We start from the raw sequence: 97,437 nt of genomic DNA, 5'->3' as shown, positions 1-97,437 counted from the left end.
GCGCCGACGTGCCCGACTTCTCGGACCTCAACCAGACCATCGGCACCACCAACCGCTTCGTGCCCCTCGCGCAGCAGCGCGGCTGGACCGTCGAGGCTGGCTCGCGCGGACAGACCGATCGCTACAGCTGGGACGTGACGGTGTACCGCTCGCTGGTGCGTGACCAATTGCTGCAGTACACGGTAAGCCCCGACGTGCCGGCGTCGACGTTCAACGCGAACCGGACCGTGCTGCAGGGGGTGGAGTTGGGGGCCAGCGCCGATGTGTGGCACGACATCGTGGGCAAGGGAGACAAGTTCACGGTGTCGCAGCTGTGGAACTTCAGCGACTTCCGCTTCGATAACGATCCGGTCTACGGCAACAACCGCATCGCCGGTGTACCGCGGCACGTGCTGCGCACCACGCTGGCGTACAGCCGGCATCAGCGGCTGCGCGTGGCGGGCACGATCGACTGGGTGCCCACCGGCGCGTACGTAGACTATGCGAACACACAGAAGGTGCCGGCATACGTGCTGTTCGGCGTGCAGGCGAGCTACGAACTGGAAGGCCGCGCGCGCGGCGTGACGTTGTTCCTCGACGCCCGCAACCTGTCCAACCGCCGCTACATCAGCGACGTGAGCACGGTCGCGGACCTGCGCACAGCCACCAACACGGCGCTGTACTACCCGGGCAACGGCCGCGCGGTGTACGCAGGCGTGAAGTACAAGTTCTGATCAGTTCACCCGCTGCACCGCCGGCGGCATCCAGTCGCCATCGAGCAGCGCCTGATCGGGCCAGTAAGCGCGCAGCATCAGGTTGAAGGCATCGGGGGGCGCCGGCAGCCAGTTGGCCTGCTGCGCGGCATTGGCCGGGCGGTCGTACTGAATGTAGATATCGAGCGAGCCGTCGCGGTTATATCGCAGCCGATCGCGGCTGCCGATCGAATACCGGTTGATCGGATTGCTGACGAATACCTGCTGGCTGTTATATAGCGACAGCGACCAGAACGCCTTCACCGGCGGCAGCTGGCTCTTGTCGAAATGCAGTACGTAACGGCTGCCACCATCGAACGGCCGGCCCGTCGCATCGGCGCGCGCGGTCGGATACACCGCGTCCTCGGGCAGGTTCACGTCCGGCCCCATCATCGCCACGGTGGCACGCTCCGCGTAGTTGGTGCCATAGCTGCCACCTTCGCGCGACACCCGCCAACCCGTGTCGCCAGCCTCGGCCTTCTTGACCTGTGCCACGATGCTGGCCAGCGCGGCCGTCGCGCCTTCCTGCACCGCGCGCGCGGTGGACGGCTCCAGCACGGTTGTCTTGAACGGCTCGCCCTCGATCAGGCCCATGCGCTTCATCTTCTCGACCATCGGCGCATCGGCCGCGGCAGGCGGATTCGCCGGCAGCAACGCGGCCAGGCGGCTGAAGAATGCCTGCGCATCCATGGCATCGACCTGCTCGACCGGCGTCGTCTCGGTGTCGATCAGGCCAGCCCGTGGCGCGACGGGTGCCGGCGCCACGCGCCCACCCTTCTGCCAGATCGACAGCGGCACCAGACGGTACTGGTCCTGCAGACGATGCACGGTGGGTAGATCCTGCTTGCTGTTGACCTGCGTGCGGCCGACGATCCAGACCAACGCCGTCGGCGAACGAATTTCCTTCACACCCTTGGGCAGCGTGCCGTTCCAATCGGGTCCGACAATCGCGAACGCGCCCCGGCGCGTGCCGGTCGTGCGCTTGCCTGGCGATGCGATGACATCGGTCCATGCATCGAGCATCGGCATCAGATAGAAGCGACCCGAGGTGTCCGGTAACGACAGCACGATCGGTTCGCGCGACAGATCGAGCCACGCGGTGGAATAAAGCGTGTCCGCATTGGCGGGAACCACGTCGGAGAATGCACCGTCGAAGAACGAGCGGCGATGACTGAAGGTGTTGATCGGCGTCTTCGCCGTCATGAGCTCACGCGTCACGTCCATCAGCACGAGCGGATAGCCAAACGTGAAGACCTCCGCGGACAGCGACTTCATGGCCTGGTCGGAGGGAGGCTGCGCCATGACCGGCTCGACCGGCACGGGTTCGGGCGTGGTCGAGCATGCGGATATTAAAACGGCGGCGGCGGCAGCGGTGGCAAGCGTGAGCAAGCTCGCCCGTTGGCGTATCGAAGGATTCATGACCCCGGTTCCCTTAGCTCTGGCAGCCTTTCCGGGGACATCGGGAATCGCATCGGGTGCGTGGACCGTGTCGCCTCGCAGGCGCATCTCTGTTCCCGACGAATGATGTCTCCCCGGTCAGGTCACTGTCAATTACCCGAACGGTTGATTTATGGGGAAACGTACAGAACTCGGAGACGACCACAAAAACAAATGCCCGGAGCAAGCCCCGGGCATTTGTTTTGCATCTACTACATATATTGGTGGTGCGGCTGGCAGGATTCGAACCCACGACCCCTTGGTTCGTAGCCAAGTACTCTATCCAACTGAGCTACAGCCGCACGCGAGGCCGCAATTGTATCGTAGTTTCGACTTTGCGCAACCCCCTTCTTCGCAAATATCTCCACAACGCCCGGCACCCCTTCACCATCGGTATCGCGCGCCGATCGTTCCACTCGGATTGCTACCCGCCTTCACCTTGAACCACACCCTCAGGCCCGTCCGCGAATTGCTATGCGCGCCGATATTGAACGAGAACAAGCCGCGCAACATATCGGTATCGATGCGCGTGCCGTTGATATTGATGATCTTCGAACGATTGTCCTGCCACCAGTCCGCCTGGACGAATGGATACACGCCCGACAGCCGCGTTGGTGTGGATCCATAGAGCCGCACGGCAAGGCCTGTCGCGCTGACCTCCGACGTGGGATCCATGAATGTGGGCAAGGCCGGATTCGGCGAGCGGTAGGCCACCTCGAGGCGCGGCTGGATCGTGATGCCGCCCATGCGCGGCAGCTCGGCGTCGAGCGCCAGTGCCAGCGCGCGCACGCGGCTGTCGCCAAACCCAGTGGCAGTGGTCACATCGTCGAGGTGCAGGGACATCTCGCGCGGGGTGTCATCGATGGCGCGCCGGGGCACTGGTTCGTACTCGACGTCCACGTTGCGGCTCGACAATGGCGGCGGCCCGAACGACGCCACCGTCATGACTTCTTCCATCGCCTCGCCGCCCGCATCGGTCGTTGCCTCGGCAAATAATACGTCCGCATACTCGGCGCGCGACAACGCGCTCAACATCAGCGCCATCAGACAACAACCATGCAGAAAATACCGGAGGCGAACCTCGGCGCTTCTTTCTCTCGCATGCGGCAGCACGGTCATGATCACCACCTTCGCCGGACGTTATCGTGCCCGATCAACTTGAGCATAGGGCAGCCCAAATCCGATGGTTAGCCACTAATGTGGGGTGCCGCGCGAGGGAAAGTCTTGATGGAAAAATACGAAACCTACAGACGCAAAAAAGCCCGCATCGCTGCGGGCTTTTTTACTCGAATCGTGGTGCCCAGAAGAGGACTCGAACCTCCACAGTGTTGCCACCGCTAGGACCTGAACCTAGTGCGTCTACCAATTCCGCCATCTGGGCTTCGTTTCGCTTACTCAACAACTGCGTTGTTTTGTCTGCGATGCGAAGAACGCAATTATGCTGACCGAGCAGCTACCTGTCAACACCTGCCGGCAAAAAATCTTCAATCGCGCCGCAGCCGAAAGTCGACCGAGGCCGCGCGCCCCGGCAGATCCAGCGTCGCGGTAGCGGCCGGCGTACGCGCAACGATCTTGCCGCCGCGCATCACCAGCAGACGCGTCGCACGCAAGCGAATCGCCTCCACCGGATCGCTCGCCTGCAGCAGCACGAGGTCCGCGCGGCAACCGGGCGCAATACCGTAGCCTTCGAGCCCCAGGATGCGCGCCGGCGTTTCAGTGACCGCGGCAAAGCATGCGCGCATCGCGTCCTGCCCCGTCATCTGCCCCACGTGCAGGCCCATATGCGCGACCTCGAGCATGTCGCCAGTGCCGAGGCTGTACCACGGGTCCATCACGCAGTCGTGCCCGAACGCCACCGGCACACCCGCCGCCAGCAACTCCGGCACGCGCGTCATGCCGCGCCGCTTCGGATAGGTATCGTGACGGCCCTGCAGCGTGATATTGATCAGCGGATTGGCGATCGCCGCCACGCCGGCCTCGCGCATCAGCGGCAGCAGCTTGGACACGTAGTAGTTGTCCATCGAATGCATCGACGTCAGGTGCGAGCCCGTGACCCGCCCCTGCAGCCCGAGCCGTACCGTCTCGCTTGCGAGCGTCTCGATATGGCGCGACATCGGATCGTCGCTCTCGTCGCAGTGCATGTCCACGCGCAGGCCGCGCGCGGCTGCTTCTTCGCACAGCAGCGCCACCGAAGCGGCGCCATCGGCCATGGTGCGCTCGAAATGCGGAATGCCGCCGACCACATCGACGCCCATATCGAGCGCGCGCCGAAGGTTGTCGAGCGCGCCCGGCGCGCGCAGCACGCCGTCCTGCGGAAACGCGACCAGTTGCAGGTCGAGATACGGCTTCACGCGCTCGCGCACGTGCAGCAGCGCTTCCACAGCCAGCAGCCGCGGATCGCAGATATCGACGTGCGAGCGAATCGCCAGCAGGCCCTTGGCCACCGCCCAATCGCAGTAAGCCAGCGCGCGCTCCACCAGCGCCTCCTGCGTGAGCAGCGGCTTGAGCTCGCCCCAGAGCGCAATGCCCTCGAGCAGCGTGCCGGACTGGTTCACGCGCGGCAGGCCGAACGAGAGCGTGGAGTCCATGTGGAAATGCGCATCGACAAACGGCGGCGTAACCAGTTGGCCCGCCGCATCGATCTCCGCGGCGGCCTCCGCGGCCAGGCGCGGCGCCACGGCGGCGATGCGGCCGCCCTCGATGGCGATGTCGACGTCCTTGCGGCCGTCGGGCAGCGTGCAATGACGCAGGATCAGGTCGAACATGATGTGAGGTAGTTATCGAATACAGAATTGATGGTCAGCGCTCGCCCTTGCGATACGGCTTCATGAGCGCCTGCGGGTAAGCCGCGCGGCGCGCCACGAGCACCAATGCAAGGATCGATAGTACATATGGCAACATCAGGTAGACCTGATACGGCAGCGCGGGGAGCCCCGGCAGGCTCGCGCCGCCCTGCTGCAGACGCAGTTGCAGCGCGTCAAACGCGGCGAACAGCACCGCGCCTAGCAGCGCCCGGCCCGGTCGCCATGAGGCGAACACCACGAGCGCCACGCAGATCCAGCCGCGCCCGTTGACCATGTTGAAGAAGAAGGCGTTGAACGCCGAGGTGGTCAGGAACGCGCCGCCCACAGCCATCAGCGCGGAGCCGGCCATCACGGCACCGATACGCACGGCGGCAACACGAATGCCCTGCCCCTCGGCGGCCGCGGGATTTTCCCCGACCATGCGGATGGCCAGGCCCAGCGGCGTGCGGTAAAGCAACCACGCGAGCACCGGCGCGAGTAGCAGCGCCACCAGCGTCAATGCCGTTTCCGCGCCGAGAACCGGCCCGATCAGCGGCACATCGGCCAGCCACACCATCGGCGCGAACGGCGTGATGGTCGGCGGCGTAGACACGGAAGCAAAGCCGAGGCGGTACGCGTAATAAGAGAGACTCGTGGCAAGCATCGTCACACCGAGCCCCGCCACGTGCTGCGACAACGCCAGCGAGACCGTCAGCACGCCATGCAGCAGGCCGAACATCAACCCCACGCCGGCGGCCACCGCCACGCCACCCCAGAGCGGCGCGCCGTGGTAGACCGCGAGCCAGCCCGTGAACGCGCCGGCCACCATGATGCCCTCGATGCCGAGGTTCAAGACCCCCGCGCGCTCGCACAGCAGCACGCCCAGCGTGCCGAAGATCAGCGGCGTGCCCACCCGCAAGACGGCCACCCAGAACGGCGCGCTGGAAATAATATCGAGCAGTTCCATCAGCCGGCCCTCCCGCCGCGATCGAAACGAATGCGGTCGAATCGAACACGGTACCGCGCTAGCATCGTCGCCACCAGCATCGAGATCAGCGCCACCGCGACGATCACGTCGGCGATCGTGTTGGGCACGTTCACCGCGCGGCTCATGCCGTCGGCGCCCACCAGCACGCCCGCCACGAAGATCGAGGCGGCCACCACGCCCAGTGGATGCAGACCGGCAAGCATCGCGATAACCACCCCCGCATAGCCGTAGCCCGGCGAGATGTCGAGCGTCAGGTAACCAGTGCGCCCAGCCACCTCGACCACGCCGGCCAACCCCGCGAGCGCGCCCGACAGCAGCGCGGCCAGCACGGTCACGCGCGCCACGGGCATGCCCGCGAACGCGGCCGCGCGCGCATTGGCACCCACCGCGCGCATCTGCAGGCCGAACACCGTAAAGCGATTGATCGCCCAGACCAGCACGGCGAGCACCATCGCGCCAATCAGCCCGCTATGCACGCGCGAACGCTCCATCAGGCGCGCGAGCTCGAGCTCCGGCACGAGCGCGACCGATTGTGGCCAGCCCATCGCGAGCGGGTCTTTCATCGGACCGTCGAGCATCATCGACACCAGCAGCAGCACGATGAAGTTGAGCAGCAGTGTCGTCACCACCTCGTCCACACCCAGCCGCAGCTTGAGCAGCGCCGGCACCAGCAGCAACAGCGCGCCGGCGATCATGCCGGCCACCACCATCGCCGCGAACAGCACCCACATCTGTGCGGCCTCCGGCAGCGATGTCACCCATGCGGGCATGCCACCATCGACCTGACCGCCCACTGCCACCGCAGCCAGCGCGCCAAGATAGAGCTGCCCTTCGGCGCCGATATTGAATAGCCGCGTGCGGAATGCCACCGCTACCGCCAACCCGGTCAACATCAGAGGCGTGGCGCGCGTAAGTGTTTCCGACCAGGCGAAGCGCGAGCCGAAACCACCCTCCAGCAACAGCAGATACGCGCGCCCCACCGGCGCGCCGGCCCACGCCACCAGCAGTGCGCAGACGGCCAGCGTCACCACGATCGCGCCGAACGGCGCGCCGAACAGCGCCAGCCGCGAAACGGAAGTCCTTGCCTCAAGCCGCATCGATGGCCTCCATGCGGTCGTTGTCGTGAATAGCGTCGTGACCTTCGCCGGCCATCGCCAGTCCAAGCGAGGCGAGTGTCCAACTCTCGGTCGGCCGGGCGTCGGTCAGGTGGCCGCTGTGGATCACCGCGACGCGATCGGCCAACGCGCGCAATTCGTCGAGGTCTTCCGAGATCAGCAGCACGGCCGCGCCCCGGGCCGCGGCTTCCAGCAACTGGCGCCGCACATAGGCCACCGCGCCGATGTCGAGCCCCCAGGTGGGCTGGCTCGCCACTACCAGTCGCGGTGCCTGTTCGCCACGCACCGAGAGCGCGCGGCCGAGAATCAGTTTTTGCATATTGCCGCCCGACAGGTTGCGCGCGGCCACTTCGGCCCCGCCACCCCGTACGTCGAAGCGCTGGATCAAATCACGCGTGAAGGCGCGTGCGGCGCCGCGTCGAATCACCCCGCCGCGCACAAAGACGCGGTTGCCGAGCTGTTCGGTAATCGCGTTCTCCCACAGTGTGAGATCGCCGACCGTACCCTGCGCGTGGCGATCTTCCGGAATGCGCGCCACGCCGGCGGCAATCCATTTCTGCGGCACTGCCGCGAGCGGTTGACCGCCAAGGGTCACACTGCCGCGCGACGGTGCGGCGATGCCGCTCATGAGTTCAGCCAGCGCTACCTGTCCGTTGCCGGACACGCCTGCGATACCGACGATCTCGCCCGCATACAGCGTCAGCGAGACATCGGCGAGCGGGCCATGGTCATCGTTCGCCGCCACGCTGACGTGATCGAGCATGGCGACGACCTCGCCCCTGGCGCGGCTCTCGTCGCGAACCGGCATCTCGACGCGACGTCCTACCATGCGCTCGGCCAGTTCGGCCTTGTTGGTCTCGCTTGTCGCGCCCGTCGACACCAGCTTGCCGCCGCGCAGCACCGCCACGCGGTGCGAGACGCGCATCACCTCGTCGAGCTTGTGGCTGATGAACACGACCGACAAGCCCTCCGCGATCAGTTGCGCCAGCGTGCCGAACAGGCTGTCCACTTCCTGCGGCGTCAGCACGGCCGTCGGTTCGTCGAGGATCAGCACGCGCGCGCCGCGATACAGCGCCTTGATGATTTCCACGCGCTGACGCTCGCCCACCGACAACGCACCCACGCGCGCCTGCGGATCCACAGCCAGGCCGAAACGCGTGGCGATCTCCTGCACCCGAGCGCGCGCGGCGCCGCGCTGCTGGCGCCAGCGCCACAGCGATTCGGTGCCGATCAGGATATTGTCGAGCACCGACAGGTTGTCGGCCAGCGTGAAGTGCTGATGGACCATACCGATACCGGCGGCCAGCGCGGCACGCGGCTGGCCCGGCGGCAACGGCGCGCCATCGATCTCGACGGTGCCCGCGTCGGCCACGTAATGGCCGAACAGGATATTGACGAGCGTGCTCTTGCCGGCGCCATTCTCGCCAAGCAACGCGAGTACCTCGCCGCGATGCAGTTCGAGCGAGATATCGTCATTGGCGACGAGACTGCCGAAGCGTTTGGTAATACCGGTCAGACGCAGCACCGGCGGTGGGGAATTCGACATCGTTCGCTGGAGAAATGGAAACACCCCGCTCAAAGGGCGGGGAAACACAACCGGCCCGCAGTATGCCTGCGTTTTGCCCGGCTCTCCTCGGGGAGTGCCTTGCATACCAGCGGTTTGCTCCCCTCTCCCTCAGGGAGAGGGGTCGGGGGAGAGGGTGAAAGCAAATTTACCTATTGTTTGCTCCCCTCTCCCCCGGGGAGAGGGGCCGGGGGTGAGGGCTCAACCCCTCAGTTCGTCGACTTCGGCTCCGTCTCCACGACCTTGACCGTGAACTTGCCGTCAAGAATCGCACGCTCCTTCGCCCGCACCTTGGCCATCAGGTCCGCCGGCACCTTGCTCTCGAACGTGCCCAGCGGCGCGAGTTCAGCGCCCTTGTACTTCATCAGCGAATACTGGCCGTAGTCTTCGTTCTTGAACTGACCGGCCTTGACCTTGGCCAGCGCCGCGGCCACCGTCGGCTCCATGTTCCACAACGCCGAGGCCACCACCGTATTCGGATACTGCGGCTGCGTGTTGATCACGTTGCCAATCGCCAGCTTGCCACGCTCCTTGGCCGCGTCGGACACCCCAAACCGCTCCGCATACAGCACGTCGGCACCCTTGTCGATCATCGCGAACGCCGCTTCCTTGGCCTTGGGCGGATCGAACCACGAGCCGATAAAGCTCACCGTGAACTTGACCTTCGGGTTGACTTCGCGCGCGCCTTCCATGAACGCGTGCATCAGGCGATTGACCTCGGGAATCGCATAACCGCCGACCATGCCGATATGGTTGGTCTTGGTCATGCCGCCCGCGATCATGCCGGTCAGATACGACGGTTCCTGAATATAGTTGTCGAACACCGAGAAGTTCGGCGCCTGCGGCTTGCCCGACGAGCCCATCAGGAACGCGGTCTTCGGATAATCCTTGGCCACCTTGCGCGCGGCCGATTCCACCGCGAACGATTCGCCGAGAATCAGCGCGGAGCCCTGTTCCGCATACTGGCGCACCACGCGCTCGTAGTCGGCGTTCGACACGCTTTCCGAAAACACATAATCGATCTCGCCACGCGCCTTGGCCTCGTTGAGCGCCTTGTGGATACGCGACACCCACTGCTGCTCCACGGGTACCGTGTACACCGCCGCGACCTTGATCTTCGCCTGCGCATGCGCAACCGGCGCGGTGCCCATGGCCACCGCCGCCGTGCCCGCCATGGCCAGCGCGATCCACAGACGACGCTGGCGATACACGGTTTCTGCCCGTTCAGTCTTCATGACTTGTTTCCCCTTTTTTGATTTGACTGCGTTGATAACTTGTTATGAGTCGCTTTGGTTGACCGTGATCAGCCCGCAACCGCGCAGCAGCAGCGCGACCAGATGCTCGGTGGCCTCGTCGAACGCGCGCGCATCGAGTTCCGCCACGCCCAGCACCGCGCAGACCTGCGCCTCGAAATCGGCATAGGTCTGCGTGGCGGCCCAGATCGTGAAGAACAGATGATGCGGATCGACGGCGGCCATCTGCCCGCTGGCAATCCACTGCCGAATCACCACCGCCTTGCGCGCGACCAGCTCGCGCAACGCCTCCCGCAACACGCCACCAATCTCCGGCGCACCGTGCAGCAACTCGTTGGCGAACACGCGCGACGCGTCGGGATGGCTCTCCGACAACCGCATCTTGGCGCGAATGTACTGCTCCAGCGCCGTGCGCGGGGCATGATCGGCGCTGATGATATCCGTCTCCGACAGCCACAGCTGCAATGTATGCGCGAGCACCGCACGATAGAGCGCCTGCTTGGTGCGAAAGTAGTAGTGAAGGTTGGACTTGGGCACGCCCGCGCGCAGCGCGATCTCGGCCATGGTCGCGCCCGCGAACCCCGCGCGCGCAAACACGTGTTCCGCCGCGCGCATGATCAGCGCCTGATTTTCCTGGCGGATGCGACCGCCAGGTTCGCGTGCCACGTCCGCCGCCAGTGCCGATGCGGACGTCATGCCCATCGAGGTGCTCATTTGGTGCCGTAGAGCCGATCCCCGGCATCGCCGAGTCCTGGCACGATATAGCCGTGCTCGTTGAGCGTCTCGTCGATCGCGGCCGTGACGATCAGCACATCCGGATGCGCGGCCTGCAGCGCGCGCAGGCCCTGGCGCGAAGCGATCAGGCACACGTACTTGAGCGCGGTGACGCCACGCTCCTTGAGCCGGTTGAGCGCGGCGATGGCCGAGTTGCCGGTCGCCAGCATCGGATCGACCACGATCACCAGCCGCTCCTCGATATCCTCGGGCATCTTGAAGTAATACTCGATCGGCTCGAGCGTCTCCGGATCGCGATAGAGCCCGATATGGCCGACGCGCGCGGCGGGCAGCAATTCGAGCATGCCGTCCAGAAAGCCGTTGCCCGCGCGCAGGATCGACACCAGGCATAGCTTCTTGCCCGACAGCACCGGCGACTCCATGGGCGCGACCGGTGTGCGGATGGATACCGTCTCCATCGCCAGATCGCGCGTGGCCTCGTAGGTCAGCAGCTGGCTGATCTCGCGCACGAGCCGGCGAAAGTTGTCGGTGGTGGTGTCTTCGCTGCGGACCAGCGTGACCTTGTGTTGCACGAGCGGATGATTGACGACCAGCACCGACGGCGACAACGCGCTCGCGGTCGTTTCGGCGAAAGCTTCCACTGCCGTGGGCACGGCGGACAGGTCGGTCATGGTGTGTGCTCCTCAGTCGCTCGGTTGGATCAATCGAATCGGTCTATGTGTGGTCAAATCGCGCGGTCGAATCGTTCAGAACACGGTGCCGTCGCTCTGGATCGCGAACGGCGGCGGGCCGCCCTCGCGCCGCTGCGCGGCGATGCGCCGCCCCGCGGCCCAGGTGCCGCCCTCGAGCACGCGCGCGAGCGGAAATGCCGCCTCGCTCAAACCCAGCGCCTGCCGCACGCCATCGGCTACGAGGTCCAGCCCCGTTACCGTCAGCGCGCGCCATTCCACGATCACGGGCTCATCGACGGTATGCACACCCGCCGCAAAGGCGGGATCGCGCGGCTTCATCAGCTCGAAATCGAACAGCAGTCCGCCATTGCGGTACTCGGGCAGACCCGTCAGCGCATCGAGGCCGGTCACCTGCAGGCCACCATCCTCGAGCGGCTCGATCAGCGAATACGTGAGCCACTGCGTCAGCTTGTGCAAGGGCACCAGTCCGCCCGGCGCCGCCTGGTGGTGCCAGCAGTCGCCCAGCGAGATGCCTTCCATGACGATGCGGCCCGGCCATACGGGACCGAGCGCGATCAACAGCGTCCGCAGCACGAAGCTCGCTTCCACGCGCCCGTCCTGCGCATGCGCGGCGATGTAGTCGAACAGATTGCCGAGCCGCGCGGGCGTGCCGAACACCGCGGGGGTGGCCTGCACCACCTCGCCCAGCCGGCGCAACAACCCCGCGCGCCCTTCCAGACCGACGATCGGATTGTGTTGCGCCACCTGGAACGCATTGGCGATGGAGGACGCATCGATGCGCATCAGCCGTTCGCCATCGGCGCGCAGCGGATCGCCATGCTCGGCCGAAAAACCACCGCGCGCGAACAGGTCGAAGCTCGCCACACCAAGCCCTTCGGAGCGCGTCAGGTTGATATTGCTGGCGGGATCGCGGTAGCGCCAGTCGGGGCCGGCTCCGGCATCGAGCAGCACGCTGGGAATCACGAGGTCGATGCCGATACGCGCACGCTCGGCGCAATGATCGGCGCCCGACAGCCCGGCGCGCTCGCACAGGATCTGCCAACGATCGACCTTCTCGCCCGGCGCGCCCGCTTCGAAATGCCGCCAGCGGCTGTGGTACGGCACCTGCAGGTCGGGATACCGGCGACGGATCGTGGTGGCAACGTAGTCCGCGACCGCATGAACCCGGTCCGGATGCCACGTGAACAGCGACGAGTCGCCCGCCGCCACGTACTCGGTTACCGTTGCGCAATGCGTGCGCACGGCTTCCGCGGTCAGCAACGGGCTGGCCGGATGATCGCTGCGCACAGGGCTGTGCCAGCCGCTGCCCATTCCGTCTGGATATTCGTTCATTCCTTCAACCCCCTGCCCTTTGCCAGAGCGAGTTCGTCGGCATCGGGCGGCGTGTAATGCGTGAAATAGCCGGCGGCCACCTTCGCGTCGATTTCCACGCGCGCATCGGCCGGAATCAATGTCTCGGGAATCGCGACCTGCTCGACCACATCGATCCCCTGTGCGATCAACGCATCGTGTTTCATATTGCTCATCGACGCCCAGCGATCGATCCGCCGGATACCTAGCCAATGGAACACATCGGGCATCAACTCCTGGAAGCGCATGTCCTGCACGCCCGCCACGCATTCGGTCCGCGCGAAGTAGGTCTCCGCGCGATCGCCACCCACCTGACGCTTGCGGGCGTTGTAGACCAGGAACTTGGTCACCTCGCCCAGCGCGCGCCCCTCCTTTCGGTTATAGACCACCAGACCGACTCCGCCCTGCTGCGCCATCTCGATACAGACTTCGATGCCATGGGCGAGGTAGGGTCTGCACGTACAGATATCGGAGCCAAAGACATCGGAGCCATTGCATTCGTCGTGCACGCGGCATGCCACGCGTGTGTCGTCCTGCCCCAGCTTGGCGATATCGCCGAAGAAATACAGCGTCATGCCGCCGATCGGTGGCAGAAACACCTTCAGATCGGCGCGTGTCACGAGTTCGGGGAACATGCCACCGGTCTGCTCGAACAGGCTGCGCCGCAGCATGCTTTCCTTGATGTGGAAACGCTCGGCGATGCCGGGCAGATACCACACCGGATCCACCGCGGCCTTGGTCACGCGCACGTCGCCGTTGGCGAACAGGATCTCGCCGTCGGGCGTAAGACGTCCCGCCGCGATCGCCGCGGTGAGCTCGGGCATGTTGATATGGGCACGCGTCACGGCAATGGTCGGCCGGATGTCGACACCCGCCGCGATGCGATCCTCGAAGGCGGTGGATACCAGATGCCCCCAGGGGTCGAGCGACACGATCTTGCCGGGATCGCCCCATTGCGGATGCGGGCCGATCGCCTCGGCCGGCGCGGTATCAGTGAGGTCGGGACGATGAGCGCGCTGCAGGTTGCCGGCGGCGACCGCCAGCGCGCGATAGATGGCATAGGCGCCCGCATGGGTGCCAATCACATTGCGCTGCGCGGGATCGGTGACGCTCGCGATCACCGGGCCTCGCTCGACTGCGGTCGGCGCGCCCCAGTGGATCGCTTCCGCCGGCTTGTCACGCCGCGCGTGCGAGGTCAGAACGATGTGATCGGACATGGCAGCCTCACTGGAATCCTGACCAAATGGTCAGGTTTACGATTCCATAGTAGGCAACCTTCATGCCATCGACCAATCAGGATTTGCCGGGTGTGCGCGGCAGGCAACGGTGTCGCGTGCACCGTGCGCGCGCACTCCCGCGTGCGACGGTGCGCGCGCGCGCACCACAACGACGCAGCCGCCCCCGCTCAGCGCTTCGTGGAGCGGGAATGCGCGGACGGCGCCGGGGCCCGTACCGGTGCCGGCGATGTTGCCGGCATGTCGCGCGCCCACAGATTCTTCCACTGGCCGGCCAGCAGACCCATCAGGTCGCGGCTCTCCACGTGGCGATAGAACAGCGCGCCGGCCGCGTTGCTGGCACCCCACGCGCACAGCATGCCGAGCGCGTTGAGCATCGGCTGTCCCGGCGCCAAGTGATGCACCAACGCGTTCACGACCAGGCAAACCGGAAAGTGCACGAGGAAGACGGAGTAGGAGATCTTGCCGAAATACGCGGTCACGCGACCGCGCGGCCAGTGTTCAAGCCATTCGCCACGCCGCGCGAACGCCAGCAGGAGCGCAGTGGCCAGCGCCACGGCGATGCGCAGCCGGAAGTCGACGGCCAGCGCGGTCACGCCCACGGCGCCCAACAGGACGAGCAGGAGCGGCGAGCGCTTCGGATCCGACGCCCAGAACGCCAGCGACCCCGCCCCGTAGGCACCGAAGAAGTAGATCGCCCATACATCCCACACGGCGTCGCGGTTGAACCAGAACAGCGAGGCCACCGCGAGCGCCGCCACCAGCGGCATGCCCCACGGCCGGCCGCCGGAGATGGCGCGCGCCAGCCACAGGGTGGCGATCAGCAGCGCGAATAGCTGCAGGTCGATGGCCACGTACCAGACCCCAGCCGACAGCGCGTCCACGTCCAGCACGCCGTGGAGCAGCAGCAGGTGGGCGAGGAACTGCTTGAGGTGCGGCGCCGCCGGAATCGAGTCGTGCACCATCCAGCCGCGCGCGAGCGCCGCTCCCACGATGCTGACCACGATCGCGGCCGCATAGGGCACCACGAGCTTGCGGTAGCGCCGCCACACCGTGGCGAGCGGGTTCGGCACCACGAGGTGGCCGCCCGGCGCCAGGCTGCGCGCGGCCAGAAACCCGCTGATGACGAGGAAGACCTGCACCGCGATGCGCGCATAGTCGGACAGCCAGTCGATCAACCCCGGCGCGAGCGAATGCGCCGCGTCAGACATGGGGCCGTAGAACGAGAGGTGATGCAGCACGATCAGCTGGGAACTGATCGCCTTGAGGGCGTCGATGCACGCCATCCGGGACGGACGGGAGCTCATTGTTGTAGTGACCGCAAAAAGGATGCGCGGAAGTTACGCGAGGCCAGCATTCTACCTTGTGGTGCGTAACCCGTCCGAGGCGGTGCATTTTACGCAATATCGGAGAACGGTGATTACCATTCGTCACACGGATTATCACAATGGTGCGCACTTCACTGACGAGGGGTTCACCCATGAAACTGCATCGCCATCGCAAGCGTTTCCCATTCGCCGCATTGCTGCTCGCCCTCGGCGCGCTGTCAGAGCCGTCCCAGGTCGGCGCGGCCATCGAACATAGCGACGTGAGCGTCCGGGGCGTGATCCGCCCGTCCGCGTGCCGCATGACGCTATCCGAGAACGGACAGGTCGATTACGGTGGCATCTCGGCCACCGTGGTCATGGGCAACACGGCGGGATACTCGCCCGGCCAGCGGGAAATCACGCTGACCGTGCTGTGCGAATTCGAAACCCGCGTCGGAGTCACCGTCCGCGACAACCGTGCCGGCACCCCCGCCGACATTGCCGGCATCAGTGTCTACGGCTTCGGTCTCGGCCTCGTGGAGGAGCGCAAAGTGGGCGCCTATACGATCGTTCCGGCCGCCACCGCCGTCAGCGAGAAAGGCGATGTCGCCCTGCTGATGTCCGAGGATGGCGGCAACACCTGGGCGAAGAACAGCCTCCGCATGGTGCGCGGCGATGGCGTGACCATGCTGAGCTGGGGCGAGCCGGGCACCGCGACGCCGGCGGCGCGGCGCCAGTTCCAGGTGCCGTTGCGCGTCCATGCCTATCTGCCCAAGGCAAGCGCGCTACCCAAGCTGGACAAGGCGATCGAGCTGGACGGCTCGGCCACGCTGTCGCTGGTCTACCTGTAAGCGGGCAACGACCGCGCCGCAGTGCGTCACCGATCGGGCGGGTCGATCTCCATGGCGGTCACGTCCACGCGCTGCAGCCGGTTGTTCTGCCGAATCTCGGTACGCAGCACGAACGCATCCGACGGGCAATACCAGTCGGTCACGTTCAGCAGGCTCGGTTCCACCTGCAGCATTTCGTCGCCCACCTGCAGGGGGCCGAGCGAGGTGCGCTTTTCGTAGGTGATCGGCAGGCATTCCCTGCGGCCCAATACGGTGTCGATCATCTGCTTGCGGCCGACATGCCGCGAGCCGACGATGACCGACGCGTACAGCGCCTGGATCGTGCCGACCTCCTCGTCCCTGGCAATCGGATAGATCTTGAGGGAGACGCTCGAACGGAACGTCTCCCCCTCGAGCATCATGCCTTCGCGGATGTCGAGGCCGGCATAGTTGAACACGCCGCTGCCGCGGAAAGCCGCCTCGCCGAAGACCCGCGCATAGCGCGCGCGGGCGTTGATGACAGCGTTGCGGCTGTCGATGCTGGTCTTGCTGGACGCGCCACGACGGTCGATATTGATCTCGTGCATCTGGTTGGTGTCCACCGGCGGCCCCTTGAGCGCCGCCAGCGCGGACTTGGAGCGGACCTCGAGCTGCGCGCTGCAGCCGGTGTCCCAGCGCATGACGTCGCGCAGGATCATGGTGATCGACATCGGCATATCGCCGTCGCCCTCCATCTGCACGCGCGAGCCCGAGCGGAACCAGGGCGCCTCGCACAGCGCGGCGCCCGCGGGCATCGGCGTGGCGGCCAGCGGGGCGGTGGCGGCCTGCACGATTGCCGCGGCATCGGCACCGCTCGCGGGGGCGGACTGGGCGAGCGCGAACGTGGGCGCGGCACTCACGGCCAAGGCTAGCAGCGGGCCGAGAACCCATCGCGTGATTTGTGCTTTTTTATTCACTTTATTCGGAGTATTGCTTACGACGAGCTCACATGTCGGGCAACTTAAGGCCCACTTAATATATAGGCGTCAGTATTGCGCGAAATCGCATCCAAGGGTTTATTGGCGCTCCACCTATCTGGAGCCAGGATGCGCTCGTGCTAACATTGCGCGCCCGAACGCCTCGGGGTGCCTCGCCAGGGAACCGTTACCGTGGCGACGGTCTTATTGCAGCGCCTCTGTTTTGCAGCACCTCTGTTGTCCACCGAATCGGGACATGCCGCGTTGTGCGTGGTCTGCCACATGCTGGCCACGTCGCCGGTATCCGGTCCAATCCAGGAGATCTATGCGCAGTTCCACGCCCTCGCGCCTCGCCGGGCTGCCCGTCGGCATGATTGCCGTGGTGGCCATTGGCATTCTGCTGGTCTGGTTCGGCACGCTCGACGCACGTCACCTGCTGCGCCCCGACGAAGGCCGCTATGCCGAGATCTCGCGCGAGATGTTCCTGAGCGGGGACTGGGTCACGATTCGCTACAACGACCTCAAATACTTCGAAAAGCCGCCCTTCCACATGTGGGTGACGGCACTCTCCTATACCTTGTTCGGCATCGGCGACTGGCAGGCGCGGCTCTGCGTCGCGCTGTCGGGCATCGTCGGCCTGGCCGCCTCGATGTTCGCCGCCGCGCGCTGGTTTGGCCCCCGCGTGGCCCTGCTGACCGGTCTGGCGCTAGTTGCCGCGCCGATGTGGAGCGTGGCGGGCCACTTCAATTCGCTCGACATGACGCTCTCCGGCGCGCTCGCCTGCGTGCTCGCGTTCATGCTGATCGCCCAGCATCCGTCCGCCACCCCGGCCGCGCGCCGCAACTGGATGATGGCCTGCTGGGCCGCGATGGGCGTCGCGGTGCTGACCAAGGGTCTGGTGGGACTGGCGCTGCCAGGGCTGGTGCTCGTGATCTATACGCTGATCACGCGCGATCTCGGCCTCTGGCGCCGTCTGCACCTTTTGCCGGGCGCGGTGGTCCTGCTGATCGTGACGGTGCCCTGGTTCTGGCTGATCGACTCGCGTAACCCGGAATTTGCCCACTTCTTCTTCATCCACGAGCACTGGGACCGCTATACCTCCACAGTGCACGAACGCAAGGGCAGTATCTGGTACTTCGTGCCGCTGGTCGTGGCGGGTTTCCTGCCGTGGCTCGGCCTGATGCCGCGTATGTGGACCGAGATCCGCGAACGCGCGGGGGCGGATCTGACCGCGAATCGCGGTGCGGGCGGCAGGCCATTCCAGCCCGCGCTGATGGCCGCCGTGTGGGCCATCGCCATCTTCGCGTTCTTCAGCCTGTCCAGCTCCAAGCTGCCGGGCTATATCGTGCCGATCTTCCCCGCGCTGGCGATACTCGCCGGCGTGGCGCTCGACCATATCAACGAGCGCTCGTGGAACCGGCAGATCAATGCGATGCTGGTCCTGTCCGTGGTCGGCCTGCTGGCCACCCCGTACCTCGCCACGCTCGACAAGCCGTCCACACCCAACGAGGTCTATCGTTTATTTGCGCTGTGGGTCGGCGCGGCGGTCGTCGTGCTGCTGGTCGGCACCCTCGTCGCCCGCCGGCTGTTGCGCACGCACGGCCTGTTCTCGAGCATCACGGCCTACGCGCTCGCGCTGTACCTGTGCTGCACGGTCGCGCTGCTGGGCCACGAGGTGATGGGCCGGCGCGCGTCCGGCATCGACCTGCTGCCGTCGATCCGCGCCGTGCTCAAGCCAGAAATGCCGTTCTACGGCGTGGGGGTGCTCGACCACACGCTGCCGTTCTACCTCGGCCACACGCTGACCATGGTGGAACACCCTGACGAACTCGAGTTCGGGATTGCCCAGGCACCGGACCGCTGGATTCCCACCATGGCGGCATTCATTGCCAAATGGAACGATGGCCAGCCCGCGGTCGGTATCATGTCGCCCGAGACCTACGAGGGCCTGCGTGCACAACAGGTGCCGATGCATGTGGTGGCACGTGACGTGCGCCGCGTGGTCGTCAGCAATTTCCCGCTGCCGGCGCAGCCCGCTCTCCCGGAAACGAAACCCGCTTCATGACGCTCTCGACCTTCGCTTTCATCTTTGCCGGCGTGCTGCTCAACGCCTGCGCGCAACTGCTGCTCAAGGCCGGCACCAACGCGGTGGGTGCCATCACGCTCGAGCGCGCGACGTTGCTGGACACCGCCTTCCGCGTGATCACGCAATGGCCGGTGCTCGGCGGCCTGACGCTCTACGTCATCAGCGTCGGCGTGTGGATCATCGGGCTGTCGCGCGTCGATGTGTCGATCGCCTATCCCATGCTGTCGCTCGGCTACGTGGTCAATGCGCTGGCCGCGTGGTGGCTGTTTGGTGAGATGATCGGCCCGTTGCGCGTGGCCGGCATCCTGCTGATACTCGCAGGCGTCTTCCTGATCGCACGTTCATAGCTCAGACCATGACCGCTTCACACGCTTCCCAAGAGTTCCTGCCGTTTGTTCGCCCCGACATCGATGCCGCGGCCATAGCCGAGGTCGGCAAGGTGCTGGCGTCGGGCTGGATTACCTCGGGCCCGAAAATGCAGGCGTTCGAGGCCGCGCTGTCGGCGCTGTTCGATGGCCGCCCGGTGCGCACGTTCGCCAACGGCTCGGCCACGATGGAAATCGCGCTACGCATCGCGGACATCGGCCCTGGCGATGAAGTGATCACTACGCCGATCACATGGGTCGCCACCGCCAATGTCGTGCTGACGGTCGGCGCGCGTCCGGTCTTCGTCGACATCGACCCGCGCACCCGCAACCTCGACCTCGCCGCCTTGGAAGCCGCCATCACGCCGCGCACGCGCGCGATCATGCCGGTCTACCTGTCGGGCCTGCCCGTCGATATGGACCGTCTGTATGCCATCGCGAAGCGGCATAACCTGCGCGTGATCGAGGACGCCGCGCAGGCGATCGACTCGCGCTGGCGCGGCCGCCGCATCGGCGCGTTCGGGGACCTCGTCAGTTTCAGCTTTCAGGCCAACAAGAACATCACGACCATCGAGGGCGGCTGCCTGGTCATGAATTCGCCCGAGGAAGCACAGCGCGCCGAGCGCCTGCGCCTGCAGGGCGTGATCCGCACGGGCATGGACGGCATGGACGTCGAGGAACCCGGCGGCAAATTCAACCTGACCGACGTCAATGCGGTGGTCGGCCTGCAGCAACTCCAGAAACTCGATGCGATCACCGCGCGCCGCGCGTTGCTCGCCGACACCTACTTCCAGTGCTTCCGTGCCATGTCCGGCTTCGAGGCACTGGGCGTCGAACTGCCACTCGCGCTCGACCCCGACGCAGCAACCACCAACTGGCATATGTTCCAGGTGGTGCTGCCGACCGATCGCATGGCCGGTGGTCCCGCCGCCGCGCGCAGGCAGTTCATGGAAGCGATGCGCGAGCGCGGCATCGGCACGGGCGTCCATTACCCGCCCGTGCATCTGTTCACCCATTACCGTTCCCTGGGCTGGCGCGAGGGGATGCTGCCGCATGCCGAACGTATCGGCCAAGGCATCGTCACGCTGCCCCTCTTCCCCGCGATGCAACCTGCCGACGTGGAGCGAGTATGCGAAATCTTCACCGAAACATGCAAACGCCTCTCTCATTAAGCCCCGTCGAAGTCTCGGTCGTCATTCCGGTCTACAACGAGGAAGACGGGCTGCAGGCGCTGTTCGATCGCCTCTACCCGGCGCTCGACGCCATGGCCACGTCTTACGAGGTCATCTTCATCAACGACGGTAGCGCCGATCGTTCGCCGCAGATGCTGGCCGCGCAGTATCACAAGCGTCCGGACGTGACGCGCGTGATCCTGTTCAATGGCAACTTCGGCCAGCATATGGCGATTCTCGCGGGCTTCGAGCACACACGCGGGCGCATCGTCATCACGCTGGACGCGGACCTGCAGAATCCGCCCGAAGAGATTCCGCGCCTGGTGGAAAAGATGCGCGAGGGGCACGACTACGTCGGTACCATTCGTCGCCAGCGCAACGACACCGCGTTCCGCCGCTATGCGTCGCGTGCGATGAACCGCCTGCGCGAGCGCATCACCAAGATCCGCATGACGGACCAGGGCTGCATGCTGCGTGCCTATGACCGCAACGTGATCGACACGATCAATGCGTGCCGCGAGGTCAACACGTTCATTCCGGCGCTGGCCTACACGTTCTCGTCGAATCCGATCGAGATCGAGGTCGGCCACGAACAGCGCCATGCGGGCGAATCGAAGTACTCGCTGTATCAGCTTATCCGCCTGAATTTCGACCTCGTTACCGGCTTCTCGATCGTACCGCTGCAATGGTTCTCGGCCATCGGCACGTTGCTGTCGATATCGTCGGCGGGTCTGTTTGTCGTGCTGCTGGTACGGCGTTTTATCCTCGGCTCGGAAGTCCAGGGTGTGTTCACGCTGTTCGCCCTGACCTTCTTCCTGATGGGCATCATGCTGTTCGGCATTGGCCTGCTCGGCGAGTACGTGGGCCGGATCTATCAGGAAGTCCGCGACCGTCCGCGCTATCGCATCCAGGCGGTGCTCGAGCGTGACCTCGGCGCCAACGACGGCATGCGCGGCAACCCTGGCAACGACCTGGAGACAGCCTCGTGCGAGCGGTAGTCTTTGCCTACCATAACGTCGGCGATCGCTGCCTGCGCGTGCTGCACGCGCGCGGCGTGGAGATTGCACTCGTGATCACGCATCGCGACCGGCCCGATGAGAACATCTGGTTCCGCCGCGTGGCGGACACCGCCGCGGAGCTCGGTGTGCCGTTCGTCTATGGCGAGGACCCCACCGATCCGGCGCTGGCCCAGGCCGTGCGCGACGCCGCGCCCGACGTCATTTTCTCGTTCTACTACCGCTCGATGATCCCGGCCGCGCTGCTCGCCGTGGCGCCGGGCGGCGCGTTCAACATGCATGGCTCGCTGCTGCCTAAGTATCGCGGCCGCGTGCCCGTGAACTGGGCCGTGCTGCACGGCGAGACCGAGACCGGCGCCACGCTCCATGCGATGGAAGCCAAGCCCGACGCGGGCTTTATCGTCGACCAGACGGCGGTACCGATCCTGCCCGACGACACGGCTGGCCAAGTCTTCGAGAAGGTCACGGTGGCCGCCGAGCAGACGTTGTGGCGCGCGTTGCCGGCGATGATCGCCGGCGAGACGCCGCGACACCCCAACGTGCTGGCCGACGGCAGCTATTTTTCCGGACGCAAGCCCGAGGACGGCCGCATCGACTGGCAACGGTCCACCGCGGACGTCTACAACCTGATTCGCGCGGTAGCGCCGCCCTACCCGGGCGCGTTCACCGATCTCGGCGGACGCCGCTTCGTGGTCGCGCGGGCGCGCCCTGTCCGTTCTACGATGGAAGCCACAACGCCACTGGCGCCGGGCCTGCACGTACGTGATGGCCGCATCGTCGCAGCCTGCGGCGATGGTGGCCAGCTCGATATCCAGTCGCTGCTGCAAGGCCGCAGCGCGGACGACGGCGTTGCCGTCACCCCATCCGAATTTGCTTCTTTTATTACCGTTCTGCCCAACGAGGAAAACCGATGAAAAAGGTCCTGATTCTTGGCGTCAATGGCTTCATCGGCCACCACCTGACGCGCCGCATCCTGGAAACGACGTCGTGGGAGGTCTACGGCATGGATATGTCGTCGGATCGCCTGGGCGATCTGGTCGAGCATCCGCGCATGCACTTCTCCGAGGGTGACATCACCATCAACAAGGAGTGGGTGGAGTACAACATCCGCAAGTGCGACGTGATCCTGCCGCTGGTGGCCATCGCCACGCCGGCGACGTACGTGCGCAACCCGCTGCGCGTGTTCGAGCTGGATTTCGAAGCCAACCTGCCGATCGTGCGCAGCGCCGTGAAGTACGGCAAGCACCTGGTCTTTCCGTCGACGTCCGAGGTCTACGGCATGTGCGCGGACGACGAGTTCGATCCCGAAGCCTCGCCGCTGGTCTATGGCCCGATCAACAAGCCGCGCTGGATCTATGCGTGCTCCAAGCAGCTGATGGACCGCGTCATCCACGCCTACGGCATGGAACAAGGCCTCAAGTACACGCTGTTCCGTCCGTTCAACTGGATCGGCGCCGGCCTCGACTCGATCTTCGAATCGAAGGAAGGTTCGTCGCGCGTGGTCACGCAGTTCCTCGGTCATATCGTGCGCGGTGAGCCGATCAAGCTCGTGGACGGCGGCGAGCAGAAGCGGGCGTTTGCCGATATCTCCGACGGTATCAGCGCGCTGATGCACATCATCGAGAACAAGAACGACGTAGCCAGCGGCAAGATCTTCAACATCGGCAACCCCGCCAATATCCACTCGGTGCGCGAGCTGGCCGAGATGATGCTGCGCATGGCAGCCGATTACCCCGAGTACGCGGACGAAGCGCGCAAGACGCAGATCGTTGAGACCTCCTCGGGCGACTTCTACGGCAAGGGTTATCAGGACGTGCAGCACCGCGTGCCGAAGATCGACAACACGATCGAGGAACTGGGCTGGAAGCCCGAGGTGTCCATGGAAGACGCGCTGCGCCGCATCTTCGAAGCGTATCGCGGCAAGGTCGTCGAGGCCCGCACGCTCGTGGACTCCGCGAACTGATATGGCCCGTATCGCGCTCAAGGTCGATGTCGACACGCTGCGTGGCACGCGCGAAGGCGTGCCCAAACTGCTGTCGATGCTGTCCGCCGCGCGGGCGCAGGCCACGTTCCTGTACAGCCTCGGCCCCGATCACACGGGCTGGGCGCTGCGGCGCGTGTTCCGCCCCGGCTTTCTGAAGAAGGTGTCGCGCACATCGGTGGTGTCGCTCTACGGGGTGCGCACGCTGATGTACGGCGTGCTGCTGCCGGCGCCTGATATCGGACGCAAGGGTGCCGCCGAGATGCGCGCCGCGCGCGCGGCCGGCCACGAGTGCGGGATCCATACGTGGGATCACGTCTACTGGCAGGACAACGTGCGTGGCCGCGATGCGGCCTGGACGCGCCGGCAGATGCAGAACGCGTTCGACCGCTATACCGATATCTTCGGCGAAGCCCCGCCCACGCATGGCGCGGCGGGCTGGCAGATGAACGACGACGCATTCCGGCAGATCGACGACTGGGGCATGGCATATGCCTCGGACGGACGCGGCGTCACGCCGTATATTCCGACCGTCGATGGTGTAGCGTGTCGCCATGTGCAGATGCCCACCACGCTGCCTACGCTCGACGAGCTGATCGGCGTCGATGGCTGGACCGAAGAGAACGTTCACGAAGCCATCCTGCGCCTGACCGCGGCCCCGGCCGATGCGCGCGATCACATCTTCACGCTGCACACCGAACTCGAGGGCGGCAAGCTCGCGCCCGTGTTCGAAAAGCTGCTGGCGGGCTGGCGCGCGCAGGGCCACGAACTGGTGTCGATGGCCACGTGGTACCGCCACCTCGATCGCTCGACGCTGCCGCAACTGCCGGTGACGTGGGGTGAGATCGAAGGCCGCAGTGGCCAATTGATCATTCAGCCTTGATTTCGCTGGCGTTCAGCGGCGCGTCAAACGCAGGCCGTTGAACACAACCAGCAGGCTCGCCCCCATGTCGGCAAACACCGCCATCCACATGGTGCCCATGCCCATGATGGTCAGCGCGAGAAACACCACCTTGATACCCAGCGCCAGCGCGATGTTCTGACGCAGGATCGACGACGTTCGGCGCGAGAGCCGCACGAACGTCGGAATCTTGCGCAGGTCGTCATCCATCAACGCCACATCGGCGGTTTCAATCGCGGTGTCGGTGCCGGCCGCGCCCATCGCAAAGCCGATATCGGCGCGCGCCAGCGCTGGCGCATCGTTGATGCCGTCACCGACCATCGCCACCTTGCGCCCGTGCGCGCGGGCCTTGTCCGCCAGCGCGGCAATGGCATCGGCCTTATCGACCGGCATCTGGTTGCCACGCGCCTCGTCGATCCCGACCTGCTCGCCAATGGCAGCCACCGTATGTGGGTTGTCGCCGGACAGCATCAGCGTGCGGATGCCGAGCGCATGCAGCTCCTTGATGGCCTGACGGCTCGACTCGCGCACCGTGTCGGCCACACCGAACAGAATCGACACCACCGGCTTTGGCTCCATCGCGGCCAGCAGCACCACGGTCTTGCCCTGCCGCTCGAGCGCTTCGAGCCGCGCTTCGAGCGCCGGCGAGCAGGCCCCGAGGTCGTGAATCAATCGGTGGTTGCCGAGACAATATTGCACGCCAGCGACGCGTCCGCGCACGCCGAGGCCGGCAAGCGCTTCGAACTCGGTCACGTCCAGTAGCGCCACGCCATCGGATGCCGCCGCACTGGCCACCGCGCGCGACACCGGATGATCGGAGCGTGCCGCGAGGCTCGCGGCGATTGCGCGAGACTGGCCTGCCATCCGCGTCCCTGCGCCGTTAGCACCGGAAGCACTGTCGAAGTCAGCGCTGAGCTCGGCCATATCGGTCTGCGCGGGCTTGCCATGCGTGAGCGTGCCGGTCTTGTCGAGCGCCAGCCACGCCAGGTCGCGGCCCTGCTCGAGATACACCCCGCCCTTGATCAGAATGCCGCGACGCGCGGCGGCTGCGAGGCCGCTGACGATCGTTACCGGCGTGGAGATCACGAGCGCGCATGGGCATGCGATGACCAGTAGCACCAGCGCCTTGTAAATCCACTCATGCCATGCGCCTCCGGTTACCAGCGGCGGCACGATGGCCACCAGCAGCGCAATTGCGAAGACCGCCGGCGTGTAGACGCGCGCGAAGCGATCGACAAAGCGTTGCGTCGGCGCGCGGCTGCCCTGCGCGGCTTCCACTGCGTGAATGATGCGCGCGAGCGTGGAATCGCTCGCGGGTGCCGTCACCTCGTATTCGATCTCGCCGGACTGGTTGATCGCACCCGCGTAGAGCGGATCGCCGACCGTCTTGTCGACCGGCACGCTCTCGCCGGTAATCGGTGCCTGATCGAATGCGGATTGACCCAGTACGACACGCCCGTCCAGCGCCACACGCTCGCCGGGCCGTAAGCGCACGCGCGCGCCGATGGTAACGCCGCGCGCCGGTACCGGCTGCCAGCTCCCGTCAGGCTGCAGCACCACCGCCTGCTCGGGCGTCATCGCCATCAGCCCGCGAATCGCGTTGCGCGCGCGGTCGAGCGAGGCGGCCTCGATACGTTCAGCGAGCGCGAACAACACCATCACCATCGCGGCCTCGGGCCACTGGCCGATCAATGCCGCGCCCGTGACCGCGATGCTCATCAGCGCGTTGATATTGAGATTGCCGTTGCGCAGCGCGATCCAGCCCTTGCGATAGACACCGAGGCCGGCGAGCGCGATGGCCGCCAGGGCCAGCGCCGCCGGTAACCATGGCGTGGCCACGCCAAACCATTCGGCGGCTTCGGCACCCAGCGCGGCAGCGCCGGCCAACGCCAGTGGCCACCAGGGCGCGGCCGCCTCGGCCGTAGCTTCGGCGCCGTCCGTCGTATCGAGAAGCGGTTCGGCCAGCATGCCCAGGCTGCCGATGGCACGCACCACGCCGTCAGTCGAGTCGAGCGTATGGTGGACCGTCAGCACGCGCTGCATCAGGTTGAAATCGAGTGCCGCCACGCCGGCCATGCCGCCGAGCTTGTTGCGGATCAGTGTTTCTTCCGTGGGGCAATCCATCGCCGCAATGCGATAGCGCGCCGCCTGCGTGCCCGCCGGCGCGGCGATCGGTGCCTGGACAGGCGCGACAGGCGCGCCGCAGCCACCGCCGCAACAGGCGTGGGCGTGCGTCTCCGCTACGCGGACATGTGCTTCATCGTGCGCGTGATCAGCATGATCGTGATCGTGAGCGTCGTGGTCATGGCCATGGTGGTGATCGTGGTCATGATGGTGATGAGGGTCCTGCGTCGGGTGCCGGGCCATAACGGAATTCCAGAAAGCGGTGCGCCAATATCGTGGAATCCATTGAAGACCCTGTAGCCGCTACAGAGTCAAGGTGCGCTTTTCGGAAACGCCATGCCGTCGGGAAACAGCAACTCGAACTCGGTCAGGCCTTCCTGGCTACGCACCGTGACGCTGCCACCATGGAGTCGCATGATCGAATCGACGATCGCCAGGCCCAGGCCAGTGGATGTCGCAGAGTTACGGCGTGACGGATCGGCGCGGAAGAAGCGGCCGAACAGCTGCGGCAGCGCCTCCGTGGCAATCGCCGGGCCCGCGTTGGCGATGCGGATGCCGGTATGGCCCGGACGCGCGCGCAGTACGGCCAGACGCACCGTGCTGCCGGCCGGCGCGTGCCGCAACGCGTTGTCGAGCAGGTTCGTCACCGCGCGGCGCAGCAGCGTCTGGTCGGCCGTGACCGTGGCGGTGCCGGTAATCGTCAGCGTCAGATCGCGCTCGGCCGCCACCGCATCGAAATACTCGGCCACCTTGTCCAGTTCCGCGCGCGCATCGAGCGGCTTCTGATCGAGTGCCACCTGCGCGTGATCGGCGCGCGCGAGGAACAGCATGTTCTCGATCATGCGCGACAGGCGCTCGAACTCCTCGAGGTTCGACTCGAGCAACGCCTCGTATTCGGCGGGATTGCGTCGCTGCGCGAGGGTCACCTGGGTCTGTCCGACCAGATTGCTGATCGGCGTGCGGAAGTCGTGTGCGAGGTCGGCCGAGAATGTCGACAAGCGCGTAAAGCTATCCTGCAGGCGCGCCAGCATGTCATTGAGCGCGCCAGCCAGCTCGCGCAACTCCTCCGGGGCATTGCCGACGTCGAGCCGCGTGGCCAGCCGGCTCGTGGTCACCGCGGCCGCATCGTCGGCCATGCGCCGCAGCGGCAGCAGTCCACGCCGCGCGAGCAGGAAGCCAAGTGCCGCGGCGGCAATCGCGCCGCACAGCGTGGCGCCAAGCAGTTGTCCGCGATATTCACGCATCAGCGCAAAGCGCGAGCCCGCATCGCTGAGCACGAGGATTTCCACGGTGCGGCCCGTGGTGCCGACCTCGCCGAGCGCGGCCAGCGCGCGCGACGGTGCGCCCCCGCGCGGCCGCCATGACTCGAGCATGCCGCGATCGGGCGTGATGTTGGCCGCGTGCACGCGCAGCGTCGGCAGGGTTTCGTTACGGGGGTTGAGCGTGATCAGCGGTTCGCCATCACGCGTGCGCACGACCAGGATCAGGCCCTCATGGCCCATCGCGATATCGGCAAAACGATGCGTGTCGGCGCGGATCTCGTTCTCGCCCTCCACCTCGCGCAGCAGATGCCGCACGCGCAGCACCTCGCTGACGAGCTCGCTATCGGCATGGCCCTCAAGCTGGCTCTCGAGCGCGCTCGACAGGTAGGCGGCCACGCCGATCAGGATCAGTACCGTGGTCAGGCCATAGGCGAGTGCGAGGCGCGCGGTCAGCGACGACATGCGTCGGCGCAGCCAGCTCATGCTTCGTCCGTGTCGTCCAGCACGTAGCCCATGCCGCGGCGGGTGTGGATCAGCTTTTGCGGGAACGGGTCATCGACCTTGGCGCGCAGGCGCCGGATCGAGACGTCGACGACGTTGGTATTGCTGTCGAAGTTCATGTCCCACACCTGCGAGGCGATCAGCGAGCGCGACAATACTTCGCCGCGCCGGCGCGCCAGCAGTTGCAGCAGCGCAAATTCTTTCGAGGTCAGATCGATACGCTGGCCCGCGCGCGTCACGCGGCGGCGGATCGCGTCGATCTGCAGGTCCGCCACCTCCATGAACTCGCTCTCGCGCAGCGGCCCGCGCCGCAGGATCGTGCGGATGCGCATGACCAGCTCGGCGAACGCGAACGGCTTGACCATATAGTCATCCGCGCCAAGCTCGAGGCCCTTGAGGCGGTCCGACAGTTCGTCGCGCGCGGTCAGGCACAGGACGGGGGTGTCCTTGTCGCGCCGCAGTTCGCGCAGCACCTGCCAGCCGTCCATCACGGGCAGCATCACGTCGAGGACGATCAGGTCGTAGTGATGCTCGCGGGCGTGGGCCAGCCCGTCGACGCCATCGCGCGCGAGGTCGGCCACGAAACCGGATTCGGTCAGCCCCTTGAGCAGGTAGTCGCCTGCCTTGGGCTCGTCTTCCACGATCAGGATGCGCATTGACAATCACTCATGAACACTGCGGGCTCGCCGCTTCTTTTTCCGCCATTCGGAACAGCACGATAGCTGAGGAAACGCCCGGCAGGCCATACATTGCAGAAATGTCACGTTCAGAGGCCAGTTACCATGGGGACAAACCCGCTACAATGCTTGCTGTCCTTTTTTCCGCATCTTGCGCACGTCGACGATCGCAATACCCGCCCTTCAATGAAACGCCTGTTCGCCAGCTTCCTGTTGTGTCTTGCCATGTTCGCGCTCCCGATCCAGGGTGCCGCGGCGGCGGTCATGATGGTGTGCAGCGCGGCGGAAGCGGCAGGCCTGTCGATGGCGGAGCGCCACGCTGCCGTCAAGGCGGAAGCGGAGGCCGAGATCGGCACGGCGCAGTCGCACTGCCATCTGCAGAGCGTCAGCGATGCCGACGACCAACCGGTCTGGCACGACGCCGCGGACAAGGACGCAGACGCCGGCGCGACGCTGCCGCTCGGCACCCATGCCAGCCACACCTCTCACGCCGGTCATGCCGCTGGCACCTGCAGCGCGTGCGCTGCCTGCGCGGCTGGCGCCATGTTGTTGCCCGAAATCCCTGCCGTGGCGCTGATTCATCAGCGTCATGCCGCTCCGCTCGGCGCACCCGCCGCGTTCGCGAGCTACCTCCCTCTGCCGGCCGAGCGCCCGCCCACTCCTATCTGCTGACAGCCGAGGTGCGTCCATCGCACCCGTATCGCGCGTGCACGCGCTGGTGGCAGCTATCGCAGCCGTCGCGCCGCACGCCCTTCTAGTGGTTTATTGACGCGCCGTCCAACACGTTGACGCGCGTCGCCATAGAGGTCTGTCATGCAAGCCTTGCGTCTGCTGGCGATTGCCTGCCTGATGCTGTCGCCCGCGCTCGCCGCGGCGCAGGCATCGGCGCTGCCGTCTGCTTCTTTGCCCTCGTCTTCTTCTCCTGCCAACGATCCGCTCGATCCGCGCGCACCCGTACCGCCGTTGCCCGCGGTCGGCGCGCTGGACGGCTACACATCGTTCCAGCCCGCCCGCGTCGCCGCATGGCGGCACTCCAACGAAACTGTCGCCGCCGCGCCGCCATCGCATGCGGGCCATGCCGGGCACGGCGTGAGTACCGCGCCGGATCCACACGCGGGTCACAACATGTCCGCAGCGCCTGATCCACATGCCGGCCACAACATGGGCGCCACGCCCGATCCTCACGCCGGTCACAACATGTCCGCAGCGCCCGACCCGCATGCCGGCCACGACATGATGGCCGCACCCGATCCTCACGCCGGTCACAACATGGGCGCGGCACCGACGCCCGCCGCGGAGCATCAGCATGCGCACTGAAGCGCTCGTCATCGCCCTGCTCGCTGGCACGCTGCTCGCCGGCTGCGCGCAGTTCTCACCCGATGGCGGTTTCGCGCCGGTGGCCGACACCGCGCGCGAGCGGCTCGGCAAGGAGGCCACGTGGCTGCGCACCGACGATGAACGCAGCGCGGCGCGCGCCCGTACGCAAGAACTGCTGGCGCAACCGCTCGACGTTGACGCCGCGATTCAGGTCGCGCTGCTCAACAGCCCATCGTTGCAGGCCGCCTTCGCGAACCTCGGCATCGCCGAAGCCGACTATGTACAGGCGACACGCCTGCCAAACCCCGGTTTCTCGTTCGCCCGCAAGAGCGGCGACGAGGTGCTCAAGATCGACCGCGCCATCACCATCGGCGTCATGAATCTGCTGGCGCTGCCGTTCGCGGCGCGCGTCGAGAACAGCCGCTTCGCGCAGGCACGCCTGCAAGCGGCCGACGCGGTGCTGCAGCACGCCGAAGCAACACGTCGCGCGTGGGTGGATGCCGTGGCCGCCGAACAGGCCGTCCGCTACGCCGAGCAGGTGCGTCACGCGGCGGAAACCGGTGCCCTGTTCGCGCGCGACATGGCACGTGCCGGCAACATGAGCGCACGCGACCACGCACGCGAGCAGGCGTTCTATGCCGAGGCCGCCGCACAACTGGCGCGTGCCCGCGAACGCACGATCTCCGCGCGCGAACGGCTGACACGCCAGCTTGGCCTGTGGGGCGAGGATGCCCGATATCGTCTGCCCGAGCGCCTGCCGGACCTGCCCGGCACGCGTCCGGAGATGCAAGATCTTGAAAGCTACGCCATCGCGCAGCGCATCGACCTGCAGGCCGGCCGCGCGCAACTGGAGAGCCTCGCGCGCTCGCTCGGCCTTACGCGCGCCACACGGTTCGTGAGCGTGATCGACGTCGGCTACCTGCACAACAGCGAGAACGGTCGCCGCGAAACCGGATACGGCATCGACATCGAAGTGCCGCTGTTCGACTGGGGCGGCGCGCGTGTGGCGCGTGCCGAAGCCGTGTACATGCAGGCCGCCGCGCAGCTCGCGGACCGCGCGATCGACGCGCGCTCGTCGGTGCGCGAACGCTACGCGTCCTATCAGGCGCGCTACGACGTGGCCCGTCATTACCGCGACGAAGTCGTGCCGCTGCGCAAACGCATCGGTAACGAAAATCTGCTGCGCTACAACGGCATGCTCGTCAGCGTATTCGAGTTGCTGTCCGATGCGCGCGAGCAGATCGCGGCGGTCAACGGCTACCTCGATGCGCAGCGCGACTTCTGGCTGGCCGAAGCGGAACTGCGCGGCACGCTCGGCGGTCGCCTGCCCGAAGGCTACCCATCAGACCGTACCTCTCCTACTGAACGATCCGGACAATGACCATGGTTTCCCGACGTCGATTTCTCGGCGGCTCCGCTGCCGCCATGCTGGGCGCCGCGATGGTCTCGCGTGCCGGCGCCGCCGCGCTGCCCGAGGCACCGCTGCAGCAAAGCCCCACGATGCAGCCACCGCTTTCGCCTGCAAGCGGCCGCCCTTATCAACCGGTGGCCACGCTCAACGGCTGGACGCTGCCCTGGCGCATGCGCAATGGCTGGAAAGAGTTCCACCTCGTGGCCGAACCCGTCGAGCGCGAAATGGCGCCCGGCATGACCGCGCATCTGTGGGGCTACAACGGCCAGAGCCCCGGGCCGACCATCGAGTGCGTCGAGGGCGACCGCGTACGCATCTTCGTCACCAACAAGCTGCCCGAGCACACCACGGTGCACTGGCATGGCGTGATCCTGCCAGCCGGCATGGACGGCGTGGGTGGCCTGTCGCAACCGCATATTCCGCCCGGCAAGACCTTCGTCTACGAATTCGAGATGCGCCACGCGGGCACGTACATGTACCACCCGCATTCCGACGAGATGGTGCAGATGGCGATGGGCATGATGGGCTTTATCGTGGTACATCCGCGCAATGCGCGCAGCCTGCGCGTCGATCGCGACTTCGTGTTCCTGATCTCGTCCTACGCGATCGATCCCGGCACCTACACCCCGCGTGTCGCGGAGATGACCGACTTCAACATGTGGACGTGGAACAGCCGCGTGTTTCCGGGCATCGATACGCTACCGGTCCGGCTTGGCGATCGCGTGCGGATTCGCGTGGGCAATCTCACCATGACCAACCATCCGATCCATCTGCACGGACACCGTTTCGAGGTCACGGGGACCGACGGCGGCTGGGTGCCACCCTCGGCGCGCTGGCCCGAGGTGACCACCGATGTGGCGGTCGGCCAGATGCGCGCGATCGAGTTCATCGCCGACAATCCCGGCGACTGGGCCTTCCATTGCCACAAGTCGCACCACACGATGAATGCGATGGGCCATGACGTGCCCACCATGATCGGCGTGCCGCAGAAGGATCTGGCCAGCCGCATGAGCGCGCTCGTGCCCAGCTACATGTCGATGGGAGAGTCCGGCATGGCGGACATGGGCGCGATGAAAATGCCGTTGCCGGAGAACACGCTGCCGATGATGTCGGGTCAGGGACCGTTTGGTCCGATCGAGATGGGCGGCATGTTCACCACGCTGAAGGTACGAGCGGGCCTGGCGGCCAACGATTATCGCGATCCGGGCTGGTATCGGCACCCGAAGGGCACGGTGGCCTTCGAGTACACCGGCAACGATTGAACGACGGTACGTCGTTCAATCCACGCGATAGAAATCGATGGACTGGCCGGCGTTGACCGCGCGCTGCAGCCAGTCCGGATACTCGCCGGTGCCGTCCCAGGTCTGCCCCATCGCGTTGCGGTACGTCTGCGTGGCACGCACCGGCGCAGCTGGCGCTGGCGCTTCTTCGGACTCGCTATCCACATCGGCGGCTTCGATATCCGCAAAGCACCCGGCCTCGACCAGATCGTCGAAGGTCAGACCATGGTGGTCCATTTGCTCGTGGATCCAGGTCACGGCGGCTTGCTTGGCGGAATCTGACTCGGACATGACGTTATGCGTACCCGCGTGAGGACGCGGGCCAATAAAAAAGGGAAACCGGGAAATCGGGGGAACCGGAGCAACCGGAGAGCGGGAACAAACGCACAACATTCTACCGCGTGTTGGCGCGGGAGTCCCCACGCGAGTGGGGTCAAGAACGCGATGGGCCGGTTCGCGACACGTGCGCGTGCTCAATCTCGGCGCATCTTTGCCGTTCCTGTCAATTTTTGCGGCATGACAGCATTGTCATGGCGAAGTCATGCTCGCGTGGTCGGCGGCTTCTTAGACTGTATTCGTGGTTGGCGTGATGCCGGCCCACAGTGAAGTCCTTACCGGTAGTGCATACAAACAGGAGTCAAAACGATGCGAAATTTCAGGCATGCCTTGCTGTCCACCGCTATTCTCGCCACGCTCGCGGGTACCGCCGGCATTGCGAGCGCCGCCAACACGCGCACGGCCGATCCCTACCTCGACGGCGCCCGTACGGGGGCACGCGACCCGTACACCGACGGGGCGCGCACCGTGAACGATCAGCGCAATCCGTTCACCGACGGCGCACGCAGCGTGCACGATCAACGCGATCCGTTCACGCGGGGTGCGTAATCGACTCGGCAGGGTCACGCACCCGCATATCGCGCGGGGCAACCATCGGTTCGGCCGATGCGGGAAACTGTTCGGCGGGCATCGGCTTGCCGAACAGATAGCCCTGTAGCGCGTCGCAACCAAGCCCTGCCAGGAAGGCGCTCTGCGCCGGGGTTTCCACCCCTTCAGCCACGACCTGCAGATTCAGCGTGCGCCCCAATGCGACGATCGCTGAGACGATGGCCGCGTCTTCCGAATCTTCCTCGAGCTCCCGCACGAAACCGCGATCGATCTTGAGCTCGCTTGCGGGAATACGCTTGAGGTGCAGCAGGCTCGAATAGCCTGTGCCGAAATCGTCGATCGCGATTCGCACGCCCATATCATCGAGCCGCGTCAGGATCGCCAGGCTCGTCTCGACATCGCGCATCGCGGTGCTTTCCGTGATCTCGAGCGTCAGCGAAGACGCCGGCACGTGATGCTTTACGAGCGCTTCAGCCACGGCTTCGACCATGCCCACGTGACAAAACTGCAACGCGGATAGATTCACCGCCATCGACAACTCAGGCTGGCCGCCCGCATGCCACAAGGCCAGTTGCCGGCACGCTTCGTCGAGGACCCAGTTGCCGATCGGCACGATCGCGCCCGTCTTTTCGGCCAACGCGATGAACTGGTCCGGCATCAGCAATCCCTGCACCGGATGATTCCAGCGCAGCAACGCTTCCGCGCCGATCAGCGCACCGATCGCCGTGTCACTTACCTCGCCTTTGGCCACCACGGCGGCTGCCGCGCCCGCGGCTGCGTACTTGGGCTGGTAATGCAGTTGCAGCTGACCCAGCTTGAGCGCGCCGCGCAAGTCCTGCAGCAGCGTCTGCTGGGCGCGCGCCTGATGATTCATCGAACGCTCGAAGAAGCAGTACGCATTGCGGCCGCTCGCCTTGGCGTGATACATCGCGGCATCGGCATTGGTCAGCAACGCGTCCTGATCCGCGCCGTCGGCCGGATGCAGCGCGATGCCGATGCTGGCCGAGACGTGAAGCGTCATGCCGGCCACATAGACCGGTTCGCGCAGCGCGGCCAGCAGCGCCTCGGCGGTGACGCCCGCGTCCTCGGGCTCGTCCACCCACGCCAGCAGCACGAATTCGTCGCCGCCCACGCGTGAAATCGTGTCCTCCGATCGCATGATCGTGCGCAGCCGCCCTGCAATCTCCACCAGCAGCGCGTCGCCGACGTGGTGACCATAGCTGTCATTGATCCCCTTGAAGCCGTCGAGATCCACGAACAACACGGCAAAGCTGCCCTGCTGCCGCACATTCGATTGGATGGCCTGGTTGAAGCGATCATCGAGCAGCGCGCGGTTGGGCAGGCGCGTGAGCTTGTCGTGCAACGCGAGGAATTCGAGTTCCTGATTGGCCTGGCCCAGCGCCTCCGCCATGATCGCGGTCCGCATCTCCAGACGCATGTCGAGCACCGACGTGATGAGCGCCACGGCCAGCACGCAGATCGTGATCACCAGAATCGGCAGCGCCAGGGATTCGCCAGGCAGGCCCGTAGCGACCGCGCCACAGATGCTTCCGAGCGGAAACTCGGCCGCGGCCATGCCGGTGTAGTGCATCGACGCAATCGCGCCGCCCATGATCACCGCGGCGCCGAGCCTCAGTTGATGCACGCGCGGCATGTTCCGTCGCAGCTGGAAGGCGATCCACAGCGCCGCGCCCGATGCCGCCACCGCGATCAGGATCGACAGTGCGAACAGCGACGGGTTGTAAATGATGCCGGGCTCGATCCGCAGCGCGGCCATGCCCGTGTAATGCATGCTCGCGACCGCGCCGCCGAGCACGAGCGCGCCCATCAGCAGCCGCTGCCACGGCAGGTTCTCTCGGCACACGAGCCACAACGCGAAGGCCGATGCCCCGATCGCGATCGCTAGCGAGAGCATCGTGATGCCAACATCGTAGCCAAGCGGAATCGGTAACCGGAATGCGAGCATGCCGACGAAGTGCATCGACCAGATGCCGACGCCCATCGCCGTGGCGCCGCCGGCCAGCCAGATATGGGCCTGCATGCCGCGCGCGGTGGCGATACGGCCGGTGAGATCCAGCGCCGTATAGGACGCGAGTACCGCAACCAGAAGGGAGAACAGGACGAGCAGCGCGTCGTAACTGGAGGACATCATGGGGATGGCGCGAAAGGGCTGGTCATTCTGACGGCGAGGTCTGCCGGAATCAAACAATTCACGGCGTCACCGTTGGATAACGGCACAGAGGCGGAAAACTCAAGCGGACTGAAACATTGCAATACGATGCTTGACATGCCATGCGCCCGCAACTTGCGTCGTCCGACGATTCCTACAAATCAATCGGTGTGAGTCGGAGAGGCCACGCGAGCGCTGCCGCCTATGCTTCAGTCATGGAGGCCAACGCAGGAGAACGCATCATGTGGAAGCGAATTGCTGGAGTGCTCACCGTGGGCGCATGTGTGTGGGCGATGTCGGGTTGCACGCTTGGCGGCGCCGCTGCCGGTGGCTATGCCGGACATGAACTGACTGGCGGCAGCACGGCGGGCACCGTAGGCGGTGCGGTCGTTGGCGGCGTGATCGGTCACGAGCTGGGCAAGTAAAGAACAAGTCGTACGTAAAGCTTTCCGCGGTCTGGACGGACGGGCAGGGTCCCCCAGATTCGCGCGGTGTGGTTCTTGATGGGAAGAGTCCACCGCCACCGCCGCGTCATGTCGCTTCGTGTTTCATCGCTGAAAGGCGTTACGCTCGACATGTCGTTCCATGACGCGGCGCGTGGGAAACCTGCAGACGAGAAAGCCCCGGGAATGGCTTCCCGGGGCTTTTTTTATTGCCTGCGTTGCTACCGACGCGAGCCGACTCAGTACGACTTGGGCAACCCCAGCACGCGCTCCGCGATATGGCACATGATCAGTTGCGCGCTGACCGGCGCGATGCGCGGAATATACGATTCGCGCAGATAGCGCTCCACGTGATATTCGCGCGCATAGCCCATACCGCCCAGTGTCAGCACCGCCGTCTGGCACGCCTGATGCGCGGCCTCGGCGGCGAGGTACTTGGCGGCATTGGCTTCCGCACCGCACGGCTTGCCATTGTCATAGAGCCAGGCCGCCTTCCACACCATCATGTCGGCCGCCTCCAGCGCCATCCACGCCTGCGCGAGCGGATGCTGGATGCCCTGGTTCTGGCCGATCGGCCGGCCAAACACGGTGCGCTCGCGCGCGTAGCGCGTGGCGGCCTCGAGCGCGGCACGGCCCAGGCCCACGGCTTCCGCCGCAATCAGGATGCGTTCCGGGTTCAGGCCGTGCAGGATGTACTCGAAGCCCCTGCCCTCCTCACCGATGCGATCGGCCGCGGGCACCATCAGGCCATCGATAAACAGCATGTTCGAGTCGACCGCGCCCCGGCCCATCTTGTCGATCTCGCGCACTTCCACGTGGTCGCGGTCGAGCTTCGTATAGAACAGGCTCAGCCCCTGCGTGGGCTTGGCCACCTGATCGAGCGGCGTGGTGCGTGCCAGCAGCAGCATACGCGTGGCCACCTGTGCGGTGGAGATCCAGATCTTGCGACCGTCGACGCGATACGCGCTGCCATCGGCCGTGGCCACGGCCTGCGTTTTCAGATGCGTGGTATCGAGACCCGCGTCGGGTTCGGTCACCGCGAAGCAGGCTTTTTCCTCGCCAGCGATCAGCGGCGGCAGCGCGGCCTGCTGCTGCGCCTCGCTGCCGAACACGACCACCGGATTGAGGCCGAACACGTTCATGTGGATGGCCGACGCGCCTGAGAAGCCTGCGCCCGACGCCGACACGGTCTGCATGATCAGCGCCGCTTCGGTAATGCCGAGCCCCGCGCCACCGTACTGCTCCGGCATCGCAATGCCGAGCCAGCCCGCGCCCGCCATCGCCTTGTGAAACGCGTGCGGAAACTCGTGGCGCGCGTCGAGCCCGGCCCAGTAGTCGGGACCGAAGTCCGCGCACAGCTGCGTGACGGCCTCGACGATGGCGTTCTGGTCGGATGTTCGCTCAAAGTTCATGCGTGCCCCACCCCTTATTCCGGCTGAATGCCCGCGTCCTTGACGAGCCTGGTCCATTTGACGAGTTCGCTCGCCACGAAGGTCGAGAACTCCTTGGGCGTCTGGCCAAAGGCCTCGAAGCCCAGCGCTTCGAAGCGCGGCGCCACTTCCTTGCTGCCCGCGATCTTCGACAGCTCGCGATTGAGCCGTTCAACGATCGGTTGCGGTGTCCTGGCCGGCGCGAACACACCGTTCCACGACGTAATGTCGAAACCCTTGAGGCCGGGCGTGTCGCCGATCGGCGGCAGGTCGGGCAGCAGCCGGCTGCGCTGCGCGGTGGTCACCGCGAGCGCATGCATCTTGCCGGCCTTGACGTTGGCGATGCCGGCCGCGACGTCGACGAACATCATCGGCACCTGGCCCGCGATCACGTCGGTCATGGCCGGCGGCGTGCTCTTGTATGGCACGTGCAGCAGATCGATGCCGGCCATGCGGCCCAGCGTCGCGCCGGACACGATGCCGGTGCTGTTGCCGCTCGCGTATGACATACCCGGATGCGACTTGGCATAGGCGATCAGTTCGGCCACGTTCTTCACCGGCACCTTCGGGTTGATCACGAGCATGAACGGCAGGTTGCCCATGCGCGCGACCGGCGTGAAGTCCTTGATCGGGTCGTACGACAGCTTTTTCATCAGCGACGGATTTGCCGAATGCGTCGTGTTGGTGGTCATGAACAGCGTGTAGCCGTCCGGGGCCGCCTGCGCCACGAGTTCAGCGGCGATCGCGCCATTGGCGCCAGGGCGGTTATCCACCACGACGTTCTGCCCCAGCGCATCGCCGAGTTCCTTTGCGGTGATACGCGCCACCGCGTCGGTGCCGCTGCCGGCCGCAAACGGGACCACCAGACGGATCGGACGATTTGGGTAAGCGTCCGCGGCATGCGCGGGCGCGGCAGCCAGCAGCACAGGCAACGCGGGAAGCGTGACGAGGACGGCCGCCAGCAGGCGGCGCACACGGAAATTCGGCATGGATGTCTCCAGATGGTTCTGGTCGGGGTCCTGTCTCGGACCCTCGGCTCGGTCAATCAGGCTGCGGGGCGAATCACCCGGTTCGGCGATTCCTCGTACGGCGGTGCGTAGACCACGAGCAGCTTGACGGGCTCATCGCTGATCACGGTGAACACGTGCATCGCATCGGCCGGGAAGAAGCAGCATTCGCCGGGACCGAGTTCACGCGACTGACCATTGACCTCGGCGCGCGCGCGGCCTTCGAGGATGTAGCAGACCTGCTCGATGCCCGGATGCGCGTGCGGCAGCGCGCCCTTGCCGCGCTCGATGGTGCCGTGGATGACTTCGAGCTGCGTGGCGCCGACGTTCTCGCGGCCGATGATGCGGCGATTCAGCGTGCCGACGTGATTGGCCGGGTGATAACCCTCCACGTCCTCGGTGCGGACGAAATAGGTCGGTGTGGTGCTCATGGGTGGGCGGTCTCCAACTGTAACTTTCGGCGCCCCAAAGCGGACGCCCGTTTTTCATGTTTATGAATTGAATTTTATAGATATGAAAATCGTCGTCAACGGGGTCAACCCTGACATCGTCGCTTTCCGCCTCCTGTGCGCCCGGCGCCATCTCATTTTCGGCTCATTCTGCCCTCGCACAATGGACTCATCCGAGCCGGCAACACCGCTGACCCAGATAACAAACCAAACAATTGGAGGTCATCATGAAGCAACCCCTCGCAGTACTCGCCGCCAGCGCCCTGGCCCTTTCGCTCGTCTCCGGCTGCGCCAGCGCCGATGTTGGCTACGGCTACAACTACGACGCCGGCGCGGACTACGCGATGTCCCGCCATCCGAACATCGAGCAGGCCAGCTTCCATGCGCAACAGGCCATCGATCGCATGCAGGCCGCGCAGCGTGCCAACCACTACGACATGAACGGCCATGCGGCCCACGCCATCGCGCTGCTGCGCGAGGCCCAGTCGGAAATGGAAGCCTCCGCGCTGACGATCACGCGCTGAGCCACGCCGCTCGTTACCGCTGCCACAGGAGAACCATCATGAAATCGTTCGCTCCCGTCCTTGCCGTCGCCGGCCTGCTGCTGGTATCCGCCGCTGCCGCCAACCCTGCTTACGCCGCAGAAGGCTGCGGCCCTAATGGCTGGCGCGGTCCGTGGGGCCACTGCCACTACGCGCGGCCGCCGGTGGTCTACCCGATTGCCATGCCAAACCTGCCCGAGGTGGTCGTGCGTCCGAATGGCTGCCCGGTTGGCTTCTGGCGCGGCCCGTGGGGCCACTGCCGTGACACGCCGTACCACGGCGCGCTGCCCGGTGGCGGATGGAAGTGAGCCACCTCGCCCCCCAATACCTACCCAAACCACTGAAGGAGTACCGCGCCATGACCTCGACCTCGACCCCGGATGCCGGCACCCGTGTGAGCTGGCAGGCCCGCCTGCTTACACGGATGCTGCCGCGGATGGTGGCGGCGGGCGTGGCCGATGGCGCCACGCCGCTCACCGATGTGCCCGCGCTGCGGGCACGCACCGAGCGGCTGGCGCGGCCGGGGGCGTTCGTATCGCGTCTGTGGGGCGCGCGCGTGCGGCGGCATCTGGATACGGAGTTAGCCGGCGAATGGACCGAAGCCATTCGCGCCTCCGGCGCGCCGCCACCGGGTGCCGTGCTCTATCTGCATGGCGGCGCGTTTGCGTTTGGCTCGCCGGCCACACACCGTGCGGTGACCACCGCGCTTGCCCGGCTGACCGGGCTGCCGGTGCTCTCGCTCGATTACCGACTGGCCCCCGAGCATCCGTTTCCGTGCGCGCTCGACGATACGTTGCATGCCTACCGCACGCTGCTCGCGCGTGGCATTGCGCCGTGGTCGATCGTGCTGGCTGGCGATTCGGCCGGGGGCAATCTTGTGCTGGCGGCACTGGTCGCCTTGCGCGACAGCGGCGCCGACCTGCCGGCCGGCGCGGTACTGTTCTCGCCGTGGGCGGACCTCGGCCATGCCACCCAGCGCAACAACGGCGCGCTGCCGCTGTCGCAAACCGCGATGGCGATGGCCACGCGCATGTACCTCGGCGATGGCGAAGGCAATGCTTGTGGTGGTGTCGGCGGCGACGGCGGTAGCTACCCGCATCGTGACAATGCTCGCTCGCCACTGGCCTCGCCCGCACGCGCGGACCTGCACGGTCTGCCGCCGTTGCAGATCCAGGTCAGCGATGCCGAGATGATGTACCGCGACGCGCGCGTGCTCGCCTCGCGCCTGCGCCGCGCGGGCGGCGCCGCCGAGCTTTCGATCTGGCACGCGATGCCACACGCGTGGCCATGCTTCGCGCCGTTCCTGCCCGAAGCGCGCGCGGCACTGCGCCAGGCCGCCACGTTCATCCGCCGCACGACAGGAATGACGCGGCGGGCTTGAGGTCTCGGCAATCCAGTCCGAGGCGGGGCGGCCAGCGGGGCCGGCTGCCCCTATAATTCGCCGATGTCCAGACCCCCTGCCCCCTCCGCCAACGTCAAGACCGCGCTGCGCGTCATCGAGATCATCGAGACGTTCGCGCGCGAGCGGCGCGCGCTGTCGCTCTCCGAACTCGCTCGTTTGCTGGCAGTGCCCGCGTCGAGCTGCCTCGCGCTGATCCGCACGCTGACCTCGCTCGGGTATCTGTACGAAACGAGCCGGCGCCAGGGCTACTACCCCACCGGCCGCCTGCTCGCCATGGCGCAGCAGATTGCGCGGCACGACCCTGTGCTCGATCGCGTGCACGACACCATGGCCGAACTGCGCGAAGCCACCGGCGAGACCATCGTCATCGGCAAGCTCCATGAAGGCCGCGCGGTGCTGTACCTCGACGTCCTCGAGTCTCCGCATGCGATTCGCTATATCGCCACCGCCGGCGAGCGGCGCGAGTTGCATGCGAATTCCATCGGCAAAGCGCTGCTCGCGGCCATGGACGACGCCGAACGCGCCGCGCTGCTCGCGCAATTGCCGCTGGAACGTTTTACGCCGCGCACGCTGACCACTGCGGCCGAGGTCGAAGCAGAACTACGCGCCTCGCGCGAGCGTGGCGCGTTCGTCAACCTCAGCGAGTCGATGCCCGATGTGGGCGCACTAGCGTGGCCCGTGCAGCTGTCAGGGGAGAGCTATGCGCTCTCGATCGCCGGCCCGGTCTATCGCATCGAGCCGAACCTCGAACGCTTCTCCGCCATCCTGCGCACCGCGTGCGCCACGCTGGAACGCGTGAACTGACACGGGCATCCCGCCCTCAAGCGAGCGCGGTGCGTGCCGGCAAGATCTTGCCGGCCACTTCACCAAACCCGACGCGATAGCCCTCGCCCTGGCACCACCCCGTCATCACCACCTCGTCGCCATCCTCGAGGAAAACGCGCCGGGTGCCGTCGGCCAGCGTGAGCGGCTCGGCGCCATTGCGCGTGGTCTCGAGCAGACTGCCGAACGCATCCGGCGTGGTGCCGCTGATCGTGCCCGAGCCCATCAAATCCCCCACACGCACATTGCAGCCAGACACCGTATGGTGGGCAAGCTGCTGCGCCATGGTCCAGTACATCGCGCGGAAGTTCGTGCGACACACGGTGGTCGCCGCCGACGCGTGCGCGGGCTGCAACGCCACCTCGAGCGCGATGTCGTAGGCATTGGGCCCCTGCTGCCGCAGATACGGCAACGGCTCGGGCATCTGCGCGGGGTTGTCGCGACGAAACGGAGCAAGCGCCTCCATCGTGACGATCCACGGCGAGATCGATGTGCCGAACGACTTGCTGTTGAACGGCCCGAGCGGCACGTACTCCCACTGCTGGATATCGCGCGCGCTCCAGTCGTTCAGCAACACCATGCCGAACATATGCGCGGGCGCATCGGCCACGTCGATCGGCTCGCCCAGCGCCGACGTCTGCCCGACGATAAACCCCATCTCCAGTTCGTAGTCGAGCTTGCGGCACGGCCCGAACACCGGGCGCGCTTCGTTGGGCAGTTTGACCTGACCATTGGGCCGATGCAGCGGCGTGCCGCTGACCACCACCGAACTCGCGCGACCGTTGTAGCCGATCGGAATCTCGAGCCAGTTCGGCAGCAGCGCATTCTCGGGATCGCGGAACATGCGCCCCACATTGGTCGCATGCTCGCGCGACGAATAGAAGTCCGTGTAACCCGGAATCTCCACCGGCAGATGCAACGTGGCATCGCTCAGCGGCACCAGCGCGCGCTCGCGCAAGGCTGCATTGCCGGCGAGCAGTACATCGCCTTCCGCCAGCAACGCCGTGAGTCGCGCGCGCGTCTCGCGCCATACCGCCTGCCCCAGTGCGATAAAGCGATTGAGCGTGTCGTGCGCGAACGTGCCACGCGCGGCCGCGGGCAACAGCCCCGCTTCGTCGAGCACGACCAGGTCGAGCACCATCGCGCCAATCGCCACGCCCGCACGGGGCGCGCGCTCGGCGGTCGAGAAGATGCCGTACGGCAGGTTCTGCAAGGGAAAATGCGTGTGGCCGTCGTTGGCCGAAAGAATCCAGCTAGTCTGCGGAGTGGTCATGGTGCGGTCTCGGGATCAGCGCTGCGTCGGGTCGAAATGCTTCTGCAGACCCTGCCAGCAGGTGTAGTAGTCCTGCTGCAACAGCGCGGACTGCGCGGCGTACGGCGTTGGACGAATCACGGTGGGCGTCTCGAACATGAAAGCCATGGTGTCGGTGACGTGATGCGGCGCGCTGGTATCGGCGCGGCTCGCACGCTCGAACGTCTCCGCATCGGGACCATGACCGCTCATGCAGTTGTGCAGGCTCGCGCCGCCGGGCATAAAGCCTTCGGCCTTGGCATCGTAGACGCCGTTGATCAGGCCCATGAACTCGCTCGCCACGTTGCGATGGAACCAGGGCGGCCGGAACGTGTGCTCGGCGGCGAGCCAGCGCGGGCCGAAGATCACGAAGTCGATGGTATCGACGCCCGGCGTATCGGACGGTGCCTGCAGCACCAGGAAGATCGACGGATCCGGATGATCGAAGCTGATCGACCCGATCGTGTTGAAGCGCCGCAGATCGTATTTGTACGGCGCGTAGTTGCCGTGCCATGCCACCACGTCCAGCGGCGAGTGATCGATCTCCGCGCGCCACAGATTGCCCTGGAAGCGCGCCACCAGTTCGAACTTGCCTTCGCGGTCCTCGTAGCTGGCCACCGGTGACAGGAAGTCGCGCGGATTGGCCAGTCCGTTCGAGCCCAGCACGCCGAGATCGGGCAGTCGGAACAGCTGGCCGAAGTTCTCGCAGATATAGCCGCGCGCCTCCCCATCGGGTAATTCCACGCGGAAACGCACGCCACGTGGAATCACCACGATCTCCTGCGGCGCCACCTCCAGTCGCCCCATCTCGGTGGCCACCAGCAACCGGCCGAGCTGCGGCACGATCAGCATCTCGCCATCGGCGTTGTAGAAGAAGCGATCGACCATGGACTGGTTGGCCAGGTACAGATGGATGCCGCAGCCGGTAAAGTCCGCCGGTCCGCCATTGCCGGCCATGGTGACGATGCCATCGACGAAATCTGTCGGCGCGGAGGGCATGGCCGGCGGGCTCCAGCGCAACTGGTTCGGCGTGGGGGGCACCTCGTCGAAGCGGCTGACCCAGCGCGAGCCATCGATACGTATAAACGGCCGGTGCATGGCGCCGGGCCGGATGCGATACAGCCAGCTGCGACGATTGTGCGCGCGCGGCGCCGTAAAGGCGGTCCCCGAGATCTGCTCCGCATAGAGGCCGTAGGGCACCCGCTGCGGGGAGTTCTGGCCCTCGGGCAAGGCGCCCGGCAACGCCTCGCTGGCGAATTCGTTGGCGAAGCCACTCTGATAGCGCAGATCGCTTGCATCGCTCATGGCGGAGTCTCCTGAGTTCTCGAATTACGCATTAAGAAATAAATTTCTCTAATCGTAATTTTTGCAGCGGGACGTGTCAAATCGCATGCGGCCCAGAAGCGGTGCATGAGCGACAAACAGGGGAAAATAGGCAAACCGAGCACAAATCCGCACCCGGCGCGCAAATGACATACCTTGACGCGCACGCGGGGACGCGGCGGCGCGGGAGATCCGCGCGGCACGATGCAGCACGAGGCGGCATAAAGCGGCACACGGCGGCAAAAGCGCCGCCGGCGCGCACGGCACCGGCGGACAGACAGCGATCGCCAGGCCCGCCCCAGGGCGGAGCCGGACGTTACAGAGGCTTGTGGCCTTCGCCGGTGCTGGAACCGGCGCCAAAGCCGCCAGATGACGGCGTGGAGCCCGAGGACGAGCCCCCCGGCGTTGCCGGCTGGCCAGCCATCGAAGCGGCCGTCACGCCGCCATTACGGCTGGCAATGAAGGCATTCACGTCTGCGGCCAGATGCTGAGGGGCGAGCACCACCTCCAGCCCCAGCGCCTCGCAGGCGGCGAGAAATGTGGACATACGCGGATCGGCCTGACCCGATTCCGCCCGCAGATAAGCTTCCCGGGAAATCCCGGCCTTACGGGCGACGTCCTCCTGCTTGAGCTTGCGCGCACGGCGCAATGCCCGCAGTTGCCGGAACGGTTCGCTAGCGCCTCTTGGCACGGCTGTACTGTTCATGTCGGTCTCCAGTCACCAGTCAAAAAAAAGTGCGCGGACGTGCATTCGAGTATAGAGCACGTAAAGCGTTCCGTAGGTCCTTTGCGAAACACTTTTGCAGATTTCCTATGATGGCTGGTTCCGGCCTTTCGGGCTCTAGTCCGAAAGGCTTACTCAGCACAACGATAGCCTGCGCCCTCACACTAACGGGAATGTCTGCTTTGCGTTGACGTCACATAAGTATTGTCGAAGTGTGCAGTAAGGCAAGTTGACAAACCGACCGGTCGTGCTAATCTGCACCGCATGCAGAAAGGTCAACTCACCCGCGCCGTGATCATCGAACAGGCCCTGGCATCCGCCACGCGGGTCGGCTTCGAGCAGTTGTCGCTGGCCACGCTCGCGGCCGATACCCAGATGTCGAAGAGTGGGCTGTACGCGCATTTCAAGTCGAAGGAAGCGTTGCAGGAAGCGGTGCTGGAGCGCGCCGCGGAACGCTTCGGCGAGATCGTCGTGCAGCCCGCGATGCGCGCGCCGCGCGGCGTGCCGCGCCTGCAGATACTGTTCGACGGCTATCTCGAATGGGTGGGTGGCACCGTGACCGGCGGCCGCTGCCTGTTTATGGCTCTGGCGCAGGAATACCGCGACCGTCCGGGCGCCATTCGCGACCTCGTGGTGCAGGCGCTCAAGGACTGGCACAGCACGATTGCACGCGTGTTGCGCGATGCCATCGACGAAGGCGCGATTCGCGCCGATGTGGAACCGCGACAATTCGCGTTCGACATGGTGGGCATCGGCATGTCGTTCCAGACCTCGTTCAAGCTACTGGGTCGCGACGATGCGGGGGAGATGGCACGCAACGCCTTTGCGCGCCTGCTGGCGAGCGCCAGACCCGTCGGAGACGTGCCCGCGCGCGTCTCGCACTGATATCGGAGCAGCGCGCGCCAGGGCAGGCGCGCGGGGCTTCCAACGGCATTCTTGCCGCGATTTGTTGCCCTATAAATAGCACGACTGGTCGGTCGTAAATTACAAATAAATGCGAGGCACGGGGCGAGAACCCGCGCGAGCGCTTCACTGACCGTCCGTAACGTCAATGCCGGAGGTTGTTGCCGTGTCTCAAGTGCTGTCTCCTTCATCCGATGCGCGTGCAGCCGCGCCTGTCGACATCCCCCCCAGTGCGCAGCCTCAGGCATCGCTCGATCGCTCGATAAAACCGCCCACGCGCGGTCCGGCACCCCGCTCTTCCCGCGCACCTGACATCCCGAGCTGGCGCCGTCTGGGCTGGCAGGCCGCCTCGCTACTGCACCCGGCCGGCGCGGCGCGCGTGCTCGAGCGCCTGTGGTTCTCGCCGCCCCGCGCGCCGGTCTCCGTCGCGGGACAGCAAACGCTCGACGCCGCGCGCGCCGAATGGGCACTCGTCTCGGGCCGGCGCGTACGCGTGTATCGATGGGGTCAGGCGGGACCGGTGGTGCTGCTCGCCCATGGCTGGGGTGGCAACGCGGCACAGTGGCACGCGCTGGTGGCGCCACTGCTGGGCGCCGGATGCCGCGTGGTGGCCTTCGACGCGCTCTCGCACGGCGCTTCCGATGCGGGCGCGCACGGCACGCAACGCAGTTCGATTGTCGAGCTGTCGCGATCGCTGCTGGCAGTGGCCTGGCAGGTGGGTCCGGTGCACGCGGTGATCTCCCATTCGGCCGGCGGTCCCGCGACCGCGCTCGCCCTGCGCGAAGGGTTGCCGGTGCGCCGCGCCGTACTGATCTCCCCGCCCGCGGACATGGGCCGTGCCTGCGCGGCGCTGGCGTGGCAGCTCGGCTTCAGCCCGGCGGTCCTCGCGCGCATGACCGAGGCCAGTGCGCAATGGCTCGGCATGCCGTGGTCAACGCTCAATGTGCCGGACGTGGGCCGCACGCGCGAGGTGCCGCCGACGCTGGTCGTGCATGACCGCTCCGATCGGGAAGTGCCGTGGGAAGATGGCGCCGCGATCGCGGGCGCGTGGCCGCGCGCGCAACTCGCGACCACCGAGGGCCTCGGCCACCGCCGCATCCTGCAGGACGCGGCGGTGGCGGCAAGAATCGCGGCGTTCGTCCGCGACTGAACTCAGAAGCCCTGCAATACGAGCTTGCCGATGGTCTGGCCGCCTTCGAGGATGGCATGCGCGCGACGCAGGTTCGCGGCGTTGATCGCGCCGAGGTTTTCACCCAGCGTGGTTTGCAGACGACCGGCATCGATCAGGCGCGCCACTTCGTTGAGCAGCTTGTGCTGCGCGATCATGTCCGGCGTGCCGTACATCGCGCGCGTGAACATGAACTCCCACACGAACGTCGCGCTCTTGCTCTTCAGCGCGCCAATTTCCAGCGGACCCGCGTTTTCCACGATCGAGCAGATCTTGCCCTGCGGCGCGACCGCTTCCGCCATCGCCTTGAAGTGACGGTCGGTGTCGTTGAAGCAGAGGATGAAGTCGACGTTCTCGAAGCCCAGCGTGCGCAGTTGCGCGGGGATGTCGCCGCGATGGTCGATGGTGTGGTCGGCACCGAGCTTGCGCACCCATGCTTCCGATTCCGGACGCGACGCGGTGGCGATGACGGTGAGCTTGCCGAGCTCCTTCGCCAACTGAATGCCGATCGACCCCACGCCACCCGCGCCGCCGATGATCAGCACCGACTTGCCTGCGTCCTCGCCCTTCGCGGACACACCCAGGCGATCGAACAGCGCTTCCCACGCGGTGATCGCGGTCAGCGGCAGCGCGGCGGCATGCGCAAAGTCCAGCGAGGCAGGCTTGTGGCCAGCGATGCGCTCGTCCACAAGGTGATATTCGCTGTTGGTACCCGGGCGCGTGATGCTGCCCGCGTAGAACACCGGATCGCCGACCTTGAACAGCGTCACGTCGGGACCCACCGCCACCACGGTACCGGCCGCATCCCAGCCCAGCACGCGCGGCGCGGCTTCAACCTTGTCCTTCGGGGCGCGCACCTTGGTGTCGACCGGATTCACGGCAATCGCCTCGATCTTGACCAGCAGGTCATGCCCGGCCGCTTCCGGCTTGGGCAGATCGACGTCGAACAGCGCTTGCGGGTCGCTGATGGGCAGGTAATGGGTCAGGCCGATGGCTTTCATGGGGAGGCTCCGGTGAGAGGCAGACGAAAATTGCTATGACTGCATCGTAGCCAACTTCCATCCGCTTGATTAGCCGGAAACTGCCGCAATCACTTTCACTGAAACAGAGTAAATAGCGCCATAAAAAAGCCCGCCACAAGGGCGGGCATGCGTCAGCGCATTGTTGCGACGGGGGGAGCACCCCGTCAGGTCACGTCGTCCGGCACCGCGCGATATCCCATCGGCGCCGTGGTATTGGCGTGCACGTGCTTCTTCGCATGTGCCTCGCGCATCGGCCGCAGCACGAAGATGGCGAGTACCGCGGACAGTGCGGCCATGCCCGAAGCCAGCATGAACACCGCATGCCAGTCGCCCGTTGCGGCTGTGATCACGCTCGAGAACGGGACCAGCAGCGCGGCCGTGCCTTTGGCCGTGTAAAGCAAACCCGCGTTCGTCGCTGCGAACTTGGGACCGAACGTGTCACCGCAGGTGGCCGGGAACAAGCTGTAGATCTCGCCCCAGGCAAAGAACACCACGCCCGTCAGCACCACGAACGCCACCGGATTGTGGCCGTACTTCGACAGCAGCAGGATGCCTACCGCCTCGACCGCAAACGCGATGAACATCGTGTTTTCCCGGCCGATGTTGTCCGAGACCCAGCCGAAGAACGGTCGCGTCAGTCCATTGAGCACACGGTCGATAGTCAGCGCGAAGGTCAGTGCGGGCAACGTCAGGCCGAGGATCGAGACCGGCGAGTCATGCAGGCCGAAATCCTTTGCGATCGGGCCCAGCTGCGCGGTGGCCATCAGGCCGCCGGCGGCCATCATCACGAACATCGCGTACATGACCCAGAAGATCGGCGACGACAGCACCTGACGCGGCGTGGCGTTGTACGTGGCCGCGTTCTTCAGCGTGGACTTGACCTCGTTGAGGATCTTCGCGGACGGCGGATACAGCGCCATGCCCAGGAAGAACACGATCAACCCCTGGCCCAGACCGAACCACAGGAACGTGGACTCGTAGCCGCTGGTCTTGATCATGTTGGCGATGGGTACCACCGTCATCGCGGATCCCGCGCCGAAGCCCGCGGCGGTGATCCCTGCCGCCAGACCGCGTCGATTCGGGAACCACTTGAGCGCGTTACCCACGCAGGTGCCGTAGACCGCGCCGGCACCAACCCCGCCAATCGCGGCCGCGAAGTACAGCATCGGCAGCGACGAGGCCACAGAGTTCAGTGCCCAGGCCGCCGCGCATAGCAGGCCGCCGCCCACCACGACCGGGCGCGGACCATACTTGTCGACGAGGTAGCCTTCGATCGGCACCAGCCAGGTCTCCGTCACCACGAAAATGGTGAAGGCCACCTGAATGGCGGTGCGGCCCCAGTGGTACTTGTCATCGATAGGATTGACGAACAGCGTCCAGCCGTACTGCATGTTGGCGATCATCGCCATACAGATCACGCCGAATACGAGCTGCATCCACGGGGACGCAAGCCGAGACGTTGGCGCATGTTGCTGAAGTTCCATGGTGTCTCCTTCTAGACGGGTGTGCCCGCCGTTGTGGATAGGCGCCCTTTTGTGGGCGCTCTTTCTGGTGTGTGCTTTCTTGTTTGAGCGCTGTATCTCGAACGGCTGAGCCGCTCCAGTGGCTATACAGTATGTGGTATATCAACCGAGTACAAGCCACGATTGCGACGCGCCGCCGCACGCTGGCGCGATCATTTTTCCTCTGCCGATACGCTGCCCCGTGAATGGTGCGCGGCCCGCATGAAACGCTCGCTCGAGCGCATGCGTACTCCCTTAAAAATCAAGCGCTTAGTCGTCAGCGCAGGATCAATCTAAAGGGGTATCCGAAGGGCACTTTTCGCGTGCGTTGCAGCAGCGTGAGTACCCTGATAGGGAAAGTCCTGAGAAGCTGACAAGTGCCATCGATCGTGAATGTTTTGACATTCAGAATCATATGGAATGGAAGACAGGCATGACGGGGATGCCGGAGAGAAGAAGAACGGCCGTGAGCTCAGACGTCGCGGGCGCGACAGAAGCTGTCAAACACGATTGGAGTTGCCGGCCGTAACAAGCTCCAACGTTACTGCACTCAGATACGAGCAAAATGCGGTTGCAGCGCGGGCGTCGCGGTAGGACGCGAGTGGCCAACACCGTTGGTGGATTCCTGCGTGGCGCCCAGTCCGGCAAAGCGGCCATGGTCTTGCGCAGTCGTCAGAGTGTCCGTCGACACGCCAGTGCCAATGATCCAGGTTGCGAAAACGCCCAGATGAATCGCGGCGAGAGCAATGAGGGAAAGCAGTGCGGTATCCATAAAAACTCCTAAGTGAGGTAGGTCAAGGAGTTTTCATTATATGCTGCATCGCACTAGCTGTAAATATCCTGTATGTGATATATCAAGAGAATTTTCCCTCTAAATGCTCCAAACGCAACAAAGCACCCCTAGGGGTGCTTTGTTGGTCGCTTTATTTATCGCTTGTCAGGCGCTTGTCTGTTGCAAAAAGACGGCGCGGGAAAAAAAAAGCGTTGTGCAGCGCGTTCAGCCCACCTTTTTCAGCAGGCTCTGGTCGTATTCCTGCGCGCGCAGGTTGTCCCAGACCGCCGCTGCATTGGGCTTGAGCGAGCGGCTCTTGCGTCGGACCAGCATCACCGTCGACGTCACCTGCGGCCGCAGCGGGCGCAGCACGGCAGCGGGGGCCATGCCCGAGGCCTGCGCGCGTGATGGCACGACGCCGATGCCCAGCCCCATCGCCACCATGCCGAAGATCGCCGCGAAATGACCGAGTACCTGTAGTGTGCCGGGCCGTACGTGATAGGTGGCAAGCGCACGCTCCACCGCGGGTTGCACACCGGAGTGCTGATCGAGCGTCAGCACGGTGGCATCGGCAAGTTCACCCCACCCCAGCGATTCGCGCGCGGCAAGCGGATGCTGCGCGGGCAGGACCGCATGCAGTGGATCCACGCACAACGGTTCGCAATAGAGATCGTCGCAGGGCGTTGGGTTGCTCGCGATGCCGAAGTCCACTTCGCCACTGCGCACGCTCTGCAGCACGCCGTCGTGCGGACGATCGCGCAGCGTGATGCCGATGCCGGGCCACGCGCCGCGGCAGCTCGCGACCCACGACGGGACGCACATGGACGACATCACCGGATCGGTCGCGATCTGCACCTGGCCCTGACTAGGTTTGGCAGTGCCATGGCTTTCGCGCAGGGTCTGCTCCACCTCCTCGATCAGATGACAGATGCGTTGCGACAGATGCGCGCCCGCATCGGTCAACTCCACCTGACGGGTCGTGCGGTCGAACAGGCGCTGGTCGATCTCCTCCTCCAGCTCGCGCACGCTGCGGCTGATGGCCGATTGCGTGAGACCCAGTTCTGCGGCGGCGCGCGTGAAGCTTTTCTGGCGCGCCACCGCGGCGAAGGCCTTCAATTGCGGAAGCGAAACATTCATGGTGCCGCTCCTTTTTTGTTGTGCTGCTTTTTGTGACAAGCGTGAATCGCTTGAGTATCCGGGCCCCTACTCCCCCTTGCCCGTCGAGAACCCAGACATGTACGTCGCGCGATCGCTGACCGTCTGCGCGTTCACATGCCCGGTGATGAAGCGTCGCCGCATCGGTTGCAACACGAACTTGGCCGAGAGACCCGCCGCCACTGTCAGCACGGCCGCCACGGTGAACACCAGGCTCCAGCCGCCGTGATGCGACAGCACCGATGCAAGTGGCACCAGCAGCGCCGCGGTGCCCTTCGCGGTGTACAGCGTGCCGGCGTTGGCGGCGGCGAACTTGCTGCCGAACGTATCGGCACACAGCGCCGGGAAGATCGAGAAGATCTCGCCCCAGAACAGGAACGTGAGCGCCGCGAACAACATGAACAGGTACGGGTTGTGGCCGAACTCCATCAGCCCGATCAGGGACAGGCCCTCGCCGATGAAGATGAAGAACATCGTGTTCTCACGGCCGATGCGGTCCGAGATCAGGCCGCAGAGCGGACGCGTCAGACCGTTGCAGAGGTTGTCGATCGACAGCGTCATGGTCAGCAGCGGCAGCGTCATGCCCAGCATCGTGATCGGCATCGACGCGAAACCGAAGTCCTTGGCGATCGGGCCCAGTTGCGCGGTGGCCATGATGCCGCCCGCCGCTACAGCCACGAACGAGGCATAGATCAGCCAGAACACCGGCGTCTTCACCATCTGGCCCGGCGTGAATTCCACCGGATTGGTCAGGATCGCCTTGTTGGTGGACTTGATGCGCGGTGGCTTTGGCTTGACCAGCAGCATCGCCATGATGAAGATCAGCACGCCCTGGATGATGCCGAACGTAAAGAACGCGTGTTCGTAGCCGGACTTCTGGATCATGTTGGCGATCGGGATCACCGTGAGTGCCGAGCCCGCGCCGAAGCCCGCGGCGGTCAGGCCAGCGGCCAGGCCGCGCTTGTCCGGGAACCACTTGAGTGCATTGCCGACGCACGTGCCATAGACACCGCCGGCGCCGATACCGGCGATCACCGCCGCGGTGTAGAGCATCGCGAGCGAATCGGCATATGAGTTCATCACCCACGCCAGACCGGCACAGATGGCGCCGCAGGCGACTACGGGACGCGGGCCGAACTTGTCAACGAGCCAGCCCTCGATGGGCACCAGCCACGTTTCGGTCACGATAAAGATGGAAAACGCAATCTGGATCTGGGACTCGCCCCAATGATGCTTGGCGTTCATGGGGTTGACGAACAAAGTCCAGCCATACTGGAGGTTCGCCACGAGGCCCATACAGAGCACACCGATGAATAACTGAAACCAACGGTTGTGCAGCAAACCGCCATTGGAATTGCCCACGGCGGGGCCTGCCGCATCGATGTGCGCCATGTCATGTCTCCTTGCATTAGTGTCTCGCGCTCTTGGTGGCGCGAATTGGGCTACATCGCTGTGGGGGGATGTGCCCTCGTTTCTTCACTACTGTATGAGCGCGCCTGACATTGCGGCACGTTGCATCGGTGGGATTGATGCTACTTCAAACTAAGATCACCACAGCATAAAGTTTTTTATTATGATCATTGACGATCGTTTATAGATTGCAGGAAATGACGCAATGAAAAATGCCACGCTGCGACAACTTAAAGTCTTCGAAACAGTGGCGCGCCACCTGAGTTTTTCGCGCGCCGCGGAAGAGCTGCATCTCACGCAACCTGCTGTTTCTACACAGGTTCGGCAGCTCGAGCATCATGTGGGACTGCCCCTGTTCGAGCAGCTTGGCAAGCGGATCTACCTCACGCCGGCGGGTACCGAGATGCTGCATTACAGCCGCAGTATCATTCAGCAATTCCGCGAAGCGGAAGATGCAATGGCTCAACTTAAGGGTATTTCCGGAGGCCGCCTCAATGTCGCCGTGATCAGTGCCGGCGACTATTTTTTTCCAAGACTGCTGGCGGAATTCATGGGCCGTAATGACGGCGTGACTTTAAATCTTGCAGTGCACAATCGCGAGGAATTATTACACCAGCTGGGTGGCAATCTGACGGACCTCGCGGTCATGGTGCGACCGCCCGAAGCCGGCGACACGATCGCCGAGTCTTTTGCACCGCACCCCTACGTCATTGTTGCAGCGCCCAATCATCCGCTGGTCGGCCAGCGCAAGATCCCTCTGGCGGGACTGGCCGAGGAGGCGTTCGTGTCGCGCGAGCGCGGGTCCGATACCTGGAATTCGATGCAGGAGGGTTTTGCGGGGCGGCTGTCGAACCTGCGCATCGCGATGGAGATCAAGAGCACCGAGACCATCAAGCAGGCGGTCATCGCCAACATGGGTATCGCGTTTCTGTCCGCGCATACCGTGGGGCTCGAGTTGCAGACCGGCAAGCTGGCGGTGCTGGACATCGAGGGCTTCCCAGTGATGCTCAATTGGTATGTCGTCCACCGCAAGAACAAACGGCTGCCGCCAGTGGCGCTGGCCTTCAAGCATTTCCTGATGGAAGAAGGTGCGCGGCTGATCCAGCAGATCACTGGCGTGGAAGGATTGATACGACATCCATCCGAAACCCCGAGACGCGCGTCGGGGGCCACCGGCACGCAGCCGCCGATGTATAAATGATTACTTATGATTTCGCGATGAAACTTTAATTATCGTGAATCGTTCGTCGCCTCTAAGCTTCCGTCAACGAAGCGATAAACCGAAGGAGACGAACATGGACCAACTCCACACTACCCCGCACGCCGCCACGCACGATGGCAACACCAACACGCGCCTGGACCGCGACATGCAACTGAACGCGTTCAACGCCGCGTTCGCCGAACTCGGCCTGCGCTTCCGCTGGGACATGAACATGTTCGAATGGCTGTGCGGCATCGAATGCGAGCGCACGCGCGTGTGCCGCTACATCGAGGAATATCACGCCCACCTGCTCTCGGCCTACGACCCGGGCTTCCTGAGCCAACTGATCTTCGACAAGAAGAACGACTACCTGCGCGCAATGCAGGTGGGTATGAACTGACCCTTCCCCGCTGTTTGCCCGCTTCCCTCTCAGGCGGGAAGGCTTGCCACCAACACCCCTTCACAAGGGGTGTTTTTGTTGTTGGTCAACGCCGATATCCCTAACAGATCGCACACTCGCGATCGCTTCGGACATGACAACAGCAACAGCAACAGCAACAGGGACAGAGGGCAATGCTCACAAGATGGACAGCCGCCACCACCGCCTTCCTTTCGAGTCCTAGCCGTCCTGCCTAAGCACTTTCACGTAGTTTCAATCGCTTCCTTTATTGATATATTACATACCGTATTTCATAACGCGAACAGATTGTGGGCGGCCTCCGACCTGCGGCGCGCGACGGATATCAACGGAGGAGACACGTGAATATTCACGAGCATCAGGCCAAGGAGTTGCTCAGGCGCTATGACGTGCCGGTGCCCTCCGGCTGCGTCGCCTTTACGCCGGACGAGGCTGCGCATGCCGCCCGCAAGCTGGGCGGCGAGGTCTGGGTGGTGAAGTCGCAGATCCATGCGGGGGGACGCGGTGCGGGTTACTTCGCCGAGCACAGCTCGGGACAGGGCGGTGTGCGCGTGGTGAGGTCGCTCGCCGACGTGCATGCCAGCGCCGTGGACATGCTGGGCAAGACGCTGATCACCAAGGAGACCGGCCCGGCCGGCCGGGTGGTGAAGCGGCTCTATGTCGAGCAAGGTTGCGATGGCGCGCACGACCTCTCCGCGCGTGATTTCTATCTGGGCATCCTGATCGATCCCGCCACATCGCGCGTCACGCTGATGGCGTCCACCGAAGGGGGCGTGGACATCGAGGACGTCGCCGCACGCACGCCCGAGAAAATTCTGAAGGTAGCGATCGATCCGGCCAGCGGCATCCAGCCGTTTCATGCACGCCGGCTGGCATCCGGTCTGGGGCTATCGGGCAAGCAGGTGGACGCAGCCACGCGCTTCATCCTGTCGACGTACCGCGCGTTCACCGAGCTCGACGCATCGATCGTCGAGATCAATCCGCTGCGGGTCACCGATAGTGGCGACGGTAGCGTCAAATTGATGGCACTCGACGCCAGGTTCGCGTTCGACGACAACGCCCTCTTCCGCCATCCCGACATCGAAGCCATGCGCGACGAGAGCGACGATGACCCGGTCGAGATCAAGGCCAGCCGGCATGGCATGAACTACGTCTGCTTCGACGGGAATATCGGCTGCATGGTCAACGGCGCGGGCCTGGCGATGGCCACCGTGGACATCATCAAGCAACATGGCGGCGAGCCCGCCAACTTCCTCGACGTGGGCGGCAGCGCCACCAGGGAGCGCGTGGCGGCAGCCTTCCGGCTGATCATCGGCGATCCGAAAGTCGATGGAATCCTGGTCAATATCTTCGGCGGCATCATGCGCTGCGACATGGTCGCCGAAGGCGTGGTGGAAGCCGTGCGCGACGCCGACCTGACCGTTCCGCTGGTGGTGCGACTGGAAGGTACACATGCCGCGCTGGGCAGGCAGATCCTGCGCGATGCGCGCCTGCCGATCCTATGCGCACGCGATCTTGCCGATGGGGCCGAGAAGATAGTGGCCGCCGTGCGGGCCACGCAAAAACACGGAGGCAGGTGATATGGCTGTCCTGATCGACCACAACACGCGCGTGATCTGCCAGGGCTTTACCGGCGCACAGGGTACGTTCCATTCGGAACAGGCACTGGCCTATGGCACGAAGTTGCTGGGCGGCGTCACGCCCGGCAAGGGCGGCGCATCGCATCTGGGCCTGCCGGTCTTCGATACCGTGGCCGCTGCCGCCCATGCCACCGGTGCCGATGCATCGGTCATCTACGTGCCGCCGCCATTCGCTACCGATGCCATCCTGGAAGCGGTTGACGCCGGCATCGCGCTGATCGTCTGCATCACCGAAGGCATACCCGTGATGGATATGGTGCGAGTCAAGCGTGCGCTCTCAGGCTCGACCAGCCGGCTCGTGGGACCGAACAGCCCTGGGGTGATCACACCGGGTCAATGCAAGATCGGCACCATGCCCGGGCATATCCACCAGCCCGGAAAGATCGGCATCGTATCGCGCTCGGGCACGCTGACCTACGAAGCCGTGCTGCAGACCACGGCGGTCGGACTGGGGCAATCGACCTGCATCGGCATCGGCGACGATCCGGTGAACGGTATCGACTTTATCGAATGCCTCGAGATGTTTCTCGCCGACGACAAGACCGAAGGCATTCTTTTGATTGGCGAACGTGGCAACTCGGCAGTGGAAGAAGCGGCCCGCTTCCTGCGCGATGCCCGCACGCGCAAACCCGTGGTGGGCTTTATCGCCGGTACCGCGACGGAAGCGACGCTCGATGCCATGCGCGAAGCCGGCATCCACATGGCCCCTTCGGCCGCGGCGCTCGGGGCAACCATGGCGGCAGCAATGAAGTAGGCATCGCACTATGCAAAAAAAGCCGGGCGCATTGCCCGGCTTTTGTCGTTCTGCAAGGGTGCGGGTCAGCCAGCTCCGGCCGCGGCACTCGCCTTGGCTTCCAGTTCCGTGATGCGCTTTTTCAGCGCCCGCTCTTCCTGGAAGCGCACGGTCTCGTCGCGAATCACCGCCACGATGCCCGTGATGTCCCCGCCCTCTCCGTGCAGCAGCGCCACGGTGAAAGCAATCGACATCGCGTCGCCCTTCTTGTTGATCGCGGGCACCTTGAGCAAGTCATGGCCATATCGGGTCTGGCCCGTTGCCATGGTCTTGTCGTAGCCCTCCCAGTGGCGCCCGCGCAGGCGCTCGGGAATGATCAGGTCCAGCGACTGGCCCAGCGCCTCTTCCTGCGTGTAGCCGAACATGTATTCGGCAGCCGGGTTCCACAACGTGATGGCACCGTCGGGGCCGGAGATGATGACGGCGTCGCCGATGGCCGACACCAGTTGTTCATAGTCGATCGCAGCCTGCATGATCTTTTCCTGAGGAAAATTGGGGGGTGACCGCGGGGTGGCCTGATTTCCGCCACCCCGTCGGCACACTGGCAGCGCTGCCGTCCTGCTTAGATTACGTTTGCCTCGCGCAGTCGGGCAATCTCCTCGGCACCGTAGCCAAGGCCAGCCAGCACTTCGTCGCTATGTTCGCCCAGCAGCGGCGAACCCGTGATTTCCGGCTTCATGGACGAGAACTTGATCGGGCTGCCCACGGTCAGGTACTTGCCACGCTCCTTGTGGTCGACTTCCACGATCGAACCGCTCTTGCGCAGCGATTCATCGGCCGCGATTTCCTTCATCGACAGCACCGGCGAGCACGGAATATCGAACTTGCGCAGGATGTCCACCGCCTCGTACTTGGTCTTGTCGGCCAGCCAGACTTCGATGGTATCGAAGATCTGGGTGATATGCGGCTGACGGGCCTTGGCCGTGGCGTAGTTCGGATCGTTGATCCATTCTTCCTTGCCCAGTGCCTTGCAGATCGGCTCCCAGGCGTGACCCTGGATGGTGAAGTAGATGTAGGCGTTGGGATCGGTCTCCCAGCCCTTGCACTTCAGCACCCAGCCCGGCTGGCCGCCACCGCCGGCGTTGCCGCCGCGGGGCACCACGTCGCTGAACGTGCCGTGCGGATACTGGGGATACTCTTCCAGATAGCCGACGCGGTCCAGACGCTGCTGATCGCGCAGCTTCACGCGGCACAGGTTCAGCACGGCGTCCTGCATCGAGACAGCAACCTTCTGGCCTTCACCGGTCTGCTGGCGGCCGATGATCGCGGTCAGGATGCCGATGGCCAGGTGCATGCCGGTGTTCGAGTCGCCCAGCGCAGCGGCCGATACCGTCGGCGGGCCGTCCCAGAAACCGGTGGTCGATGCCGCGCCGCCAGCGCACTGTGCCACGTTCTCGTAGACCTTCAGGTCTTCATAGTGGTGGCCGTCGCTGAAGCCCTTGACCGATGCCACGATCATCTTCGGGTTCAGTTCCTTGATGCGGTCCCACGAAAAGCCCATGCGATCCAGCGCACCCGGACCGAAGTTCTCGACCAGCACGTCCGACTCGCGGATCAGCTGCTCCAGGATCTTCTTGCCTTCCGGCTTCTTGGTGTCCAGCGTCAGCGAGCGCTTGTTGCTGTTCAGCATGGTGAAGTACAGCGCGTCCGCGTCGGGAACGTCGCGCAGTTGCGAGCGGGTGACGTCACCCGAGCCAGGGCGCTCCACCTTGATCACGTCCGCGCCGAACCATGCGAGAAGCTGGGTGCAGGCGGGGCCGGCCTGGACGTGCGTGAAGTCGATGATCTTGATGCCGTTGAGTGGGAGGTTCACTGTCGCTCTCCTAAATGGAATAGACGTTGAAACGCAATCGAATTACTTGGTGGCCGCGCTTTGCGGATTCAAATTGGTCAGACGACCGCTCTCGGTGCCCGCAGCCGGGTCGATGACGGCGTTGATCAAGGTAGGCTTGCCCGACTTCAAGGCTTCCTTCACTGCGGCTTCGAGTTCCGCCGGGGTGGTGACGTTGTTACCGACGCCACCGAACGCTTCCATCATCTTGTCGTAGCGCGCGCCCTCGACAAACATCGTGACCGCCGGGTCCTTGCCGCCGGTCGGATTCTTGTCGATACCCTTGTAGACGCCGTTGTTGTTGAAGATGACGATGCAGATCGGCAGGTTGTAGCGGCAGATCGTTTCCACCTCCATGCCCGAGAAACCGAACGCGCTGTCACCGCACAACGCCAGGACTGGCTTGTTGGTCTCGACCGCCGCGGCAACCGCGTAACCCATGCCCACACCCATCACACCCCAGGTGCCGACGTCCAGACGCTTGCGCGGCTCGTACATGTCGATCACGGCGCGGGCGTAGTCCAGCGTATTGGCGCCCTCGTTGACGAACGAGATGCTCGGATTGGCCTTGACGACATCCTTCAGCACGCGCAGCGCGCTGTGGAAGTTCATCGGCGATGCATCCTTGGCCAGCGTCTCGGCCATCTTCGCGAGGTTCTTTTCCTTCTTGTCGTACACCGCGTTCAGCCACTCGGCGCCCGGCTTGGCAAAGTTGTTGCCAACCTTGTCGAGCAGCGCCGCTACGACCGAGCCAATGTCGCCCACGACCGGCGCGGCGATGGCGACGTTGCTATCCATTTCGGTCGGCGAGATATCGACCTGGATGAACTGCTTCGGCTTGCCCCAGGTCTTGCCCTTGCCATGCGACAGCAGCCAGTTCAGGCGGGCGCCGATCAGCAGCACCACGTCGGCTTCCGCCAGCACGTACGAACGCGCGGCCGAGGCCGACTGCGGGTGCGTATCGGGAATCAGGCCCTTGGCCATCGACATCGGCAGATACGGAATGCCGGTCTTCTCGACCAGCGCGCGGATATCGGCATCTGCGCGTGCATACGCGGCACCCTTGCCCAGCAGGATCAGCGGGCGCTTGGCGCTCTTCAGCAGATCGATGGCACGGTCGATCGAGTCCGGTGCGGGGATTTGACGCGGAGCCGGGTCAACCACCTTGATCAGCGACTTGCGGCCCTTCTCGGCTTCCATCGTCTGGCCCAGCAGCTTGGCCGGCAGGTCCAGGTACACACCGCCCGGACGACCGGACACCGCGGCACGAATGGCGCGCGCGATGCCGACACCGATGTCCTCCGCATGCAGCACGCGGAACGCAGCCTTGGCGTGCGGACGGGCGATGGCCAGCTGATCCATCTCTTCGTAGTCACCCTGCTGCAGATCGACGATCTCGCGCTCGCTCGAGCCGCTGATCAGGATCATCGGGAAGCAGTTGGTGGTGGCATTCGCCAGCGCCGTCAGCCCATTCATGAAACCAGGCGCGGACACGGTCAGGCAGACGCCCGGCTTCTGCGTGAGAAAGCCGGCAATCGCGGCGGCGTTGCCCGCGTTCTGCTCATGACGAAAGCTGATGACGCGCAGGCCGTTGGCCTGTGCCAGGCGTGCCAGATCCGTGACCGGAATACCGGGCAGGCCGTAGATGTTCTCGATGCCGTTTAGCTTCAGCGCGTCGATGACCAGATGAAAACCATCGGTTTGCGCCTGCTCTTCGACCGCTTGACGCTGCCGCTCGTTGTCGACTTCTGCCATGGTTGCTTCCTTCTATACAGATTGACGGGGATTGGAGAACTTCTGCTTCAGGGTGTCTTCAGCGGTCGTGTTCGCGCCCCGCCTGTCTACTTCGGACTTCACGATGTCTCCTCTTGGACGACTTGCTCTAATCGGCAACCGTTTGCACATACGGTATGTGATATATCAAAACTCAGCAAGAGATCGATGCTAACTTTCGTCGATGCAGCGCAGCATTTCCGCGCAGATACGTGCGAGATAAGGGAAATTACTGAGATTCCGCTGCGCCAACGTGGTTGACGAGCGACCCAATCCCGCGGATCGACACCTCCACCACCGAGCCGTCCTTCATCGATCCAACCCCGATCGAGGTGCCGACGGCGATCACATCGCCCGGCATCAGCGTCAGATCCCGCGACAGCAGGCTGACCTGCTCCTCGGGCGAAAAAACAATGTCGGACAGCGGGTAGTTCTGGCGCTCGACGCCGTCCAGACGCGTCACCACGCTGGCGCTGCGCCAGTCGAAGCCGGTGACGATCGCCGGACCGACGCAACCGAAGGTGTCGGAGCCCTTGGCGCGCGTCCACTGCGGGAAGTTGGGATCGGCATTGAGCAGCTCCCCCGCCGTCACGTCATTGACGATCGTGTAGCCAAAGATGTGCGAGGCAGCCTCGCTCAGCGGCACATCCCGGCATTCGCGGCCAATCACGATGCCGAGCTCGCCTTCGTAAGCGATCTTGCCGGTGTACCCACTCGGACGCCGGATCGCATCGCCGGGGCCGGCCAGAGAACTGGCCGGCTTCAGCAGGAACAGCGGATGCACGGGCACCGCTTTCTCCAGCCGGGCCGCGAGGGCATGAAAGTTGTTCCACAGCGCCACGATCTTGCCGGGCTGGCACGGCGCCAGCAGGTCCAGCGAGGCGTAACTGTATGCGTTGCCCGTGGGACGGGGATCGGTATAACCGGGGCCATCGAACTCGATGACGCGATCGGCATCGCCATCGTCAAGCCGGCCATAAGCGATGTCACCGTCAGCACGGCGGAAGCGAATCCAGGTTTGCACGGAAAAAACTCCTCCGGCCAGGCGCGGGTGTGCCGCGCCAGCTCTTTGAGCAAGGATGGCGCCCCTGTCAGGGGCGTTGGGAGAGCGGCGCCGGCCGTGGCCAGGCGCCCCGGGCTAGATCGCTCCCGCTACGCGCAGCGCCGCAATCTGCGCTGGCGAGCGCCCAAGCGATTCGAGGATCTCGTCGGTGTGTTCTCCCAGCAGCGGCGAACGCTCGACCTTCACTGGCGAGTCGGACAACGTGATCGGCGAGCCGAGCTGCACGTACTTGCCGCGCGCCGGGTGGTCGAGTTCCACCAGATAGCCACGCTCGTACATCGACTGGTCCTCGATCAGATCCTTCATCGACAGGATCGGACCACACGGCACGTCCACCGCGTTGAGGGCGTTCATCACTTCGAACTTGGTGCGGCCCAGGGTCCATTCCTCGATGATGCCGAAGCAGGTGGGCAGCTTTTTCAGGCGCACCTCGGGCGAGGCGAATTCCGGATCGGTGATCAGTTCCTCGCGGCCGCACAGGCGCATCAGCGGTTCCCAGCCCTGCGGCTGGACGATGACGTAGACGTAGTCGTTCGGTCCGCCCGGAGCGCAGCGCAGCGCGGCGCCCGGCTGGCCGCCGCCCGACGCATTGCCCGCGCGGGGCACATGGTCGTCGAACTGGTCGTTGGGGTATTCACGCAGCGGGCCGGCATCCAGGCGCTGCTGATCGCGCAGCTTCACGCGGCACAGGTTCAGCACGGCGTCCTGCATCGCCACTTCCACGCGCTGGCCGCGGCCCGAATGCTCACGTTGCAGCAGTGCGGCCAGAATGCCAACCACGCAGTGCACGCCCGTGCCCGAGTCGCCGATCTGCGCGCCCGTCACCGTCGGTACGCCGCTGGCCTCGCCAGTGGTCGATGCGGAACCGCCCATGCACTGGGCGACGTTCTCGTAGGCCTTGCAGTCCTGATACGGGCCGGGGCCGAAGCCCTTGATCGACGCATAGATCATGCGCGGATTCAGGTCCTGGATCTGGTCCCAGCCGAACCCGGCACGGGCCAGCACGCCCGGACCAAAATTCTCGATCAGCACGTCGCTCTGCTGAATCAGGTCTTCCAGCAGCGCCTTGCCTTCCGGCGTCTTCATGTTGAGCGTCAGGCTGCGCTTGTTGCTGTTCAGCATGGTGAAGTACAGGCTGTCAGCATTCGGTACGTCACGCAGCTGGCTGCGCGTGATGTCGCCGCGACCGGGCATCTCGACCTTGATCACATCGGCACCCATCCACGCCATCAACTGCGTCGCGGAAGGGCCGGCCTGCACGTGCGTCATGTCCAGAATGCGAATGCCATCCAGGGCTTTGCGTTGCTCCATGGTGCGTCTCCTGATTTGTGTTCTGCTCTTTCGACATACAGTATGTGGTATATCACCAAGATGCAAGAGGGTTTAAACCCGAATCAGGGAAGTTTCGACGCTGCATTGCAGCAAATGCGCTTAGATCAAAAAAAAGCCCCAGCGCCGTCAGGCGCTGGGGCTCTCCAGGACGCTTCTGGACGTCAGTCCAGAAAGTCGCAGTTCTTCTCGACATACTCGGCGAGGTCCAGCGAGTGCTGCCGCACCAGCCGCTCCGCGAGCTCGGTGTCGCGATGCTCGAGGGCTTCGATGATGCGCAGGTGGTCGACGATCGAGCGGGACGCCCGGTCGCTCTGCGAGATCGTCATCTTTCGAATCGCCCGCACATGGACAAAGATGTTCTTGATCTGGTCCATGATGACCTGCGACTTCGACAGCTGCACGATCGACTGGTGAAAGACGATATTGGCGTCGGAGTATTCCTCGATATGTTCGGCTGGCGTACCGTCGCGGAAGCTGTCGAACATATGGCGCAGCTTGCCGATCTCCTCGTCCGTCGCATTCTGCGTGGCCAGGCGCGCCGCCATGCTTTCCAGCGCGGCCCACACCTGAATCATCTCGACGATCTCGCGCTTGGTCTTGCGCATGATGTAGATGCCGCGGCGCGGCACCGTACGCAGGAAGCCTTCCTGCTCCAGCAGCGTCATCGCCTCGCGAATCGGCGTGCGGCTTACGCCCAGCGCTTCGCTGAGCACGCGCTCGTCCAGGCGCACTTCTTCCCGCGACTGGTAGATATCCGCATCGGCGATGGCCTGACGCAGCATGGCGTAGGCCTGATCGCGCAGGCTGGCGCCCGCATTGATCGGCTGCAGCGCAAGCGTAAGGCCGGCGGGCGGCTGGGTGACATCCTGAACTTCGGTTTGGCTTTGGGCAGACATGAAATGCACTCGTTATGGCCGGCTGGTCGCCACGCTTCGCCCGCCCCCTGGCAGGTTTCACAAGCAACGATAAATGGCAGTCTGGCATGACATCATGCGTTCTGCTCATGAATCCTGCATTCAGGGGTGCGAAGGTGGCACAACCGACGCTTTCGTATATGGTATATCACATCGGCGCCACCGCAAGCTATGCCGCGCGGGCCACCTGTGCCTGAGCTGCTGGTGCGCTGACCGAAGCAAGTGCGCCCTGAGCCATCCGATCGCGCTGCTTGATCAGCCCCAGCACCGCATCGATCATCGGCGTCGGCTGCTTCAGCATGCGCCCCATCTCCTGCACCACCGTCAGCAGCGGATCGATCTCCATCGCCCTGCCCGCCTCCAGATCCTGCAGCATCGAGGTCTTGTGTGCGCCCACCGCGCCCGCGCCATCGATGCGCCGCTCCACATCCACGCGGAAATGCACGCCAAACCGTTCGGCGATATCCTTGGCCTCGAGCATCATCTGCTTCGACAGGGCCCGCGTGGAGGCATCCGAGGTGATGACGTCGAGCGTCGCATGCGTGAGCGCGCTGATCGGGTTGAAGCACAGGTTGCCCCATAGCTTGAGCCAGATTTCATCGCGAATGTTGTCGCGCACCGGCGCGTCGAGGTCGGCGGCGACCATCAGTTCGGCCAGCTTCGTCACGCGTTCGGAGCGGCTGCCATCGGGCTCGCCAATGGGAAATTTCTTGCCATAGACGTGACGAATCACCCCCGGCGCATCGATTTCCGCGGCGGGATAGAGCACGCAGCCCAGCGCGCGCTCGGGCCCCAGCCCTTTCCACTGCTTCGCGCCCGGGTCCACGCTTTCCAGCGTCGAGCCCGCGAATTCGCCGCCGTGCTTGTAGAAATACCAGTACGGGATGCCGTTGACGCCAGTGACGATCGCGGTCTGCGGGCCGATCAGCGGTTGCATCAGATCCACCACACCTGGCACCTGGTGCGCCTTGAGCGTGATGAAAACGTAGTCCTGCGGTCCCAGTTCACGCGGATCGCTGGTGCAACGGACCTTGGCCACGCGCTCCTGCCCGTCGATATGCAGGCGCACGCCATTGGCCTGCATGGCGGCCAGATGCGGGCCGCGCGCGATGAAACTGACATCGGCGCCCGCGAGCGCCAGCTGCGCGCCCATGTATCCGCCGATGGCGCCGGCGCCATAGATACAGATCTTCATATGTGTCTCCTCGTTGCAGTGATTTATGTGAAAGCTGTTTTGATATATCACATACTATATTCCACGACGTAGTAAAGACAACCTCAATCTGCGCGCCATTTGCATGCCATCGAACGGCCGTACGTTGTCAGACATCGTCCGGTTCTCTTTGCGCGTGCCCCTGCGCTACCATCCATCTGTCGTCCCCGTCGTTTTTCGTGACGTTTTCCCTGACCTTTTCCGTTCACGCAGTCCGCGATCGCACCCCGATCGCAAGTCGTACCCCGCCAAGGAGTTCGCATGGATTCGCTGATGGACCTCGCCCGTGACCCCGCGGCATGGGCCGCGCTCGCCACGCTGATCGCGATGGAAGTGGTGCTCGGGATCGACAACCTCATCTTTATCTCCATCCTCACCAACAAGCTGCCCGTCGAGACGCGCGAAAAGGCGCGGCGCATCGGTATCGGTCTGGCGCTGATCCTGCGGCTGGGCCTGCTGGCCACGATTGCGATCATCGTGTCGCTGACCGAGCCCGTGTTCACGATCTTCGGCAAGGGCATTTCGTGGCGCGACCTGATCCTGATTGCCGGTGGTGCATTCCTGGTCTGGAAGGCGACCCGCGAGATTCACCAGCACGTAGCACTCGACGAGCCAGAGGAAGGCGAAGGATCGGATGGAGCGGGGGGCGTGGCGCGCGCCGTGCCCGGCTTCGCGGCCGCCATCGGACAGATCCTGATTCTCGATATCGTGTTCTCGATCGACAGCATCATCACCGCGGTCGGCATGACCGACCACATCCCGATCATGTTCATCGCGGTGATCGTGGCCGTGACGGTGATGCTGTTCGCGGCCGGGCCGCTGGCCAACTTCATCAACCGCAATCCGACCATCGTGATGCTCGCGCTGGCGTTCCTGATCATGATCGGCATGACACTGATCGCCGACGGGCTCGGCCATCATGTGCCGAAGGGCTATATCTATACGGCCATGGCATTCTCGGTCGCCGTCGAGGCGCTCAACATGGTGGCGCGACGGCGCCGCAAGCAGCACTAGCGCCACGTGGCAGTGGCGCCGACCGAACGGGTATCATCTGCGGTTGGCGTCACGCATAACCCCACAACCATGCTTCCATCCGATCTTGCTGGCTCCGACGACAGCCAGGCTTCGTTGCCGCGGTCCGAACGGGCCTATCAACAACTGCGCTCCGCGATCCAGGCCGGGCACCTGGCGCCCGGCACCCGCCTGCGCGAAGTCGAGCTCGCCGAATCGCTGGGGCTGTCCCGCACGCCGGTGCGCGAAGCCCTGTCGCGACTCGAGTCCGAAGGACTGGTCGTCAACGAGCCCAATCGCGGCATGATGGTGACGCAGCTCGATGCCAGCATGGTCAGCGAGCTGTACGTGATGCGCGAGGTGCTGGAGGCCACCGCCGCCGCGCTGGCCGCGCGCCATGCGACCGACGTCGAGATCTCGCTGCTGCGCGATATCGTCGAGCGCGACCTCGTGCTGGCCGAAGACCCCGAACGACTGGTCTCCAACAACCGCCTGTTTCACGAGACACTGCACCGCTGCGCGCATAACCGTTACCTGCTCAAGACCCTGCGCACGCTGCATGAATCGATGGCGCTGCTGGGACGCTCGACGCTCGCCGTGCCGGGCCGCGCGCGTGGCTCGTACGAGGAACACATGGCGCTTGTGGAAGCGCTCGAGGCGCGTAATCCCACGCAAGCCGAACAAATCGCACGGCGGCATATCCAGCAGGCCTACAAGGTCCGGCTGTCGCTGTGGGTCGAGGAACAATCGCGATAGTTGTGGGTTGTGGCGCAAAACCGCGCAATTGTCCGCATCTGCCCTGCTTTGCCTCCCCCCGCCCGGCCGCACACGGCAGTTATGCCGGTTGCATGAGGGGTGCATTGTTTTACACAGAAGAAAAGTGTGTTCCGCGCTCGCCCTTTTCTGATGCGTCAGACCTTGCTATCGTCCCGGTGGGGTCGGAGCTCTTCTCTCCTTTCGACCCCACGTCACCTCCGTGGCGGTTTTTTCATTTGGTGTCAGCGCGCCTGCCAGACTGTTCGTCCGCATGCGTGGTTGGTGCAAGGCGCGGCGCTTGCCGCGCCTACTTTTCTACCCGAGACGAGGAGACCGCCATGCAAGGCAAGACCGTCAGAATTCCGGGGCCGGACCATCCCATCGATATCAAGCCGCTGCCGGACCGCGTGATCGTGACCGCGGGCGGACGCGTGATTGCCGATAGCCGGCGCGCGCTCGTGCTGCAGGAGTCCACCTATCCCGCCGTGTACTACATCCCGCGCGAAGACGCGGACATGACATTGCTGACCCGCACCGCGCACAGCACGCATTGCCCCTACAAGGGCGATGCGTCGTACTACAGCATTGCGGCGGCGGGCGAGCGTGGGGCCAACGCGGTGTGGACCTACGAAACCCCGCATGAAGCCGTGGCTTCCATCGCCAGCCATCTCGCGTTCTATCCCGATCGTGTCGACAGCATTGCAGTGAGCGCCTGACCGCGCGCTGTCGTCTCTCCCCGGGGGGCTACGGCCCCCTCACAACAAAAACAACACGACACCATGGCATTGCAGACTCAAGGCGTGCCCGCCGGGCACCGTGCGCCACCGCAGTACAGTCAGCTCCGCACACGTTTTCTCGAAGTTCGCCAGCGCACGCTCGCATTGGTCGAGCCGCTGAATGCGGAAGACATGGCGATCCAGTCCATGCCCGATGCGAGCCCCGCCAAATGGCACCTCGGGCATACCACGTGGTTCTTCGAGACGTTTCTGCTGACGCCGCATCTGCACGGCTACAAACCCTACGACGCCAGCTACGGCTACCTGTTCAACTCGTACTACGAAGCGATCGGTGAACGTCAGCCACGCCCGTTTCGTGGACTGCTGAGCCGGCCGACCGTCGACGACGTCATGGCCTATCGCGCGCACGTGGATGCGCAGATGCTGGCGTTGCTCGATACGCATGCGACGGACGCACTGGACGCGTTGATGGACCTTGGCCTCGCGCACGAGGAACAGCACCAGGAACTGCTGCTGATGGACATCCTCCATCTGTTCGCGCAGTCGCCGCTCAAGCCCGCTTATGACCCACGCTGGCCACGTCCGCACGCGGCGGGCCGCGCGCGCTTCGCGCGCATGGAGGGTGGGCTGATCGAGATTGGCGACGACAGCGAAGGTTTCTGTTTCGACAACGAACGGCCGCGGCACAAGACCTACGTCGCGCCGTTCGAGATTGCCGATCGCCTGGTGACCAATGGCGAATGGCTGCGCTTCATCAACGATGGCGGCTACACGCGCGCCGAGCTGTGGCTCGCCGATGGCTGGGCTCGCGTGAAGGCCGGTGAGCTGGCCGCGCCGCTCTACTGGCAGCACTCGGAGCACGGCTGGCAGGAGATGACGCTAGGCGGCCTGCGTTCGATCGACTGGGACGCGCCGGTCGTGCACGTGAGCTATTACGAAGCCAATGCGTATGCGCGCTGGGCCGGCGCCCGCCTGCCCTCCGAGGCCGAGTGGGAGATCAGCACGCGCGCCGGTGTGCTGACCCAGGTGGACGGCGTGGCGTGGCAATGGACGCAGACGGCGTACGGCCCCTATCCGGGCTTCCATGCATCGATGGATGCGATTGGCGAGTACAACGGCAAGTTCATGGTGAGTCAGCTCGTGTTGCGCGGCGGCGCGAGCGTGACGCCGCCCGGCCATGTGCGGCCGACCTATCGCAATTTCTTCTACCCGCATATGCGCTGGATGTTCGCGGGGGTGCGACTCGCGCGCGATCCGGGCACCCAGCCGCGCGGGCGGCACGATGACGGGCACGACGACTATGCCGATTTCACGCGTGATATGCGGGTGGGTCTGTCCGGCCATCCCAAGGCGATGTCGCCAAAGTACTTCTACGATGCGGCGGGGTCGGAACTGTTCGAGGCGATCTGCCGCACGCCCGAGTACTACCCCACGCGCACGGAGTCCGCGCTGCTGACGCGCATTGCCAGCGAGGTGGTGGCATCGTTTGCGCCGGGCACCGCGCTGATCGAATTCGGCAGCGGCGCCAGCGACAAGACCAACCTGCTGCTGGCCGCCAGCGATCGCATCGACACGTATGTGCCGATCGATATCAGCGGCGATGCGCTGGCTGGCGCCGTGACGCGACTGGCACAGCGCTATCCCGCGCTGCGCGTGCATGCGCTCGAGGCCGACTTCACGCAGCCGTTCGCGCTGCCGGAAGCCGCGCACGCGCGGCCGCGCGTCGGCTTCTTTCCGGGCTCGACGATCGGCAATTTCACGCACGAGGAGGCGGCGCAGTTCCTGCGCAATGCGCGCGAGACGCTCGGCGCCGATGCGCGCATGATCGTTGGCGCGGACATGGTCAAGGACCTGCCGACGCTGCTGCGCGCCTATGACGATGCCGAGGGCGTGACCGCGCGCTTCAACAAGAATCTGCTGGTGCGCATCAACCGCGAGCTTGACGGCAACTTCGATCCGGACACGTTCGACCATCTGGCCATCTGGAACGAGGTGCACCATCGCATCGAGATGCATCTGGTCAGCCGCGTCGATCAGATCGTGCACGCGGCCGGCCAGTCGTTCACGTTCCGGCGTGGCGAGCGACTGCATACCGAGAACTCGCACAAGTTCACGATCGAGTCGTTCTCCACGCTGGCGGCCGATGCCGGCTGGCAGGTGACGCGCCACTGGATCAGCGACGCGCCGGAGTTTGGCGTGTTCGAGCTCAGCAGCGCTCGGTAGTTACGATAAGCACGACGGGCTGAGCCAGTGGCTCAGCCCAACATGCGCTCCAGCGTCTTCAGCAGCGGAGCGAAATCCGGTTCCCCGTCATAGCGCGTGCCGTTGAGAAACAGCGATGGCGTGCCATTCACGCCGCTGCGCACGCCGCCCTTGAAGTCCGCCTCGATCTTGGCGACGAAGTCCTTGTCACCGTCGAACGCACGCTGGACCAACGCCTCGGGCACGCCAAGCTCGCGCCCATAGCGCACGAGATCGTCGTCCTCGAGCGCGCCCTGGCTTTCGAACAGCCGATCGTGCATCGGCCAGAACTTGCCCGCCTGCGCGGCGGCCTCGCTGACCATCGCCGCCGCGCCCGCATGCGGATGCATATCGACGAGCGGAAAGTGCCGATAGACCACGGCAAGCCGGTCCCCGAGTTCGCGCTGCAGCTGCTGGATGATGGGATACATGCGACCGCAGAACGGGCACTCGAAATCGCCGTACTCGACCAGCACGAGCGGCGCATCCGCGTTGCCCTGCAGATGATCGGCCGCGCTGACCGGAATGGTGAGATGACTCATGACGCCTCCTTGCCCGGATTGGCAGCCGGCTTGGATTGCGGCAACCGGCCCAGTGCATCGAGCACGCCATCGACCCCGGGATTGATCGCCACCGGCGAAACATAGCTCCAGCCGATCTTGCCCTCGGCGTCGATCACGAACAGCGCGCGCTCCGAGGTGCCATCCGCCTCGCGGTAGACCCCGTACGCCCGCGCGGTGGCGCCCTTGGGCTCGAAGTCCGCGAGCAACGGGAAATGCAGCTTGCGTTGGTCGGCAAAGGCCATATGGCTCCAGACGCTGTCCACGGAAATCCCGAGCAGGACCGCGCCATAAGCTTCGATCTCATGCCGCGTCGCGTTGAAGAGCGTCATCTCGTCGCCGCAGACCGGGCTCCAGTCTGCGGGGTAGAACGCCATCACAACCGGACGGCCACGCAGTTCGCGCAGCGAGATGGTCTGGTCCGGTGTGGCATGAAGATCGAAGTCCGGCGCGATCTGGCCTTCCTTCAGGGGCTCGGCAGTGGCTGCCATGGGTACTCCTCGATCGCGCTTCCCGTCATAGCGTGGGGTGGCGCGGGTTGGAAAGTTAAGGCCACTCCATTCTTCGCGCATTCCCCACGCCACGGATTCGCATACGCGCCCGCCATTCCACATCCGAACGGTTCTGCGTCCCAAGTCTGCAATTTATCTGCTCGGATGAATAATCCATCGATATATGTCATTGGCGTTTGTAAATAACGATCCTTATGATGGGCTCACACCATGCGGATAAGGGGCTTGCTTTGACAACCTGGGCAATAGGCATCGATATCGGCGGCACGTTCACGGACGTGGTCGCCCTGGACTACAGCGAAGGCGCACTACATAGCCTCAAGGTCCTGACGACTCACGGCGATCCCGCGCAGGGCGTGGCCGACGGCGTGCGACAGCTTATGCAGACCTGCGGCATTCGCCCGGGCAGCGTCGCCAGAGTGGTCCATGCCACCACGCTCTTCACCAACGCGCTCATCGAACGGCGCGGCAGCACCACCGGCTTGCTGACGACGCGCGGCTTTCGCGATGTGCTCGAGATCGGGCACGAGCGCAAGTACGACCTCTATGACATCCATATCGAACCGGCACCCGCGCTGGTGCCGCGCAACCTGCGCGCGGAGATTGGCGGCCGGATCGATGGCCATGGGCAGGTCCTGGAGTCGCCCGAGGCGGCAGACGTGCGCCGGGCCGTCGCGGAACTGGTCGAGAAAGGCGTGGAGTCGATCGCCGTATGCCTGCTCCACGCCTACGCATTCGCCGGACATGAGCAGCAGGTCAGGACGTGGATCGAGCAGGATTTCCCGCATCTCCACGTCACGCTGTCGTCCGACGTGGCGCCCGTCATTCGCGAGTTCGAGCGCAATTCCACAACGGTCGCCAACGCCTATATCAAGCCATTGGCAAAGCGCTATCTCGATGCGCTGGAGGCTCGCCTGATCGCGCTGGGCCTGCCGAAAGGCGTGCTGCTGATGCTGTCGAATGGCGGCCTCTCCCATATCGAGGAAGCCAAGCGGAATCCGATCGAACTGCTGGAGTCGGGCCCCGCGGCGGGTGCCATCTCCGCAGCGCACTACAGTCATCGTGACAACCAGTCCAATCTGATGGCCTTCGATATGGGCGGCACCACGGCCAAGCTTTGCCTCGTCGAACACGGCAAGCCGTATATCGCCTTCGGCTTTGAAGCCGCGCGTCGCAAGCGCTTTGCCGAAGGCAGCGGCCTGCCGATTCGCATCACCACCATCGACCTGATCGAGATTGGCGCGGGCGGTGGCAGCATCGCGCATTGCGATGAACTGGGATTGATGAAGGTCGGGCCGCATAGTGCCGGCTCGGAACCGGGCCCAGCGTGCTATGGCCTGGGCGGTGAAGACCCGACCGTCACCGACGCCAACCTGGTCCTCGGCTATCTGAACCCCGATTACTTTGCCGGCGGCACCATGACCGTCGATCGCCACAAGGCACGAGACGCGCTGTCGCGGATCGGCGCCGGCATGGGGCTCGGCCCCCTCGACGTGGCATGGGGCATGCACGATATCGTGGCCGAGAACATGGCCGGCGCGGCGCGCGTGCACGCGGCGGAACGCGGCCGCGACCCACGTGATTTCGTGCTGCTGTGCACGGGTGGCGGGGGCCCCCTGCACGCGTATTACGTGGCGCAGAAGATCGGCGTCGGCACGATCATCTGCCCGCCGGCCGCGGGTGTTGCGTCCGCGTACGGTCTGCTGGTCGCGCCGGCCCGCGCGGATCGCTCCCGCACCGCAACGTTTCGCCCGTCGTCCGGGCGGCTTGCCGAGCTGGAAGAGGCCTTCCGCAATCTCGAGGCACAGGTGCAGGATTCGCTGGCATCCGTCGATGCCACGTTCGGTCCCATCCGGCTGTCGCGTCATGCCGATGGTCGCTTTGTCGGTCAGGGCTTCACGCTTTCGGTCGAGTTGCCAGAGGGTCCCTATCTGGCGGACGCGGCCGGTGAACCAGCCGTGCGCGAGGCCCTGACCGCGGCGTTCGAATTCGCCTATCGCGAGAAATTTGGCCGCACACCGCCCGACGTGCCCATCGAACTCGTCAACCTGCGCGTCACTGGCGAGGCGCCGCCGCGGATGGCCTTCGTGCCGAAATCATTGGAGGCTGGGCAACGCGCCACGCCGTCGGACATGCGCGATGTTTACTTCAGGGAGGCACAGGGCTACGTGAAGACGCCGGTATTCCAGCGATCGGATCTGCGGGTCGGATTTTCCGCGGAGGGTCCGCTGCTCGTCGAGGACACCAGCTCCACGCTGGTGGTGGGCCCCAAGGGACACGTCGAGCAACTCGCCAGCGGCAATCTGGTCATCACCATCAAGGAGCACTGAGCCATGGCCATTGCAAACGATACGACCGCGGTCGATCCCATTTTTCTGGAAGTGTTCTGGACGCGCGTGCGCTCGGTCGTCAACGAGGCCGCCAAGCTCATCGTCCGTACGTCGTTCTCGACGCTGTCGACCGAAGCGAACGACTTCGCCGTCGTGGTGACCGATTCCGCGGGGCGCGCGCTGGCGGAGAACAGTGGCAGCATTCCGTCGTTTATCGGCACCCTTCCGCGCACCGTGCAGGCTGCCATCGCGAAGATCGGCGCGGCAAACATGCAGCCCGGCGATATCTACATCACCAACAACCCCTGGATCGGCACGGGGCACCTGAACGATGTGTGCCTGGTCAAGCCGCTGTTCCACGAAGGGTCGCTGATCGGCTTTGCCGCGACGGCGGGACATGTGCCCGACATCGGCGGCAAGATCCGCTCCGTGGATGCGCGGGAACTGTTCGAAGAAGGCTTCCATATTCCGCTGATGCCGCTGCTGCGTGCCAATCAGGCCGACGAAACGCTGCTGTCGCTGATTCGCACCAACGTGCGCACGCCCGAGCAGACAGTGGGCGATATCTGGGCGCAGGTCGGTGCGGTCGAGCTGATCGGCACCCGGCTCGCGTCGATCCTGCACGAGTACGCGCTGCCCGGCATCGACGATCTGGCCCACGCGCTGTTCACGCGCAGTGAAGATGCCATGCGGCGCGCCATCGCGAAATTGCCGGAAGGTAGCTACCCGTACGAGATGGAAACCGATGGCTTTGGCGAACGCTTCCGCTTCGCGGTCACGGTACGCGTCAGGGACGGCGGCATCGAGTGCGATTTCACGGGCACGTCGGCGCAACAGCCGCGTGGTATCAACTGCGTGCTGTCCTATACCAACGCGATGTCGGTGTATGCGATCAAATGCCTGTTGCTGCCGGACCTGCCCAACAACGATGGGCTGTTTCGTCCTATCAAGGTGACGGCGCCGGAAGGCACCATTCTGAACCCACGCTCGCCGGCACCGGTGGGAGGGCGGGCCTGCACGGGGCACTATGTGCCGACCGCGATCTTCGGTGCCATGCATCGCGTGCTGCCCAATGCGGTGATGGCCGGCGTCGGGTCACCGCTATGGATCTGCAATCTCAGCGGCACCACCGCGGAAGGTAAGCCGTTTGCCACGGTCCTGTTCTACAACGGCGGTCTTGGTGGCACCGCGAGAAAAGATGGCGCATCGGTGATGTCATGGCCGAGCAATATCTCGCCGACGCCGATCGAGGTCGCGGAGCGCGATGCACCGCTACTCTTTCGCTACAAGAGACTACGCGAAGGCTCCGGCGGCGCCGGTGAACATCGTGGCGGACTGGGCGAGGAGATCTGCTTCGTCAGTCAGCATCCGACGCCGCTGTCCGTCGTGTTTCTGACCGAGCGCCTGCATGTGCCGGCACCGGGGCTGGGCGGCGCGGAAGCTGGCGCGTGTGGCGAAGTGCTGATCAATGGCGCGGCCATCAATGCGCGCATCCCGCACACGCTGAGCCCCGGCGACGAGGTCATTCTTCGTACGCCGGGCGGTGGTGGATTCGGTCCTGCCGCGGCAAGAGATGGCGAACGCCGGCGTCACGACCGGACGCACGGCTACGTGGTCTGATGTCAGGCGGGCTACGCGAGGGAAGCGGGGGCCGCGGGGGCAGCCACCACGCCCGCCGGCAGCGTCTGCGCGTGAATCGTCTCCAGCAGGACGCGCAGCAACCTCTGCGCCGTCGGCGAGAGCGAACGCAGCCGCCGCGTGATCAGGCACACCTCGCGCTTCAGCACGGGGGCTTCGAGTTCCCGAAACGTGAGGGTCTCGAATCCCGCCACCTTGCCCGCGAGCGCCGGCACGATGGAGAAGCCACCGCCCTCGGTCAACACCGCAAGCAGCGATGTCGAGCTCGAGATCTCGAACTGGCAGTTGTCGAAGCCAGGCCACGCCGGGCCTTCGGTTCTGAGGACGGTACCGATGCCGGTGTCCTGCGTAAAGGCCACGTAGCCCTCGGCCGGCAGCTCGGCCCATTTGAGAGGACCGTTGCCTTGCGCGAGCGCGGAATCGGGGCGACACACGACGCCGAAGGTATCGGTGAGGAGCGGCACATAGTCGAGTTCGTCGAAGCCCTTGTAGCGGCTGGCAATCGCGAAATCGAGTTCGCCGTCGACCACCAGTTGCTCCACCTGCTGCGCGCCCGCGTCGCGCAGGGTGAACGACACGGCCGGGTATTGCTCCCGGAACGAGACGATGGCCTGGACCAGGAACTGATAGATCGCCGATGCCGCGGCAGCGATGCGCACGTGCCCCTTCTGGCTTTGGGCGATCGCTTCGAGGTCGGAGATGGCGGCGTCGAACTCGCGCAGGATCTTGTCGGCTTCCGCCTTGAACCGCACGGCCTCTGGCGTCATGACCACGCGCCGCGTATTGCGGTCGAACAGCTTGAGTCCGACGGCCTCCTCGAACTGCTGGATCGTCGCGGTAAGCGCGGATTGCGTGACGAACAGCCGGGTAGCCGCCGTGGTGAAGGATCCCGAGTCCGCGACTTCGGCGAAGCAGCGCAGGTGGCGAAGGGTGACGGTACGATTCATGCGTCAAAAAATATATCTGCAAAAACGAACAGTCAACAAAAACTAATAATTTGTTCTGAATAGCTGACCCACTTAGACTTTTTCGCAGACGATTTCAGAAACACATAAAGGCGGCCCACGAAGGCCGCCCGCACTCTCCGGCGCACGCTCCTATGTCCAACCCCCACGTTGACCTCCCCCGGTCATCCCTCCCATGGAGAGCAAGCAATGCAAGGAAGATTTCTGCCGGCCGTTGTCGCGGCGATGATGGCAGCGTGCGTCACCATACCTGCGCATGCGGCGGACGAGGCCAGCGACTTTCCGACCAAGCCGATGCGCATCGTCGTCCCCTACCCGGCAGGCGGCTCCGTCGATCTGCTCGCCCGGGCGCTCGGTGAGAGAGTCGGTGCGAAACTGGGGCAGCCCGTCGTCGTCGAAAGCCGGCCCGGCGCGGGCAGCAATATCGGCGCGGCGTTCGTCGCCAAGGCACCGGCCGACGGCTATACCCTGCTCCTCGGCACGTCGGCGGCGCTTGCCGTCAATACCAGCCTGTACAAGAACCTCTCGTATGCGCCGCTGAAGGACTTCCGACCGGTCATGCTCGCCACGCGCCTGCCGAGCCTGGTGGTCGTCAATGCCAGCAGTCCCGTGAAGTCGATGAAGGAGTTGACGCCCTATCTGTCGAGCCAGGGCGCGCAGGCTTCCTACGCGTCGGCCGGTAATGGCACGCCCGCGCATCTGGGCGGCGAGCTCTACAAGAAGCTGGCCAACCTCCCGAAACTGGTGCACGTGCCCTACAAGGGCGGCGCGCCGGCACTGGCCGACCTGCTCGGCAATCAGACGACGATGATGATCGCGATCGCGCCGGAAGCGTTGCCGATGGTGAAGGATGGCAAGCTGCGGGCACTTGCGGTAACCACCAGCAGCCGGCTCGCGCAGTTCCCGGATTTGCCCACGGTGGCCGAGTCCGGCGTACCTAACTATGAGCTCGTGGCCTGGTACGGCCTTGTCGCTCCGGCAGGCACGCCTGCGCCGATCATCGCGAAGCTGAACACGGCGTTCAACGAGGCGCTGGAAGACCCGAAGGTACGCAGCCGCCTGACCGATATGGGCTTCGATCTCGTCGGCGGCGCGCCGTCGGTCCTCGAGAACCAGATGCGGAGCGAAGCCACCAAATGGGCGAAGGTCATCAAGGACGCCCAGATCGAGATGGACTGACGCGCGCCATTCTCCTGCGCTAGTCAAAGGGTGGCGCGGCTTTCCATGCCGCGCCACCAACCGTGGTGCTTAGTACTCAATCACCGGGGCGTGGATGGGTGCAATCGATTGGTGCGGGGTCTGGGTACGCTGGGCGGCCTTGTGGACCATCGTGTAGGCATAGTCGATTCCCATGCCATAGGCGCCCGAGTGCTCCTTGGCCAGACCCGTCACGGCGTCGTACGTTTCCTTGTTCTTCCAGTCGCGTTGCCACTCGAGCAGTACCTGCTGCCAGGTGACCGGCACCACGCCGGCCTGGATCATGCGCTGCATGGCGTAGTCGTGCGCTTCCTTGGTGGTGCCGCCGGAGGCGTCGGCGACCATGTAGATCTCGTAGTCGCCTTCCAGCATGGCGCTCAGGGCAAACGTCGTATTGCAGACTTCGGTCCACAGACCCGCCACGACAATCTTCTTGCGACCATTCGCGGCCAGCGCGTCGCGCACCTTCTGGTCATCCCACGAGTTCATCGAGGTGCGTTCGAGCGTCTGCTTGCCCGGGAACACGTCGAGCAGCTCGGGATAGGTGTAGCCGGAGAACGAATCGCTTTCCACGGTAGTGATGGTGGTCGGCACGTCGAAGATCTTCGCTGCCTTGGCCAGACCCACGGCGTTGTTCTTCATGGTCTGGCATCCATCGACTGCACACCGAAGGCCATCTGGGGTTGATGGTCGATGAAGATCAGTTGGCTGTTGCGCGGGGTCAGGACTTGCAGCTTGGCGTTCGACATGGTTCTCTCCGGAATAAAAAAATACTTCAATAAGTTTGGGGTTATGTTGGACGGCGCTGGCTTCGCTTTGTTTGCCTGGCTGCGTTGCCGCGCTGTCCATGTGCTGAACTATAGCGATCGCCGACCCGGAGAAAGTCGGCTATCGCTGTCATAGTTATTCAAAATAATTGATGAACCGTCACATGGCGAAAATGTGACCGCAAAAAGCAAAACCGGCCCGCCGCTCACACAAGAGGTGTGGCGGCGGGCCGGTTCAATGGGGTGCGGCACCTCGCGATGCCGCGAACCTCAGTCGCTACATAGCGACCTCAATCCAACTACTTGCTGCGATCAGCTGTTTGCGCCGATGCGCTTAGCCGTTTGCGTAGACAACCTTGGCCTTGCGGGCTTCAGCCTGCAGGCGGGTGAAGATGCCTTGCACGGCGGCAACAACACGCTTGACGTCGTTAGCGAAGCCCAGGCTTTGCGAGCCCAGCTCACGCTCGATCAGTTCGCGTTCGAGTTGGTCGGTGATCTTGATATCGGAGTTCGTGTTCATGGCTTTCTTCCTTCCTTAGGGATAACCCTTATGGGGTTTTCACGAATTGTAGCAAAGGAAATGGCGCAATGCAGCATTAGGTAACACTACGTAGTGCGTAGCGGCAACAGATGCCGCGAAAAGCGCCCCAACGGTGACAAATTCCATCCACCTGTGGTGCTTTTGTACGCCGCGGCGCACATAGACATCACTGATGTTGTGGATTCGCGGCAGATCCCGCATGTCGTTGCGATCCCGGGAAATTCGAAACATGAAAGCAAAATAGCGATTCATACACCCCTATTTGCGTTACGCTTCGACTCCGCCACGATGCAAAAGTGAGGATTGGCGTTGGAGCATCTATCCGAAGTTCTGAAGATTCTTGACGGCGCACTGAAGGCGAATGCCTCGATGGCCGGCAACTATGCGGGCCTGCTCGCAGATAAGCTCGAGCGCAGCGGCGCGCGTGAAGACGCCGTGCGAATTCGGGAGCGACTTTCGCGGGCCCCGGCTGCCATGGCTTATGCGCAAGACGGTTCCCGCATGGCCAGCGCCGTGCCGATGGACGCCGATAGCCGCTTGGAGACGGTCGACATTTCCTACTCGGAAGTGCAAGCCGACAACTTCCACCTGCCTTCCGCTGCGGCCAGACGGTTTCAGGAGTTCGTCAGCGCGGTGACCCATTACGACAGACTTGCCGCCTCCGGCGTTGCATCCGTCAATCGCATCCTCCTGCACGGCCCTCCCGGGACCGGGAAAACGATGACGGCAAGGCGACTCGCCAACGAATTGAAGCTGCCACTGGCGACGGTCCGTTGCGACACGTTGATCAGCAGTCTGCTGGGTCAGACCAGCAGGAACCTGCGCAGGGTCTTCGACTTTGCCGAGCAAACTCCCTGTGTCCTGTTGTTGGACGAGTTCGACGCTCTTGCCTCCGCGCGAGGCAACGAGCGTGACGTGGGAGAACTACAGCGCATCGTGATCGCATTGCTGCAGAACATCGATGCGCTGCCCGGTCACGTCGTAGTCGTCGCCGCTACGAATTTCGCACAGGGTATCGATGCTGCGGTGTGGCGGCGCTTTCCGTATCAGATTTCTTTTTCCAATCCCGACCCTGCGCTACGAGAAGCGCTTTGGAAATCGATGCTTCGTGACTTCGCCCCTGCAGGCTTGCATTGGGATGAACTCGTACGCTGCTCTGACGGCGTATCCGGCGCGATCATCGAGCAGGTGTGTCAGGACGCGATACGCACCGCCGTCATGGCTGAAACGCCAAAAGCTGATCCTGCAGAGATTCTTCGAAGGTTGGGCATTGCCATTTCCTCACTGCGTGGGCACCATTTGCCATCAATAGAAGATGAGGTGCGCTGGTTGAGGGCATGGCAGGAAGAAGCCTTTTCACAAAGAGAACTCGCAAGGCTCTATGCAGTCTCGACCCGGCAAATCTCCAACATGCTGAGGGGTCAGAATGCCGGCAAAACCGAGGTCGAGGAGAGACGATCAGTCTAAGCGCGCGAATCCGTATGTACACGTCGCGTTCCAGGCGAAAGATCTGTTTGGTGTAGAAACGCAGGGCGGCGGAGGCACGGAGTTCGTTCCGGTAACCTCCGCACTTCGCACTCGCCTACGCAAATTTCTGTCGGACGCTGTCGACTCCAGTCATCAGGACCTGAGCATCCCCGACGTACCGGCGGTTTTGGTGCTGGAGCTCCGCGACAAGGCGATCGCGAAGAGTCATCGCCCGACGACCCTCACTGCAGAGAGCGGCGCTGTACCGGTAGGACACGGGTCGTTGAATGAGATGCTGATTGCCGCGGATGCAGGCGCCATCGCCGCACTGGATGAGGTCATCGGGACACGCGCAACCAAATCCATCCGCGAAAATCTCAGCACACTTCAAGGCATCCATGCGTGGGGCGTGCAGCGTCGCCTGCCGCCACCCCTCAGGGCATTGTCGGCGCAGGCATTGCATGCGGCAATGAAACGGGCTGCGGGGCGCGTTCTCGTCAGACTTTTCTCGTACGCATCCGAGGAAACATCAAAGCGGGTCTTGCAACGTTTTCTCGAATTTCTCGACAAGTCCGGGCTCACTGCCGAGCAGATTCCCCAACCTTCCGGGCCTCCGCTCTTCGTCGTTCCGATCGATGCGCAGCTAACGGAGAGCAAACTCCTCGAACTTCTTCGCTTTCCTGCGGTGCGCAGGATCAGGCCGGAGCCTAACGTACAAGGCTCTGCCACGACCACCGTCATGCCGGCGGACGCTCACGTCTTGCCGTTGCCGAACGGCGATCTTCCGGTCGTGGGCGTTTTCGATGGGGGCGTCGCACCCAACCTCGACAGCATGGCGCCGTGGGTCGCGAGCCGCGATATCTACGTCCTGCCGCCAGAAACGAACTATGAGCACGGCACGTTCGTCGCCTCCCTTGTGGCTTGTGCCGCCCATCTGAACTCGGAGGACGAGCGCTTTCCGGTTGTGCCCTGTCGCGTGCACGATGTCGTCGCGGTTGAACTTGGCCAGGCTCGTTTGGGCGACCTCATCCTCAGGCTCCGCACAGCCTTGGCAAATCAACCAGACGTCCGTGTATGGAACCTCTCTATCTCAACGCGCGATGAGGCTAGCGATGACGAGTTCAGTGAGTTCGCACGCGAGCTCGACCAGCTCAGCGACCGGCACAACGTTCTCTTCGTGGTATCCGCAGGCAATTATCTGGGGACACCTCGAAGGACATGGCCGGCAACTGACGAGTTACCCGACCGCCTGGCGAGTCCGGGTGACTCCGTGAGAGCGTTGACCGTCGGCGCCATCGCACACCGCGAAAGCGTCGACACGCTCGTGCGATCGGGAGATCCCGCGCCCTACTCCCGGCGCGGACCCGGCCCAGTATTTACGCCGAAGCCGGACGTCACTCACTTTGGGGGCAATGTCACAGCAGCGTGGCAATGCCAAGGCGTAGGCATCAGAGTTTTGCATCCGACCGGCCGCGCGGCGCGCCTGTTTGGCACAAGCTTTTCCGCTCCTGTCGTCTCGGCACTCGCCGCTCATACGTGGCGAGATCTGGAATCCGGAGGCCATCGCAATCCCTTTGCGGTATCACCGACCATGGTCAAGGCGTTGGTCGTGCATGCAGCAGAACTCAACTCTCCCGCCCGCGGCGCGCGAGAACGACGATATTTTGGAGCGGGCATCCCTTCAGATCCGCTCGGCGTACTACACGACTCCGACTCGAGCTTCACGCTGATGTTCGAGGTGGATCTCGCAGACGGAGCAAAATGGCGAAAGGCTCCATACCCGTTACCGGCATCGCTAATGGTCAACGGCAAGCTGCGCGCGGAAGTCATCATGACCTGCGCTTACGCCCCGCCGCTGGACGGAGATGCCGGCGCCGAGTACGTGCGCTTCAACGTAGAGATTGGATTTGGAACGCTGTCGCCTAACGAGAAGGGGGATTTCCAGTTCGGTGGCAAACTCCCGGGCGACCACGAGAAGGGAAGCCACGGGTTTGAGACGGCGCAAATCGAACACGGCGGGAAATGGGCACCGATCAAGGTGTATCGTCGATCGATGCCACACGGCGTGGCGGGAGATATCTGGGCCGTGCAGGCATCGGTTCTGCGACGTGAGTTCGAACCAATGCTGCAGAAGCCGCTTAGAGCGGTGGTGATCATCACTCTCAGATCGATCGAAAACAACCCAAACGTCTATGCCGAGGGACGCGCGGCGCTCCAGCAAAGGGGATGGATTACACAGGCGTTGCCGACTGGGGTGAATGTCAATATTTGATGCGCGGGACCCGTTATGTCCTGAAACTCGGTCTCTACGTCTGACTGGCAGAGATGGTCCCATCTATCCTTCCTGGTACCGCGCCGCCGCGCAGTTTCTGCCAGAGAACAACCGTGAATCGCCTGCTTTCCAAATTCGCCCTACTCACTCTTTCCGTAGCGTCCGTCCAGTCGGCATTCGCCGCGGCACCGGAAGTCAGGATGTACCGGCTCGACTGCGGCCAGATGCGACTTGGCGACAAGTCTGTGATGTCCGATGAAGGGCTTTACAAGGGCGAGTACTACGACATCGTCATGTCCTGCTACCTGATCAAGCATGGCAAGGATTGGATTCTGTGGGACGCCGGTTTGCCGAAGAAGTACCTTAAGGGCCCGCTGACCGAGGGCACGTTCACCACCAAGCTGGACCGCACGATCGTCGATCAGCTTCGCGAGCTCAAGCTCAGCAGCAAGGACATCAAGTATGTCGCTGTCTCGCATGCCCACTTCGATCATTCCGGCCAGGTCAATGATTTTCCGAACGCGACGCTGATCATCCAGCGCGCGGAGCTTGAGGCGATGGCCGATACCAAGATTGCATCGGCGCACTACATCCAGGCCGATCTGTTCAGCTCGCATATCTCTGGCAAAAACCTCAAACGCGTGCGAGTCGTCGATGGCGATGTCGACCTCTTCGGCGACGGCACCATGAAGACGATCCAGACGCCGGGCCACACGCCGGGGAGCATGGCGCTGCTGCTGAATCTCAAGAACTCCGGGTCGTACGTTCTCTCCGGTGACCAGTGGCACTTCACGGAGAATCACGAGCGCAAGCAGGTGCCGACCTGGAACTACTCTCACAAGGAAACCATTTCTTCCGGTGACAGGCTTGACGACATCATCAAGCAGACCAACGCAAAGCTGGTCATTCAACATGAACCGGCCGACAACGAAAAGCTGCCCAAGCTTCCGGCGTACCTCGATTGAGCAGGAGAACACCTGTGTCACATGACTGCCGCGCGGCAGCGCCGCTCGCGGCCGCAACCGCCGGCACACCCGATCGCGACAACTCGCTCGCGCCAGCTTTGTTCCTGGCGCTAGGCACTTTTGCAATAGGTACCGAAGGGTTCATGATCGCGCCACTGCTGTCCACCATGGCGGCAGACTTCAGGATGACGGTGCCGTATGTCGCACTGCTCGTAGTGGTTTTCACATTGACGATGGCGGTCAGCTCGCCCATCGCAACCGTCTTGACCGCACGGCTGCGGCGCAGGAGCGTGCTGCTAGGCGCGATGACCATTTTCGCCGCAGGAAACCTGTTGGCGGCATGGTCGCCAAGTTTCGGGCTTCTGATGGCGGCTCGCGTGATGATGGCCGTCGCATCGGGTCTCTATATCCCAAATGCCAATGCATTGGCGGGCGTCATTGCATCCGCTGACAGACGTGGAAGAGCGTTGGCAATCGTCAGTGGGGGCATGACGCTTGCCATTGCGCTCGGACTACCTTTGGGCGGGCTAGTCGGACACGTCTTTGGCTGGCGCTCTACGTTTCTGGCAGTTGGCCTGATGAGTCTGGTAGCGATTATGGGAGTCTTCGCGGGTGTGGCGAAGAATGCTGGCACAGGCATTCCCGTCGCGACGCTTACGCAACGTTTGGCCGTCGTCCGGCAACCTGCGATCCTTCGCTTTCTTTCGGTCAGTCTCTTCTGGTCCATCGGTGGGTACGCCGCATACCCCTATGTCCAGCGTTCTAGCGTTCGATGCGGTTGGAATTAACGTGACCGTTTCAATGTGGGGTGTCGCGGCTGCATTCGGAGTCACCGCTGGCGGCGCGCTGAGTGACAAGTTTGGAGCGAATCGCGTTGCGCGCGCTTCGCTCCTGGCCCTTGCACTTTCGTTCTGGGCGCTCTCGCTTGCGGCGCTGGTACTCTCCGCGGATCGTGCTCTGCTGCCCGTCATGATCGCGATTGCCGTATGGGGCTTTTCCATCTGGGCGTTCTTCCCCGCCCAGATGTCGCGCCTGATGGCAGCGGGAAACCCTTCGCAGGCATCCCTGTCCCTCGCGCTGAATACCTCGACCATGTATCTGGGGTTCTCCATCGGCAGCGCAATTGGCGCGGCAATCCTCAGCAGCGGTGCGGTGTGGGGCATCGGTCTTTTTGCCGGCGTTTGCGAGATGGTCGCCCTTGCTCTGAATCGCCGCGCGGCACAAAAATCGCGCGCGTGACGTGTACCCCCAAGGGCACATGGACGCGGCTCTCGGTGGAGGTTAGTGTTCGGCTTCCGCCAACACCTCGCCCATTCCAGACAACGCGCCGCAGTCAGGCGCCGTGATTACGCCTGAGCACGTATGCTGGCTCCTATGAAACCCGTACTACGTAGAATCCTGTGGCTTGGTCTGGCGCTCGTGGCGCTCGCAGGGGCCGGTGCAGCAATCCGGTTGGACCGCTGGCATGTGCCGGACCCCATTCCTTCGGCGATTGGCGCGCCCGCCGATGTCGCGATAGGCCCCACGGGGCAGGATCAGACCGACGCTCTGCAATCTGCGCTCGATAACCTTCAGCTGGGACAGCGGCTCATGCTCTCTCCGGGCACTTACTCTGTCAGCCGCGTGCTGACGGTGAGCCGTGAGCAGGTCGTCATCTCTGGGTATGGCGCCACCTTTGTTGCAACCAATCCGGACCAGCAGGCCATTGTGATGAATGGCCGGAATTCGACGCTGGTAGGGTTGACGCTCAGAGGGGTCGGTACGCAGCGGCTCGAGACCGCGACGTCGGCGAAGGTGGTGGTCGATGGCGAGGGCATACAGGTGCTCGACGTGACCATTCAGGGTGGGGCCAGCGCTGGCATTTTCGTTTCGCGTGGCAGCAGCATTGCGCTGATCGGCGACAAAGTCAGTGGCACGCTGGCCGATGGCATTCATATCACCGGTGGGTCGCACGATGTGCTGGTGCAGGATTCTTCCGTCACGGCCACTGGCGATGACATGGTGGGCATCGTGAGTTATGAGCGCGATGGGGCGCCAACTCGGAACATTTACGTCACGGGCAACTATCTGGCGGGCAATGCCTGGGGGCGCGGTGTTGCGGTGGTGGGTAGCGCCGATGTGACCGTGGTCGGTAATTGGGTGGAGGGGGTGCAGAAGGCCGCGGCCATTATGGTGGCGCAGGAAGACGGCTATCGCACGATGGACCCGACCAATGTGCTTATCGCCAGCAATATGATTGCGGACGATCAGAATGCGACGCAGCCGGGCAATAGTCGGATGGCTACCGGGCATGCGGCAATCGACGTCAACACGGGCAGCGGCAGCGTACGCGGCATTCAGGTCATTGGTAACCAGATCACGCGCACACGCTTCGATGGTTTTCGCGCACAGGGCAATATCTGCGGAGCCGGCATCGGCAACAACCGGTTTGGCGCGATTGGCGGCACGCCGATCGCCCTGCTCTACCGGAACTGCACCGCCGAGCAGTTCACGTGCGGTGGTAATACGCTCGATGGCGCGGCCCTCCCGGTGCCGTCGGGATGTTCGGGCGGCGGCGCGACGCAGGTCGCTGGCGCGGATGCGAGCCGCCTGCCTCAGGTGCGCTCGTCGCTGCGGCGCGCGCCCTGACGATTGTCGATGCCGCCTACCTGACCCGCGGCGTCTCCGCTACCAGTTGCCGCAGGTACTTGCCGTAGTGGCTCTTCTCCAGCGGCGCGGCCAGGCGGTCTACCTGTTCGGCATCGATCCAGCGCCGCCGGAACGCGATCTCCTCCGGGCAGGCCACCATCAGGCCCTGCCGCTTCTGCAACGTGGCGACCATCTGCGCGGCATCGATCAGCGAATCGTGCGTGCCCGTATCGAACCACGCGTAGCCGCGTCCCATGATGTCGACAGTCAGCTTGCCCGCATCGAGGTAGCGCGAATTGACCTCGGTGATCTCGAGCTCCCCACGCGCGGACGGCCGGATGTCGGCGGCGATGTCGCAGACCTTGTTGTCATAGAAATACAGCCCCGTCACCGCATAGCTCGAACGCGGCCGGGCGGGCTTCTCCTCGATCGACAGCGCGCGAAAGTCATCGTCGAACTCCACTACTCCATATCGTTCGGGATCCTGTACGTGATACGCGAAGACGGTGGCGCCCTCGTCGCGCCGGCCGCAACGCGTGAGCATGCGGGACAGCTCGTGGCCGTAATAGATGTTGTCGCCAAGGATCAGCGCCGACGGGTCGCTGCCAACGAAATCGCGTCCGATTATGAACGCCTGCGCCAGTCCATCCGGCGACGGCTGCTCGGCGTAGTGCAGGTTCATGCCCCACCGGCTGCCATCGCCGAGCAATGCGGCAAAGCGCGGCGTGTCCTGCGGCGTGGAGATGATCAGCACGTCGCGGATACCGGCCACCATCAGCGTGGTGAGTGGGTAGTAGATCATCGGCTTGTAGTATACCGGCAGCAGCTGCTTGGAAATGCATTGCGTGACCGGGTACAGCCGCGTGCCGGAACCGCCGGCGAGAATAATGCCCTTGCGTGTCATACCTGCATCTCCTTCACAGTTGCCGAATCCCGTGTGAGCGGTGCGGGCACGCCGCTGTCCGTCGCGCTCCCGTTTGTCGCACGTCGGTAGCACACGTAGAACGTAACGGCACCCGCCAGCTCGGTGAGGATCACGGAGATCACCGTGCCCTCGGCGCCCAGGTACAGGACAAAGGGCACCACATAGATCAGATGCAGCAGCGTGACCGCGGCATAGATGTTTCGTACCGTGCGATGGTGACCAAGCGCCATCAGCCCCAGATTGCCGAAGATAAAGGCGATGCTCGTCAGGGGAAGCAGCACGGCTTCGAGCCGCAGCAGCAGAATCGCGTCATGGAACGGCTCGCCCAGCCACATGCGGATGCCCATGCCCGCGAAGACTTCCACGAACACGAACATCGAGCAGGAACACGCGAAGACCAGCATCATCGCGCGGCGCATCAGCGCGCGCGCGGCCGGCGGATCGGTGACGTTGTACTGGCTGATGCGTGGATAGAACGCCGTCCCCAGCACCGTGAAGATGGTCTGGCCCGCGATGCGGATCTTGTCGGCCATCGAGAACTGCCCCACTGCCTCCGGCCCGTGGAAATGGTTGAGCAGGATCGTATTGAAGTTCACGTAGAAGCTGACCAGCACCAGCGACAGGAACATCGGAAAGCCGTCTCGCAGCGATGCCATCACCGCGGCCCACGACACCCCGATCAGCACCGCCAGCCGTCCGCGCATCACGCCCCATAACGCAGTCGCTGCCAGGATCACGGTACCCATGCTGATACCGAGCGCGGCCAGCGCCGCGTCCCCCGGGGCACGCACCCACAGCAACACGCAGATCAGGCTGGTGGCCTTGGCCACGAAGTTCGGTAACACCAGCACCTTCATCCGCTCCAGCCCCTGATAGAGCCAGATCGGCGTGATGGCATTGGCGACCACGCCCACGAACGCCGCGGCGAGAATGGCCCAATGCTCGCGCAGATCGGGCATGCCTAGCAGCGCGATGCCCATCAACAGCGCCGCGCCGAGCAACAGCAGCAGCTTGGCCAGCATCGTCGCGGAGAACACTGTGGCCACGGCCGTCGGGTCGTCGCGTCGGAGCGAGACCACACGCGTGGCGGAAAGATTGTGGCCGTAGTCGGTCAGGAGAATCAGGTACTGGGCCAGCGCCTGGCAGTAGGCCAGCACGCCAAACTCGCGCACGCCGAGCTTGTGCCCCAGAAAGGGCAACAGCAGAAGCGGAAACAAATAGTTGCCGCCCTGGATCAACAACAGGTACGACGCCGTCGAGCGGATGGATGGCGGCATGGGTGTGGCCTCGCGTTCAGCGTGGACCGGCAAGCGGCCGGTTGGGCCCGCCGTAGAGCGGCTGCGATGCGGAGGGGACCACATGCCGGGCGGGCCGCCCAAGGCACCGGAACACCAGCCACAGCAATGCGAGTGGTACGAAGTTGCGGCCGCTGAACAGGTTTGGTACGCGCAGGATCTCCATCAGCGACACCAGCAGCACCGCATGCGCGCAGCACCAGAAACCATTGCCGGTGCGCCAGCCCGCGTAGCTGCGTCCCAGCAGCCAGCCCATCAACGCCGCTTCCAGTAGCGCGAACCAGCCCCACTCGTAGAAATGCACGTAGAGGCCGGACGGGTTGTTGAACTCCGGATCGCCAAACGTGTTGAGGAACGTGCCATAGCCATCGCCGCGCCCCACGAACGGACGGAAGCTTTCGCCGATAACGGGAAACTTGACCAGCCAGTCGAACGTGAAGGTGGGATCGCCGGTGCCCCAGCCCATGATCGTCAGCAGGCCCGCGCCATTGTTGATGGCCGTCGAGTAGTACAGGCCCAGACGCTCGAGCGCGAAGTCGAAGATGTTGTCGTAGATGTTGACGTAGTACGTCTCCCACGACCGGTTGTACTCGTTGACGATAAAGAACCCGATCAGCGGTGGAATGGCGGCGAAAGGTCCCAGCGTCATCAGCAGGCTGCGCGAGCCGTCCGCGGAGCGCAGTCGGAAGCGTGCCACCATCAATGCCCACGGCAGCACCACCTCCAGCAACGCGAGCCGTTCCGCGAAAATGAAGCTGCGCAGCAGCGTCAGGACGAACAGCACTGCAAGGTAGGCCTTGTAGCGCGTGATGCCGCGCACCGCTGCGGGAAACACCACGAAGTAGAGCGGCACATAGGCCACGGACGCCTGCGTCAGCGTACTGATGCCCGCCACGCGCCCCTTGAGTTCGAGCACATCGTACGTACTGGCGCTACCGCTCAGGAATGACATCAGCACCGCCGGTTTGGCAATCACGCCGCCCATCATGACGAGGTAACCGAGGCAGGCGAGCCAGAACAATGCGTCGAGCACGAGCGGGGAAATCGTCACGGCGGGCTCGGCGCCGCGCGGCGCCAGCACGCGCTCGCCAGCGGCGGCCGCGGCCATCATAAACAGGAACAGTGCGCCAGCAATGGCGTAGTGGCTGTTGAAGTAGATGCGATCGATCGACTTCTGGTCGCCCAGCAACTCGACGCAAACGAGCGCGTACAGCGGAATGATGAACCACAGCAGCAACCTTGCCGGGTCTTCCCACCAGTAGCCATCGTTCAAGGTACGGGCGTAGCGCATCGAGGTCACCCTCATTCGGGCGCCACGGCGAGCGGGTTCACGCTCGGCATACCGCGTGGGACGCTGGGCACGATGGCTGGCGTTTGCGCCATCGCACCGCGCACCATGGCCAGGAATTCCGCGCGAAACCGCTCTGGCGAGAATTGCAGCGCATTGCGCCGGCATGCGGCGGGCTGCACGGGGCCGCTTCCCTCGAAGCGGCAGACCGCGCGCACGATGTCCTCCACCGTCTGGCGCGGAAAGAACACGCCGGTGCGCAGATCCCGGTCGCGGCTGTCGATCACGGTCTCGCGCGCGCCGCCCTGCCCCAGTGCGATGACAGGCGTGCCGCAGGCCTGTGCCTCCACCGCGACGATGCCGAAATCTTCTTCCGCCGCGAACACGAAAGCCTTGGCACGCTGCATATGGGCCACCAGTACATCGGAGGGTTGGTAGCCGAGCACGCGCACGTTCGGCGTGGCCATGTCGCGGATGCGCTCGAAGTCCGGACCATCGCCAATCACGACCAGTTGCTTGTCGCGCATCGCGGCAAAGGCCTCGACGATCAACGCGACCTTCTTGTACGGCACCAGCCGCGATGCGGTCAGATAGAAGTCCTCGTGCTGCTCGCTCAGGCTGAACCGATCGATATCGACGGGCGGATAGACTACGGCGGCATCGCGCCCATAGACCTTGCGGATACGCCGCGCCACGTACGCGGAGTTGGCCACGAAGAGGTCCACGCCATGCGCGGTACGCTGATCCCAAAGTCGCATGTAATGCAGGATCGCGCGCGCCAACCAGCTCTTCAGGCCGCGCGTCAGCTTCGACTCTGTCAGGTACTGGTGCTGCAGGTCCCACGCATACCGCATCGGTGAATGCACGTAGCTCACGTGCACTTGCCCGGGACCGGTGATGACGCCCTTGGCCACGGCATGGCTGGACGAGATGACCAGATCGTAGCTCGACAGGTCCAGCTGCTCCACGGCCAGTGGCATCAGCGGCAGATAGGCGCGGAACGATTTGCGTGCGCGCGGCAGACGCTGGATAAAGGTAGTGGTGGCGTGCTTGCCCTGCAGCGCGGCGCGCTGCGCGTCGGGAAAGAAATCGACCACGCTGAACAGGTCGGCCTCCGGCCAGATCTTGAGGATCTGTTCGAGCACGCGCTCGGACCCGGCATAGGTCGTCAGCCACTCATGCACCACGGCGACGCGGCCGAACTCGCTGACAGAGGGTTTCATCGTTGTGGAAGCCATGGTGAGATCTCGCCGAGTAGTCGCGCAGCCGTGGCGCGCCAGGAGTAAGGTCGCACGCGTGCAAGGCCCTGCTCGCGCAGCTTCTCGCGCAAGGCACTGTCCTGCATGACGTGGGTGAGCAGCGCGCCGAGCTCGCGCGGGCGCGTCGGCGGGAAATAGAGCACCGCCGCGCCGCAGGCCTCGCGTACGGACGGCAGGCTCGACGCCAGCACCGGACAGCCCAGCGTCATGGCCTCCACCGGTGGCAATCCGTAGCCTTCGTACAGCGACGGAAAGACGAAGCAACCGGCGCCGCGGAACAGCGCCTTGAGGTCGGCATCATCGACATAGCCGAGCCGGCGCACCCGGCCGTCCGCGTCATGGCTCTCGGTGATCTGGTCATCACGCACAGCCTGAAACACGCGACCACCACCGCCCACGATGACCACGTCGTAGTCCACCTTGCCGAGCATGCGGATCGCATCCGCCACCAGCCTGAAGTTCTTGTGATAGCTCGCACTGCTGACGGCGAGTACGTACGGGCGGTCGGACAGCCCGAACTTGTGTCGCACGTCTTCCGACTCGGGCAAGCGCAACATATGGTCGCCGCTCATCGGCAGCACGCCGATCTTGCGGCCGGGAATGCGATAGGCGGTCGCGAGTTCGCGGCGAGAGAACTCGGATACGGTCAGCACTCGCCGGGCCACCCGTCCCACCCATGGCGCCATGACGCCGTACCAAGAGCGGAACGCGCGCGAGTAAGCCTGAGGCACACGCACGGGCGCGGCATCATGCATCACCGTCACCTGATGCGGATAGAGCAGCGGTGCCGCGTTGCACAGGTTGAGCAGCAACGCGCCCCGGGCCGCCAGCGGCAGGCTGATCTGCTCCCATAGCTGCCCCCCGCCGCGCCCCACATGGCGCCCAACCTGCCGAACCTGCATGTGTGGAAACTGTTGTGCATCGACGCTGACGGCCGGTGGCACCAGCAACTCGAACGACAGACCCGACGTGGCGGGATCCTGCTCGGCCACCAACTGGTCGATGCACCGTACGACCTCATGCGCAAAGCGGTCGACACCGGTGGCTTGCCGGCCCAGAAAGCGGCCATTGATCGCGACGGTCGTGGGCATCGCATGCTCCTGGTGACCTATTGACCGGCCCGTGCCAGCGGGTTGGCGATATACCGCACCACGCGGTTACTGAACGATGCGGCCGGGAACAGGCACAGCATGGTCAGACCCCACACCGCGATCTTCTTGTGGAGCGTCCAGAACGGATTGGCGACGATGGTGTGGAAGTAGCGGGTCGAGTCGTGCCGGAACCAATGCCAGCGACGCGCGAAGGAGGCACCGTAGACCTGCTGCGCGAAACGCGCCTTCTCCGCCGAGAAATCGAGCGGGGCCGGTGGCAGCGCGATGTCGAGCCGGTTCTGCGCGATCTCGCGCAGGACCGACCACCGCCGCGCCGACTGGCGAGCCACGGCCAGCGAGTCCTCCGCATTGGCCAATGACAGATCGTCTCCCGATGCCGACGCACTTGTCGCCCGCGCGGCGCGATGCACACGGTAGCAACCCAGCGCGTGTTCGATCGCGCAGACGTTGCCGAGCAGCGCCACGCCATAGATCGCATAGAAGTCCGCGCCATGGATGTTGTCGGCGTTCACGGGCACGGGGAAGATGCGGCGCAACGCCTCGACCCGGTAGGCATTGCCGGAGCCCGGTGGTGACGGGTACAGCCAGCCGTGGCGCAACATGCGTCCGCTGCCATCGGCGCGGATCGACTGCGGCACCTGCACGCCGGTCGGCATGCCATCGCTGGTCATGACGTCGAGCCGGTACTGCACCTTGACCCAGTCTCCCGAGCCCGAGAACGCGGCAATCACGGTGGCCGCCGCCGCGGGATGCAGCATGTCGTCGGCGTCAAGAAACAGCACATAGGGCGTGTCCACGCGCTCCAGCGCATGGTTGTACGCGGCCACCTGTCCGCCGTTGGGCTGGAAGATGGCCTCCACGCGTTGCCCATACCCCTCGATGATCGCGCGCGAGCCATCCGTCGAGCCATCGTCTATGACCATGACCTTGACGTCCCGCGTGGATTGCGCGAGCGCCGAGTCGATGGCGGCGGCCAGGTACTGCGCGTAGTTGTAGTTGCAGATGACGATGGTCAACGAGGGGGTAGCGATCTGCTTCGGCATGGTGGTCTCCGGTCCTGGCTATAGCGAGTAGTCGGCGTGAAAACCGAGCCGGCTGGCTTCGCCATCGGCAATGGCGCGCTCCAGCAGGCGCAGGCGCGCGTCGGCATGGCGCCGCCTGCCGTAAAGCCGCAGCAGTTGCAGAAACACGAACCGGTTCAGGCGATACATCACGCCCGACTGGGACCAGTAGTTGCGATCGAACCATGCCTGGTTGCGGCTGCTGTAGTAAGCGCGGAAATCCGAACCGCTGAACAGCATGCATTCGAAATGGTTCTTCCAGTTGCGCTTGACGTTCCAGGACGCTTCCAGATCTTCGAGGCGCGCGCCGGTGACCAGTGCAATGCAGCCGCCGCGCGCGGTCAGCCGCCAGGTGTATTCGGTGTCGTCGGCATAGAGCACCAGATTGGTATCGGGCAAGCCCAGATCCGTGTACATGTCGCGATGGCCCAGCAGACCGCCATAGGGCGCGAATGGCAGATGGACGACCGCCGGCAGCGCGTCGGGACGTGGACGTCCCCACGGCGTGCGCCGCCAGATCTTGTACGGAATACGCGCCACGTGAAAACCGAAGTAGCTCGAGCGCGGCGGCGTGGCGAGTGCCGCCGGCACGCCGGCCGCGATATCGCCCTGATGGTCGGGACGGAAGCCCAGCACTGCGGCACGCGCGCGTCCACGCTGGCGCGCGAGCACATCGAGCTGGTGGCACAGCACGTCCAGCGCGCCCTCGCTCGGCGCGTTGTCATCGTCCATCAGCCAGATGAAATCCGTACTGCTGCGCTCCAGTGCGGCGGCAATGCCAATCGCATAGCCATTGGCGGAGCCCGAATTGGAAGCGAGCCGTATCACGGTGATGCGTTTGCCCCAGGTGGCTTCCAGTTGCGCCAGGTCGGAACTCGAGTTGTTGCTGACCACAATGGCGTGCATGACGCCTTCGTTCTCGAAGCTGCGCCGCAGCAGCTCTGCACAGTAGTGCTGCCGGTCGCCATAGGTGACGGTGACCAGCGTGATGCGTTTGTGGTGCAGGTGCGTCATGTCGGCTCTCCCGGGAGCGGGTCGTTGGGGTCGCGGATATTCAGACTCTGGCCGTGACGGTCTGCGGCTCGACCGTCGAGCCATAGGCGTAGCTGTAGCGATGCAGCGCACCGGTGAAATCGTTGAAGATCACGCCACGCACGGCAACGTTGGCCTGCGCGAGCCGCCGCGTGCTTTCGTCGATCTGCTCGACCGTCGTCACGCGATGGCGCGCCACCATGAAGACCGTGCCGGCCAGGCGTCCCAGCACCAGTGCATCGGCCACCGGCAACAGTGGCGGACCGTCGAGGATCACCATGTCGTAGTGCGCGGACACCTGCTGGATCAGTACGCGCAGCTCAGGTTGCAGCAGCAGTTCGCTGGGGCCCGCCGAACAGGCGCCCGTCGAAAGGAAATCGAGGCCGTAGGACACGCCGCGCCGGATCACGTCCTCCGGTTTGCACGCGCCCGCCAGCACTTCGGCAAGCCCCGGACCCCGATCGACATGGAAGCGCTTGTGCAGACGGCCATTGCGAAGATCGGCATCGATCAGCAGCACGCGCTGCTTGGAGGCACCGGCCAGCGTGGCCAGATTGGCGGCGACGAACGACTTGCCAACCCCCGCGGTGGGACCGGTGATGAGCACCACGCGGTTCGGCGCGTCATGGAGCGCGAAGTGAAGCGTGGTGCGAACGGCGCGCAGGCTTTCGATCGCGGCATCCGGCAGCAGCGGGCCATCGCCAGAGCGGCCCAGCCACGACGTGCGCAGAGGTCCGGTCAGGCGGCTACGCGGCACCGTGGCGTAGACCGGAATGCCGGTGGCAATCTCGATCTCCTCGCGGTCCTGCACGGTGCCAGCGATGCGCCGCCGTGCCATCGCCAGCACGATGCCCGCCATCAGCCCAGCCAGGAGCGAGCCGCCGATGGCCACGCCGCGCCGCGGGGAGATCGGCGTTTCCGGTGGCGTGGCCGGATCGATCAGGCGCACGTTCGCCACCTTGCCCGCGCGTACCAGCGTCAGTTGCTGGCGGGCATTGAGCCGGTTCGTATAGAGCTCGGTATCCACATGCAGGTTGCGCTGCAGTTGCAGGACCTTCTGTTCGATCAGGGGCAGTTGCCGCGTCCGCCCCTGCACCACGGCCCACGCCGCCTGGGCTTCGCGCAGCTGCCCGTCGATGGCGAGCAGCGCCGGATGCTTCTCGGTGTATTGGGTCATCAGCTCCTGACGCTTCTGGCGCAGATCCACCAGCCGCGCCTCGGCATCCACACTCTGCTGCAGCAGCGCGCGCGCCTCCTGACTGGTATCGACGGTGCCCTGCTGCGCACGGAACGCGTTGTAACGGCTTTCCGATTCCTCCAGCTGCTTCTTGAGCTGCGGCAGTTGCTCGTCCAGAAAGCGGATCGACTTGTCCGCTTCCTCGGAGCGCCGGCGTACGTTCTGATCCACGTACTCCTTGCCGATCTCGTTAAGGATGCGCGTCGATGCCACCGGCTCGACGCTGTCCAGCGACACCCCGATGATGCTCGACTGCTTGCCGCGCTCGCCAATCGCCAGCGTCTTCTGCAGCCATTCCGTGGTCGCGGTCTCCGAATACCGTTTGAGCGTGAAGCGTGCGCCGGGCAGACCCGTCGCGGTGCGGACCAGCAATGTCAGCGGTCCGCGCGCGGTATCCGCCCGCAGCAGGATGCCGACGCGGCCGGTCAGCGATACCACCGGGGCGCCGAAGGCCGTCCCGAGCGTGAGCTTGTAATTACCATGCTCGCCAAGCGTCAACGTGAACGGTTCGCCCTGCAGCGCTGCTGGCACATCGAACGTCGTCACGGCGATACGTTCCTTGCCGTAGACATAACCGCCGATCGGTTGCGAATACCCGTCCGCGCGCTCGGCCAGCCACCAGCCAATCATAGGCACGTAGCGCGGCGTGGCATCGATATACAGCTTCAGCGTATCCACGGCGCGCGACACCACCATGCGTGAACTGAGCACCTGAATCTCGGACGTGGTATCGGGCTTGATCTCGGGCGTGAGCCGAGGGTCGCCCGACGCGGAACGGTTCTCGATCGAGCTCGGCTCCACCTGAATCAGCATGTCGGAGCGATAGACGGGGCGCGTGAACACGGCATAGGCCAGGCCGGCGAGCAGACAGGCCAGCGTGATGCCGGCGATCAGCCAGCGGCTGGCCAGCAACGTCGTCAGCGGATTCATCGCGCGCGCCGACGGACGCATAAGCGGCACGTAGACCGGATGCGCGAGATCAGTGGTGTTCATTGCCATCACCCTCCAGGGTTCTGTCATTCATGGCGCTACCGCCCGGCTCGCGGTGGCGGTCTGCGCGGTGGGTAGAAGCAGATTGACCACGCGGCTCCAGCGCACCAGCGACGAGGTGTCCACGAACACCACGTCGTTGGCCTGCAGCGCAAAGCCATCGGCCAGTGCCATGGCCGACGGCCGACTGGCGTCCAGATGAAAGACCTGCGGCGCGTGCCCGCCGTTGCCACGCACCACGTAGACCTGTTGCGCATCGCCCGAGTACTGGCTGATGCCGCCCGCATCGCCGAGCGCCTGATTGAGGCTCAATTTGCCGTTGTTCAGCGTCAGCGCCGCATTGCGCGCGACTTCGCCGATCACATAGACCTTGCTGTCGCTACCCGCGAAGACGCGCACGAGGTCGCCATCGCGCAGCAGGATGTCCGATGGGTTGGTGCCCTTGGCGATCAGGTCTGGAAAACTTACACGGGCGGTACGCTCGCCGCGCGTCACCGCAACCCAGGAACGATCAGCCACCGCGCTGAAGCCGCCGGCGCGATTGATGGCTTCGGGCAGCGTCATCGGTACGTCATTGATGATCTGCACGCCGGCCTGCGCCACTGCCCCGTCAAGATAGACGCGCTTGCTGCGGTAGGCCTGAATGCGCAATGTCACCTGCGGATTGCGCACGTACTCGGCCAGCCGCCGCGTCAGCAACTCCCGGGCTTCGGCTTCCGTGAGACCCGCCACCTGCACCATGCCGACGAACGCGTACTGGACATTGCCGCGCGCGTCCACGGTGTAGCCCGTGACCACGGAGTTCGAGCCGGAGGTATCGACACCGCTGGTGACCTGCAACGAAGGCAGGTTCAGCTCGGGGTGTCCCCACACGACGATACTGAGAACATCGCCGGGGCCGAGCACATACGGGCGTGGCTTGTCGAACAGCGCGCGCACCTCCGCCGGAATGCCGCTCGGTTGTGCGGTGCGCTGCGACGCAAT

The 97,437-nt window shown here is 64.5% G+C and carries 89 protein-coding genes, 2 tRNA genes and 2 pseudogenes (1 of these 93 running past the window's edge); 40 read left to right on the top strand and 53 right to left on the bottom strand.

What is annotated here, in order from left to right:
- Window positions 1-713 (top strand): TonB-dependent receptor (locus LDO41_RS13070; RefSeq protein WP_223988681.1); only part of this gene is annotated, 713 nt, incomplete at its 5' end.
- Here the strand turns inward: LDO41_RS13070 and LDO41_RS13065 are convergent.
- Window positions 714-2,033 carry a DUF1254 domain-containing protein gene (locus tag LDO41_RS13065; RefSeq protein WP_223988679.1) on the bottom strand — a complete coding sequence of 440 codons (1,320 nt, stop codon included), beginning with the start codon at window positions 2,031-2,033 and terminating at the stop codon, window positions 714-716.
- Between LDO41_RS13065 and LDO41_RS13060 the strand changes: the two genes are divergently transcribed.
- Window positions 2,032-2,256 (top strand): hypothetical protein, encoded by a 225-nt coding sequence (locus tag LDO41_RS13060; protein WP_223988677.1) that lies wholly within the window; start codon window positions 2,032-2,034, stop codon window positions 2,254-2,256. The two genes, LDO41_RS13065 and LDO41_RS13060, sit on opposite strands and share 2 nt — an antisense overlap.
- Window positions 2,257-2,393: 137 nt before the next feature.
- On the opposite strand, the gene LDO41_RS13055 is transcribed toward LDO41_RS13060, so the two are convergent.
- From LDO41_RS13055 to LDO41_RS12995, 13 genes are all read right to left on the bottom strand, one after another.
- Window positions 2,394-2,470: transfer RNA gene (locus LDO41_RS13055), tRNA-Arg, on the bottom strand.
- A gap of 82 nt (window positions 2,471-2,552) precedes the next feature.
- Window positions 2,553-3,212, bottom strand: coding sequence for a hypothetical protein (locus LDO41_RS13050; protein ID WP_318036287.1), 660 nt, complete (start codon window positions 3,210-3,212; stop codon window positions 2,553-2,555).
- A 250-nt stretch (window positions 3,213-3,462) separates the two neighbouring features.
- A tRNA-Leu gene (locus tag LDO41_RS13045) sits at window positions 3,463-3,549 on the bottom strand.
- Window positions 3,550-3,652: 103 nt separating this feature from the next.
- On the bottom strand, window positions 3,653-4,933 hold the full coding sequence (locus LDO41_RS13040) for an amidohydrolase family protein (protein WP_223988675.1): 1,281 nt from the start codon (window positions 4,931-4,933) through the stop codon (window positions 3,653-3,655).
- A 34-nt stretch (window positions 4,934-4,967) separates the two neighbouring features.
- Complete coding sequence (locus LDO41_RS13035; RefSeq protein ID WP_223988673.1) at window positions 4,968-5,918, bottom strand: ABC transporter permease; 951 nt, start codon at window positions 5,916-5,918, stop codon at window positions 4,968-4,970.
- Window positions 5,918-7,036, bottom strand: a complete 1,119-nt coding sequence (locus LDO41_RS13030; protein ID WP_223988671.1) for an ABC transporter permease — start codon at window positions 7,034-7,036, stop codon at window positions 5,918-5,920. The genes LDO41_RS13035 and LDO41_RS13030 overlap by 1 nt, the downstream gene beginning before the upstream one ends.
- A complete protein-coding gene (locus tag LDO41_RS13025; RefSeq protein WP_223988669.1) occupies window positions 7,026-8,600 on the bottom strand; it encodes an ABC transporter ATP-binding protein in 1,575 nt (524 codons plus the stop codon). The genes LDO41_RS13030 and LDO41_RS13025 overlap by 11 nt, the downstream gene beginning before the upstream one ends.
- A 227-nt stretch (window positions 8,601-8,827) precedes the next feature.
- A complete protein-coding gene (locus LDO41_RS13020; RefSeq protein WP_377741601.1) occupies window positions 8,828-9,793 on the bottom strand; it encodes a BMP family protein in 966 nt (321 codons plus the stop codon).
- A 102-nt stretch (window positions 9,794-9,895) separates the two neighbouring features.
- A complete protein-coding gene (locus tag LDO41_RS13015) occupies window positions 9,896-10,567 on the bottom strand; it encodes a TetR/AcrR family transcriptional regulator (protein WP_223988723.1) in 672 nt (223 codons plus the stop codon).
- Window positions 10,568-10,581: 14 nt separating this feature from the next.
- Window positions 10,582-11,277, bottom strand: coding sequence for a uracil phosphoribosyltransferase (gene upp / locus LDO41_RS13010; RefSeq protein ID WP_223988666.1), 696 nt, complete (start codon window positions 11,275-11,277; stop codon window positions 10,582-10,584).
- A 75-nt stretch (window positions 11,278-11,352) separates the two neighbouring features.
- Entirely contained in the window at window positions 11,353-12,630 is a 1,278-nt protein-coding gene (locus LDO41_RS13005; protein WP_223988664.1) for a URC4/urg3 family protein, read from the bottom strand.
- A complete protein-coding gene (locus LDO41_RS13000; RefSeq protein ID WP_223988662.1) occupies window positions 12,627-13,865 on the bottom strand; it encodes a GTP cyclohydrolase II in 1,239 nt (412 codons plus the stop codon). Before LDO41_RS13000 ends, LDO41_RS13005 begins: the two co-directional genes overlap by 4 nt.
- A gap of 188 nt (window positions 13,866-14,053) precedes the next feature.
- The gene (locus LDO41_RS12995; RefSeq protein WP_223988660.1) at window positions 14,054-15,190 is read right to left on the bottom strand and encodes an acyltransferase family protein; all 1,137 of its coding nucleotides are present in this window, start codon (window positions 15,188-15,190) and stop codon (window positions 14,054-14,056) included.
- 173 nt (window positions 15,191-15,363) lie between these two features.
- Between LDO41_RS12995 and LDO41_RS12990 the strand changes: the two genes are divergently transcribed.
- Complete coding sequence (locus tag LDO41_RS12990; protein WP_223988658.1) at window positions 15,364-16,041, top strand: DUF1120 domain-containing protein; 678 nt, start codon at window positions 15,364-15,366, stop codon at window positions 16,039-16,041.
- A gap of 26 nt (window positions 16,042-16,067) precedes the next feature.
- On the opposite strand, the gene LDO41_RS12985 is transcribed toward LDO41_RS12990, so the two are convergent.
- Complete coding sequence (locus LDO41_RS12985) at window positions 16,068-16,919, bottom strand: hypothetical protein (RefSeq protein ID WP_377741597.1); 852 nt, start codon at window positions 16,917-16,919, stop codon at window positions 16,068-16,070.
- Between the two features lie 382 nt (window positions 16,920-17,301).
- Between LDO41_RS12985 and LDO41_RS12980 the strand changes: the two genes are divergently transcribed.
- The 7 genes from LDO41_RS12980 to LDO41_RS12950 are packed head-to-tail and all read left to right on the top strand — an operon-like array spanning window position 17,302 to window position 24,479.
- Window positions 17,302-19,041 (top strand): glycosyltransferase family 39 protein, encoded by a 1,740-nt coding sequence (locus tag LDO41_RS12980; protein ID WP_223988656.1) that lies wholly within the window; start codon window positions 17,302-17,304, stop codon window positions 19,039-19,041.
- Window positions 19,038-19,409: a DMT family transporter gene (locus LDO41_RS12975; protein WP_223988654.1), complete on the top strand. Its 372-nt coding sequence runs from the start codon at window positions 19,038-19,040 to the stop codon at window positions 19,407-19,409. Before LDO41_RS12980 ends, LDO41_RS12975 begins: the two co-directional genes overlap by 4 nt.
- An 8-nt stretch (window positions 19,410-19,417) precedes the next feature.
- On the top strand, window positions 19,418-20,599 hold the full coding sequence (locus tag LDO41_RS12970) for a DegT/DnrJ/EryC1/StrS family aminotransferase (protein WP_223988652.1): 1,182 nt from the start codon (window positions 19,418-19,420) through the stop codon (window positions 20,597-20,599).
- Entirely contained in the window at window positions 20,578-21,597 is a 1,020-nt protein-coding gene (locus tag LDO41_RS12965; RefSeq protein ID WP_223988650.1) for a glycosyltransferase, read from the top strand. The genes LDO41_RS12970 and LDO41_RS12965 overlap by 22 nt, the downstream gene beginning before the upstream one ends.
- Window positions 21,585-22,529 carry a formyltransferase gene (locus LDO41_RS12960; RefSeq protein ID WP_223988648.1) on the top strand — a complete coding sequence of 315 codons (945 nt, stop codon included), beginning with the start codon at window positions 21,585-21,587 and terminating at the stop codon, window positions 22,527-22,529. The genes LDO41_RS12965 and LDO41_RS12960 overlap by 13 nt, the downstream gene beginning before the upstream one ends.
- Window positions 22,526-23,578 carry a bifunctional UDP-4-keto-pentose/UDP-xylose synthase gene (locus LDO41_RS12955; RefSeq protein ID WP_223988646.1) on the top strand — a complete coding sequence of 351 codons (1,053 nt, stop codon included), beginning with the start codon at window positions 22,526-22,528 and terminating at the stop codon, window positions 23,576-23,578. The genes LDO41_RS12960 and LDO41_RS12955 overlap by 4 nt, the downstream gene beginning before the upstream one ends.
- A 1-nt stretch (window position 23,579) precedes the next feature.
- Entirely contained in the window at window positions 23,580-24,479 is a 900-nt protein-coding gene (locus tag LDO41_RS12950; protein ID WP_223988644.1) for a polysaccharide deacetylase family protein, read from the top strand.
- Between the two features lie 12 nt (window positions 24,480-24,491).
- Here LDO41_RS12950 and LDO41_RS12945 read toward each other — a convergent pair whose 3' ends face one another.
- The 3 genes from LDO41_RS12945 to LDO41_RS12935 form a co-directional block, all read right to left on the bottom strand.
- Complete coding sequence (locus tag LDO41_RS12945) at window positions 24,492-26,621, bottom strand: heavy metal translocating P-type ATPase (protein ID WP_223988642.1); 2,130 nt, start codon at window positions 26,619-26,621, stop codon at window positions 24,492-24,494.
- A gap of 311 nt (window positions 26,622-26,932) precedes the next feature.
- Window positions 26,933-28,366: a heavy metal sensor histidine kinase gene (locus tag LDO41_RS12940; protein WP_223988640.1), complete on the bottom strand. Its 1,434-nt coding sequence runs from the start codon at window positions 28,364-28,366 to the stop codon at window positions 26,933-26,935.
- A complete protein-coding gene (locus tag LDO41_RS12935) occupies window positions 28,363-29,040 on the bottom strand; it encodes a heavy metal response regulator transcription factor (RefSeq protein ID WP_223988638.1) in 678 nt (225 codons plus the stop codon). The genes LDO41_RS12940 and LDO41_RS12935 overlap by 4 nt, the downstream gene beginning before the upstream one ends.
- 207 nt (window positions 29,041-29,247) lie before the next feature.
- On the opposite strand from LDO41_RS12935, the gene LDO41_RS12930 reads away from it, so the two are divergent.
- The 4 genes from LDO41_RS12930 (at window position 29,248) to LDO41_RS12915 (ending at window position 33,051) form a co-directional block, all read left to right on the top strand.
- Window positions 29,248-29,733 carry a hypothetical protein gene (locus LDO41_RS12930; protein WP_223988636.1) on the top strand — a complete coding sequence of 162 codons (486 nt, stop codon included), beginning with the start codon at window positions 29,248-29,250 and terminating at the stop codon, window positions 29,731-29,733.
- 141 nt (window positions 29,734-29,874) lie between these two features.
- On the top strand, window positions 29,875-30,378 hold the full coding sequence (locus LDO41_RS12925; protein ID WP_223988634.1) for a hypothetical protein: 504 nt from the start codon (window positions 29,875-29,877) through the stop codon (window positions 30,376-30,378).
- Window positions 30,368-31,759: a TolC family protein gene (locus LDO41_RS12920; RefSeq protein WP_223988632.1), complete on the top strand. Its 1,392-nt coding sequence runs from the start codon at window positions 30,368-30,370 to the stop codon at window positions 31,757-31,759. The genes LDO41_RS12925 and LDO41_RS12920 overlap by 11 nt, the downstream gene beginning before the upstream one ends.
- 2 nt (window positions 31,760-31,761) lie before the next feature.
- Entirely contained in the window at window positions 31,762-33,051 is a 1,290-nt protein-coding gene (locus LDO41_RS12915; protein ID WP_223988630.1) for a multicopper oxidase family protein, read from the top strand.
- 15 nt (window positions 33,052-33,066) lie between these two features.
- Here the strand turns inward: LDO41_RS12915 and LDO41_RS12910 are convergent, their stop codons facing one another.
- Window positions 33,067-33,360: an H-NS family nucleoid-associated regulatory protein gene (locus LDO41_RS12910; protein ID WP_223988628.1), complete on the bottom strand. Its 294-nt coding sequence runs from the start codon at window positions 33,358-33,360 to the stop codon at window positions 33,067-33,069.
- A 354-nt stretch (window positions 33,361-33,714) separates the two neighbouring features.
- Here LDO41_RS12910 and LDO41_RS12905 point away from each other — a divergent pair, with 354 nt between their 5' ends.
- Window positions 33,715-33,954: a copper resistance protein CopQ gene (locus tag LDO41_RS12905; protein ID WP_223988626.1), complete on the top strand. Its 240-nt coding sequence runs from the start codon at window positions 33,715-33,717 to the stop codon at window positions 33,952-33,954.
- Here LDO41_RS12905 and LDO41_RS12900 read toward each other — a convergent pair.
- On the bottom strand, window positions 33,938-36,106 hold the full coding sequence (locus tag LDO41_RS12900; protein WP_223988624.1) for a putative bifunctional diguanylate cyclase/phosphodiesterase: 2,169 nt from the start codon (window positions 36,104-36,106) through the stop codon (window positions 33,938-33,940). The two genes, LDO41_RS12905 and LDO41_RS12900, sit on opposite strands and share 17 nt — an antisense overlap.
- 260 nt (window positions 36,107-36,366) lie before the next feature.
- On the opposite strand from LDO41_RS12900, the gene LDO41_RS12895 reads away from it, so the two are divergent.
- Complete coding sequence (locus LDO41_RS12895) at window positions 36,367-36,549, top strand: glycine zipper 2TM domain-containing protein (protein WP_223988622.1); 183 nt, start codon at window positions 36,367-36,369, stop codon at window positions 36,547-36,549.
- 257 nt (window positions 36,550-36,806) lie between these two features.
- Here the strand turns inward: LDO41_RS12895 and LDO41_RS12890 are convergent, their stop codons facing one another.
- From LDO41_RS12890 to LDO41_RS12880, 3 genes are read right to left on the bottom strand one after another with little or no spacing between them, the layout of a single operon-like run.
- Window positions 36,807-37,979: an acyl-CoA dehydrogenase family protein gene (locus tag LDO41_RS12890; RefSeq protein WP_223988620.1), complete on the bottom strand. Its 1,173-nt coding sequence runs from the start codon at window positions 37,977-37,979 to the stop codon at window positions 36,807-36,809.
- A 14-nt stretch (window positions 37,980-37,993) separates the two neighbouring features.
- Entirely contained in the window at window positions 37,994-38,986 is a 993-nt protein-coding gene (locus LDO41_RS12885) for a Bug family tripartite tricarboxylate transporter substrate binding protein (RefSeq protein WP_223988618.1), read from the bottom strand.
- Window positions 38,987-39,042: 56 nt separating this feature from the next.
- Window positions 39,043-39,435: a cupin domain-containing protein gene (locus LDO41_RS12880; RefSeq protein WP_223988616.1), complete on the bottom strand. Its 393-nt coding sequence runs from the start codon at window positions 39,433-39,435 to the stop codon at window positions 39,043-39,045.
- A gap of 245 nt (window positions 39,436-39,680) precedes the next feature.
- Between LDO41_RS12880 and LDO41_RS12875 the strand changes: the two genes are divergently transcribed.
- The 4 genes from LDO41_RS12875 (at window position 39,681) to LDO41_RS12860 (ending at window position 42,201) form a co-directional block, all read left to right on the top strand.
- The gene (locus LDO41_RS12875; protein ID WP_223988614.1) at window positions 39,681-39,977 is read left to right on the top strand and encodes a hypothetical protein; all 297 of its coding nucleotides are present in this window, start codon (window positions 39,681-39,683) and stop codon (window positions 39,975-39,977) included.
- Between the two features lie 38 nt (window positions 39,978-40,015).
- Window positions 40,016-40,303, top strand: coding sequence for a GCG_CRPN prefix-to-repeats domain-containing protein (locus LDO41_RS12870; protein ID WP_223988612.1), 288 nt, complete (start codon window positions 40,016-40,018; stop codon window positions 40,301-40,303).
- A gap of 50 nt (window positions 40,304-40,353) precedes the next feature.
- Complete coding sequence (locus LDO41_RS12865; protein WP_223988610.1) at window positions 40,354-41,376, top strand: alpha/beta hydrolase; 1,023 nt, start codon at window positions 40,354-40,356, stop codon at window positions 41,374-41,376.
- A 63-nt stretch (window positions 41,377-41,439) separates the two neighbouring features.
- Window positions 41,440-42,201 carry an IclR family transcriptional regulator gene (locus tag LDO41_RS12860; protein ID WP_223988608.1) on the top strand — a complete coding sequence of 254 codons (762 nt, stop codon included), beginning with the start codon at window positions 41,440-41,442 and terminating at the stop codon, window positions 42,199-42,201.
- Between the two features lie 16 nt (window positions 42,202-42,217).
- Here LDO41_RS12860 and fahA read toward each other — a convergent pair whose 3' ends face one another.
- The 3 genes from fahA to LDO41_RS12845 all read right to left on the bottom strand — a co-directional run bounded on the left by fahA (window position 42,218) and on the right by LDO41_RS12845 (window position 45,539).
- A complete protein-coding gene (gene fahA, locus LDO41_RS12855) occupies window positions 42,218-43,492 on the bottom strand; it encodes a fumarylacetoacetase (RefSeq protein ID WP_223988606.1) in 1,275 nt (424 codons plus the stop codon).
- A gap of 15 nt (window positions 43,493-43,507) precedes the next feature.
- The gene (gene hmgA, locus LDO41_RS12850) at window positions 43,508-44,815 is read right to left on the bottom strand and encodes a homogentisate 1,2-dioxygenase (protein WP_223988604.1); all 1,308 of its coding nucleotides are present in this window, start codon (window positions 44,813-44,815) and stop codon (window positions 43,508-43,510) included.
- Between the two features lie 334 nt (window positions 44,816-45,149).
- On the bottom strand, window positions 45,150-45,539 hold the full coding sequence (locus tag LDO41_RS12845; protein ID WP_223988602.1) for a helix-turn-helix domain-containing protein: 390 nt from the start codon (window positions 45,537-45,539) through the stop codon (window positions 45,150-45,152).
- Between the two features lie 282 nt (window positions 45,540-45,821).
- Between LDO41_RS12845 and LDO41_RS12840 the strand changes: the two genes are divergently transcribed.
- Together LDO41_RS12840 and LDO41_RS12835 are read left to right on the top strand one after the other, a co-directional pair.
- A complete protein-coding gene (locus tag LDO41_RS12840; protein WP_223988600.1) occupies window positions 45,822-46,442 on the top strand; it encodes a TetR/AcrR family transcriptional regulator in 621 nt (206 codons plus the stop codon).
- A 184-nt stretch (window positions 46,443-46,626) separates the two neighbouring features.
- Window positions 46,627-47,610, top strand: coding sequence for an alpha/beta fold hydrolase (locus tag LDO41_RS12835; RefSeq protein WP_223988598.1), 984 nt, complete (start codon window positions 46,627-46,629; stop codon window positions 47,608-47,610).
- A 2-nt stretch (window positions 47,611-47,612) separates the two neighbouring features.
- Here LDO41_RS12835 and LDO41_RS12830 read toward each other — a convergent pair whose 3' ends face one another.
- The 5 genes from LDO41_RS12830 to oxlT (LDO41_RS12810) all read right to left on the bottom strand — a co-directional run bounded on the left by LDO41_RS12830 (window position 47,613) and on the right by oxlT (LDO41_RS12810) (window position 53,471).
- Window positions 47,613-48,629: a zinc-binding alcohol dehydrogenase family protein gene (locus LDO41_RS12830; RefSeq protein ID WP_223988596.1), complete on the bottom strand. Its 1,017-nt coding sequence runs from the start codon at window positions 48,627-48,629 to the stop codon at window positions 47,613-47,615.
- 185 nt (window positions 48,630-48,814) lie between these two features.
- The gene (gene oxlT, locus LDO41_RS12825) at window positions 48,815-50,134 is read right to left on the bottom strand and encodes an oxalate/formate MFS antiporter (protein WP_223988594.1); all 1,320 of its coding nucleotides are present in this window, start codon (window positions 50,132-50,134) and stop codon (window positions 48,815-48,817) included.
- Between the two features lie 568 nt (window positions 50,135-50,702).
- On the bottom strand, window positions 50,703-50,924 hold the full coding sequence (locus LDO41_RS12820; RefSeq protein WP_223988592.1) for a hypothetical protein: 222 nt from the start codon (window positions 50,922-50,924) through the stop codon (window positions 50,703-50,705).
- Between the two features lie 225 nt (window positions 50,925-51,149).
- Window positions 51,150-52,061 (bottom strand): LysR family transcriptional regulator, encoded by a 912-nt coding sequence (locus tag LDO41_RS12815; RefSeq protein WP_223988590.1) that lies wholly within the window; start codon window positions 52,059-52,061, stop codon window positions 51,150-51,152.
- 66 nt (window positions 52,062-52,127) lie between these two features.
- Window positions 52,128-53,471 carry an oxalate/formate MFS antiporter gene (oxlT, locus tag LDO41_RS12810; protein ID WP_223988588.1) on the bottom strand — a complete coding sequence of 448 codons (1,344 nt, stop codon included), beginning with the start codon at window positions 53,469-53,471 and terminating at the stop codon, window positions 52,128-52,130.
- A gap of 223 nt (window positions 53,472-53,694) precedes the next feature.
- Here oxlT (LDO41_RS12810) and LDO41_RS12805 point away from each other — a divergent pair, with 223 nt between their 5' ends.
- From LDO41_RS12805 to sucD, 4 genes are all read left to right on the top strand, one after another.
- Window positions 53,695-54,690 (top strand): LysR family transcriptional regulator, encoded by a 996-nt coding sequence (locus LDO41_RS12805; RefSeq protein ID WP_223988586.1) that lies wholly within the window; start codon window positions 53,695-53,697, stop codon window positions 54,688-54,690.
- Between the two features lie 94 nt (window positions 54,691-54,784).
- Window positions 54,785-55,090, top strand: coding sequence for a LysR family transcriptional regulator (locus tag LDO41_RS12800; protein ID WP_223988584.1), 306 nt, complete (start codon window positions 54,785-54,787; stop codon window positions 55,088-55,090).
- 359 nt (window positions 55,091-55,449) lie between these two features.
- The gene (gene sucC / locus LDO41_RS12795) at window positions 55,450-56,688 is read left to right on the top strand and encodes an ADP-forming succinate--CoA ligase subunit beta (RefSeq protein WP_223988582.1); all 1,239 of its coding nucleotides are present in this window, start codon (window positions 55,450-55,452) and stop codon (window positions 56,686-56,688) included.
- Between the two features lies 1 nt (window position 56,689).
- Window positions 56,690-57,502 (top strand): succinate--CoA ligase subunit alpha, encoded by an 813-nt coding sequence (gene sucD, locus LDO41_RS12790; protein ID WP_223988580.1) that lies wholly within the window; start codon window positions 56,690-56,692, stop codon window positions 57,500-57,502.
- A 65-nt stretch (window positions 57,503-57,567) separates the two neighbouring features.
- Here sucD and LDO41_RS12785 read toward each other — a convergent pair whose 3' ends face one another.
- The 7 genes from LDO41_RS12785 to LDO41_RS12755 form a co-directional block, all read right to left on the bottom strand.
- Window positions 57,568-58,014: a PAS domain-containing protein gene (locus LDO41_RS12785; RefSeq protein ID WP_223988578.1), complete on the bottom strand. Its 447-nt coding sequence runs from the start codon at window positions 58,012-58,014 to the stop codon at window positions 57,568-57,570.
- 89 nt (window positions 58,015-58,103) lie between these two features.
- Window positions 58,104-59,354, bottom strand: coding sequence for a formyl-CoA transferase (gene frc, locus LDO41_RS12780; protein ID WP_223988576.1), 1,251 nt, complete (start codon window positions 59,352-59,354; stop codon window positions 58,104-58,106).
- 42 nt (window positions 59,355-59,396) lie between these two features.
- Complete coding sequence (oxc, locus tag LDO41_RS12775; RefSeq protein WP_223988574.1) at window positions 59,397-61,127, bottom strand: oxalyl-CoA decarboxylase; 1,731 nt, start codon at window positions 61,125-61,127, stop codon at window positions 59,397-59,399.
- A gap of 247 nt (window positions 61,128-61,374) precedes the next feature.
- The gene (locus tag LDO41_RS12770) at window positions 61,375-62,169 is read right to left on the bottom strand and encodes a fumarylacetoacetate hydrolase family protein (protein ID WP_223988572.1); all 795 of its coding nucleotides are present in this window, start codon (window positions 62,167-62,169) and stop codon (window positions 61,375-61,377) included.
- A gap of 114 nt (window positions 62,170-62,283) precedes the next feature.
- A complete protein-coding gene (gene frc / locus LDO41_RS12765) occupies window positions 62,284-63,519 on the bottom strand; it encodes a formyl-CoA transferase (protein ID WP_223988570.1) in 1,236 nt (411 codons plus the stop codon).
- A 182-nt stretch (window positions 63,520-63,701) separates the two neighbouring features.
- Window positions 63,702-64,436 (bottom strand): GntR family transcriptional regulator, encoded by a 735-nt coding sequence (locus LDO41_RS12760; protein WP_223988568.1) that lies wholly within the window; start codon window positions 64,434-64,436, stop codon window positions 63,702-63,704.
- A gap of 187 nt (window positions 64,437-64,623) precedes the next feature.
- Window positions 64,624-65,649 (bottom strand): 2-dehydropantoate 2-reductase, encoded by a 1,026-nt coding sequence (locus LDO41_RS12755; RefSeq protein WP_223988566.1) that lies wholly within the window; start codon window positions 65,647-65,649, stop codon window positions 64,624-64,626.
- A 279-nt stretch (window positions 65,650-65,928) separates the two neighbouring features.
- On the opposite strand from LDO41_RS12755, the gene LDO41_RS12750 reads away from it, so the two are divergent.
- The 5 genes and pseudogenes from LDO41_RS12750 (at window position 65,929) to egtD (ending at window position 70,394) form a co-directional block, all read left to right on the top strand.
- Window positions 65,929-66,681, top strand: a complete 753-nt coding sequence (locus LDO41_RS12750; RefSeq protein WP_223988564.1) for a TerC family protein — start codon at window positions 65,929-65,931, stop codon at window positions 66,679-66,681.
- Between the two features lie 69 nt (window positions 66,682-66,750).
- Window positions 66,751-67,434 carry a GntR family transcriptional regulator gene (locus LDO41_RS12745; RefSeq protein ID WP_223988562.1) on the top strand — a complete coding sequence of 228 codons (684 nt, stop codon included), beginning with the start codon at window positions 66,751-66,753 and terminating at the stop codon, window positions 67,432-67,434.
- 338 nt (window positions 67,435-67,772) lie between these two features.
- The gene (locus tag LDO41_RS12740) at window positions 67,773-68,150 is read left to right on the top strand and encodes a DUF427 domain-containing protein (RefSeq protein ID WP_223988560.1); all 378 of its coding nucleotides are present in this window, start codon (window positions 67,773-67,775) and stop codon (window positions 68,148-68,150) included.
- A 63-nt stretch (window positions 68,151-68,213) separates the two neighbouring features.
- Window positions 68,214-69,425 (top strand): annotated as a pseudogene (egtB, locus tag LDO41_RS34350) (ergothioneine biosynthesis protein EgtB); the annotation flags it as partial.
- 66 nt (window positions 69,426-69,491) lie between these two features.
- A complete protein-coding gene (gene egtD, locus LDO41_RS34345) occupies window positions 69,492-70,394 on the top strand; it encodes an L-histidine N(alpha)-methyltransferase (RefSeq protein WP_377741600.1) in 903 nt (300 codons plus the stop codon).
- A 32-nt stretch (window positions 70,395-70,426) separates the two neighbouring features.
- Here the strand turns inward: egtD and LDO41_RS12730 are convergent, their stop codons facing one another.
- Window positions 70,427-70,954 carry a DsbA family protein gene (locus LDO41_RS12730; protein ID WP_223988556.1) on the bottom strand — a complete coding sequence of 176 codons (528 nt, stop codon included), beginning with the start codon at window positions 70,952-70,954 and terminating at the stop codon, window positions 70,427-70,429.
- Window positions 70,951-71,463 carry a redoxin domain-containing protein gene (locus LDO41_RS12725; protein ID WP_223988554.1) on the bottom strand — a complete coding sequence of 171 codons (513 nt, stop codon included), beginning with the start codon at window positions 71,461-71,463 and terminating at the stop codon, window positions 70,951-70,953. Before LDO41_RS12725 ends, LDO41_RS12730 begins: the two co-directional genes overlap by 4 nt.
- Before the next feature lie 251 nt (window positions 71,464-71,714).
- Between LDO41_RS12725 and LDO41_RS12720 the strand changes: the two genes are divergently transcribed.
- A complete protein-coding gene (locus LDO41_RS12720) occupies window positions 71,715-73,814 on the top strand; it encodes a hydantoinase/oxoprolinase family protein (RefSeq protein WP_223988552.1) in 2,100 nt (699 codons plus the stop codon).
- A gap of 3 nt (window positions 73,815-73,817) precedes the next feature.
- The gene (locus LDO41_RS12715; protein WP_223988550.1) at window positions 73,818-75,434 is read left to right on the top strand and encodes a hydantoinase B/oxoprolinase family protein; all 1,617 of its coding nucleotides are present in this window, start codon (window positions 73,818-73,820) and stop codon (window positions 75,432-75,434) included.
- An 11-nt stretch (window positions 75,435-75,445) separates the two neighbouring features.
- Here the strand turns inward: LDO41_RS12715 and LDO41_RS12710 are convergent, their stop codons facing one another.
- A complete protein-coding gene (locus tag LDO41_RS12710; protein WP_223988548.1) occupies window positions 75,446-76,399 on the bottom strand; it encodes a LysR family transcriptional regulator in 954 nt (317 codons plus the stop codon).
- Between the two features lie 207 nt (window positions 76,400-76,606).
- Between LDO41_RS12710 and LDO41_RS12705 the strand changes: the two genes are divergently transcribed.
- A complete protein-coding gene (locus tag LDO41_RS12705) occupies window positions 76,607-77,596 on the top strand; it encodes a Bug family tripartite tricarboxylate transporter substrate binding protein (protein ID WP_223988546.1) in 990 nt (329 codons plus the stop codon).
- 69 nt (window positions 77,597-77,665) lie between these two features.
- On the opposite strand, the pseudogene LDO41_RS12700 reads toward LDO41_RS12705, so the two are convergent.
- From LDO41_RS12700 to LDO41_RS12690, 3 genes and pseudogenes are all read right to left on the bottom strand, one after another.
- Window positions 77,666-78,363: pseudogene (locus LDO41_RS12700) on the bottom strand (hydrolase).
- A gap of 352 nt (window positions 78,364-78,715) precedes the next feature.
- Entirely contained in the window at window positions 78,716-78,901 is a 186-nt protein-coding gene (locus LDO41_RS12695) for a hypothetical protein (protein WP_223988544.1), read from the bottom strand.
- 39 nt (window positions 78,902-78,940) lie between these two features.
- On the bottom strand, window positions 78,941-79,174 hold the full coding sequence (locus LDO41_RS12690; RefSeq protein WP_223988542.1) for a hypothetical protein: 234 nt from the start codon (window positions 79,172-79,174) through the stop codon (window positions 78,941-78,943).
- Window positions 79,175-79,231: 57 nt separating this feature from the next.
- On the opposite strand from LDO41_RS12690, the gene iteA reads away from it, so the two are divergent.
- The 6 genes from iteA to LDO41_RS12665 all read left to right on the top strand — a co-directional run bounded on the left by iteA (window position 79,232) and on the right by LDO41_RS12665 (window position 86,254).
- The gene (gene iteA, locus LDO41_RS12685; RefSeq protein ID WP_223988540.1) at window positions 79,232-80,389 is read left to right on the top strand and encodes an anti-phage ATPase IteA; all 1,158 of its coding nucleotides are present in this window, start codon (window positions 79,232-79,234) and stop codon (window positions 80,387-80,389) included.
- Window positions 80,349-82,661, top strand: coding sequence for a S8 family anti-phage peptidase IteS (gene iteS, locus LDO41_RS12680; RefSeq protein WP_223988538.1), 2,313 nt, complete (start codon window positions 80,349-80,351; stop codon window positions 82,659-82,661). Before iteA ends, iteS begins: the two co-directional genes overlap by 41 nt.
- A 113-nt stretch (window positions 82,662-82,774) precedes the next feature.
- Window positions 82,775-83,626, top strand: a complete 852-nt coding sequence (locus LDO41_RS12675) for an N-acyl homoserine lactonase family protein (protein WP_223988536.1) — start codon at window positions 82,775-82,777, stop codon at window positions 83,624-83,626.
- A gap of 14 nt (window positions 83,627-83,640) precedes the next feature.
- Complete coding sequence (locus LDO41_RS34305) at window positions 83,641-84,414, top strand: MFS transporter (protein WP_318036286.1); 774 nt, start codon at window positions 83,641-83,643, stop codon at window positions 84,412-84,414.
- A complete protein-coding gene (locus tag LDO41_RS34300) occupies window positions 84,377-84,865 on the top strand; it encodes an MFS transporter (protein ID WP_318036285.1) in 489 nt (162 codons plus the stop codon). The genes LDO41_RS34305 and LDO41_RS34300 overlap by 38 nt, the downstream gene beginning before the upstream one ends.
- 135 nt (window positions 84,866-85,000) lie before the next feature.
- Window positions 85,001-86,254 carry a right-handed parallel beta-helix repeat-containing protein gene (locus tag LDO41_RS12665; RefSeq protein WP_223988535.1) on the top strand — a complete coding sequence of 418 codons (1,254 nt, stop codon included), beginning with the start codon at window positions 85,001-85,003 and terminating at the stop codon, window positions 86,252-86,254.
- Between the two features lie 16 nt (window positions 86,255-86,270).
- Here the strand turns inward: LDO41_RS12665 and rfbA are convergent, their stop codons facing one another.
- The 9 genes in view from rfbA to LDO41_RS12620 are tightly spaced (at most 40 nt apart) and all read right to left on the bottom strand, a layout consistent with a single transcriptional unit that may run on beyond the window.
- Window positions 86,271-87,158 (bottom strand): glucose-1-phosphate thymidylyltransferase RfbA, encoded by an 888-nt coding sequence (rfbA, locus tag LDO41_RS12660; protein ID WP_223988533.1) that lies wholly within the window; start codon window positions 87,156-87,158, stop codon window positions 86,271-86,273.
- Entirely contained in the window at window positions 87,155-88,456 is a 1,302-nt protein-coding gene (locus LDO41_RS12655; protein WP_223988531.1) for an oligosaccharide flippase family protein, read from the bottom strand. The genes rfbA and LDO41_RS12655 overlap by 4 nt, the downstream gene beginning before the upstream one ends.
- 16 nt (window positions 88,457-88,472) lie before the next feature.
- Entirely contained in the window at window positions 88,473-89,765 is a 1,293-nt protein-coding gene (locus LDO41_RS12650) for an oligosaccharide repeat unit polymerase (RefSeq protein WP_223988529.1), read from the bottom strand.
- Window positions 89,766-89,776: 11 nt separating this feature from the next.
- The gene (locus LDO41_RS12645) at window positions 89,777-91,000 is read right to left on the bottom strand and encodes a glycosyltransferase family 4 protein (protein ID WP_223988527.1); all 1,224 of its coding nucleotides are present in this window, start codon (window positions 90,998-91,000) and stop codon (window positions 89,777-89,779) included.
- On the bottom strand, window positions 90,982-92,112 hold the full coding sequence (locus LDO41_RS12640; RefSeq protein ID WP_223988525.1) for a glycosyltransferase family 4 protein: 1,131 nt from the start codon (window positions 92,110-92,112) through the stop codon (window positions 90,982-90,984). The genes LDO41_RS12645 and LDO41_RS12640 overlap by 19 nt, the downstream gene beginning before the upstream one ends.
- A 17-nt stretch (window positions 92,113-92,129) precedes the next feature.
- Entirely contained in the window at window positions 92,130-93,176 is a 1,047-nt protein-coding gene (locus LDO41_RS12635) for a glycosyltransferase family 2 protein (RefSeq protein WP_223988523.1), read from the bottom strand.
- Window positions 93,177-93,194: 18 nt separating this feature from the next.
- Entirely contained in the window at window positions 93,195-94,208 is a 1,014-nt protein-coding gene (locus LDO41_RS12630; protein WP_223988521.1) for a glycosyltransferase, read from the bottom strand.
- Window positions 94,209-94,248: 40 nt separating this feature from the next.
- Window positions 94,249-96,456 (bottom strand): GNVR domain-containing protein, encoded by a 2,208-nt coding sequence (locus LDO41_RS12625; RefSeq protein ID WP_223988519.1) that lies wholly within the window; start codon window positions 96,454-96,456, stop codon window positions 94,249-94,251.
- 27 nt (window positions 96,457-96,483) lie between these two features.
- Window positions 96,484-97,437, bottom strand: the 3' portion of a protein-coding gene (locus tag LDO41_RS12620; RefSeq protein ID WP_223988517.1) for a polysaccharide biosynthesis/export family protein. 249 nt of this gene lie beyond the right edge of the window; the window shows 954 of its 1,203 coding nt (coding positions 250-1,203); the start codon falls outside the window, past its right edge; the stop codon is at window positions 96,484-96,486.

The organism is Cupriavidus pampae (assembly GCF_914271485.1).
Lineage (GTDB): Bacteria > Pseudomonadota > Gammaproteobacteria > Burkholderiales > Burkholderiaceae > Cupriavidus > Cupriavidus pampae.
Note: the sequence above shows the minus strand (reverse complement) of the source record. Positions and strands in the feature narration are given on the sequence as shown.

Bases quoted from the DNA above. Each gene is read 5' to 3' on its own strand.
- LDO41_RS13060 (WP_223988677.1), top strand. From the start codon at position 2,032: ATGACCGGCTCGACCGGCACGGGTTCGGGCGTGGTCGAGCATGCGGAT.
- LDO41_RS13065 (WP_223988679.1), bottom strand. From the start codon at position 2,033: ATGGCGCAGCCTCCCTCCGACCAGGCCATGAAGTCGCTGTCCGCGGAG.
- LDO41_RS13050 (WP_318036287.1), bottom strand. From the start codon at position 3,212: ATGGCGCTGATGTTGAGCGCGTTGTCGCGCGCCGAGTATGCGGACGTA.
- LDO41_RS13040 (WP_223988675.1), bottom strand. From the start codon at position 4,933: ATGTTCGACCTGATCCTGCGTCATTGCACGCTGCCCGACGGCCGCAAG.
- LDO41_RS13035 (WP_223988673.1), bottom strand. From the start codon at position 5,918: ATGGAACTGCTCGATATTATTTCCAGCGCGCCGTTCTGGGTGGCCGTC.
- LDO41_RS13030 (WP_223988671.1), bottom strand. From the start codon at position 7,036: ATGCGGCTTGAGGCAAGGACTTCCGTTTCGCGGCTGGCGCTGTTCGGC.
- LDO41_RS13025 (WP_223988669.1), bottom strand. From the start codon at position 8,600: ATGTCGAATTCCCCACCGCCGGTGCTGCGTCTGACCGGTATTACCAAA.
- LDO41_RS13020 (WP_377741601.1), bottom strand. From the start codon at position 9,793: ATGGCGGGCACGGCGGCGGTGGCCATGGGCACCGCGCCGGTTGCGCAT.
- LDO41_RS13015 (WP_223988723.1), bottom strand. From the start codon at position 10,567: ATGACGTCCGCATCGGCACTGGCGGCGGACGTGGCACGCGAACCTGGC.
- upp (WP_223988666.1), bottom strand. From the start codon at position 11,277: ATGACCGACCTGTCCGCCGTGCCCACGGCAGTGGAAGCTTTCGCCGAA.
- LDO41_RS13005 (WP_223988664.1), bottom strand. From the start codon at position 12,630: ATGAACGAATATCCAGACGGAATGGGCAGCGGCTGGCACAGCCCTGTG.
- LDO41_RS13000 (WP_223988662.1), bottom strand. From the start codon at position 13,865: ATGTCCGATCACATCGTTCTGACCTCGCACGCGCGGCGTGACAAGCCG.
- LDO41_RS12995 (WP_223988660.1), bottom strand. From the start codon at position 15,190: ATGAGCTCCCGTCCGTCCCGGATGGCGTGCATCGACGCCCTCAAGGCG.
- LDO41_RS12990 (WP_223988658.1), top strand. From the start codon at position 15,364: ATGAAACTGCATCGCCATCGCAAGCGTTTCCCATTCGCCGCATTGCTG.
- LDO41_RS12980 (WP_223988656.1), top strand. From the start codon at position 17,302: ATGCGCAGTTCCACGCCCTCGCGCCTCGCCGGGCTGCCCGTCGGCATG.
- LDO41_RS12975 (WP_223988654.1), top strand. From the start codon at position 19,038: ATGACGCTCTCGACCTTCGCTTTCATCTTTGCCGGCGTGCTGCTCAAC.
- LDO41_RS12970 (WP_223988652.1), top strand. From the start codon at position 19,418: ATGACCGCTTCACACGCTTCCCAAGAGTTCCTGCCGTTTGTTCGCCCC.
- LDO41_RS12965 (WP_223988650.1), top strand. From the start codon at position 20,578: ATGCAAACGCCTCTCTCATTAAGCCCCGTCGAAGTCTCGGTCGTCATT.
- LDO41_RS12955 (WP_223988646.1), top strand. From the start codon at position 22,526: ATGAAAAAGGTCCTGATTCTTGGCGTCAATGGCTTCATCGGCCACCAC.
- LDO41_RS12950 (WP_223988644.1), top strand. From the start codon at position 23,580: ATGGCCCGTATCGCGCTCAAGGTCGATGTCGACACGCTGCGTGGCACG.
- LDO41_RS12945 (WP_223988642.1), bottom strand. From the start codon at position 26,621: ATGGATTGCCCCACGGAAGAAACACTGATCCGCAACAAGCTCGGCGGC.
- LDO41_RS12940 (WP_223988640.1), bottom strand. From the start codon at position 28,366: ATGAGCTGGCTGCGCCGACGCATGTCGTCGCTGACCGCGCGCCTCGCA.
- LDO41_RS12935 (WP_223988638.1), bottom strand. From the start codon at position 29,040: ATGCGCATCCTGATCGTGGAAGACGAGCCCAAGGCAGGCGACTACCTG.
- LDO41_RS12930 (WP_223988636.1), top strand. From the start codon at position 29,248: ATGAAACGCCTGTTCGCCAGCTTCCTGTTGTGTCTTGCCATGTTCGCG.
- LDO41_RS12925 (WP_223988634.1), top strand. From the start codon at position 29,875: ATGCAAGCCTTGCGTCTGCTGGCGATTGCCTGCCTGATGCTGTCGCCC.
- LDO41_RS12920 (WP_223988632.1), top strand. From the start codon at position 30,368: ATGCGCACTGAAGCGCTCGTCATCGCCCTGCTCGCTGGCACGCTGCTC.
- LDO41_RS12915 (WP_223988630.1), top strand. From the start codon at position 31,762: ATGGTTTCCCGACGTCGATTTCTCGGCGGCTCCGCTGCCGCCATGCTG.
- LDO41_RS12910 (WP_223988628.1), bottom strand. From the start codon at position 33,360: ATGTCCGAGTCAGATTCCGCCAAGCAAGCCGCCGTGACCTGGATCCAC.
- LDO41_RS12905 (WP_223988626.1), top strand. From the start codon at position 33,715: ATGCGAAATTTCAGGCATGCCTTGCTGTCCACCGCTATTCTCGCCACG.
- LDO41_RS12900 (WP_223988624.1), bottom strand. From the start codon at position 36,106: ATGATGTCCTCCAGTTACGACGCGCTGCTCGTCCTGTTCTCCCTTCTG.
- LDO41_RS12895 (WP_223988622.1), top strand. From the start codon at position 36,367: ATGTGGAAGCGAATTGCTGGAGTGCTCACCGTGGGCGCATGTGTGTGG.
- LDO41_RS12890 (WP_223988620.1), bottom strand. From the start codon at position 37,979: ATGAACTTTGAGCGAACATCCGACCAGAACGCCATCGTCGAGGCCGTC.
- LDO41_RS12885 (WP_223988618.1), bottom strand. From the start codon at position 38,986: ATGCCGAATTTCCGTGTGCGCCGCCTGCTGGCGGCCGTCCTCGTCACG.
- LDO41_RS12880 (WP_223988616.1), bottom strand. From the start codon at position 39,435: ATGAGCACCACACCGACCTATTTCGTCCGCACCGAGGACGTGGAGGGT.
- LDO41_RS12875 (WP_223988614.1), top strand. From the start codon at position 39,681: ATGAAGCAACCCCTCGCAGTACTCGCCGCCAGCGCCCTGGCCCTTTCG.
- LDO41_RS12870 (WP_223988612.1), top strand. From the start codon at position 40,016: ATGAAATCGTTCGCTCCCGTCCTTGCCGTCGCCGGCCTGCTGCTGGTA.
- LDO41_RS12865 (WP_223988610.1), top strand. From the start codon at position 40,354: ATGACCTCGACCTCGACCCCGGATGCCGGCACCCGTGTGAGCTGGCAG.
- LDO41_RS12860 (WP_223988608.1), top strand. From the start codon at position 41,440: ATGTCCAGACCCCCTGCCCCCTCCGCCAACGTCAAGACCGCGCTGCGC.
- fahA (WP_223988606.1), bottom strand. From the start codon at position 43,492: ATGACCACTCCGCAGACTAGCTGGATTCTTTCGGCCAACGACGGCCAC.
- hmgA (WP_223988604.1), bottom strand. From the start codon at position 44,815: ATGAGCGATGCAAGCGATCTGCGCTATCAGAGTGGCTTCGCCAACGAA.
- LDO41_RS12845 (WP_223988602.1), bottom strand. From the start codon at position 45,539: ATGAACAGTACAGCCGTGCCAAGAGGCGCTAGCGAACCGTTCCGGCAA.
- LDO41_RS12840 (WP_223988600.1), top strand. From the start codon at position 45,822: ATGCAGAAAGGTCAACTCACCCGCGCCGTGATCATCGAACAGGCCCTG.
- LDO41_RS12830 (WP_223988596.1), bottom strand. From the start codon at position 48,629: ATGAAAGCCATCGGCCTGACCCATTACCTGCCCATCAGCGACCCGCAA.
- oxlT (WP_223988594.1), bottom strand. From the start codon at position 50,134: ATGGAACTTCAGCAACATGCGCCAACGTCTCGGCTTGCGTCCCCGTGG.
- LDO41_RS12820 (WP_223988592.1), bottom strand. From the start codon at position 50,924: ATGGATACCGCACTGCTTTCCCTCATTGCTCTCGCCGCGATTCATCTG.
- LDO41_RS12815 (WP_223988590.1), bottom strand. From the start codon at position 52,061: ATGAATGTTTCGCTTCCGCAATTGAAGGCCTTCGCCGCGGTGGCGCGC.
- oxlT (WP_223988588.1), bottom strand. From the start codon at position 53,471: ATGGCGCACATCGATGCGGCAGGCCCCGCCGTGGGCAATTCCAATGGC.
- LDO41_RS12805 (WP_223988586.1), top strand. From the start codon at position 53,695: ATGAAAAATGCCACGCTGCGACAACTTAAAGTCTTCGAAACAGTGGCG.
- LDO41_RS12800 (WP_223988584.1), top strand. From the start codon at position 54,785: ATGGACCAACTCCACACTACCCCGCACGCCGCCACGCACGATGGCAAC.
- sucD (WP_223988580.1), top strand. From the start codon at position 56,690: ATGGCTGTCCTGATCGACCACAACACGCGCGTGATCTGCCAGGGCTTT.
- LDO41_RS12785 (WP_223988578.1), bottom strand. From the start codon at position 58,014: ATGCAGGCTGCGATCGACTATGAACAACTGGTGTCGGCCATCGGCGAC.
- oxc (WP_223988574.1), bottom strand. From the start codon at position 61,127: ATGGCAGAAGTCGACAACGAGCGGCAGCGTCAAGCGGTCGAAGAGCAG.
- frc (WP_223988570.1), bottom strand. From the start codon at position 63,519: ATGGAGCAACGCAAAGCCCTGGATGGCATTCGCATTCTGGACATGACG.
- LDO41_RS12760 (WP_223988568.1), bottom strand. From the start codon at position 64,436: ATGTCTGCCCAAAGCCAAACCGAAGTTCAGGATGTCACCCAGCCGCCC.
- LDO41_RS12755 (WP_223988566.1), bottom strand. From the start codon at position 65,649: ATGAAGATCTGTATCTATGGCGCCGGCGCCATCGGCGGATACATGGGC.
- LDO41_RS12750 (WP_223988564.1), top strand. From the start codon at position 65,929: ATGGATTCGCTGATGGACCTCGCCCGTGACCCCGCGGCATGGGCCGCG.
- LDO41_RS12745 (WP_223988562.1), top strand. From the start codon at position 66,751: ATGCTTCCATCCGATCTTGCTGGCTCCGACGACAGCCAGGCTTCGTTG.
- LDO41_RS12740 (WP_223988560.1), top strand. From the start codon at position 67,773: ATGCAAGGCAAGACCGTCAGAATTCCGGGGCCGGACCATCCCATCGAT.
- egtD (WP_377741600.1), top strand. From the start codon at position 69,492: ATGCGGGTGGGTCTGTCCGGCCATCCCAAGGCGATGTCGCCAAAGTAC.
- LDO41_RS12730 (WP_223988556.1), bottom strand. From the start codon at position 70,954: ATGAGTCATCTCACCATTCCGGTCAGCGCGGCCGATCATCTGCAGGGC.
- LDO41_RS12725 (WP_223988554.1), bottom strand. From the start codon at position 71,463: ATGGCAGCCACTGCCGAGCCCCTGAAGGAAGGCCAGATCGCGCCGGAC.
- LDO41_RS12715 (WP_223988550.1), top strand. From the start codon at position 73,818: ATGGCCATTGCAAACGATACGACCGCGGTCGATCCCATTTTTCTGGAA.
- LDO41_RS12710 (WP_223988548.1), bottom strand. From the start codon at position 76,399: ATGAATCGTACCGTCACCCTTCGCCACCTGCGCTGCTTCGCCGAAGTC.
- LDO41_RS12705 (WP_223988546.1), top strand. From the start codon at position 76,607: ATGCAAGGAAGATTTCTGCCGGCCGTTGTCGCGGCGATGATGGCAGCG.
- LDO41_RS12695 (WP_223988544.1), bottom strand. From the start codon at position 78,901: ATGAACACGAACTCCGATATCAAGATCACCGACCAACTCGAACGCGAA.
- LDO41_RS12690 (WP_223988542.1), bottom strand. From the start codon at position 79,174: ATGAATCGCTATTTTGCTTTCATGTTTCGAATTTCCCGGGATCGCAAC.
- iteS (WP_223988538.1), top strand. From the start codon at position 80,349: ATGCCGGCAAAACCGAGGTCGAGGAGAGACGATCAGTCTAAGCGCGCG.
- LDO41_RS34300 (WP_318036285.1), top strand. From the start codon at position 84,377: ATGTCCAGCGTTCTAGCGTTCGATGCGGTTGGAATTAACGTGACCGTT.
- LDO41_RS12665 (WP_223988535.1), top strand. From the start codon at position 85,001: ATGAAACCCGTACTACGTAGAATCCTGTGGCTTGGTCTGGCGCTCGTG.
- rfbA (WP_223988533.1), bottom strand. From the start codon at position 87,158: ATGACACGCAAGGGCATTATTCTCGCCGGCGGTTCCGGCACGCGGCTG.
- LDO41_RS12655 (WP_223988531.1), bottom strand. From the start codon at position 88,456: ATGCCGCCATCCATCCGCTCGACGGCGTCGTACCTGTTGTTGATCCAG.
- LDO41_RS12650 (WP_223988529.1), bottom strand. From the start codon at position 89,765: ATGCGCTACGCCCGTACCTTGAACGATGGCTACTGGTGGGAAGACCCG.
- LDO41_RS12645 (WP_223988527.1), bottom strand. From the start codon at position 91,000: ATGGCTTCCACAACGATGAAACCCTCTGTCAGCGAGTTCGGCCGCGTC.
- LDO41_RS12640 (WP_223988525.1), bottom strand. From the start codon at position 92,112: ATGCCCACGACCGTCGCGATCAATGGCCGCTTTCTGGGCCGGCAAGCC.
- LDO41_RS12635 (WP_223988523.1), bottom strand. From the start codon at position 93,176: ATGCCGAAGCAGATCGCTACCCCCTCGTTGACCATCGTCATCTGCAAC.
- LDO41_RS12630 (WP_223988521.1), bottom strand. From the start codon at position 94,208: ATGACGCACCTGCACCACAAACGCATCACGCTGGTCACCGTCACCTAT.
- LDO41_RS12625 (WP_223988519.1), bottom strand. From the start codon at position 96,456: ATGAACACCACTGATCTCGCGCATCCGGTCTACGTGCCGCTTATGCGT.